Origin of the sequence: Micromonospora trifolii, assembly GCF_022229005.1 — a bacterium.
Taxonomy (GTDB): Bacteria; Actinomycetota; Actinomycetes; order Mycobacteriales; family Micromonosporaceae; genus Micromonospora; species Micromonospora trifolii.
Window position 1 is genome coordinate 284232 of sequence record NZ_JAKKFD010000044.1, and the last position, 115343, is coordinate 399574.

At 67.3% G+C, this 115343-nt stretch carries 77 protein-coding genes and 3 pseudogenes (1 of these 80 only partly in view); 42 read left to right on the forward strand and 38 right to left on the reverse strand.

From position 1 onward, the window contains the following. Positions 1-209 precede the first annotated feature (209 nt). Complete coding sequence (locus NIE79_RS34095) at positions 210-1163, forward strand: HNH endonuclease signature motif containing protein (protein ID WP_238681053.1); 954 nt, start codon at positions 210-212, stop codon at positions 1161-1163. 91 nt (positions 1164-1254) lie between these two features. Here the strand turns inward: NIE79_RS34095 and NIE79_RS26015 are convergent, their stop codons facing one another. Genes NIE79_RS26015 through NIE79_RS26030 form a run of 4 tightly spaced genes read right to left on the reverse strand, consistent with a single transcriptional unit; the run spans position 1255 to position 8892 of the window. After that, positions 1255-2364 (reverse strand): AAA family ATPase, encoded by a 1110-nt coding sequence (locus tag NIE79_RS26015; RefSeq protein ID WP_238681054.1) that lies wholly within the window; start codon positions 2362-2364, stop codon positions 1255-1257. Next, on the reverse strand, positions 2361-4145 hold the full coding sequence (gene drmB / locus NIE79_RS26020) for an MrfA Zn-binding domain-containing protein (protein WP_238681055.1): 1785 nt from the start codon (positions 4143-4145) through the stop codon (positions 2361-2363). The genes NIE79_RS26015 and drmB overlap by 4 nt, the downstream gene beginning before the upstream one ends. Before the next feature lie 20 nt (positions 4146-4165). Next, complete coding sequence (locus NIE79_RS26025; protein ID WP_238681056.1) at positions 4166-7309, reverse strand: helicase-related protein; 3144 nt, start codon at positions 7307-7309, stop codon at positions 4166-4168. Next, positions 7306-8892 (reverse strand): nuclease-related domain-containing DEAD/DEAH box helicase, encoded by a 1587-nt coding sequence (locus NIE79_RS26030; RefSeq protein WP_238681176.1) that lies wholly within the window; start codon positions 8890-8892, stop codon positions 7306-7308. The genes NIE79_RS26025 and NIE79_RS26030 overlap by 4 nt, the downstream gene beginning before the upstream one ends. Before the next feature lie 79 nt (positions 8893-8971). Here NIE79_RS26030 and NIE79_RS34100 point away from each other — a divergent pair, with 79 nt between their 5' ends. The 3 genes from NIE79_RS34100 (at position 8972) to NIE79_RS26045 (ending at position 12231) form a co-directional block, all read left to right on the forward strand. Continuing rightward, positions 8972-10144, forward strand: a complete 1173-nt coding sequence (locus tag NIE79_RS34100) for a sigma-70 family RNA polymerase sigma factor (protein WP_238681057.1) — start codon at positions 8972-8974, stop codon at positions 10142-10144. Positions 10145-10428: 284 nt separating this feature from the next. Next, positions 10429-10869, forward strand: a complete 441-nt coding sequence (locus NIE79_RS26040; protein WP_274524626.1) for a very short patch repair endonuclease — start codon at positions 10429-10431, stop codon at positions 10867-10869. A 54-nt stretch (positions 10870-10923) separates the two neighbouring features. Beyond that, on the forward strand, positions 10924-12231 hold the full coding sequence (locus tag NIE79_RS26045) for an ATP-binding protein (protein ID WP_238681058.1): 1308 nt from the start codon (positions 10924-10926) through the stop codon (positions 12229-12231). A gap of 15 nt (positions 12232-12246) precedes the next feature. Here the strand turns inward: NIE79_RS26045 and NIE79_RS26050 are convergent, their stop codons facing one another. Then, a complete protein-coding gene (locus NIE79_RS26050) occupies positions 12247-14211 on the reverse strand; it encodes a DNA cytosine methyltransferase (protein ID WP_238681059.1) in 1965 nt (654 codons plus the stop codon). 285 nt (positions 14212-14496) lie between these two features. Between NIE79_RS26050 and NIE79_RS26055 the strand changes: the two genes are divergently transcribed. The 6 genes from NIE79_RS26055 (at position 14497) to NIE79_RS26080 (ending at position 22158) form a co-directional block, all read left to right on the forward strand. Beyond that, positions 14497-17154, forward strand: coding sequence for a Z1 domain-containing protein (locus NIE79_RS26055; RefSeq protein ID WP_238681060.1), 2658 nt, complete (start codon positions 14497-14499; stop codon positions 17152-17154). After that, positions 17151-18143 carry a PD-(D/E)XK motif protein gene (locus NIE79_RS26060; RefSeq protein ID WP_238681061.1) on the forward strand — a complete coding sequence of 331 codons (993 nt, stop codon included), beginning with the start codon at positions 17151-17153 and terminating at the stop codon, positions 18141-18143. The genes NIE79_RS26055 and NIE79_RS26060 overlap by 4 nt, the downstream gene beginning before the upstream one ends. A gap of 59 nt (positions 18144-18202) precedes the next feature. Further along, positions 18203-20038, forward strand: coding sequence for a hypothetical protein (locus NIE79_RS26065; RefSeq protein ID WP_238681062.1), 1836 nt, complete (start codon positions 18203-18205; stop codon positions 20036-20038). After that, positions 20035-20925: a hypothetical protein gene (locus tag NIE79_RS26070; RefSeq protein WP_238681063.1), complete on the forward strand. Its 891-nt coding sequence runs from the start codon at positions 20035-20037 to the stop codon at positions 20923-20925. Before NIE79_RS26065 ends, NIE79_RS26070 begins: the two co-directional genes overlap by 4 nt. Then, complete coding sequence (locus NIE79_RS26075) at positions 20922-21728, forward strand: DUF6339 family protein (RefSeq protein ID WP_238681064.1); 807 nt, start codon at positions 20922-20924, stop codon at positions 21726-21728. The genes NIE79_RS26070 and NIE79_RS26075 overlap by 4 nt, the downstream gene beginning before the upstream one ends. Before the next feature lie 115 nt (positions 21729-21843). Then, positions 21844-22158, forward strand: coding sequence for a hypothetical protein (locus NIE79_RS26080; protein ID WP_238681065.1), 315 nt, complete (start codon positions 21844-21846; stop codon positions 22156-22158). 575 nt (positions 22159-22733) lie between these two features. Here the strand turns inward: NIE79_RS26080 and NIE79_RS26085 are convergent. The 4 genes from NIE79_RS26085 to NIE79_RS26100 are packed head-to-tail and all read right to left on the reverse strand — an operon-like array spanning position 22734 to position 30184. Further along, positions 22734-25667: a Z1 domain-containing protein gene (locus NIE79_RS26085; RefSeq protein ID WP_238681066.1), complete on the reverse strand. Its 2934-nt coding sequence runs from the start codon at positions 25665-25667 to the stop codon at positions 22734-22736. Then, on the reverse strand, positions 25664-26650 hold the full coding sequence (locus tag NIE79_RS26090) for a PD-(D/E)XK motif protein (RefSeq protein ID WP_238681067.1): 987 nt from the start codon (positions 26648-26650) through the stop codon (positions 25664-25666). Before NIE79_RS26090 ends, NIE79_RS26085 begins: the two co-directional genes overlap by 4 nt. Continuing rightward, positions 26647-28158: an ATP-binding protein gene (locus NIE79_RS26095; protein WP_238681068.1), complete on the reverse strand. Its 1512-nt coding sequence runs from the start codon at positions 28156-28158 to the stop codon at positions 26647-26649. Before NIE79_RS26095 ends, NIE79_RS26090 begins: the two co-directional genes overlap by 4 nt. 4 nt (positions 28159-28162) lie before the next feature. After that, positions 28163-30184 carry an AIPR family protein gene (locus NIE79_RS26100; RefSeq protein ID WP_238681069.1) on the reverse strand — a complete coding sequence of 674 codons (2022 nt, stop codon included), beginning with the start codon at positions 30182-30184 and terminating at the stop codon, positions 28163-28165. Positions 30185-30876: 692 nt separating this feature from the next. On the opposite strand from NIE79_RS26100, the gene NIE79_RS26105 reads away from it, so the two are divergent. Further along, positions 30877-31509 carry an Rv1352/Rv1906c domain-containing protein gene (locus NIE79_RS26105; protein WP_238681070.1) on the forward strand — a complete coding sequence of 211 codons (633 nt, stop codon included), beginning with the start codon at positions 30877-30879 and terminating at the stop codon, positions 31507-31509. A 498-nt stretch (positions 31510-32007) separates the two neighbouring features. Here the strand turns inward: NIE79_RS26105 and NIE79_RS26110 are convergent, their stop codons facing one another. The 3 genes from NIE79_RS26110 to NIE79_RS26120 all read right to left on the reverse strand — a co-directional run bounded on the left by NIE79_RS26110 (position 32008) and on the right by NIE79_RS26120 (position 35192). Then, positions 32008-33024, reverse strand: coding sequence for an endonuclease NucS domain-containing protein (locus NIE79_RS26110; RefSeq protein WP_238681071.1), 1017 nt, complete (start codon positions 33022-33024; stop codon positions 32008-32010). Positions 33025-33627: 603 nt separating this feature from the next. Continuing rightward, positions 33628-34512 (reverse strand): hypothetical protein, encoded by an 885-nt coding sequence (locus NIE79_RS26115; RefSeq protein WP_238681072.1) that lies wholly within the window; start codon positions 34510-34512, stop codon positions 33628-33630. 455 nt (positions 34513-34967) lie between these two features. Beyond that, the gene (locus NIE79_RS26120; protein ID WP_238681073.1) at positions 34968-35192 is read right to left on the reverse strand and encodes a hypothetical protein; all 225 of its coding nucleotides are present in this window, start codon (positions 35190-35192) and stop codon (positions 34968-34970) included. A gap of 179 nt (positions 35193-35371) precedes the next feature. On the opposite strand from NIE79_RS26120, the gene NIE79_RS26125 reads away from it, so the two are divergent. From NIE79_RS26125 to NIE79_RS26135, 3 genes are all read left to right on the forward strand, one after another. Further along, complete coding sequence (locus tag NIE79_RS26125) at positions 35372-36607, forward strand: IS701 family transposase (protein WP_238681074.1); 1236 nt, start codon at positions 35372-35374, stop codon at positions 36605-36607. 86 nt (positions 36608-36693) lie between these two features. After that, complete coding sequence (locus NIE79_RS26130) at positions 36694-37545, forward strand: hypothetical protein (protein WP_238681075.1); 852 nt, start codon at positions 36694-36696, stop codon at positions 37543-37545. 32 nt (positions 37546-37577) lie between these two features. Next, positions 37578-41171 carry an AAA family ATPase gene (locus NIE79_RS26135; RefSeq protein WP_238681076.1) on the forward strand — a complete coding sequence of 1198 codons (3594 nt, stop codon included), beginning with the start codon at positions 37578-37580 and terminating at the stop codon, positions 41169-41171. On the opposite strand, the gene NIE79_RS26140 is transcribed toward NIE79_RS26135, so the two are convergent. Then, on the reverse strand, positions 41137-41730 hold the full coding sequence (locus NIE79_RS26140) for a helix-turn-helix domain-containing protein (protein ID WP_238681077.1): 594 nt from the start codon (positions 41728-41730) through the stop codon (positions 41137-41139). The genes NIE79_RS26135 and NIE79_RS26140 overlap by 35 nt on opposite strands. Before the next feature lie 189 nt (positions 41731-41919). Between NIE79_RS26140 and NIE79_RS26145 the strand changes: the two genes are divergently transcribed. From NIE79_RS26145 to NIE79_RS26175, 6 genes and pseudogenes are all read left to right on the forward strand, one after another. After that, the gene (locus NIE79_RS26145) at positions 41920-42183 is read left to right on the forward strand and encodes a hypothetical protein (RefSeq protein WP_238681078.1); all 264 of its coding nucleotides are present in this window, start codon (positions 41920-41922) and stop codon (positions 42181-42183) included. Between the two features lie 1010 nt (positions 42184-43193). Continuing rightward, positions 43194-45377 (forward strand): WD40 repeat domain-containing protein, encoded by a 2184-nt coding sequence (locus tag NIE79_RS26155; protein ID WP_238681079.1) that lies wholly within the window; start codon positions 43194-43196, stop codon positions 45375-45377. A gap of 196 nt (positions 45378-45573) precedes the next feature. Then, positions 45574-45930, forward strand: a pseudogene (locus tag NIE79_RS26160) (DUF4913 domain-containing protein). 116 nt (positions 45931-46046) lie between these two features. Next, positions 46047-46277: a hypothetical protein gene (locus NIE79_RS26165; RefSeq protein WP_238681080.1), complete on the forward strand. Its 231-nt coding sequence runs from the start codon at positions 46047-46049 to the stop codon at positions 46275-46277. A gap of 346 nt (positions 46278-46623) precedes the next feature. Further along, on the forward strand, positions 46624-47175 hold the full coding sequence (locus NIE79_RS26170; protein WP_238681081.1) for an RNA polymerase sigma factor: 552 nt from the start codon (positions 46624-46626) through the stop codon (positions 47173-47175). Further along, entirely contained in the window at positions 47153-47323 is a 171-nt protein-coding gene (locus tag NIE79_RS26175) for a hypothetical protein (RefSeq protein ID WP_238681082.1), read from the forward strand. Before NIE79_RS26170 ends, NIE79_RS26175 begins: the two co-directional genes overlap by 23 nt. 712 nt (positions 47324-48035) lie before the next feature. Here the strand turns inward: NIE79_RS26175 and NIE79_RS26180 are convergent. Together NIE79_RS26180 and NIE79_RS26185 are read right to left on the reverse strand one after the other, a co-directional pair. Beyond that, positions 48036-48203 (reverse strand): hypothetical protein, encoded by a 168-nt coding sequence (locus NIE79_RS26180; RefSeq protein WP_167517419.1) that lies wholly within the window; start codon positions 48201-48203, stop codon positions 48036-48038. A gap of 691 nt (positions 48204-48894) precedes the next feature. Continuing rightward, positions 48895-49521 (reverse strand): hypothetical protein, encoded by a 627-nt coding sequence (locus NIE79_RS26185; protein WP_238681083.1) that lies wholly within the window; start codon positions 49519-49521, stop codon positions 48895-48897. On the opposite strand from NIE79_RS26185, the gene NIE79_RS26190 reads away from it, so the two are divergent. Continuing rightward, entirely contained in the window at positions 49514-49807 is a 294-nt protein-coding gene (locus NIE79_RS26190; protein WP_238681084.1) for a hypothetical protein, read from the forward strand. The two genes, NIE79_RS26185 and NIE79_RS26190, sit on opposite strands and share 8 nt — an antisense overlap. Before the next feature lie 7 nt (positions 49808-49814). Here NIE79_RS26190 and NIE79_RS33825 read toward each other — a convergent pair whose 3' ends face one another. Further along, positions 49815-50069, reverse strand: coding sequence for a tyrosine-type recombinase/integrase (locus tag NIE79_RS33825; RefSeq protein ID WP_308193229.1), 255 nt, complete (start codon positions 50067-50069; stop codon positions 49815-49817). A 163-nt stretch (positions 50070-50232) separates the two neighbouring features. On the opposite strand from NIE79_RS33825, the gene NIE79_RS26195 reads away from it, so the two are divergent. Then, the gene (locus NIE79_RS26195) at positions 50233-50778 is read left to right on the forward strand and encodes a hypothetical protein (RefSeq protein WP_238681085.1); all 546 of its coding nucleotides are present in this window, start codon (positions 50233-50235) and stop codon (positions 50776-50778) included. 430 nt (positions 50779-51208) lie between these two features. Here the strand turns inward: NIE79_RS26195 and NIE79_RS26200 are convergent, their stop codons facing one another. Beyond that, the gene (locus NIE79_RS26200) at positions 51209-54424 is read right to left on the reverse strand and encodes a hypothetical protein (RefSeq protein WP_238681086.1); all 3216 of its coding nucleotides are present in this window, start codon (positions 54422-54424) and stop codon (positions 51209-51211) included. Positions 54425-54673: 249 nt separating this feature from the next. Between NIE79_RS26200 and NIE79_RS26205 the strand changes: the two genes are divergently transcribed. After that, positions 54674-55105, forward strand: a complete 432-nt coding sequence (locus NIE79_RS26205; RefSeq protein WP_238681087.1) for a hypothetical protein — start codon at positions 54674-54676, stop codon at positions 55103-55105. A gap of 1794 nt (positions 55106-56899) precedes the next feature. After that, on the forward strand, positions 56900-57583 hold the full coding sequence (locus tag NIE79_RS26210; protein ID WP_238681088.1) for a hypothetical protein: 684 nt from the start codon (positions 56900-56902) through the stop codon (positions 57581-57583). 261 nt (positions 57584-57844) lie between these two features. On the opposite strand, the gene NIE79_RS26215 is transcribed toward NIE79_RS26210, so the two are convergent. Further along, positions 57845-58915: a restriction endonuclease gene (locus NIE79_RS26215; protein ID WP_238681089.1), complete on the reverse strand. Its 1071-nt coding sequence runs from the start codon at positions 58913-58915 to the stop codon at positions 57845-57847. Between the two features lie 474 nt (positions 58916-59389). Here NIE79_RS26215 and NIE79_RS26220 point away from each other — a divergent pair, with 474 nt between their 5' ends. Next, positions 59390-59863 carry a hypothetical protein gene (locus NIE79_RS26220; RefSeq protein WP_238681090.1) on the forward strand — a complete coding sequence of 158 codons (474 nt, stop codon included), beginning with the start codon at positions 59390-59392 and terminating at the stop codon, positions 59861-59863. Positions 59864-60085: 222 nt separating this feature from the next. Next, a pseudogene (locus NIE79_RS26225) lies at positions 60086-60277 on the forward strand (response regulator transcription factor); the annotation flags it as partial. A gap of 98 nt (positions 60278-60375) precedes the next feature. On the opposite strand, the gene NIE79_RS26230 reads toward NIE79_RS26225, so the two are convergent. The 4 genes from NIE79_RS26230 to NIE79_RS26245 form a co-directional block, all read right to left on the reverse strand. Next, positions 60376-62649, reverse strand: a complete 2274-nt coding sequence (locus NIE79_RS26230) for a WD40 repeat domain-containing protein (protein WP_238681091.1) — start codon at positions 62647-62649, stop codon at positions 60376-60378. Further along, positions 62646-63980: an AAA family ATPase gene (locus NIE79_RS26235; protein WP_238681092.1), complete on the reverse strand. Its 1335-nt coding sequence runs from the start codon at positions 63978-63980 to the stop codon at positions 62646-62648. The genes NIE79_RS26230 and NIE79_RS26235 overlap by 4 nt, the downstream gene beginning before the upstream one ends. A 44-nt stretch (positions 63981-64024) precedes the next feature. Next, positions 64025-65290 carry a 5'-methylthioadenosine/S-adenosylhomocysteine nucleosidase family protein gene (locus NIE79_RS26240; protein WP_238681093.1) on the reverse strand — a complete coding sequence of 422 codons (1266 nt, stop codon included), beginning with the start codon at positions 65288-65290 and terminating at the stop codon, positions 64025-64027. A gap of 263 nt (positions 65291-65553) precedes the next feature. Then, positions 65554-66084 carry a hypothetical protein gene (locus tag NIE79_RS26245; RefSeq protein ID WP_238681094.1) on the reverse strand — a complete coding sequence of 177 codons (531 nt, stop codon included), beginning with the start codon at positions 66082-66084 and terminating at the stop codon, positions 65554-65556. Positions 66085-66381: 297 nt separating this feature from the next. On the opposite strand from NIE79_RS26245, the gene NIE79_RS26250 reads away from it, so the two are divergent. From NIE79_RS26250 to NIE79_RS34285, 3 genes are all read left to right on the forward strand, one after another. Continuing rightward, complete coding sequence (locus tag NIE79_RS26250) at positions 66382-67128, forward strand: hypothetical protein (RefSeq protein ID WP_238681095.1); 747 nt, start codon at positions 66382-66384, stop codon at positions 67126-67128. Next, positions 67128-69458, forward strand: a complete 2331-nt coding sequence (locus NIE79_RS26255) for a hypothetical protein (RefSeq protein ID WP_238681096.1) — start codon at positions 67128-67130, stop codon at positions 69456-69458. Before NIE79_RS26250 ends, NIE79_RS26255 begins: the two co-directional genes overlap by 1 nt. Positions 69459-69599: 141 nt before the next feature. Continuing rightward, positions 69600-69989 carry a bile acid:sodium symporter family protein gene (locus NIE79_RS34285; RefSeq protein ID WP_238681097.1) on the forward strand — a complete coding sequence of 130 codons (390 nt, stop codon included), beginning with the start codon at positions 69600-69602 and terminating at the stop codon, positions 69987-69989. Here NIE79_RS34285 and NIE79_RS34110 read toward each other — a convergent pair. Continuing rightward, entirely contained in the window at positions 69910-70179 is a 270-nt protein-coding gene (locus NIE79_RS34110; RefSeq protein WP_308193230.1) for a DUF7380 domain-containing protein, read from the reverse strand. The genes NIE79_RS34285 and NIE79_RS34110 overlap by 80 nt on opposite strands. 17 nt (positions 70180-70196) lie before the next feature. On the opposite strand from NIE79_RS34110, the gene NIE79_RS26265 reads away from it, so the two are divergent. From NIE79_RS26265 to NIE79_RS26290, 6 genes and pseudogenes are all read left to right on the forward strand, one after another. Beyond that, the gene (locus NIE79_RS26265; protein WP_238681098.1) at positions 70197-70499 is read left to right on the forward strand and encodes a hypothetical protein; all 303 of its coding nucleotides are present in this window, start codon (positions 70197-70199) and stop codon (positions 70497-70499) included. After that, entirely contained in the window at positions 70466-72886 is a 2421-nt protein-coding gene (locus tag NIE79_RS26270; protein ID WP_238681099.1) for a 5'-methylthioadenosine/S-adenosylhomocysteine nucleosidase family protein, read from the forward strand. The genes NIE79_RS26265 and NIE79_RS26270 overlap by 34 nt, the downstream gene beginning before the upstream one ends. Before the next feature lie 464 nt (positions 72887-73350). Next, positions 73351-74106, forward strand: coding sequence for a formylglycine-generating enzyme family protein (locus NIE79_RS26275; RefSeq protein ID WP_238681100.1), 756 nt, complete (start codon positions 73351-73353; stop codon positions 74104-74106). A gap of 440 nt (positions 74107-74546) precedes the next feature. Then, positions 74547-75395, forward strand: coding sequence for an ATP-grasp domain-containing protein (locus NIE79_RS26280; protein ID WP_238681101.1), 849 nt, complete (start codon positions 74547-74549; stop codon positions 75393-75395). A 192-nt stretch (positions 75396-75587) separates the two neighbouring features. Then, the gene (locus tag NIE79_RS26285; protein WP_238681102.1) at positions 75588-76181 is read left to right on the forward strand and encodes a hypothetical protein; all 594 of its coding nucleotides are present in this window, start codon (positions 75588-75590) and stop codon (positions 76179-76181) included. Positions 76182-76814: 633 nt separating this feature from the next. Further along, positions 76815-77261, forward strand: a pseudogene (locus NIE79_RS26290) (DUF6924 domain-containing protein). Positions 77262-77365: 104 nt separating this feature from the next. On the opposite strand, the gene NIE79_RS26295 reads toward NIE79_RS26290, so the two are convergent. After that, positions 77366-78940 (reverse strand): nucleotidyl transferase AbiEii/AbiGii toxin family protein, encoded by a 1575-nt coding sequence (locus NIE79_RS26295; RefSeq protein ID WP_238681104.1) that lies wholly within the window; start codon positions 78938-78940, stop codon positions 77366-77368. A 683-nt stretch (positions 78941-79623) separates the two neighbouring features. On the opposite strand from NIE79_RS26295, the gene NIE79_RS26300 reads away from it, so the two are divergent. The 4 genes from NIE79_RS26300 to NIE79_RS26315 all read left to right on the forward strand — a co-directional run bounded on the left by NIE79_RS26300 (position 79624) and on the right by NIE79_RS26315 (position 91295). Next, positions 79624-80097, forward strand: coding sequence for a hypothetical protein (locus NIE79_RS26300; RefSeq protein WP_145796082.1), 474 nt, complete (start codon positions 79624-79626; stop codon positions 80095-80097). Next, entirely contained in the window at positions 80094-83375 is a 3282-nt protein-coding gene (locus NIE79_RS26305; protein WP_238681105.1) for a tetratricopeptide repeat protein, read from the forward strand. Before NIE79_RS26300 ends, NIE79_RS26305 begins: the two co-directional genes overlap by 4 nt. Before the next feature lie 1548 nt (positions 83376-84923). Then, entirely contained in the window at positions 84924-89576 is a 4653-nt protein-coding gene (locus NIE79_RS26310; RefSeq protein ID WP_238681106.1) for a tetratricopeptide repeat protein, read from the forward strand. 765 nt (positions 89577-90341) lie between these two features. Further along, positions 90342-91295: a competence protein CoiA family protein gene (locus NIE79_RS26315; protein ID WP_238681107.1), complete on the forward strand. Its 954-nt coding sequence runs from the start codon at positions 90342-90344 to the stop codon at positions 91293-91295. Here NIE79_RS26315 and NIE79_RS26320 read toward each other — a convergent pair. After that, positions 91258-91716, reverse strand: coding sequence for a hypothetical protein (locus NIE79_RS26320; protein ID WP_238681108.1), 459 nt, complete (start codon positions 91714-91716; stop codon positions 91258-91260). The genes NIE79_RS26315 and NIE79_RS26320 overlap by 38 nt on opposite strands. A 370-nt stretch (positions 91717-92086) precedes the next feature. On the opposite strand from NIE79_RS26320, the gene NIE79_RS26325 reads away from it, so the two are divergent. Further along, entirely contained in the window at positions 92087-93667 is a 1581-nt protein-coding gene (locus NIE79_RS26325) for an AAA family ATPase (protein WP_238681109.1), read from the forward strand. Between the two features lie 34 nt (positions 93668-93701). Continuing rightward, positions 93702-95150 carry a UvrD-helicase domain-containing protein gene (locus NIE79_RS26330; RefSeq protein ID WP_274524689.1) on the forward strand — a complete coding sequence of 483 codons (1449 nt, stop codon included), beginning with the start codon at positions 93702-93704 and terminating at the stop codon, positions 95148-95150. Between the two features lie 459 nt (positions 95151-95609). Here NIE79_RS26330 and NIE79_RS26335 read toward each other — a convergent pair whose 3' ends face one another. From NIE79_RS26335 to NIE79_RS26345, 3 genes are all read right to left on the reverse strand, one after another. After that, positions 95610-96368: a PaeR7I family type II restriction endonuclease gene (locus NIE79_RS26335; protein ID WP_238681110.1), complete on the reverse strand. Its 759-nt coding sequence runs from the start codon at positions 96366-96368 to the stop codon at positions 95610-95612. A gap of 450 nt (positions 96369-96818) precedes the next feature. After that, complete coding sequence (locus NIE79_RS26340; RefSeq protein WP_238681111.1) at positions 96819-97550, reverse strand: PaeR7I family type II restriction endonuclease; 732 nt, start codon at positions 97548-97550, stop codon at positions 96819-96821. Between the two features lie 11 nt (positions 97551-97561). Then, the gene (locus NIE79_RS26345; RefSeq protein WP_372471806.1) at positions 97562-99220 is read right to left on the reverse strand and encodes an HsdM family class I SAM-dependent methyltransferase; all 1659 of its coding nucleotides are present in this window, start codon (positions 99218-99220) and stop codon (positions 97562-97564) included. 423 nt (positions 99221-99643) lie between these two features. Here NIE79_RS26345 and NIE79_RS26350 point away from each other — a divergent pair, with 423 nt between their 5' ends. Further along, a complete protein-coding gene (locus NIE79_RS26350; RefSeq protein WP_238681113.1) occupies positions 99644-100939 on the forward strand; it encodes a hypothetical protein in 1296 nt (431 codons plus the stop codon). Positions 100940-101561: 622 nt separating this feature from the next. Here the strand turns inward: NIE79_RS26350 and NIE79_RS26355 are convergent. From NIE79_RS26355 to NIE79_RS26400, 10 genes are all read right to left on the reverse strand, one after another. Further along, positions 101562-102659 carry a hypothetical protein gene (locus NIE79_RS26355; RefSeq protein ID WP_238681114.1) on the reverse strand — a complete coding sequence of 366 codons (1098 nt, stop codon included), beginning with the start codon at positions 102657-102659 and terminating at the stop codon, positions 101562-101564. 124 nt (positions 102660-102783) lie between these two features. After that, the gene (gene fxlM / locus NIE79_RS26360; RefSeq protein ID WP_238681115.1) at positions 102784-104871 is read right to left on the reverse strand and encodes a methyltransferase, FxLD system; all 2088 of its coding nucleotides are present in this window, start codon (positions 104869-104871) and stop codon (positions 102784-102786) included. Between the two features lie 14 nt (positions 104872-104885). After that, entirely contained in the window at positions 104886-106148 is a 1263-nt protein-coding gene (locus NIE79_RS26365; protein ID WP_238681116.1) for a lanthionine synthetase C family protein, read from the reverse strand. Next, entirely contained in the window at positions 106145-109189 is a 3045-nt protein-coding gene (locus NIE79_RS26370) for a lantibiotic dehydratase (protein ID WP_308193232.1), read from the reverse strand. The genes NIE79_RS26365 and NIE79_RS26370 overlap by 4 nt, the downstream gene beginning before the upstream one ends. 93 nt (positions 109190-109282) lie before the next feature. Then, a complete protein-coding gene (locus NIE79_RS26375; protein ID WP_081883949.1) occupies positions 109283-109417 on the reverse strand; it encodes an FxLD family lanthipeptide in 135 nt (44 codons plus the stop codon). 325 nt (positions 109418-109742) lie between these two features. Beyond that, positions 109743-110513: a class I SAM-dependent methyltransferase gene (locus NIE79_RS26380; RefSeq protein WP_238681118.1), complete on the reverse strand. Its 771-nt coding sequence runs from the start codon at positions 110511-110513 to the stop codon at positions 109743-109745. A 56-nt stretch (positions 110514-110569) separates the two neighbouring features. Then, positions 110570-111778, reverse strand: a complete 1209-nt coding sequence (locus tag NIE79_RS26385) for a histidine decarboxylase (protein WP_238681119.1) — start codon at positions 111776-111778, stop codon at positions 110570-110572. Beyond that, positions 111775-112746: a hypothetical protein gene (locus tag NIE79_RS26390; RefSeq protein ID WP_238681120.1), complete on the reverse strand. Its 972-nt coding sequence runs from the start codon at positions 112744-112746 to the stop codon at positions 111775-111777. Before NIE79_RS26390 ends, NIE79_RS26385 begins: the two co-directional genes overlap by 4 nt. A 10-nt stretch (positions 112747-112756) precedes the next feature. Next, the gene (locus NIE79_RS26395) at positions 112757-114202 is read right to left on the reverse strand and encodes an APC family permease (protein ID WP_238681179.1); all 1446 of its coding nucleotides are present in this window, start codon (positions 114200-114202) and stop codon (positions 112757-112759) included. Positions 114203-114699: 497 nt separating this feature from the next. Continuing rightward, on the reverse strand, positions 114700-115343 hold the 3' portion of the coding sequence (locus NIE79_RS26400; RefSeq protein ID WP_238681121.1) for an N-acetyltransferase. Its footprint extends 64 nt past the window's final position; 644 of the gene's 708 nt are visible here — the last part of the coding sequence; the start codon falls outside the window, past its right edge; it ends in the stop codon at positions 114700-114702.

Sequence of the window (115343 nt, forward strand, 5' to 3'; positions counted from 1 at the left end):
CAGGTGGGCGGCCCGGACACGTCGACCGAGGTGGTGGAGCACTAATTGGGCCCTCCGAGCCCAGCCCGGCGACCGCACGATGCTCTCAGTCAGTGACTCTCCGGCGCTGGTACCCGTGGCCGTCCGGCGCGGACAGCACGCCTTCGATGGGTGTCGCGCCCCTCGGCTAGGTTCTCTCCGAAGGTGTTAAGGGGAGGCGGATTTTGGCCGTGGAGGATGGATCGCCCAAGGCGTGGTTGATGCTGGCTGTCGGCACGGACCGACAGCACGGCGGCAATGACGGGTACGACGACGACCCGGACGTTCACTACAGCTGGGACGACACCGTTGCGAACGCCCGGACCGTGGCTGTCGGTGATCGGATCGTCCTGTGGGACAAGGACGCGGTCATCGGTGCCTCCCTGATTGAAGAGATCGAGACCGGCCACGCGGAGAAGATCCTCTATCGGTGCCCTCAGTGCAACAAGGCGGACATCAAGAGACGCAAGCGCGAATCACCGCAGTTCAGGTGCTATCCGTGCTCGGACACCTTCGACGTTGCTGCCACCCGGGTGGAACGCGTGGAGACTTTCAGGTCCCGTCACGACGCCAACTGGATCGACCTGGGGCGCTGCCTGGACGGACAGACCCTGCGAGGCCTCTGCGTCTCTCCGAAGTCCCAGCTCAGCATGCGTCTACTGCGGTGGGACGCCTTTGCTGACGCACTGGGTAGTGCCGGCAGTGGGCGGAGCGCTGTGTTCCTTGAGGAGGCGAGCCGTTGGGCCCAGTCGCGCCCGGGCGGGCACCGGCATGCGCGGGTGCGCGTCCGTGTGGGTCAGCGTGGGTTCAGGGAACGCCTGCTCGCGACCCTGGGGCCGGTGTGCGCCTTCACCGGGCCCGGTCCCGTCGCGGTGCTGGAAGCGGCGCACCTGTACAGCTATGCAGCAGTCGGCCAGCACCATGACGACGGCGGGTTGCTCCTGAGACGGGATGTTCACCGGCTCTTTGATCAGGGGGACATCGCGGTGGACCCGCGCACCCTGACGATCAGTCTGCGGAACGAACTGGCCAGGTACCCGGGCTACGCACCGTTGCAGGGGCAGCCGCTCGCCACGAAGTTGGATCGCGGACATGTCGGCTGGATAGAGAAGCACTGGAGGCAACACCGCTCCGATCCTCTCTGAGCCCCTGCAGGGCGGACGGAGAGGACGCCGCTAGTTCACTATCTTGTCCTTGGGGCTGTCGGAGACGTAGACGGCCCGCGCCTACCGGAGTTCAGGGCGTGTATTGCGACAGGTCGAGCAGATCTTTCGGCAGCGCGTCCACGAGTGCCGGCTCGCCCGTTCCCGAGTACATGAAGGTCAGGCATCTCCGTGCCCGTGTGACGAGTACGTACAGACTCATCCGCATGTGGTCACTGGTGATGTCACCGGGAACAGTTTGGAGTTCGGGGACGATCACCGAGTCGAATTCGAGGCCCTTCACGCTCTGCCAGGTGATCAGCTTGATGCCGGGTCCGCTGAAGGCAGGGTCTGAAAGCGCCGCCCCGGCACGCTGTGTACTGACATAGCCCTGCAACGGGTTGAGGGTGCGGTGGTCGAGTTGGTGGCGGTAGTAGAACAGGTCCCTGCCGCGGTGCAGGATCACCCCGATCGTCTCGTTCGGGTGCTGCTTCTCCTGGAGAAGCAGGTGCTCGGCCACGTCAGCCTTGTGCGGCACCCTGATCAGGCGGGGTACGGGACCGTCCGGCAGTGCGTCGGTGGTGCTGCCGCCGGGGCGGAAATGGTCGGCGAGGTCGCGAATCGGTCGGCTGTTGCGCACGGTACCTGGGAGTGCCACTGGTGGGTTGGTCCGTGCCGCGGCGGCGATCTCCCGCACGGTGCTCTGGCGGAGTCCGATGCGTTGGTTCTCGTCGGCGAACACGGTCACGGACGAGGACAGGGCGCCGATGGCGAGGTAGAAGGCGGCCGGCATGTCCTGGCCCTCGTCGACCACGAAGTACGGCCGTGACTCCATGGCCGGTGGGTCGCTGATGATTGTCGTCAGGCAGGCCATCCAGTCGATGTCGTACCGTTCAAGCGTCGGTGGGCTCCGCCGGTAGTGCTTCTGCCAGAAGGCGTGCAGCCATTTGTGGTAGGTCGTTGCGACATCAGCGGCGCCGATCTGTGCCACTGCGGCGCGTGTGTAGGCGGACAGCACTTTGCTGTACATGAGCATCACGGTCGGTCTGCCCGACCGGTGCAGGGCCGCTGCCCGGTAGATCGCCGTGATCGTCTTGCCTGCCCCCGGGCTACCGGTGACGAGGTGTGATTCCTCGAACGGTAGGGCGAGGACCTCCCGTTGGGCGGGGCTGAGGTCGAGCAGCGGTGGCAGTAGCAGTGTCACGTCGTGCCCGCCTGTACGGCGATGAGCTCGGCGAGAGGGTCACGCATGAAGCCGTACTCGTCGTCGATCACGAGAGTCCGGTCCAGCAGGACATTGCCCATCGTGCAGCTCGTTTCGGAGACCAACGTGCAGGCGTGGCAGGCGGCCATCGACAGGCCGGAAGGGCCCTGGGATTTCGACTCTCGGCACACCGGGTCGAGGGAGCACCACCGGGCGGCGGCGAGAGTGGCGGCGATGGTCGTGACGAGCCGTCCCGCCTCGCCGGAGCGGGCGAGTCCACCGAGGGTGCCTTCGGCATCGCCGGCGGCGGTGTAGATCAGTACCCCGGCCATCGGGGTGTCGGAGTCCGGTGTGCTGGCATAGATGCGTTCGCGCAGCGACGAGGAGGGGTAGCCGGCGTCGAAGGCCAGCTGGCGCATCAGAAGATGGGCGACGGTATGCAGCAGGACCAGCCGCGGCGTGGGGCTGCTCTCGATCCATCTGGCGTGCATGCTGCCGGCAAAACGTTTGTGGAGCGTGGCCGCGCGTCGCACCACGGGAGCCTGCAGTTCCCACCGTCGGAGGTTCTCCTCGTCGAAGACGAGGAAGATACCCTCCCCGTATACCTCTACCGCCGGTAGGGAGGTGCTGCGCGTTCCCAGGTGGGCGGGGATGCGGATGTCCATGGTGTGGCGACGAAAGCCACGCAGGACCCGGACCTCGCGTAGGCGGTCGACCAGGACGATGTCGGAGATGGCCGTTCTCATCCGGTCGACGACCGGATCCAACCGGCCGTGGCCCGTGGATGCCGGGAAGGGCGTGTGCCGGGTGATGAACCGGTCGTCCGGATGGTGTCCTGCGCGCGGGTTGGTCAGTGCCTGCCATTCGCGCTCGGCCAGGTCCTCGGAGCCTTCGGAACCGGCGTCGGCGCCCGTGGTGCCGAGGCGGTCGTTCAGGATGGCGATGACCTGTCTCTCGTTGACGTTCTCCTGCTCGGCGATGAAGCTGATCAGCTGCTCACGCATCGGGCCGTCGGGGTCCGTGTGGAGTAGGGCGAAGTACGGGTTCTGTTCGACCCGGGCAGCCGTACCGCCCCAGGTGACCCAATCGGAGTCGGGGGGCAGGTCGATTGCGGACCCGGTGTCGGGGAAGTAGACGCTCGATGCACCCCGTTGCAGGACCACGGGCGCTTGATCGCAGCTCACCGCCTCGGTGTCACGCTGCCAGGGCTGCCGCCCCCGGCAGCGGAAGTTGATGCGACCGAGTGCGTGGGGCGACGTGAGGTCGGCGAGGTTCCTGCCGGCCCGGCAGGTCCGGCACCGGACCCGCAGTGATTCCAGTCCGCCACCCACGCTCGTCAGGTGCTCGAACTGCAGCTCGGCGCGTCCGCACTGGCGTTGCTCACGTCCCTGCCCGCCCCCGGAGTGGGCCCACTGTATCCAGGGCACGTCGTCGAGGTGGCCGTTGCCGCAGACCGCGACGAACCTCATCGGCACGAGCTGGGGGCTGCGGCCGCAGTGCTGGCAGCGGGGGATCCTGCCTGGCTGTTCCTGGCCGACGCTCCAGCGGGTCATCGTGCGGCAGGTGCCGCAGAACAGCCATTGCGGGAACCGGTAGTAGGGCAGCCTGCCGTCGCGGGGCGCCGGGGGTAGGCGTAGTTCCTCGGCACCGAAGTGGGCTGCGATGCGCGGGGCGGCCAGGGTCATCCGCCGTCCTTTCCACCGCGTGACGTCCTCGGCGACGAAGGATTCACCGAGCATGTCCACGATCGCGCCGACGCCGAACGGGGAGAGGGCCTGCATGCGTCGTAGCCGGCGGTCCGTCACTGTCCCTCACCCCGCACCAGCACGCGGGCATCGGTGTCGACGTTGCGCATCGAGTCCAGTGTCGGCCATCCCGGTCCGGGCATGTCGAACTTCCTCAGCAGCTGGATGCGTTCGCGTCCTCCCCCGGTATAGGTGAGGCCTCCGAGCGGATGGGCGCGGTCGACGAGCCCGGCCCAGTGTTCCTCGAGTTGTTCGATGTGCCGGGCGACGTTGGCGGCCTCGTCCGGATCCGCTGCGCGGGCGCGGGCGATGAACTCCTCCACCAGGGTCCGCCAGGCGGGATCCTTCGGGTCGAACGCGGCGGCGGCGCGGTCGTCACGCCAGGTGTGTACGTGGCGGGCGAGGATGACCAGTCCCGCGTGCAGCGCGCGGGTGCGTGCCGGCACCGAGAACGGTGTCACGGAGGTGGGTTCGACAACCCGGTAGAGGGAGGTGTGGTACGGGATGAACGACTCGTAGTGCGAGCGGTCGCGGGGTTTGGACGGCGAGTAGAGGGTGACCACCAACCCGGGTTGGCGACGCCCGACCCGGCTTGTGGCCTGGATGTACTCGGCGGTGGTTTTCGGCTGACCGACGACCAGCATGATGCCCAGTCGGGGGACGTCGACACCGACGGAGATCATGTTCGTGCTGGGCACGAACGACACCGCGCCGGGCTGCCCACGCTCGTTGAACAGCCGCTGCAGATGCCGGGGGATGTCCGCCGGCGGGATGTTGCTGGTCAGTTCCATGATTTCGGCGTCGTCAAGGTCGCGTCGGTCGTCCTCGGCAGCCGCGATGACGCCCAGACGGGCAGGGATGTCGTCGTGCGCCAGGGTGACGGTCTTGCCGAGTTCCCGCAGACTGTTGTGGTAGGCGATCAGGGTCCAGTAGGCGTCGGCGGCCTGCGGTCCGAGCGGCAGCTCGACGGGGGCGTTGAGCATTGCCGCGGAGAGGTGGACCATCGCGGTGAGAGGTGTGTGTCCCTGCGGCATGACGCCGGCGTAGAGCCGGCCGGGTCGGCCGGGGTCCGTTCGGACGAAGTAGGAGTCCTCGGCGTCGAGGCCGGAGGGCGGGAAAAGGGCGATGGGCCGTCCGAAGACACCACGGGACTGGGCATCGGCGCGACGGATGGTGGCGGTGGAGGCGACGATCTTCGGGCGGGTGCCGTGGTGCGCCATCGCCACGTCGAAGGCAGCCTCGTAGAGCCCGACGATGGTGCCGAGCGGCCCGGAGATGAGGTGGAACTCGTCCTGGATGATCAGCGCGGGACCGGGATCGGCGCCGGTGCCGATGAACACCCCCGCGCGCGGTTCGCGGGTGAATCGGGCGAATTTGTCCACGGTGGCGACCAGCAGCGTCGGGGGGTCGCTGTAGAGCGCGTCGTCGACGGACGAGACCGGCAGGGACGTGTGGAAGTCGCAGTCGACGTTGGGGCAGTGGATCCGGAAGCTGTTGTTGTCCGCGTGTACTCCCCAGGCGTCGTCCGGTGCGCTGCCGGTCGGAAGGATGTGGGTGCCGCACCAGGGACAGCGTTCGACCTGGAAGCTCTTGGTCGTCGGTTCACGGTTGCGGATCGTCTGGAGGAGGTCGACGGCGTCGGCGAAGTTGTTGGGGCTGTTGTTGCCGCCGACCCAGATGCCGATGGAGACCGCCCGCGTTCCCAGTTCCTCCGGGCGTTGCTGTCGGAGGAGTTCGCAGGCGCAGATCAAGGTGGCCGCCCGCTGGAACTGTTGGGCGGTCAGCAGCCGCAGGGTGTAGCGGGTGATGACGGTGGTCCCGGCGCCGGCGTCGCCGAGGGTAAGGCGTCGGTGGAAGACGGTGAAGGCAACCAGACCGAGGTACGCCTCGGTCTTCCCGCCGCCGGTGGGGAACCAGATCAGGTCGACGAGATCACGGTCGTCGTGCTCGGTGTCGACGATGGAGGGCAGGGACAGGAGGACGAACGCCAGTTGGAAGGGTCGCCAGCTGCGGTGCGGGTCGTCGTAGTCGGGCGTGGCGGGGAGGCGGTCGGTCCAGGCGCGACCGGTGCCGGCGAACCGGGGTCCGCTTCGGATCATCTGCATCAGCATGGCCCTGTTCGCCAGGACGAAGGCGCGTCGGGCGGTGGGGTCCTGTTCGAGCAGGTGCACACCTTCGCGCATCCGGGCCCGGGCGCGGTCGACGCGTTGCAGGAGCCGGTCGGCGGCCGCCACGAGGGGTTCGGCCATGTCGTCGCGGCGGGTGCGGGTCTGCTGCGCCCACTGGTCGTAGCTGTCAACGAAGGCGTGCAGCCGGCTGAGGACTCCTGCCGGGTCCTGTTCGAGCCCGGTGAGGTAGTTCAGGCTCAGTGCCTCCTGGTCGCCCGGCAGTTCGAAGGCGACGTCGGGGACGACGTGGCTGGGTAGGAAGGTCGTCTGCACCGACGTGGCGCTGTCACCCGCCGCCTGCCAGCTCGCAGCGGTGCCGTGGCCGAGGGCGAAGACGGGGATCTTCCGGTAGAGCAGCGCGAGTTCCTCTTCCTCGGGGTCGGAATGGAGTCGCAGCGTCGACGGGTACGGGGCGATGTCACCCTCGACCGGGCTGCACCGCAGTGTCACCTGCAGCAGGCAGTCGGACGGATCCAACCTCCCGTGCTCCGACAGTTTCCGTTGGTTGACGAGGGAGACGGTGACCAGGACGCCGTCGCCGAACTCCCGCCAGACGATGGCCACGGAGGCGTCGCCGTCGAACAGGTCGTGTGTGGTCTGAACGCCGGCGGTCGGGGGCTCGGCATACAGGGCGGCGCTGCCGGTGGCGGCCAGTGGCTGACGTCGCCACTTCTGCCGGTCCTCGCGGACGTAGCGTGCGGCTGTGACTTCGATCCGCAGGGTTGACCGTGTGCTGGTGACGAAGCTCAGTCCGACCGAGCTCGGCAGCAGTTGTCCGGCCAGGGCCACCGGGTCCTCGTCGCTGTCGGTCTCGTCGGTGGATCCGGCAGCTGGAGCGTCGTCGACGATGTCGTCGTCGTTCGCGTCGAGGGACGCCTCGCCGGGGAACAGGATGCCGGCCAGGTACCGGCGGTCGGGCCGCTCGGTGAGGACCTCGTCCTCCCCGGTCCAGGGGCCGACGAGCTGCCGGCGAAGGTAGTCCAGGACGAGACTGCGGTCGTCGGATCCGCTGGGTGGGGGTGTGGTGGTCACCGGTCGTCCTCCTGCTGGTGGATCTGTCCTCCGGTGGCCATCCAGAGTCCGACCCTCGCGCGTGTCATTCCCACGTACAGGTTGCGGATCCGGCCGGGATCAGCCGGGCCGACGTCGCCCAGGAGGATGAACCGGCTCTCGAGGCCCTTGAAGTCCTCGACCTTCGCGAAGGCGATCCGGCCCCTGGCGGGTCGTCGTAGCGTGTGCAGATCCAGTACGTCGATGCGGTGCCGCCAGCGGGCCGGCAGATCCGCGAACAGGGACTCCTGCAGGGGCAACGGGGACAACAGGATGATGTCCGTGTTCGGAATTCCGTTGTCGTGAAGCCGGTCGAGCTCGGCGGCGGCTGCCGCGGCCCGGCGGGAGCGGTCGGGCTCATCGACCACCGTCACGTCGGGCCCTTCGCCGGCTGATGAGACACCCGTGTCCGCCCCGGTCATCTGCTGGGTCGACGTCACGATCTGTCGGGTGTTGCGGCAGTTGTCCTGCAACACCAGGTTGGCCGGCCGGAGGGACCTCAGATAGTCCAGGGCCTCGTCGTCGCAGGAGCCGACCAGCCCACGTTGGTTGTTGCTGTCGAGCAGCAGGTACCAACTGCCGTCACTGAGGCCGCCGACGAGCCGGTTGTCCAGGCACGACAGGTCGGTGAAGTTGACCATGTCCTGCGCCTCGTCGACCACGATGACGTCGAAGTGGGTGTCGTTGCCGGCCATGAGATTGGCGAGGGGGACGACATGCACGTCCTGCATTCCGGGTTGGTGCCGCACGAACCCGGCGACCACCTGGCTGCGGCAGGTGAACAGGGTCCGCTTGCCGCTCGCGGCGGATCTGCGGGCCAGTTCGGCCGCGAGCATCGTCTTGCCCGTGCCGGCCCCGCCCTCCACGAGGAGCCGTGGGTTGGTTGCCCACTGGTCGAGCGTGCGGTACTGGCCCGCGGTGAGGGCGACGAGGTCGGCTTCCGCATCCGTGACGATCTGACGCAGGGTGGGGACGGCGTCGAAGTCGGGCCGCAGGGCCTGCAGGACCTCCCGTAGGAGTGGTTCGTCGAGCGTGGCCTGACGCCCTCCGGGCTTGGCCCGCCAGTAGTCCGCCATGCGACCCAGGCTGCGTTGCAGTCCATCGGTGCGGTCGAGTTGTCTGCGGTCGATCAGGGTCTCCTCGTCCCACTCGACCGAGGTCTGCTCGGGTATCTGGCAGTCAGGGAAGACGACAGCGAAGCCGATGGGGATGTTGCGCATCGTGTCACGGCCGAGGCGCTCCTCGAGGCGGCGCTGCAGGGTGAACATGGCGCTGGTCGCCTGCGCGAAGGGGCTCTCCTTGCGCCGGCGTTCCTGGCCGGTGCGGTCGCGGTAGGTCCAGACGCCGTTGGTGCAGCCGACGTAGCCGCCCTTGACCTCGATCACGTACACACCGCGGCGTCCGGCCAGGACGAAGTCGATCTCGCTGACGCGTTTCCAGACGTGTGCAGGCAGATTGAGGCTGTGCAGAGCGAAGCTCCAACCGGCCTCCACGAGTTTGAGGCGTCGGTAGATCTCGGCCTCGGCGGCGCTCTTCATCAACGGGGAGATCGGGTCAGGAACCATCTGCACCCGCTGGATTGTGCACGATGACAGGGCTTCGCGTCGTACCTCTGCGTGGTCGCCGGGGTCCACAATGGTGGGCGTGACGTCTTCACCCGACCAAGAGGTTGTCCAACTGTGCGTGCAACTGCTAATGGCGCATGTCCGGGACGCAACGGTCGGGGACTGGGAGATCGACAGCGTTCTCGAGCTGGCCGGGGACACCCGCGCGGCGGTACGACAGCAGGTCGTCGAGGGGATGGCCGCGCGGGGTGTGGTCGTCATCGCCGCGGCGGAAGACGACGGGCGTGACGGTCGCGGGCCGGCCGGCGTCATCGACCCTGCCCGGGCGGAACGTTCGATCGCCGACGCCCGGAGGCTGCTGCGCAGGGACAGGGTCTCGTCGCGGCCCTGGAACCGGGTGCTGACGGCGTCCGAGGAGGTCGGCCTGGCGCTCCTGCTGCGCGGGGATCAGTACCGGCCGCACGAACAGGTCCCGCACGGCTTCCGCGCAGGTCTCGACGTCTCGGACGAGCGGGCGCGGGCCTTCGACGCGATGGTGCTGCACAACCGGCGGCTCGTGATGTCGGTTGCCGGCGGTCACCTGGGACACGGTCTGGAGAGTGAGGATCTGGACCAGCATGGCGTCGTCGGCCTGATGCGGGCGGTCGAGCGGTTCGATCCCACCCGTGGTCTGAAGTTCTCCACCTACGCGGTCTGGTGGATCCGTCAGGCTCTGACGAGGGCGGTGGCCAATGAGAGCCGGTTGATTCGTCTCCCGGTGCACAAGTGGGATCAGGTACGTCGGGTGGTGGCGAGCCGGAACCGGCTGTTGACCCGGTCCGGCACGGCGGCCGTGTCGGAAATCTGTCACGAGCTCGGATTGGACCCGGGGACGGTACTGGAATGCCTGAGGCTGCATGCCGGGGTGGTGTCGTTGGATCTGCTCATCGGGGACGGCAACGCGGCGCTGGCCGATTTTGTGACCGCGGCCGACGACACTCTCAGACCCGATGTGGTGACGTTGCGTCAGGAGACGTTGACCATCCTCCGCGCCTCACTGGCTGATCTCCCCGTGCGCTCGGCGGCGATCCTGACCTTGCGGGCCGGCGTCGGCACCGGCGTGCCCATGACTCTCGAGGAAATCGGACGGCGGCTCGGGATCACCCGCGAACGCGTCCGTCAGTTGGAGAAGAAGGCACTGCCGCAGCTCCGCGAGCGGATGACGGCACGTCTGGGCGGCGAACCGTCGAGGGACGATGATCTCGTGCACTGATGACCAGGCTGCTCGGGCGTCGGGGCGGCACCCGTCCCACGACGCCAACCCGTGCGCGCCGAACAGCACCGACGTGCGTCCCGTCCGACGATCTGTCGAGGCCCAACGGGTCGGCACCGTCCACCACAACCATCCTTCCCAAACGGGAAAGACCGGACAGGGCACGCGAAGTACTAGAAACCGGCGCAGTGTGAAGCGTCAGGGTCGGCGACATGGCCCCGAAGGCCCCCTCCAGTCCTGAACTGCCGCCGCCCGGCAGCGCGGGTTGGGGTACGTTGTCGGCGATGACGCGACGCCCCACCGCTCTCAACGCCACCGTGTCGGCGCAGATGAGCCGGATGCCGCGGACGCGGACGAAACCTGAGATGTCGCTGCGACGGGAACTGCACCGACGAGGGCTACGGTTCAGGGTGAACCATCCCCGGCTTCCCGGCCGACCGGACATCGCTTTCACACGGGCACGACTGGCGGTGTTCGTCGACGGCTGTTTCTGGCACCTGTGCCCCCAGCACGCGGTACTGCCGAAGAACAACGCCACGTGGTGGCGGGAGAAACTGCACCGTAACGTGCAGCGTGACCGTGAAAAGGACGAGGCTTTGGCAGCACTCGGTTGGACGGTGCTGCACGTCTGGGAACACGAGGACCCCATGGCAGTGGCGGAAATCGTCGAACAACTCTGGCGGGAACGGTGCCGATCGGACGCCACAGCATGGCCGGTCACGTGAGGCAGGGTGGGTGTGGCATCCTGGTCCTCACGGACGACGTGAGCGGAGGTGCCCATGCCGGGTAGAGCGTGGTACGACGTGGCGCCCTCAGCCGCACGGCTGACCGGATCGCTGCGGGATATCGGTTATGAGTTCCCGACCGCGGTGGCGGACATCGTCGACAACAGCGTCGCGGCAGGGGCCACCCGCATCGACGTGACCGTCGAGTTCGACGGGGAGGACTCCCGCGTCGTGATCGCCGACGACGGTGACGGCATGTCGGCCGGCCAGCTGACAGAGGCTCTGCGGTTCGGCACGAGGCGTTCGTACCGGCGCGGTGAACTGGGTCGCTACGGTCTCGGCCTCAAGACCGCCTCATTGTCCCAGTGCCGGATGCTCACCGTGATCAGCCGCAGCAGCCGATCGGTGGCACGGATGAGCGCCCGGCAGCTGGACCTCGACCTTGTGGAGGAATGGGACCAGTGGGTCGTGGTGGACCCGTCCCCGCAGGATCCGGTGGTCCGCAGCGCCCGGCAGGGGCTGGCCGAAGGGACCGGCACCGTGGTCGTGTGGCAGGCGCTCGATCGCGTACTGCCGGAGAAACGCCCGTCGGGCGGTTGGGCCCGACGGCGTCTGGAGACCCTGGCGGCGCGGACATCGGATCATCTCAGCATGGTTTTCCACCGTTTCCTGGAAGGATCCGATGGACTCGCGCCACTGGTGATGTCGGTGAACGGGCAGAAACTGCGCCCGTGGAACCCGTTCGCTCCGCAGGAGCCGCACACCTCTGAGCTGCCCCGGCAGCAGTTCGAGATCGAGATGGCCGGCGGTGTGGGGCTGGTTCACCTCCGGCGGTTCGTTCTGCCGCCGCGTGACCGTTTCACCTCAGCCGCGGAATTCGAACGGCACTCGGGCCCGCTGAACTGGAACCGGCAGCAGGGTCTGTACGTGTACCGGGCCAACCGGCTGGTGCAGTGGGGCGGGTGGGGTGGGATCCGCGGTATCGACGAGCACACGAAGCTGGCCAGGGCAGCGCTGGATTTCGACAACGACCTCGACACCGCATTCAACATCAACGTCGCCAAGATGCGCGTGAGTCTGCCGGCCCAGTTGCGCCAGATCCTGGAGGCGCCGGTCAATGAACTGTGTGTCCTGGCCAATGACGCCTACCGCAGGGCCCCGCGGGGTTCGGTGCGGCCCGTGCCGGCGGACGTCAACGCGTCACCTGAGGTGCGTGCCGCCACCCACGCGGCCGCCACCGCCGGCCTCGCTCTGCGGATGGCCGCCATGCAGGCAGATCAGTGGGTGGCGTGGGAACGCATCGAGGAGACTCTGCGCGCCCAGTCGCCGGAGGTGGCGCAGCTGCTCGGACTGGACCGGTGACCGGGACCGACGGGGTCAGAACAGCTGAGGCCGGTCGATACGCGCCCCCGCGCACTTCTTGACCAGCGGACATTCCTGGCACAACGGCTCCGCCGGCCGGCAGAGTGTGTTCGCGAGTTCGATCAGGCCCAGGTGGGCGGCGCGGGCGTCGCTGTCGATACCGATCATGCGGGCGACCTCCAGCCGGCCGTCGGTGAGGCGGTTACGCCGGTCGACGGGATGACCGCTGAAGCGGGCGGCCACCCGCAACACACCCTTGGTGACGAGAACGGGCTCTTCCGACTCGTCCTCGGTGCCCGCGGGAACGACAAGCACCGCCAGGTCGGCAATGGACTCGTGGAGACCGGGCACCCGCCGCAACGCGTCGTCGTCGCGCAGTACCCGGGGATCATCAGCGAGTTGCCGGGCGAGCTCCACCACCGTTCCGGCCCGGTTCGCCCGGGAGATGAACCCGCCGGTGCGGCGCAGGTTCTCCTCCGCCGCCACCGTGTCCTGCGGCTGGCGCCACGTCCGCAGCAGGACCCAGACCTGGCGCATCACATCCGGGTGGGCGCGATCGAGAAGGATCTCCGCCTGCAGGACCTGCCACCGTGTTTCCGCGCGCAGCCATGGGATGCCGCTGACCTGGCCCGAGGCGAACCAGCCCGCGAGCGTCGAGGCGACCTCCCGCGTCGACACATGTGCCGGGCGGGGATTGTCGAGCGCCCGTCGCGCAGCCCGGGACAGGTGTTCACCGAGCAACGGGGGTACCGCGTTGCCGATCTGTTTGAACGCGGCCGACGGCGGACCGGCGAAACGGAACCAGTCGGGGAAGGTCTGCAACCGGGCTGCCTCCCGCACGGTGATCGTGCGGTTCTGCCGGGGGTGGATGTACCAGTAGCCGTCCTTGGCGATGTGCGCCGTGATGGTGCGCGACAGGTCGTTCTCGTCCAGACGTTTGTACTTGTCGTCGAAGATGTCGTCGCGGTACCGCTTGACGTCGTCCGGTAGGTCCGAATACCGGGTCGTCGGGCCCATCATCTCGAACGCCCGCAGGTCGTCCTCGCGCACCGGGCGGGTGATGTGGTCGAAGACCCGGTGCGCATCCGGTTGCGGCATCCCTTCGCGCATACGCTGCTGGAAACCTGTCACGGGAGCGTCGTAGGGGGTCCAACCCTCCGCTCCCCCTTCCGGACGCCAGCCGCCCTCCACCTCCGGCAGGTCGCCGATCGCGTTCCACACGGTGACCCGCTCGGGCTGTTCCTGCGGCCAGTCGAACGCGAGGCCGTCGCGGAGGCCGACCAGGATGAGCCGTTGACGGAACTGTGGGACGCCGTACCGGAAGGTGTCCACCGCCTTCTCCTCCACCGCGTAGCCGAGGGATTCCAGCTCGTGCACCATGGTCCGGAGGATGAACATCTCCTTGTCCAGTGCCATGTCCGTCACGTTCTCCATCAGCACCGCCGGCGGCCGGGCCAGCCGGATGACCTCAAGGAACGACCGCCAGAGGTCACGCCGCTCGTCGTACGGATCACGCAGACCGTGGCGCACCTTGTGGCGGATCATCGACCGGCCCGCCTTGGAGAACGGCTGACACGGGGGCCCGCCGGCGAGCAGCTCGACGCCCGCTAGGCGCACGAGGTCGGCGACCTCCCGGATGCGGGCCGGGTCACCCAGGTCCCAGTCCACGCTCAGACCACCGTGGTGGTGCCGGTGGGTCTCGACCGCTTCCGGGTAGTGGTCCACCGCGAGGATGACCCGGTACCCGGCGTTCTGCATCCCGAGACTCAGACCGCCCGCCCCGCTGAACAGATCGGCGGCCAACCGGAACCCGTCCTTGCGGGCTTCCTGGGCGTACCGCAGCAGGTGCTCGCCGTCGGTGACGGCGTCGGCATGGGGCGCCAGCTGCACGAAGGGTCCCCGCACCAGCCTGACCTGGTACTTACCGCGACGGGCGGTGGGATCGGGTGCGGTGGGTTCGGCATCGGCGCGGTCGGTCACGTGCACGAACGTTACCGGTGACGGCGGCCGCAGCCCAGCACGCCCCGACGGGGACGCCAACGTCGCAGCGCGCTCCCTCACCGGGGCCGGAGGGCCCGGCACCCACGTCCGGCGTGATGTCCCATCGCTCCGGCCTCACCGACCCGGCCGACCGGACAACCGGACGGTCCTGACGGACGGTGACTTGCGCCACCCATGCTGTATACGTGGTTACCGAACATCGCTCTGATGGCCGTCTCACGCTCACGGAGACCCGCCCATCGGCGCCATGACGGAAGGGCACGGATGCACCGGATCAGCGACGAGGACCTCAACGACCTGGTCGAACAGATCGCCAGTGCCGTGTACGGCAACAGCACGATCGCGGCGATCCGTCGTCAGCTGGGCAGATTCGTTCCGGCCGACATCCTCGAGGCCGCGATCACGGAGTACCAGTCCCGCGCCGGCCGACCCCGGGACCTGCACGAGCCCCGTTCCCTGACCGACCCCGCGGCACAACTCGAGCCGTGGTACATCCCCCGGTCCGACGACGTCTTCTGGCCGTCGGTGCGCCGCCGTCTGGAGGGCACGGGTCTCGACGACGAGCCGATCAGACGGATCAACGACGCCTCAAGCAAGATCGTCTCTTTCATCCCGCCGCCCGGAACGGAGCGGTTCAGCAGCCGGGGACTGGTCCTCGGACATGTCCAGAGCGGCAAGACGACCAACTTCATGTCCGTGGCGGCGAAGCTGTGTGACGCCCGCTACCGGTTCGTCGTGGTGCTCTCCGGCATCACCGACAACCTGCGCTCCCAGACACAGCAGCGACTGGAACAGATCCTCGTCGGCGACGACCGCGGCCGTTGGCACCTGCTGACCGACCGTGAGACCGACTTCGACGACAGACAGTCCCGCAATGCGGCGAACCTGCTGAGCAACCCCGACCAGCGGCTCCTCGCCGTGGTCAAGAAGAACCCGTACCGGCTGCGGAAACTGGCCCGTTTCCTCGAGGCCGCCGGCAGCATCCTGCAGGACTGCCCCATCCTCGTTATCGACGACGAGGCCGATCAGGCGAGCATCGACGTGGGCAACAGGGGCCGGCAGTCGACCATCAACTCCCTCATCCGTCGCATCCTGAGCAAACCGAAGGTCGCCTACGTCGCCTACACGGCAACGCCGTTCGCGAACCTGCTCATCGATCCGAGCGTGCCCGACGATCTCTACCCCGCCGACTTCATCGTCGACCTGCCCCGATCCGACGACTACTTCGGCGCCGAACGGATCTTCGGACGTGACCTGCTCACCTACGAGACCGGGCAGGTCAACCGGGGCCTGGATGTCGTGCGCACGGTCCCTGACGACGAGATCGCCCAGGTACGGCCACCCGGTGCCCGCGCCGGCTTCGGCGACTGGAGACCCACCGTCACCGACAGCCTCGGCGACGCCATCCGCTGGTTCATCCTGGCCACCGCCGCCCGCCGCTGCCGTGACGGGGCTCCGGCCGACTCGACCATGTTGATCCACACCTCCATGCGCGCCCCCGCACACCAGCGGACCGCCGAGGTTGTCCAGGCGTACCTGGGGACTCTGCGCAGCGGCTGGTCGACCCCTGCGGTGCGGGAGCGGTTCCGGCACCAGTGGGAGCAGGAGACGACCCGGGTGCCCGCCACCGACCTCGGACTCTCACCCGTGCCGTGGCCGCAGGTCTGCGACCAGATCCCCGGCGTCATGGCCGACGTGGGCGTGGTGGTCGACAACTACCAGTCCGACGTGCGACTCAGCTACGGCGAGGAGCCGGTCACCGCCATCGCCATCGGGGGTAACACCCTCTCCCGTGGGTTGACCCTCGTCGGCCTGGTGTGCAGTTACTTCGTCCGGGCGGCCTCGGCCTACGACACCTTGCTGCAGATGGGTCGCTGGTTCGGCTACCGCCGCGGCTACGAGGACCTGCCCCGGATCTGGATGACGGGTGACCTCGCGGCGTGGTTCGTGGACCTGGCGACCGTCGAGGCCGAGATCCGGCAGCAGATCCGCCGCTACGAGACCGAACACAAGACGCCACGGCAGTTGGCGGTGATGATCCGCAAACACCCGGCCATGGCAGTGACCTCGGCCGCCAAGATGCGCGGGGGCGTCACGGTGCGCTACAGCTACGGCTCCCAGGTCATGCAGACCATCAAGTTCCACCACCGCGACCAGGACTGGCTACGGCACAACATCAACGCGGCCGACCGCCTCCTCACCGCCGCCCGTAGCCTGCCCGGGGTCCGGGAAACCCCGGTGCGGGCCGGACGCACCGCACTGACCGGCGTGCCGGCGGCACGGGTGATGGCCTTCCTGCGCGACTACCGCTTCCACGAGCGCAGCCCCAGCCTCCGCTCGGAGGCCCTGTGCGAGTACATCGCCAAGCAGAACGACTACGACGCCCTGCGCACATGGAACGTCGTCGTCATCGAACAGGCCAGCGACCGCCTCGGCACGATGGAACTGGCGGGCCGCAAGTACCACCGGATCAACCGGAGCCGGCTCACGGTGCCGGCGGACTATGCGGACATCAAGGCACTGGTGTCCACCATGGACCGCGTGGCCGACCTGCCCGCCTCCATCAGGATCAGCGACATGATCGATGGTGATCCGACCGACCGCAGGCTACGGGAGCTGCGCGACGGGCAACTGGGAGGCACCGGACTCCTGTGCCTCTACCCGGTCAGCAGGAACTCCACCGTCGAGCGCAGCAGCGGCACCCGCGGCTATCCGAGAACGGACCTCGCGGCGGTGGAGGACATCCTCGGGATCGGCCTGTTCTTCCCCGAGGCCCGCGGACCCGAGGACCGTGACTACGTCGCGGTCGACCTGTCCGGCCTCGCCCCCGTCGACGAGGAGCTCGAGACCGTCGACATCGACGAGATCGACGCCGCCGACGAACGCGCCGGCGAAGCCGTGACCGACGGCGCCGCATCATGACAGGCGGCGCCGAGGAGATGTTCCGCCGTCTGGAAGCGACCGACCCGCCACGGCAGATGCGCGTGCTGGACAGCCCGGTCGAAGTGGCCGCCGGGCCGGTCGCCGTCGGTATCGACGCCGCAGGACGCCGGCATCTGCTCATCCCGCTGACCGACCGTCACCCCACCGTGCAGGACACCACCAGCCGCGGCGTCACCGTCACCACCCGGGGACTGGAGGACGACTCCCGTCACTCGCAACGGTACGCCGACGTGGTGTGCGACCTGCCTGAGCTCAACGACATCTTCGCGGCATTCACCGATGACCTGTGCCAACAGTTGCAGCGCCGCCCCGGCGACCCGGGGCGGGTCTGCCTGGAGGTCCTGCACCGGTGGCGCGAACTGCTCTATCCGGCACCGGGTCCGACACTCGGACCGGGGGCGCTGATCGGCCTGCTCGCCGAACTGCACTTCCTCGAACTGATCGGCGGGCACGGGGGCGCGCCGCCCCTGGACCTGTGGACGGGCCCCCGCAGCGCGCGCACAGACTTCACCTCCGCCACCGCTGCCGTCGAAGTCAAGGCCACCACGCACCGCGACCGCCTGGTCGTCGACGTGCACGGGGCCGGTCAGCTGGAGGAACGCCCCGGCACCGATCTCTACCTGTACGTCGAACAGTTCGAACGCGACAGTGCCGGTGACAGCGTGCCCGACGCCGTCGACCGGCTCCTCGCCACCGGGATCGACCGGCGTGTCCTGCTGGGCGCCCTGGATGCGGTCGGCTACCGCAGCGACGACGCCGATACCTACCGCCAGGACAGACACCGGGTGAAACGCGTCGCCGCGTACCACGTCAACACTCCCGGCTTCCCCCGGGTGACCTCAGCGCAGCTCGATGCGCCACTGCAGCAACACCTGGTCCGACTGACCTACAGCATCGACCTGTCAGCCTTCGATCATCACCTCATGGACGCCTCCGCCGCAGCCGCCGCGCTGCTGGACCAGCCATGACACGCCTCGTCAGGTACGCCGAGCCCCTCCCCGCCTCCGGAGGGATAGACGCGCGGTCGGTGCGTCGGACCCTCGGCACCTACTCCATGGACTTCTGGGAGCTGTTCCTGCGTGAAACGCTGCAGAACAGCTGGGACGCCGCCACCGGGGACCGACCCGTCCACTTCTGCATCGACGGATGGCGCCTGACCACAGCGCAACTGCAGAACCTGCGCCTTCTCCTTCCCGGGGCCGACCTGGACGCACCGGAGCTCAGGGTCCTGACGGTCACCGACACCGGGACACGCGGACTCGGCGGGCCCACCCGGGCCGACCGGGTGGGCGAGGACGACCCCCGGGATTTCGTCGACCTCGTCCGCAACGTCGGACGGCACCCCGACAAGGGATTCGCGGGGGGAACCTACGGCTACGGCAAGGCCGTCCTGTTCGAGGCGAGCAACATCGGCACGGTGGTGATGTTCACCCGGGTCAGAACCACCACGGGTGTCCAGTGCCGGCTGATCGGCATGTCCCTCACCGACCCCTACCGGGCCGAGCGACGTCAGTACACCGGACGCCACTGGTGGGGGGTCCCCGACAACGCCGTCGGTGTGGAGCCCGTCACCGGCCCGACGGCCGAGCGGATGGCCCGGGCACTCGGACTGACACGCCTGCCCGAGGACAGCACCGGCACCTCCATCATGGTCATCGCTCCCCGCACCGAACAGGAGCGCCTGGCCGAGGTGATCGCCGTGATGGCCGACACCGCGACCAGGTACGCGTGGGCCAACGTCGTCGCGCAGGGAAACCACGGCCCCGGCCTCAGGTTGCAGTTCACCTCCGACGGCTCCCGGATCGATCTTCCGGACCCGGGCACCGATGCGCGACTGCGGTACTTCGTCGAGGCGCACCGGTACTGCCGCGCCGTGTTCCAGGGCGCGGCAGAAGACCACCCCTGGCCCTGGACGGTCCAGGAGATCGTCGGCAGCCGTCCCGAGCAACGTCTCGGCGTCCTGGCATGGCGGACGTACCGGGCAGGCGACTCAGGTAACCACGCCCGACCACCCGCCGAGATCGCTCTCCTGCGCAGACCCGGCCTCGTCGTCGAATACCGCACCGTCGCCGCGGACCCGTTCGGACACGCCATCAGCGGCGTGTTCATCGCCGACCCCGAACTCGATGAGGATTTCGCCCGCGCCGAACCACCGACACACGACAGGTGGCAGCCGCGGCTGGCACAACGGCAACGCTACGCCCGCAACCCGGTCAGCCAGGCCCTCCAGCGCATCGACCGGATCTTCAAGGAGCGTCGGGCGGGAAACGGGACCGCACCCACCACCGAGGCCGTGACAGGGGTGTCACGACTCGCGAACGTCCTCGGCGCACTGCTCGACAGCCAGGCCGGAGGCACCGACTCCCGCATCCCGGTCGGGCAGGCCAACCCGGTGCCCCACCCGCCGTCGAATGCATCGGGAACACCGGCACCACCCGCCGGCACGCCGACACCCGGCACCGGGAGCAACGGCCAGCAGCAGGGCCCCCCGGGGCAGGGCCGAAGACCGCGCTCCGCGCGGGGTCTGACCCTGAATTTCCATCCCCGGGCCCGGCCGGCCCTGCTGGCCGACGGTTCCCGCGCGGTCGAGTTCGACATCGACCTCACCGGAAATCCCGGCGCACCGCTGACCCTCACCGCCCAGCCCCTGGTCGCGGTAGCGGACGGCACACCCGAGCCAGCCGACGAGACCACCCCCGTCAACGTCGTGCACTGGCGAGACCGGGACAGCGGAATCCTCACGCCAGGTCCACGCCTGACCCTGACCGCCGAGACGTCGGAACACTGGACCGTCACGCTCACCCAACCGGCTGATGCCGCCGTCACCGTCCGGGTGAGCCAGGAGGAGGTGGGACCGCAGTGAGCGCCCCCATCAGCGCGGGTTACCTGACCCCGGCCGAGGAGCGGATCCAGTCCGGAACCGTGACGGTCACCTCTGCGCAGGGCACACCCGTTGCCGAAGGCCAGCCGGTACCGGACTGGGACTACTTCACCGACCTCACCGCGACCTGGCCTCTGCACGTCGACCTGCCCGGAGTGCTCCAGGACTGCGGCCTGTCATCCGACGCCACCGTGACCTGTTTCGTCACCTGGCACAGCAGCAGCACCAACCGCCGCGGCAACTCCCCTCCCGCCAGACTCACCGACGGCGGGAACCAGCTGATCGTCGTGATCCCGGGAACCGAGATCGGCGGGAACCTCACCGTCACCGCCCGGATGGTCCTGGCCGCCCCTGATCCTGCACCGACCTCCCCGCTCGCCGCCACCCTGCCCGGCGCCATCCTCTGGCAGAACCGACGGCGCTTCACCCTGGAAGGCAGCGGCAGCCGATTCCCCGTCGTGGCCACGAGCTTCGCCGACAGCGGGCTGGCCGAGGGACGCCGCTCGCTGTGGTACCTGTCCTGCACCCCGGACCTCGACGGCTCCGACACCGGCAGCATCCGGCTGTACCTCAACACGGACCACCCCGCGATCACCACGATGCTCAACCAACCGGACGCGGAGACCTCCCGGACCCTCGCCGACATGCTCCGGCACGATGTCGTCCGTCAGCTCATCCAGACGGCACTGCGGTGCGAGGACCTCCAGGACGACCACGACCACGGCGAAGGCACACTCGGAGAGCTCTTCATCAACCTGACACGCCGATACTTCCCCGACCGGTCACTCTCCGACCTACGCAGTCAACACCGCAGTGACCCGGGTGAGCTGGAGGCGGTCATCCAAGGTCTGGACCGGGTCCTCGCATGAGCCGGCTGCACGTCTACCCGCGGTTGCCGGCACCCGTCGCGGAGCAACTGCTCACCGTCCACACCGGCCGGGACCTCCTCGAACTGCGGACACTGTCGGCCACCGCCGACCCCCGCACCACCTGGTACCCGACTGCCCCCTACCGGGTGCCGGAGGACGACCTGCGAGCCCTGCAACAGACCGTCCGCGCCATCGCCACGGAGGCACACTGGCCGGCACCGTTGAGCAAGACGAGCGGCACGGCCTTCGACCGGCTGCTGGCGCCGGCCCTGTACCGGCAGATGACCATCGTGCCCGCCGATGCGGCGAGCGAGGAGGTCTGGTCATTCCTCAGCCTGGTCCTCCTGCCGGATGTCGCGCTCTGGCGATGGCCCAACCCGCTACGCCGGCCCGGATACGAACGCATCATCGGCCGCCCCCGTAACGTATTCCGACGCCTGTGGGCCCGCATCCACAGCCTCGGCGAGGACGTCGGAGCCCAACTCTACGAAGACGAGGCCGTCGCGATCCTCGAACGCCCCACGCTCGGTGCGCATCCACGCGTCGCCCGCGCCATCGCCCACGCTCACCTGACCACCGCCGGGGAAGCCGGCACCGCACGGACCGACATCCTGCGGATCACCGCCCGCAGACTCCGGCGACTCGCGGTCGTGGTCAGCCTCGAATCGCTCGACGACGCTCAACTGGCAGACCTGATGAGGAGATACACGAAGGAAGCCATCGACCAGTTGCAGTCCGAGCGGACCACGAGCACGTACCGGCCCGTCCCCACGCAAGTGCAAGCGAGGTCAGGAGCAAGGTAGCCCACCAGAACGGGAACTGGCTGTTGCGAGAGGATCTCCGTACTGCCCGTACGGTCCTCGATGGTGGTCCGTTCGAAGGTCGAACAGGACGTGTGCAGGTGTCACGCTGGCGGGCATGGCGAGCGAGCAACGGCAGCAGTGGGTCCTCATGGCACGTGCAGCGCTGATCATCGCCGCGATGCGAAGGTCGCTGCTCACCTATGGCGAGCTGGGACATGCCATCGGCATGGCCGGCATCGATCTGCGGAATCAGATGCGCCACGTTCTGGCCCAGGTCGCCGAGGAGTGCATCGCCGCGGGAGAGCCGTCCTTGCCCGCGTTGGTTGTCAATGCCACCACCGGGCAGCCGGGCGCCGGCTGGGTCGACGGAGCGGTCCGTTGGCACGCGGAGGTGCAACAGCTGTTCCGGCACTGGAACCCACCTCGTTGAAGCGGCATGCCGCCGGCGCGGAAGGGCGGCGTCGGGCCGCGTTCGCCCCCAGCCCTGCACCGTTCGGGCTGACGCACTGCGTCTGGCAACAGAAGAGAAGGCGGCCTCCTGGGGTTACGCCCGCATCAGCGGCCCTTCTTCGTACTGTCGTAACGGTCGGATCCGAGGGACGCACCCCGTATTGCCGTCCGCACGCATCGCGATCGTGTCGATGGTTGCCTGAACAGGCGCCAGGTGCACGGACACGATCAAGCAGTGGCGTTTCGTCACTGATCGTTATCGGCAGCCAGGGTTTCCGGGGGTGAACCACGGGCAGGCCGACAGGCCAGCGCAGGGTCCGACCGCGCCCCGCTCCCCCACCGTCGGGGACGTCCCGTCACCAGAAGAACAGCGGGCCTACCCCGCCGCCGCGGGGTTCGTGCCGGCGGGGTAGGCAGGAGGGCATGCGGGTGGTGGGAACGCCTGGAGCAGCCACGAGTCCGTACGGGATGCCGCAGTTCGAGCAGATCGCGGCGGACCTGGTGGGCGGGATGGCCGGTGAGTGCGCTGAGCTCGTGCACCTGCCAGACGTTCAACTATTCAGCATCGACAACGATGGCTGATTCATCGGCACTGTTGTGTGTCTGCCATTTTATCAACTTGCCGCTGGATGGCATCGTGCTCATGGGCGTCACAAGCTGGAAGGCCAGGGTGACAAGGCCGTCATTGACGGACCGGGCATCCGGAACGTCCGCTTCGACATTCGGATAGACGATGATGGCGCCGGTGGCGGGGGCATACAGTCGATCAGCTTCCGGGTCGGAAACTGGCGTTGCGAGTCCTGCGATTCTGCTGGCAGCGTTGCGGTGCCTCGATTCACTGACGGCGCTGAGCGAACCGGTCGACGTCCTGACCCGACGGAAGATGCTGAACGGTCCCTGATCATGGATCGTCCGGAGACTTTCATCCGAGACCTGGTGGGGAAAGATGATCAACCAGCGTTTCAGCTGCTCAGGACTGAGGCCGCTGAGCCACGTCAGCTCCGGCTTGAAGGTATCTGCAGACAGCCATTTGAGGGATCTGAGCACCTCGACAACATCGCGGTGATCCATCTCGGCGATGCGCGCGGAGTAGGACTTGCCGGTGTCCTGAATCGTCGACACACCGGCTACCTTGGACGCGCGCACGGTCTTGAACCGAACCGTTGTCGTGGCGGCGGACAGTACGGGAAGCCACGCCGCAGCGTTGGCGCGGGTCTTCTCGTCCCCCGCACGGGAGCCAGGGTTCGGGTATGCGACCGGCTCCATCGGTTCGCCCGGCGAGCTCTTCTCGACCAGCGTCGCATTCCACATCTTGTTCCGGCCGGTCGGTCTGAGGTCGGGACGGTGCTGTGCGATGAGCGGTGGAATCTGCCGCGGAGTTATCTGTCGTTCTCCGTCGGTCGGTTGCGAGTAGCGCCGAAGCTCCGCTCGGAGATACTCCTCGTCCTTGCACGCCGCGGCGAACATCTCGTGGAGTTCCTCTGTCGTGTAGATGCGGACGAGGTCGCGGAATCCTGGCCGGAAGCCGAACCAGCGACCCATCTGCATGAGGGTGTCGACCTGCTTGGTCACGCGTCGGTAGTAGGTGACGGTGAGGCCTTCGACGGTGAAGCCGCGGGCGAGGCTGTTGCCGCCGACAAGGATCCGCCAGATCGGCCGCATGTCGAAGTCGAGGCTCTCCTGCTGTCGTTCGAGGTCCTTGTCGCTGTTGACCACGATGACCGGTCCGCTACTTTGATCAGGTGGGCTGATCTTGTCGAGGGCGGCCGCGATGTCGGGCCGCAGGTCATCGAAGTTAGCCGGCGTCGGCAGGTCGGTACCCGATGCGACGCTGACGCGCAGGACATCCTCTTCGTAGAGGGCCCGCAGACGGGCCAGACCCGCGGGTGCGCGGTACTGGCCGCTGTTCCACATGGCGTTGATGACGTCGGCAGTGTCGCGGTGCACCGCCTTGGACATGGCCTCGTGCACGAGCATGGTGTGGTGCTGGTAGGAGGCGTGCCCGTGGCGCTGACGGTGGAGCTTCACCGCGCCTGTCAGCAGGTACATGTCGAGCGGGGTCCGCAGGTCGGTATCCTGCGGCTCCTCGTCGAGCAGCCGTACGTGCCGCAACTCCTGGGAGCTCTCGAACGTGCGCTCCGACAGCGGGATGTCGGTGTCGAAATCGTGGAAGTCCTCGGCGCCCATGTAGGCGACGGGGCGGGCCAGGGAGACGAGGAAGTCGCGCGGGAAGATGTCCTCGACGTCGGACGGATCAACGAAGACGTTGGCGTACGGCGTCGCGGTGTACCCGACGTACTGGGCCCGCGGCATCATGGACAGCAGCTGGCCGATGAGCCGGTTGATCGCTGTGCGGTCCTTGCTGTCCTGTGTCCACTGCTTCGGGCTGGTCGTGTTGACCGAGGCCTGGTCGGACTCGTCGTCGATGATGAGGACCGGCACCTCGCCGAGCCGTTCCCTGATCCGACCGAGGTCCGCGACGAGGTCCTGCAGGACGGTCTTGTTCTTCTTGGCAACCACGAGCCGGGCGTCGCTGGTGTAGAGGTTGACCGGTGCGAACAGGGGATGGGTGCGTTCGCGGCGGGGGAAGTCCAGCGCCATGAATCCCTGGCGTAGGCGCCGGTAGTCCCATCCGCGGGTGCTGAGGCGCCGGATGTCGGGGTATCCGATGTCCGACGGGCGCCCACCATGACGGACGAAGCGGTCCTTTTCCCAGTCCGTGTCGTCCTGGTATTCGTGGCCCCTGCTGTCGTGAGCGGAGATCTCCTGCTCCAGGTTTTCCCGGCCCACGAGTTCGATGTCGAGACGACGCTGCGTCTGGGCGCGCAGCATGTTGGTGGTACCGGTGAGGACGATGACGAGCCGGTAGCCGGCATCGACGGCTTTCGCGATGACGCCGGTGAAGTTCGCGGTCTTGCCGCTCTGTACGTAACCGACCACGAGGCCCTTGGCCTGGTAGGCGACCTCGCGGGTCGGGTCGGACAGGCGCCTGACGACATCTTCCGTGGCGTGGTCCAGTCCGGCGACGACGCCGGCGTCCCAGCCCTTGTTCAACAGATACCTGCGGTAGTGCGACCAGTAGAAGTCACGCTCGCCCCGTCGCTCCGCAGTGCGCCATTCCTCCCAGTCGTCAGCGATGACGATGGGCGCGGTGGCGTGCGGGAAGAGGCTTGCCACCAGATGCTGCGTCGCGGGGTCCAGCTGCAGCGTGGACACGATCGCTGAACGTCGCTCCGAGGTGTTGCGTGCCGTGCCTGCGGCCCACACCGCATCCGAGTCCACGTGGTCCCAACCGGCCAGCACCTGCGCGAACTGCTGACGTAACGCATCCTCGGGCCCGGCCGACTGCAGATGCGCGAGCAGGGCCGCTCCGTCGGTGAGACTCTGATCGTTGCCGAACATCGCGGCGACGGGATGGATGGGCATCGGACCGCTGCGCTGCATGCCGTCGAGGGCTGAGCCGTAGGCGAGAGTGACCGTGTCGCTCATTGCAGCTCCTGTCGTCCTGCCGAGACCGCGATCCGCAGAGGTTCGGGTGCGGGGTCGGTGCTTCTGCCGGTCAGGTCGAGTCTGTACCGGATGTCGGTGATGCGGCTGAGGTCCACACCGGCGGCCCTCATCAGGTCCCCGGTCAGCCGGGGGAAGGTGTCGGCGACCCTGTACAGCGCCGGTTCGGAACGGAGCCTCCAGCGTTGCAGGGGTCCCGCGGCGAAGCGGCTCCGCCACCCCGCCCGCCGTACGAGGTCTTCGAAGTTTTCGCGCTGGCCACCCGCCGGCATCATCTGCCGTACGTGGTCGACCAGCTCGGCGAGGGTTCTGCCGCCGCTACCGGCTTTCGTGATCTGTTGCGACAGCAGCCAGAGCTGCCGGTCACCTGTCGGTTGCAGCTGGCCGACCGATGAGATCCGGTGAATTCGTCGCTCCCCCGCCGTGGTTTTCACCTCGACATCGACATCGGGCAGGCCGAAGTCATGTTCCTCCGTACCGCCGCGCCAGGCGGCGATCGCCGCGTCGGGTGAGATGGTGGCTGCCAGCCCTGCGACCAGGCAGAGCTCGCCGATGAGGCCTGTCTCCACTTCTCTCGTCAGCGTGTCCTCGGGCCTGATCAGGTGGCCGATGTGGCGCAGCGTCTCGAGGAGCGCGGCGCTGAGGGGCAGCCCGTCGAGCTGCGCCCGGTCGGCCACCCCGCACAGCACGGGGTAGGCATCGGCGAAGAGGCGGGGATCATGGACGGCGATTTCGATCAGGCGGTTGGCTCCGTCGTGCACGAGGGTCGTGCTGACGTGCTCCAGGCCGGTGGGAGCGGGGGTCTCGTTGCCGCGGGCGGGGCCGCGGAGACCGATCCGGTGGTTCGCCGGATCGGTGAAGAGTATGACTCTCGGCGTGCCGTCGACGGGGTGCTCCATCGGCACCCCGGTCGCTACGTATGCCGCGAAGCCCTCACCACTGAGATGCCGGTCCGGGCTGGTCACCCACGCCCTCCGAAGGACGCCAGTTCAGCCTGGGCGGCGGCGGTGAGGATCTCCTGCCACAGGTCGATGTTGTCCTTGTCCCGGGAGCCGAGGTGGGCGCCCTGGAAGACGTTCTCCATCAGCAGGAACATCAGGGCCTTGACGAGGGGGGCGTCGTTGAGGCCCCCCCGCCGGCCTCCCAGAAGGGCGGCACGGTAACGCCTGTTGAGCAGCAGGGTCATGGTTTCGCGCTCAACGTGGAACAGGTCGTTGTTGTCGAACTTCACCCAGAGGATGTTGAGTGGCGACTCGTTGAGCTGCGGCAGTTCGTCGATGATCTCGCGGCTCACCCGCGGGTTGATGCCGCGTCCGGGCGGGACCACCGGGCGGCGCCGGGCGGTCTCGCGTTGATTGCTGGTCGCCCACGTCTGCTCAGCGGCGTGTAGGAAGTCGGTGACGGTGCTGCCGTCGGCCGCGCGGGCGGCGCCGACAGCGCGGGCGAATCCCGCGCCGGCGGTCACCCGCGACTTCTCCGGGTTCATGGTGAAGAGTCCGGAAACGTCGCCGTCGATGTCGATGGCTGCACGGGCGAGCTGCAGCTTCTTGTCCGGCGCGTGGATCCCTTCCCAACCGCCCGCATGCAGGAGCCGGTCACGCCGGTAGAAGTAGAGGCCCTGCCGCAACTCCGCGCCCCCCGGCAGGCGGTATTCCGCATTGTTGGACCTGCCGGGCCAGATGTGGCACTGGATCGACAGAGCGACGCCGTCGACGTCTGTTGCGAGCGTCTTCGGCCAGCCGTCCGGCCCATGGCGGTAACCGAACGGGTCGAGCGGGCGGACTTCAGCCGGGACACCGACGCCCTCGTCGACATCCTCCACATCGACGGTGATGCTCAGCTTCCCCTTGGCCAGGATGCGGTGGAACATGAGCCCGAGATGTCCCCGGAGATGGTCCACCGTGCGCGACAGGAACGTGCCCACCAGATGCGGGTCCTCGGATGCCGGGAAGCCCCCCACCTGGTCCCACCGGATCACGGTGCCCGACGGGGAGGTGCTGAACGGCCACGTCCGGTCGAGCTCGGCGACGGCGAAGTCCTCCGGGACCACGTCGCAGTGGAAGCCGTCGCGGTTCTGTCCCTGCAGCCACCGCCGACCGACCGCCTCGTGGCCCGATGCGCGCGACAGGACCGTCAGGCTGGCCGCCTGACTGAAGGATGCAGCTTTCAGTCCGATACCGAAACGGCCCAGGTCCGTCGCCCGGTAGTCCCGTCTACCACCCAGCGTCAGGGCGGTGTCGATGGAGCGGGGGGTCATGCCGTGCCCGTCGTCGACCACGTACAGGCCGATCAGTCGGGCGTTGCGTTGGATGAAGCGGATCAGCACACTGCTCGCGCCGGCGTCCACGGAGTTGTCGACGAGGTCCGCCAGCGCGGTCTCCAGGGAGTGGTTCCGCCCGAGTGCATCGAGTGCGTGCGGATCCGGGGGCAGCTCAACCGATCCGACGACCGGCACGTCTTCACGCCACCGCATCATCTCACCGCGCCCCTGCCGCGAAGGGGCCATCCTGATGGGCGCCACCGCCGCCCGTCGGTCTGAACCCACGACCCCGCGCGACGTCCATCAGGACCGATGCGGCCCGCAGGTGCTTGCCTGCCGGGGTGTACCCCTGCTCGAGCGCCTGGGTGATCTCTCTGATGACGCCCCGCTGGGCCGCATCGAATGAGCCGGTGGTCTCGCCCCACACCGCCAGGTCACGCCAGGTGCGCGGTGGCGTCGTCTGCAGGGTCTCGATGTCGGCCGGGTAGGCGTCGAGCTCGACCAGCTCGGCCTGGAGCTGCCCCGGGACCATCCATGCGATCTCCCGTACGGCTTCCCAGCACTCATCCCTCTTCGCCCACTCACCGACGTGCGTCCGCCCCACGGGGGGCGAGGTGATGACCTTCTGCACGAGTGTCGACAGCTCGGCGATCGCCTCCTTCGTTGCCGGCGAGAGGTCCTGGGTCCGCCAGATCCGGTCGAGGTCCAGACGACCACCCGTCATCTGGACGAGCTTCGCCACGGTGTAGGTGACGATGTTGGCCTTGTATCCACCGAAGTTCTGTCGGGCGACGATCTTGTCCGCGCGGCGGAACAGGATGGCTTTGGCCACGAGGTTCTGGCAGTACGATTTATCGACAACCGTGGACGTCTCGTCGAGGCCTTCGGAGAACAACGTGAAGTTCTTCTCGGCGCCGAGGCTCACCTGCTGGGGCCGCATCGACCAGGACATCTCGAACTTGGCGAGCTCGGACTTGGTGAACTTCTGATCGGGCGGGTTCATGGTCTTGAAGACCTTCTGACGCGACCTGGTGAGCTCCGCGGTCACCGCGTTGGCGTACTGCCCCCGGGCCCGTTCGTAGAACCAGTGGGTGTCGCTCTCGTGCAGCGGTCCGGGTGGCGCCCAGAGCGTACGCATGATCCTTTCGACGTCGACGTGGAAGCTGGCGTTCGCCTTGAGGTCGGAGGCGCTGACCTTGTTCTGGGTGTTCGAGTATGCGGAGATCTTCGGGACGATCTCGTCCAGCCGCTCGGGGGATACGACGGTGAGTTTCATCTGCACGAGCACCTGACCGATGTCCGTCGTCCGACGCGCGTGGTGGATCGACGCAGTGGTCTGCCCGCCGTTGACGATCTGGAGGTCGTGGATCCGGCGGATACTCCGTTGCCCGCTGTCGTCGGTGTGGAAGTCGACCGCGGATGCCGTGGCGGCGATGCCGTTGTTGTAGGCGAGGAACCGCTCGGGATGGTCGCGCAGGGTTCTCTGGATGCCGCTGTTGACGGCGCCCTTGACCTGGAGGAACGATCGCACGTTGAGCTCGAGGAGGCGCGCGCCGTGGCGTCCGTAGAGATCGGCGAGATCGTTGCCGGGCACGATGGCCAGGAACACCGCGTAGTCGGAGCTGGTCTGCGGGGTGCCGAGACAGGGCAGCCCGTCGGGAAAATCAGCCACGATCGGCTCGGCGCGGCTTCCCGACGCCGTCCAGTTCGCGAGGCGGCGCAGGTCCCAGACGTCCCGGGCGATCTCGCGTCCCTGAAAACGTAGCGGCGGCAGCGCATCCCGGACGACGCTGCGGGCATTCGAGATGTAGATGAACCGGACCTTGTCAACCTCGGCGAACTTCTCCGCGACAGTCGACACCATGCCGGCGACCTCGGAAGACGGCTCGTTCCGGACGACCGTCCCGGCGAGGCAGCGGGACAGGAAGTTCTCGAGTCGGCGGAACGCGGTCTCGGCATCACTCCGATTCAGTTTGTGGTCCTCGTCCGCCCGGGGACTGTAACTGGTGATGAAGAGGTCCAGACATCGGTCATCCGATGACAGGCCGAAGCCACTCACCTCGACCCCGTGATCCTTGAAGCGGACGACCACGGGATCCTCCGTCAGGCCGTAGCCCGACAACTGCTCAAGGACCAGCCCGGCGAACGCCTCCTGCGGCTCCGAGTCGTTCACCTCGGTGTACGCCCGGACATCCTCGAGCAGGCTATAGGCGTAGAAGTCGAGGTCGGACTCAGGCACCGGCGATCCCCTCCAGCGGAGACGCATCTCCATGGGCAGGACCTGGCGTGACTGGGGAGTTGTTCTGGGTGGTCATGGGCTTCTCCGACGCTGATGTGCGGCTCGAGATCGGACCGCGCGGATCCGGCCGGTAACCGTGCCTATCTTGCAGCATAAGGGCAGTAGACGACAGAACCGCAGGATGATCGACTCGCTATGCATCCGGCCGTCCGATTCCCTCCCCGTGCCTGATCCTTTTTCGAACGTTTCGTGATACGGAACGGGGTGGACGCCGGGCATTCCACCTCCGGTCGATCCCTCGTGACGGGAACCCTTCGGATGCGAAGGTAGCTGTACCGTAACGGCCAGGCGTCACTGCGGCCGGCGACCCGACCGGCGGACGGTCCTGCTCGATCTAGCGGATCCCCCCGGCAAAGTCCATGCGCGTAAGTGACGGTGTTCACGGTGAGGGTGTGGGTCCGCGTCCCAGGGACGCGAGTCGGGACAACGGTTGTGTGTCCGTTGCCCCTTCAGCCCGGCGGGGCGCCTAGGACGTCAGGCTCGCCCGCGGACTATTTGTCCGGCTCGCTGCCCATGTCAACTTCGACAATGACGACCAGGCGGTGCTATCGCCGTGCGCATCTGACGATGTAGGCAGTGGGCAGTCGCACTCCAGACAGTGCCCGCTTGACGTTGCGGAGATGATCCGGGGCATGAGACGCACCTTCGTCGTCGCAACGGCCCTCACCGTTCTGGCCCTCGCTGCATGCGCCGAAAGCGAGACACCGCAGACCGCTGCTCCCTCGCCGTCAATGACCTCAGCACGCCCCTCCCCCAGCCCGACCCCATCGCTCACTGCGGAGCCGACGACAAGCCCGCCCTTGCCGCCAAGTCCCACCCCGGCCTGGACGCCATGCAACCGGGACTTGTCTTCATACGAGGGTGGCTGCCAGGACGAGTTATTCGGCGGTGGTGACTCATGCGACATCTCATACGTCGAGCAACAGGCGGGCAGCTTGCTCGACCTCTACATTGAGAACGGGCACCACATCGACGCAGAGCGGCTTCAGGACTGCCCCCAGTTCATGCCCACATGGAAAAAGGCGGCAACCGGTTTCACAGATGGAAGCCACGAGGTCGGCAAGGAAATTAAGCCGGGGACCTACGAAACCACCGCGCACTCGGCGGGCGAGACGATCGGCGACTGCTACTGGGAACGCAGCACCGACGGCGGCCGGACCATCGCCAACGACTTCATCACCGCAGCGAAGAAGGTCCGAGTAACCATCCGATCCTCCGACGGCATCTTCACCAGCCGCGGCTGCGGCAACTGGGTGCGGGTCTGACCCGCGTCGCCCAGATGTTCCGGCCAGCGAACGGTGAGCCGCCACACGTGTGCGCGGCCCGTCCTTCGGACAGCGCGTCGCCGTCAGTGCGCAGCGGGACGAGGGTGGTCAAGGATGACTGCGGCGGGCGCTTCGCACCTGCGCGGCGCGCTCCAGACAGGCCACCATCCCAGCTACCTGGAAGCTGCGCGCCTCTTCCGACTTCGGCCGCCGAGAGAGTCGGGCCGCCACCGGAGAAACGCGTCGCGCCCCCCTGACACCGCGACATCCGGTCGGCGGATCACCGCCGCCAGCCACGCCCGGCACGCTCACGGACGTGAAGCTTCTATACCCCATACAGACCCTCGCACTGATCGCCGCCGCAGTCGCACGTCACCTGCGAAAGCTGTCCGCGTCGCACTCATCAGGACACAGTCGTCAACCAACAGCGACGTGACGGTCGTCGGGGCGGCTCGGAAGCCAGAAGGGATCACGACGTCGGGCGTAGTGCCGCCCGCGCTACGGCAGAGGTTCGGCGAGTTGGTGAAGAGTTTGACCTTCGTCATTGCGATACCAGTTCTGGGCCCAGAGCTGTGCTCTTGGCGGCTGTCCGGTGGCCGCGTCGATGATCCGTCGGATGAGCTCAATCAGCCGGTAGGCCTGCCCATCGGCGGACCATTCGACCGGGCTGTTGACGTCGTTGCACCAACGCACCCGTGCCCGATTCGGGTCCTCGTCAAGCCATCCTCGGATCGCGTCTCGGTCTTGATCGACTAGGTCAGGCACAACGATCGTCAGCGGGGTCCCATCCGCGATCGCGTGGTGCGCGACGAGCCGCTGCACGGCGGCGGCCTTACGCGCCCCGGATGCGCGGGAGGCCGCCTGGGTGCCGCTACTGGAGCGGGGCCGGACCATGAATTCCTCGGCATCGGGGACCGGAATTAGCTGCGCGACGGATAGCACCTTCTCGCCACTGGCCGTCCGGTAGAGCTGATAACGCACCAGCCGAATATCGATGCCCGCCTCATACAGGTACAGCGCCGTGTTGGTCACGGCGGGACCGAAGTCAGACGCCATCAGGACGATCCGAGGCAACCCGAGCGTTTCGTCCGACAGGCCTTCCGCCCATCCCATCAGGTCAGACAAGGCCTGCTGGCTCGTGACAGCAGAGCCGAGGTGAGCGGCGTGTACCTCGGCAAGCAGGTCGAGGGTAAACCGGCTGGCCATGGCGGCGTAGTTGATGGCCTGCATAGTGACGGTGTCCGGAGCTCGGTCACGTTTGAGCTCAATCACCACCAGCCGGCCGGCCCGGTCCAGCCCAAGCACGTCCAATCGGTCCGCAGTGCTGCCCGTCGTGGACACCCAGCGGCCGTACTCGAAGGTGACGACCTTGATGCCGTCACCAATTAGCTGCGGGTGGTCAATCACCCACTGCTGCAGATGCTTACGTTCCAGTAGGCCGGCCTCGGCCAGCGTGATGGGCTGCGCGGGCACAGCGGTCGTGCCGTCGACCGTGAACAGCAGCTCTTCGGTCATGTTCCACCTCCGGACGCTGACCGTACCGGGACCAGAGGCTCAACGAGAGCGGGCATCGCCCGACTGACGACCGGAAAACCATGCCTGACATGTTCGGATTCGCCGAAGATGTCACCAGCCCGGAGCTCCTGCCTAGGACGTTGCCCGTGGGATCGATGTCTCAGATGATGAAGCCTGGCGACGGCCGGCCGCAACGGCTGGGTCGGCACCGGGGTCGGCTACCGCGCGGGCCCGGCCCCGAGGTCCGCTGGTGGCGGCGGGTTTTGTCCTCGACGAACATGCGTGCGTTCGACTGGCCGAGAGCTCGGAAGAACCGCCCGCAAAGCCGGTCCATGAGCGGCGTCAGGTCGCCCCACAGCTCGATGGCAGTGGTGCTCGTGACGCGCTGACAATGCTCATGCGGATACGGGACTGACGGGTCTCTGAGTCGGCCCCTTTACCGCAGCGTCGTAGCCGCGAAGTCGCGTCCGACGGTGTCCGCGCCCTTAAGCCGAGGGATCCGGCCTTGCTTTAAAGCCAGCGCCGGCAGCACTAGCCCGCCGGTGACCCCGGTCGTGGCGAGCAAGGCCCCGAGCACCCGCAGAACAACGAGCGGGCGGCGAATCAGCGTGCGAACTTCCCGTTGATCGCCCAAACGGTCGACTGCTGGCGCTCGAATTTGCCGCCAAGCTTGAACTTCGCATTGACGACGTTGGCGACTAGTTCGGCGGTCACCGAATAGTCGTCCTGGTAAGTCACTCGCATCTCGAACGACCGTAATCCGTGCTCAATCCGCTGCCGGGCAATCTCCTGCCAGGCGTCCTCGTGAGGAAACCACACCAGGTCTGCCGGGACGACCGGCTTCGCCGACCCGGCAAGTTCGGCCGAATACAGGAACTCAGGCTTGCGCGACGAATTCGACGCCGCCTTGGCGCTGCCGCCGTCTCCGGTTGGCAGCCCCACCCGCAGATCGGTCGAAAACTCCCGTCCCCACCCCTGTACCGCCGAGACCTTGATGGTGGTCGCGCCGAGACCGGTCACCAGCCTCAGGGCCTCACTGAACTTGTGTTCGAAGGTCCGCCGATGAAAATCGGCGAGCGGATAGTAGACATTCGGCCGCGCCGGATGCCCGACGTAGACCGTATCGAATTGCGGGTGTCCCAGCGGAAGCTGTAGCCCGCCGATCTCCGACATCCGCATCGGCAGTATGCCGGACACGGGCGACCTGGCCGACGATCGCTTCCATGCCATTACCGCGCCGGCGGTCACCGCGGCACCCGCGGCCACCGCCACCCCTGCGGCCGCCACAGCAGGATTGGTCAAGACAAGAGAAAGGAGAGCATCGCTCTTCTTCAAGGCCCTACCGGCTGCCGTCGCGACGCCCTCGTCCAAGCCGGGGGGAGCACCGAGCCTGCGTCGCTGAACCAGAACCTCCTCGTCCCGCTGCACGACGATTAGCCGCCGTTCGGCGTACTCGAGCGCAAGCACGTCCACGACTTCCTCAGCCACCAGCCACCCACTTCTGTTGCGGTTCCCCGGCCACTATCCGGCCTCGCGACTGCACCCGACATCGCCCAAACGAGCGGAATCGAGGATGAGGTCGACAGGCGTCAGACGAGGAGCGGCCGGCGCAGCGGGTCGCGGCCCCATGAGACCGCCGGCGCATCCAACGCTCCCACCAGGCGTTGGTAGGAGGAGCTCGTCTGTTGTACGCCGAGCGCCGCCACCCCTCGCGAAGGAGTGGCCTCAGGGAATTTTCGACCCAGGTGACCGGTATCGCTGACCTACAAGGCCGAGTTCGGTGCGACGATGACGTGTGGTGGGCGTACTCCAACGACAGTGTTGATCCGGCCTGAGGCGGTGGGCAACGACCGGCTAGCACTCCAGCCGTAGATCGTGATCTTGCTGTCGGGGCCCGTCGGAAGCTCTTCTCCTGGTGGAGTTGATGCTCGCTGGGCTGGTCTCTATCCGGCCGAGCCGCTGGCCGGGTTCTCTGCGCCGTCTACTACGGAGCGAACGCAGGCCAGCCAGTCGTTCCACGCGGCGGGATCCGTTGTCCCGCCGTCTGCCTCGATGCCGATGTCTCCCAGGAGCGTGAGCAGGTCGTCCCCGGCGCGGTTCGCGAACTGCCACACGAACCGGGACATGGCCACGAAGGCCTCGCGCTCGTCCATCGAATAGCGGCTCATCTGAACTCTCCCCTTCGGGCGGAGTCCACACGCTCCGGCTGTGAACGTGATCTTGCCGATTTAGGCACGAGCGTGGCCACCGAAGATCATCGTGGTTTGTGAAGACAACGAATGATCAAACGGTAGCCGCAGGTCACAGCGTAGACGCGGAACGGTGGCAGGCGATGTTCGAGGGCCTGATGAGCCGTGTCGCGGGTCGGTTCCGCCGGGTCGAGCCCCGCCGCACGGCACGCTCGCTGGTGCTGGGGCTGCTCTCGGACCTGCCCCGCAAGAACTGCTGGACCATCGCCGAGCACGCCGGAGATGCCACACCGCACGGAATGCAGCACCTGCTGGGCCGTGCCAAGTGGGACGCCGATGCGGTCCGCGACGACATCCGGACCTACGTGGTGGACCACCTCGGGGACGAGGAGGCTGTCCTGGTCGTGAACGAAACCGGCGACCTGAAGAAGGGCACCGCAACGGTGGGAGTCCAGCGCCAGTACACCGGCACGGCGGGCAGGATCGAGAACGCCCAGGTCGCGGTCTACCTGGTCTACTCCGCGAAGGCCGGACACGCCGCCATCGACCGGGAGTTGTACGTCCCGCGCTCCTGGGCCGAGGACCGTCAGCGGTGCGCGTCGGCTGGCATCCCCGAACAGATCGGCTTCGCTACCAAGCCCGCCCTGGCGGCGCGGATGATCACCCGCGCCCTGGACTCCGGCGTCCTGGCGCGATGGGCAGCCGGCGACGAGGTCTACGGTGGCAATCCCGCTCTTCGCACCGTGCTGGAGCAACGCAACGTCGGCTATGTCCTCGCAGTCGCCTGCGACCACCAGATCGCCACGAAGGCGGGAAAACTGCGGGCGGATGCCCTGGCCAGGAAAGCGCCCAAGCGAGCCTGGCAGATGCTCCCAGCCGGGACCGCAGCGAAGAGCCACCGCTTCTACGACTGGGCAATCGCCCACATTGCCGACGACCGCCCCGGACACCACCAGCTCTTGGTCCGCCGCAACCGGCGCACGGGCGAACTCGCCTCCTACCGCTGCTACTCACCCACGGCCGTGCCACTGTCCACGCACGTACGTGTCGCCGGCCGCAGGTGGACAGTCGAGGAGACATTCCAGTCGGGCAAGGGGCTGGCCGGACTCGACGAGCACCAGGTCCGCAGGTGGACGTCCTGGTACCGATCGGTCACCCTCGCGATGCTCGCGCATGCCTTTCTCGCCGTTGCCACCGCAGATGAACGCACTCACCGGCCCGCACCGGACGGGCTGATCCCGTTGACCTGCAACGAGGTCGCGCACCTGTTCATCTCGCTGATCGTGCGGCCCGCCCACGCCACCGCCCACCGGCTCGGGTGGTCCGACTGGCGACGCCGCCACCAGGCCCGCTCCCAGGCCAGCCATTACCAGCGACAAGCCGCTCAGGCATGAAGATCACGATCTACGGCTGGAGTACTAGCCGAGAGCCGGAGCCTTGTGTGACGCAGTCTGAGACCTGCCTATTTATCATGCGGATTATGGTCAACTCCACTGGTCCGACCCCTTCGTTACCATCACCAATTGTCGTGCGTGATCGAGCACGACGACTTGAGCGCTTGACGTCGGCGAAGCAAGAGGCTCCGGCTAAGCTCAGCGCTATCGATGGTTTCGAAGGCCCCTTGCCCCGCCGCCTCACGTTCGTGCTCGCGTCAGGCGCGTTGATCGCCATGGCCGCCGCAGCAATACTGATCATCTGGCATGAGTCCGCCACCAGAGTGCTCGGCGCCGATGGCTACAAGACGTTGCTCCAGTTCCTTTTGGTGGTCGTGCTAGGTGGCGGCGTCTCGTTGCTTCATCAGGCTTTCAACCGTCAGGCCGAACTGCGGGCCGAGCGTCTGAAGCTGGCCGAGGTTCGCGCGACCGCCATCCGCGAAACCCGCCAGCGCTACCTGGCCGAGCTGGTGATGCTGTACAACGCGGTCAAACGCACACGCCGCTTGCTGCGCGCCCGAGCCCAGATCCACACCACGGCGGGAGACGGAAAACTGCGGGTCGCCACATACGACGAGCAACTCCAACTTCTGCTCGACGCGCAGCTGAGCCTCGAGCTGATGATCCGCAATGTGAACGCTGAGGGCGAAGTCTTCCACGGCGTACCTGAGCTCGTCCCTTCCTTGAAGTCCACCGAGGACTACTTACGAGAGCTGGTCACCGAGTACGAGTCCGTGATGCCGCGCGTCCGGTCCGGCGCCACCGAGATCCCCACCCCGCCAAAGCTCGCCGACTTCATCGGCCCGTACGAGCAATCCGAGTTCCGCCCCGATTTCATCCGCCCGGTCCAGGCCGCCATGGCCGCCGTCGAAAGCTTGATCACCGCCCCACAACCCTGATCCCCCGCCCCTTCGGACATCAGGAGGATGCAATGGAGCGCGACCAAGGGCTCGACCAGATCCTCGACCAGCTCGATTCGGAACCGGCGAAGGCCGCGCTCAGGTCGTGGGCGCAGGACACCGGCGTCCGTCTGACCCCGGTCAACTGGTCGGCCTCGGGTTTCACTTCGGCCCGGGTCTTCGGCGTGTATGCACACGGGAGGACGGGATCCAGCGAAGGAACCATCATCAAGGTGGACACTGCGCCGGAGCGGGCTCTCACTGAACTCGAAGCGAATCAGCTGGCGGAGTGGCACGCTAAGCCGCTCAGGCTCGACCATCTGGTGCGGTACAACTTTCCCTTCAAGTCTCTGATGGGGGGCGGCTGGATCACCTTTCAGCAGGTCGCGGGCGGCGGCTTCGACCACACCATTGGATTCGACAAGATCTTCGAGAAGCACAATGATCCGGCGGCGACCTGCAGGGCCATCATCCGGTCGCTGCTCCTCGACTGGAATGCCAACACGGTGCCGAGTGATCCGATGAACGCCGGGCGGGTCCTGAAGGCGCTGCTGGGAGACCGGATCGAGCCGGGTGGGATCTTGCACACCTGGGCGGACAGTTATGCCGGCCTCGTCTCCGCTCCGAAGACCTGGTTGCGTCACCCGGACGGGGACCTCGTCAATCCCTTCGCATTGGCCACCGACAGCGCGCTCGGTGACCTCGTCGATCTGCGTCCCTTCCGCGGGCACACACACGGTGACTTGCATCCGGGAAACCTGCTGGTGGCCACGGAGGCGAGCGATCCGCCCGACTACTGGCTGATCGACCTCTCGCGGTACCGCCCGAACGGGTTGCTCGCGTGGGATCCGTGCTATCTGATGTGCACCACCATCGCGATGCGCCTGCGCGAGGAGAAGGCCTCGAACCAGGCCGCGCTAAGGGCCGCACTGCTGGATCCGCAGACGGATTATAGAAGGCTCTCCCCGACGCTCAGCCGGGAGATGCGCCAGTTAATCTCCGGCATCTACGGCGCCGAACACGAATACGCAAACGACAAGGGTCTGTTGGGCGACTGGCGGAAGCAACGGCTCGTCTGTCTTACCGCGATAGGGCTGATCCTCTCCGGTCGGTCCCTGCTCACACCGGCCGACCGCCAGTGGTTTTTCTGGCTGGCCGCGCATGCCGCCACCGAACTCCTCCCCCGTGGCGAGATCGAGGACACCGACCGGCTGCAACTTCCCTTGGAGTTCATCCTGCCGGGAGCCGACGCCAACGCGTCGCGGTCCCGTCCGCGACGAGCGACGGGCGGCAGTGCGGTGCCGGCCTTTCACGACGCGGCACGGGAGGCGTTGCGCAAGCGGCTGGTCGACGGGCCGTACGGCGTGGTCGTCGTGGTCGGGCCGCGCGGGGTCGGCAAGTCGACGCTGGTCACCAGGGTGCTGAGCGGTCTGGACAGCAGCCAAGTCCAGGTGTTCCGCACGCCAGCCGTCGGCGGGGTACTACTGGACACGAAGACCCTCATCGAGTGCATCGAGGGTGGTACTGCCCCGGGGGCCGAACTGCGGCCGGGTGAGTCTTCATCGGCCAGATTGGAGGCGGCGCTGGACGCGGTCGGAGACAAGACGATCGTCATCGTCGTCGAGGATGCGCAGCAGCTGCTGGGGCCGGGCGCCGTGCTCACTGACGGCGCCTTGGACGAGGCCTTCGAGTCGCTGAGCGCGCGAGCAGAGCACCGTGTCTCGGTCGTGCTGATCACCAGCGTCGTGCCGACCTCCCCGTCGGACGGCACGTGGGCCGTGACTGAACCACCGATCGCTATCACTCGCCTGCACTACGACTACTTTGTGGGTTTGCTGCGGGATCGGCCCGGTGGCTCCTCGCGCGTGCGGCGCCTCGACGACGAAGGGCTCGGCCAGCTCTACCGGGTACTGCAGGGCAATCCACGCCTCACTAACCTGTTCCACGCGGTCTGCGTGCTGTCCCTGCACCGCGTCCGGCTGCGCGCGCTGGTTGACGAGTTGTCTGGCCTCGCACCGAGGGAGGTGCCGGAAACCCTGCTCAGTCTGCTGCTCAACGACCTTGAGCCACCGGCTCGCCGGGTACTGGAGGCGCTGGCAGCCTTTTCGATTCCGGTCGCCGAGGAACACGTTTTGGCTTTGTTCGAAGGTGCGGCCGACGAGGAGACTCTCCACGCGCTGGAGAGGCTGACTGACAGCATGCTCGTGCGGCGGGACGGCGACCGTTACGAGCTCACGGACGCCGATGCGGACGCGATTCTCCGGCGTATGGACGGAAGTGCTCGGGATCTGTCGTCTGACGTGGCGGCCCGTCTCAAGGAGATGCGCAACCGGAATCCTCGATCCGTGGCTGATCTTGCAGTTCACTTCGTCGAGCTGCGGGCGCTGATCGAGGCGGGCGAGTTCGAGTCGGCGTACGAGCTGGTGGAGAATATCCACGACCGGCTTCGCGAGGGAAACAACACCTTCCTGCTGCTCGACACCCGCGACACGCTGCGCGGCCGTCTCGGCCATCCGTACCTTGAGATGGCCAACGAGAGTGCGATCGGCGGCATCCACCGTTCGCGCGGACGCTTCGCCGAGGCGCGGGCCGCCTACCAGCGTGCACTCGCCTACGCCGAACAGGACCGGCACGAAGTGGCGAAGCTCAGGATCGGGGCCAACTTGGCCGCGATGTCCTGGCTCGACAACGATGTCGAGGAGGCCTTGGCGCGCTATCGGACGGCGCTCGACGGCGCCGAGCAGCTCGGCGATCCGGTCCTCCGGATGGGAGGGCTCGAGGGCCTGGCCGACTGTTACCGGCGCTGGGGACGGTTCCCGGAAGCCATCCATCACGTCGAGACGGCATACCGCCTGCCCTCGGAGGACGGCTACCCCGACACGCCGACCGCCCGACGGGCCGCCGCCCGCAGGGTCACCCTCGCCCTAAAGCTCTCCCGCTGGCATGCCGAGCTCGCCCAACTGCCCGAGGCCCGCCGGTGGATCGAGGAGGCGCAGCGCTGGGCGAACGACAGCGCCGGCCGTTGGCATCGGGCCGCGCTCGCGGACGGCGAGGCTGACCTGTTGTTCTGGGAAGGCGACAAGGCGGGTGCACACGCCCGCGCTGCCGAGGCGGTCGAACTGGCCCAGCAACTGCACGACCCGGCGATCCTGACCCGAGCCCGAACGACCCTCTGTCTCGTGCACCTGGAGAACGGCGAACTGGGCCTCGCTGCTCAGGAGATTCTCACGGTCAGACGCTACCGGCGCCCGGGCCACTCGCTGGTGGTGCTCGCGCTCGAGGCAGTGGTCGCCCGGCGCCAGCGCCGCCCCGCCATCGCCGGCATGCGGTTCCGGCAGCTGGCCGCCGAGTCCGGCAACCGCTACCGGCACGACCCCCGCGACTTCGCGGCTGGTGACTTCCGAGCACTCGCGATGTGCGAAGACGTTCTCGACCGCGACGTTCCGGTCGATGACGCCGTGCAGGCCTTCCGGGAGTCACGGTCCAGGGCACCGGAGAGCGACGGCCTGCGGAGACTCCTGCGGTTCCTGGTCAGCCGGATCGACCTCCGCGGCCGCCCCCGGGGTCCATTGCAGCCGGTGCTGGACGAGCTCACGGCAACCAACCCCGATCACGAGCCTGCATGATGGCCTCAAGGCGGGTCCGCACCCCGATCTCCTGGTATAGAGCCTGCAACAGGCGAAACATCGCGCGCTCGGAGTAGCCGGCTCGCTGCGCGAGCTGCGCCACGGTGGCCCCCTCGGCAAGCTGACGCAGCCACTCCAGCCGTTCCGCCGGGGGCAGCGAGTGTTCCTCACCGGAGGCCAGCGCCGCCGCCACCCCGGCGGGCAGGACCGCCTGACCGTCGAGCGTGGCCTCGATCGTGCGCCGCAACGTCTCGTTGGTGACACAGCGCGGTATCACCGAGCGGGCGCCGGCCCGCACCGCCCGAACGCCGAGAACCACGATGTCGTCCTCGACCACGGCTATTACCGCATGGGGTGACGTTTCGTCCCGCAGCCGGAACAGCAGCTCCCAGTCGCCGTGCGCGACCAACGTCAATAGCAGGACCGCGCCCGGAGACCTGCGGACCCATGCCAACGGGTCTTCAGGCGTCTCGACGATGTGACCGATCGCGGACAGGGTCGCGGTTACTCCCTGCTGATACATCGGCAGGGGGTCAAGGACCGCGACATGGACGGTCACCGGTGATGGGCATCCCTTCTCGGCCGCGCGGGCTACAGCGTAAACACGGGTGCTCGCCCACCGGTCCGCCGACCCGCGAGCAGGTCAGGTTTCTGCCAACTCCTGGCACGACCACGGCCGACATCGGTCGGTACTCGGCGCGCACCGATGTCCATACGCTCAGTGCACCTACGCCTTCGAGGAGTTGCCGTGGTCTACGACGACGACCCCAGCGATCCACCTCACCAGGATTTCGACATCGGCGGTCTGCCGCTGCCGACACCCGTACCGCCGCCCTCACCCGAGCTGTATGACCTGATCGCCGAAGTCATAAAGGACTACTGGGACGAGGGCTTGGCCCGCAAACTGACCGAATCTCAGCGGATGCAGAGGGTTCGACAGGTTCAGCCCCTGTCCGAACTCACCAAGGGAATGGTCCTCTGGGTCCAGAAGACTCTGCACCCAGACGGATGATCAACGGGCTGTTTAGCCGCCGTTGATCGACAGCGCCATGCCGGCGATCATGGCGGCGGCGTCGCTCAGGCGGCACGCGATCGGGGCGGCGATCTCCCCTCCTTGGATTAGCGGACCAGCGGCATCTGGGACCCGGCGAGCCGACCGACGGTTCCGGCAGCGCCGGTGACGATGCGGAAAGCCGAGACGATGGATATGGCCACCGCGGACAGCAGCTCCCGAGTGTGATGGTCGGCAGGGGCGCAGGTTCCGATCTTTCGGCACCGATGGCAATGGATGGTGAGCAGGAGCGAGACGACGGCCGCTCTCACGACTGCCCGGGCAGGACTGGTGCCGAGATCGCGGATACTAGATGCGGCAGTCAAGCGATGACGCTGGCGCCGCTCCACCGTTGTCGACAGCCGTGGACATGGCCAGGGCACCGTCTGCAGCCGAAAAGAAGTGGCTTGGAGGGCGGGGTCTGGGCCGTCCAAAATGACAACCGTGCGCCTGCAAGACATCGCCCCGATCTCCCGGTCCTACCGAGAAAACCTGTCCGGGTTCCATGCGTCCCGGTGCCACCCGCTGGTCAGTGGACTCGGGTGGCCGGACGAACTGCTGGAGCAATGGCTGTCCGACCACGGGGACAACGGCGCGTTCCTCCGCGACTACGGCAATCTAAACGCTGCGCAGTGGGCTTGTCGGCGGTGCGGTCGGGCAGGACGTCGATCGACCGGCGGGTGTGCATGTCGAGCAGCACCGTGGCGTATCGGTGCCCACGACGGCGGGCGAAGTCGTCCACGCCCAGCACCGTCGGCAACGCGACCAGCACCTCATGGCCACCCAGCCTGACGTCAGCCAACCGGCGCACATAGGACGAACTGGTGCCCGTCAGCCTCATATCGATGCTTTGGCAGGCGACAGCAGGTGTAGACGCAGTCGCAGCCGGGGCGCTTTGCGCGCGGCTAGCTGACCTCGCTCTTCTGACTCTTAGCCCAGACCAGGATGGCGGTATCGTCAGCCTGCACGACGTGGTGCGCGACTTCCTACACGCCGAGATCGGCGATGTTCGAGCGAAGCGACTACATCAGATGCTGCTGACTGAGGTGGCCTCAGGCCTTCCAGATACGTCACCAGTAGAGTGGATTGAAGGCTTGGGCGAACTTGCGTCCTGGTGGGAGATTTCTGAGAAGATGCGTTATCTTTGGGACCATCTCATCGAGCATCTCCTCGCCGCTGAGGAAAATCTTTGCGCGGAAGCGGTAGCGACAGACCTACGGTGGGTCGGAGCGCGGCTAGCGCAATCCGGTCTCATTGCACCAATGACTGACTTGGCACACTTGAGCACCCAACGGGCTGCACGCCTGCGTCGTGTCCTCAGTCAAACTGCCCACCTCCTTCCCCCGACGGAGCCCACGGATCTTCTAACCCACGCCTTCTACAGCCGCGTCATTCATGATCCTGACTGGGGACGACAGGTCCGAACGCTCGCTGCCGGAAGCACCACACCGACGCTGATTAGCACATGGCCGCTGCCCGATTTACCGGACCCGGCATTGGTCCGCACCCTCGCGGGCCATCTCGGCGCTGCACGCGCCGTTGCAGTCGCTTTGGACAGGACCTGGCTCGCCACCAGCGGCGACGACGGAAGCACGCGCATCTGGGACTACGCCACCGGCGTACAGCGCGGCCTTCTTGAGGTAGAGCGGCCGACAAAGGTGCTAACCCTTGCTATCGCGCCTGACGGCTCCTGGCTCGCCACTGGCGATGAGCAAGGGGTTGTGCGCATCTGGGACCTGAAAACACTGGCACTCCGCGCCGTCGCGCGCGCCAACGACTGGCCAGTTCAGGCGGTGGCGATTGCACCAGATGGCACCTGGTTCGTCACAGGTGGGGCTGATGGGGCTACGCGTATCTGGGGGGCTGCCACGTGTGCCCCGCGGACCGTGCTCGCCGGCGGTTCTGGACGAGTGCTGGCGGTCGCCATCGCCCCCGATGGTAGTTGGCTCGCTTCCGGAAGTGGGGACGGAACAGCGCGCATATGGGAGGCAAATGGCAGACTTCGCCTCGAGGTGACCGGCGGCAGATGGCCAGTGCAGGGGATAGCCGTGGCAGCAAATGGCCAATGGATAGCCACCGCTGGCGAAGGTAACGACACATGCATCTGGGAGACCACCACAGGCAAGAAACTTAGGAGGATGGGCGGTAGTAGTTCGGCAGTTGCCGCCGCGCCGGACGATACTTGGCTGGCCGCCACCTCAGGCGATGTGGTGAACATCTGGGACACCGCCACTGGCAAGCCACGCGCCAAGTTAGGCGGCCACGCGGGCGCGGTGAAGGGAGTCGCCGTCTCTTCCGACGGCACCTGGCTCGCTACCGTTGGCTCCGATGGCACGGCACGCATCTGGGACACCGCCATCGGCACTAGCCACGGCAAGCCAACCAGCCATGCGGGAGCGATCTTGGCGGTGGTGCTGGCACCTGACGGGGCCTGGCTGGCGACCGTAGACGCCCAAGGGGCGGTACACGTGCGCGACGCAATGACTGGGGCTTTGCCGCGAAAGACACTTAAGAGCGGATCAGTCCAAGCGTTGGACGTAGCCTCAGTTGACTCTGGGCTCGTTACCGCAGGCACCGACGGGGAAGTCTATATTTTCGACATCTTGGACCGCGAGTCTGCAAGAGCGGAACGGGCCGGAGACAGACGTACGCGTATACGCAAGGCAATTCCCGGGAATCCAGGGTGGGCGGAAGCAGTCGCCATAAGCGACGATGGCACCTGGCTTGCCAGCGCCGGTGCTGACGGCACTGTACGCATCTGGGACCCAACCACCGGCAAACGACGTCAGCAACTGTTCGCACACAAAGGGCCAGTCAACGCCATCGCCATCACCGCCGACGGATCCTGGCTCGCCACCGCCGGCAACGACGGCACTGTACGCATCTGGGACCCAACCACCGGCGAGCGACGTCAGCAACTGCTCGCACACACAGGGCCAGTCAACGCCATCGCCATCAGTGCCGACGGCGCCCGACTCGCCTCTACCGGTGACGACGGTTCCGTATGGATCTGGGACACACTTGGAGGCCGAGCCCTAACCACGACGAGGATGGAGCGGCCAGGTCGGGCCTGTGCTTGGAGCCAAGCTGGGACTTCGCTGATCGTCGGCGGAGAGGCTGGCCTGTACCGATTCGCGGTCGAATGCTCCGGATGACCCCCAAGCTGGCACGACTTGTTCAGGATTCGACCATGAAGCTCCTACGCGATAAGCGCCGTAACGACGTCAGGGGTTGCAGGTGACGGCTGCGGCGGTGGTCGAGTAGCTGCCCGTCGGGGTACTTGTTCGAAGGCGGCTTTTCAAGGACGCCGCCGCCTGCTGCGGCGAACTCAGGTCATCGGCGAGCAGCCAGATGCAGCCGCTCGATGATCCATTGCCCCCGGCGCGCCCCACTCAGGTATCTCGCTGGCACGTCGTCGAGCGACGTCTCGCCTCGAGGCCGACCAGTGGGGTCGACTGGTGCCGGCGGTGGTGGGCGCACCCCGAGGCGATTTCCCGCCTGTACGCGCTCTGGCGGGCCTGGTAAACGCTGCGAGTCAGCGACCCCCAGACCGGCATGAGCATCTGGTGGCGCGACCACCTCGACTCACACCTCGCCGCCCTGGCCGCCGAGTACGGGCACTTCAACCGCTGCGGGCCCGACAAACACAGCGCCCCCGACCGCTACCCGTCGAGCCAGCGCCGCCGCAAGTGCTCGCCAGCTTCCTGACGCGGACACCTTCTGATTCCACGGCATCGCCACATCGACTGCACGGCGGGCGCCATCGCCAGCACTCACCAGTCAGAGCCGGACGGGCCACGTACGGCGTGACGAAGGAGTGCCCGGTGCCTGACGAGACGACCAAAGCCATGGAGCCGAAGGTCAAGGCCATCAACGCGGACTCGCACTCGGAGAAGCCGAGCAGCCGCGACGACACCGCGAAGCTCGTGACGGTCGCCAACCTGGCGCTCGTCGGCGTGCCGAGCGCGTATGCCGTATCTCAGTCGGTACTGGTCACGCTGGTCGCCGCGGTGGCCGCAGTGATCCTCGCCTGCCTGGTGCGTTGGCGCCGGTAGCCGGTCCGAAATCCCCGGAAAATCTTGGGCGACGGCTTGCACGCTCAGCCGTCGCCCATGCACTCACCTACCGTAAGAGCAGGCGACGCCAGCGGGGTGCCGCCGCAAGTAGGAGACAGGAGAAGCAACAACCCCGCCCATGAGGGATCCACGGACCGAGGGTCGGCACAGGGACCGACCAGCACGAAGAGGTAGCACGACTGGCCACCCAACCCGAGTGACCAGAGAACGTCCACGCGTAGTACCGGCACCGGGTCGGCACCGCGCCTTTCGAATGAGGAGAAATCGTGACTCGCACATCAAACACGGCAACGCCGTATCCCCGCTTCAAACGAAGGGTGGATCCATGTCTGAGCAGGTGGGAGCAGAGAGGGCGCAGGTCGACGTAGAAGGCTTCGCGGAGTACTACCGCGATGACTTCACGCGCCTGATCCGCTTCTTGATCCGCAAAGGTGCGTCCTTGAGCGAGGCAGAGGACGCCGCCCAAGAGGCCATGAAGTGCGCGCTGCTGAAGTGGCCAACCATCGAGCACCCACGAGCGTGGGTGCGTCAGACGGCAAGCTCCATCTTCATCCGCACCCGGCAGAAGTCCCGGCGAGAGCGCGAGTGGTGGCTGCACAACGGCCCCCAGGACGACGCGACCGAACAGATCTTCGACATCGAGGCGCAGCACTTCCACCGCATGGTGAAGGACCTGCCCGATAAACAGCGAGACGTCGTGGCCTGGATCGCGGAGGGCTACACGCCCACCGAGATCGCCAGCGTGACCGGACAGGACCCCGGGACGGTGCGCTCACACCTGCGCCACGCCCGGCAGGCTCTCATCCGCAAGCTCGACCAGCAGCGGGGCGATGCAGCCAGAAGGGAGGCAAGCGATGGACCCAAACAAGGACCTTGAACTCGACCAGCTCTTCGAGCGAACCTCCGCGTCCACGCTGAGGTCCCTGGACACGACGATCGACGTTGAGCAGCGACTGCGTGACCTGTTCCGAGAGGCCGGGCTCGACCCCGAACTCGTTCCAGAACGCCGCAGCCAGACCCGATAACAGCGACTCCAGCATGTGGGCCCCCGACCGACTGGTTGGGAGCCCACATGGCTAATCTTCCCGGCTGGAGTGACGGGAGAAGCAGTGGCCCGTATGCCTGCCAGTGAGCCGCCATACCTCGGAATCGACACGTCGACTGCCTCGTACCCTCATGCCGTGGTGGCGGGGCGGTGGATACGCACGCGCGGCGGCGGACGGGTCTGGCAGGAGTGGGCGCCGACAGCCTGCCCCGCCGGCCACCGCGCCCCGCTGCCCCGCACGGTGAGTGCCCGGCCGGCTGCCGCTGGATGCGGCGCATGTGGAAGTGCCGGCAGGAGGAGTGCCCGGGGGTCGTGGTCGATCCCGATCACCTGCCGCGCTGCCCGCTGGCCGATCCGAGGCCACAGCCGTCGAACGGAGCGACGGTTGGCCCCGGTCGGCAGCCCGCCAGATCGGCCCCGCCTCGTGTGTCAGAGAACGCACCAGAACGCGAGCTAGCGTTACAAGCGGGAGTATCCGCACGTCACGGGGGCCGGACGGTATCGCAGCCAGCCGGATTGCAGAAGCCTTCAAGCCAGGCTTCCCTACTTCTGTACGGCCGCTTATGACACACTGCGGGTGCTGCGACACGTCGCACGAATAGAAAACAACGAAGAACGCCCCGCCCTCTGGGCCTGGAACCTTCGGAGCGGAGCGCCCTTCGTGACCGGTCATGTAGCCCCGCTATGCGGGGCTACATCCCTTTCCAGGCCCGATAGATGATCACCGCCTTGGCCGTGACCTCCATCAGGAGGACCACCGCGTTGGTAATCTTCTGCCACTGCCACCGGTAGGTGAAGCGGCGGGACTTCGGGGTGCACCGGCACACATGCCGGCGAACCCGGGACGATCGGTTCGACATGACGTACTTCCATCTCCCGGGGGTCTCGGAGTCGTACCCGGGCGCCCTCGCTAGGGGGTGCGACCCGGAGTCCGTCCCGAGGTAGGGATTGGAACGTCACGTCGGAGGGTCACTCTACTGCCCAACCTCGACATCCCCCCGCACTCCTTTGGCCGATGCCGCTAACGCCACCCCCCGCATGGACGTTTCCGCAGCTAGAACCACCTGTTGGGAAAGCTTCAGCAGAAGGGCTGGTTGGTGACAACCCCGCCGAAACGCCGACCCGGGGCCGCGAAGTGGGTCCACGCGATCAACTTGACCTGGGGTTGAAGCTCAACTCAAGACGGGTCCACCGGTGGCACGGCTGACGCCAGTACGGTGACTGCCATGAATGGGGACCAGCCTCGATACGGGTACGGCAAGGGGCAGCGGGGCCACCAGTCGAGGTTGGTGGTGCCGTTGAGCGCGCCGGTGTCTCTGAGAGAGGACACGGCCCGCCCCAGCGCCTCGAAGTACCGCTGCGGGTTGTCCTCGCGGCGCGGCGGGCCTGCGCGGCGGTGGAGTCGCCGTCGCACCTGCGTGGTCGCAGCGTGGAGGTGGCCCTGACGCTGCTGGCGGCGTCGGTGAATTGCCGCAGCTGGGGAGTTCACCGATGCGCTGGTGACGTTGCTGCTATAGCGCGATGCGGTATGGCGCTTCGGCGCACCGGCCGTCAACCACTGCAGTCCGAGGCCGGCGCTCGCTGGTCCGTCAGCTCGACCGCACGGTTATCCGTAACCGGCCACAGCGCTTCGTTACTGTCGGCAGGCCGTAGCCTTTCCGGGGTAAAGTACCAGGTCGTAACTGGATCAGTGAAAATAGCCTCAATCCAGTCATGGTCGGTGGTAAACGGCTTGCCGTCCCGCTCTAGACGGAACGTCAGCAAAGAACAAGGCGGCGCGCTGACCGTTGCCACGAACACATCCGTGCCGCCGTCGCGGACCATCATCGTGAACACGATCTTCCTGACGGGAGCGACCGACCGATTCTGGAAGCGCATCAGGCTCAGCGGCTCGTCGGTGCCATCCTGCTCGGCCCACGCGACCACCCGCGAGGCGAAGCGTTCCTGGTGCCGCTGGTTCTCGAGCTGAGCTAGCCCTAGCTGAGCACGGTTAATCTCCTGCTGACCGCGGTAGGTGATCACCGCGATGATCAACGCAGGCGCTGCGGTCATGACGGCAACCAGCGCAGAGAGGCCCTGCAGCCAGTCCGTGAGCTTCGGCGGTTCGGAGCTGGTGGGTAGCCAGGCCGCGATCCTGGCGTATGGGACGTGCAACCTAGTGAGCTTCCGCGTGCCCATCGTCGGACTCCTCATCGGTTGGGACAGCTTCATCTTGCTGCTGGGCAGCAATCGCCATGGCCTGCGGTCAAGCTGCGAACAGAGGCTCCGGATCGACACCCCGGTCAAACAACCACACGCCGAGCCGCTGAATGTCTTGGCCCTAGCGCAGCAGCGTGCCAGCGATGTGCGCGCTGATCTGCTCGAAGACGCACACCCGACCGCCAGCGAGCGCCTCGAGCCGCCAACGGCGGCTGTCGCGGTTTACGAGAGGGTCAGGAACACCTGCACTGTTCAAAGAATCTGAGGAGCCCTCACTCGAAAATCCTCCCCACCACGGCGGATTGCTCCGCAACGCCAGCGCGGAAGTACCGGGCGGTGGTGTCGAGCGAGGCGTGCCCGAGCAGCGCCTGAACCTGCGCGGAGTCGGCGCCGCCCTGACGCAACCGGGTCGCGTAGGTGTGGCGCAGGCGGTGCGGGCGCAGCCCGTGCAGGCCGGGGCGGCACCGACGGTGAGCACCACCTGGGTGATGCCGGAGGTGGTGAGCTGGCCGCGTTGGCCGGTCCACAGCGGTCCCGCCTCGCCGCCGCGATGGGGCAGCCAGGTGCTGAGCCGTTCGCGTGCCGGGGCGGGGACCGGAACCTGGCGGCCTTCGTCGCCCTTGCCGTGTAGGCGGATCTTGCCGGTGCGGGGCTGAGGGCGAGGTCGTCGAGGTCGAGGCGGGCGCACTCTTGGGCGCGGGCGCCGGTGTAGAGCAGCAGGGCGACGATGGCGGCGTCGCGGGCGCCGCGGCGGTCGGCGGCCCGCTCGACGGCGCCTTGCTCCTTGGGGGTGAGGGCGTCGGGTTCGCCGGGGCGGGGCACGCGGGCCCGTTTGACCTTCAGCTGGAGTCCGGCGCCGATCTCGTAGAGAAGGTCGACGGCGGCGAGGGCCTGGTTCACGGTGGACGGGCCGGCCTTGGTGGTGATGAGGTGCCGCCGCCAGGCGGTGACGGCGGCCTCGGCGCCGACCTGGTCGACGAACGCGTCCTGGTGCTCGCCGGCGTGCTGGTCGAGCCAGGCGGCGTACGCGCGGGTGCGGGCCCGGTACGCCTTGGTGGTGTTGGCGGCCAGGGCGCACCGGTCGAGGTGGCGGTTCAGCGCCGCGAGGGCCCCGTCGACGGCCGCGTCGGATCCGCGGGGCGTAGCGCGATGACCTTCGCGGTCGCGGTCCGGGCCACGGTGGTCCACCGTCCTTCTTATCCACTGAGTGCCGGCCGGACTCTCAGCCAGGGCTGAACCACGTTATTCGCTGAGATGGTGACGCCACTCAGCGGATAACGGAGCTTATCCGCTGACTGGCAGAGCGCCATGGCGGCTAGCGGCTGCCGGCCCCTCGACCAGCTGTTGAGCGCCAGCCGCACTTCAGCGGCCGTGACGCGGGCGTTCAGTAGGGACGACACCGCTCTTCAGTACCGCGTCACCACTCTTCTGTCCTGGCTCCGCAAATCTGGCACAGGCTCTGCGTAACTGGCAGGAGCTCCGCGAATCTGGCGTGTGGCTCTGGGTACCTGGCATGCCGGCGGCTTTCGAGCGCGCGGAGCGCTGTGCCATGCCGGAGAGCACCCGGCGCGCCTACACCAGCGATCTGCGCCGCTCCGTCGGCTGTGCACCCAACATAAGATAAAGAGTGTTAACAGTAAGAACGTAGTGAAGTTTTTCTATCTCCCTACCGTCCCGGGTGTCGCTTCCGCTCGGCTGAGAGCCGGGCCATGAGTTCGGCGGCGGCCGGGCGACCGGACCAGGGCCGCAGTACCTCGATCGCCTCGTCGACGCGACCCTCCCGGTCGAGAAGCCCCACCAGCCACTCGGCGGCCAGCCACTTGTCGTCATAGTTGTGGCCGTCGGAGTCCGCCCGGGCCCTCAGGATGGCGATCGCCTCGTCGACCCGGCCCTGCTCGGCGAGCACCGTGGACAGCACCGCGGCGGCGGTGACGTCGCCGGCGTCGGCCCGGCCCCGCAACTCGTCCACGCGGCCCTGATCGGCGAGCGCCGTAGCCAACGGCCCCACGGCGAACCTGTCCCCGGCGTCGGCCCGGGCCCGCAACTCGTCGACCCGGCCCTGCTCGGCGAGCAGCCGGGCCAGCGGCCCGCCGGCCCAGAGGTCGCCGGCGTCGGCCCGGGCCCGCAACTCGTCGACCCGGCCCTGCTCGGCGAGCAGCTCGGCCAGCGGGCCGCCGGCATAGAGGTCGTAGCCGTCGGCCCGGGCCCGCAACTCGTCGACCCGCCCCAGCCTGCGAAGCAGCTCGGCCAACGGCAGCATTGCCCGGAAGTCGCCGGCGTCGGCCCGGGCCCGCAACTCGTCCACCCGGCCATGCTCGGCGAGCAACCCGGCCAGCCGCTCGCCGGCAGAGTGATCATGGGCATCGGCCGGGGCCCGCAGGACCTCGATCGCCTCATCCACCCGGCCCCGCTCGGCGAGCACCTCGGTCAATCGCACCGCGGCGGCGACGTCACCGGCGTCGGCCCGGCCCCGCAACTCGTCCACCCGGTCCTGCTCGGCGAGCAAGCCGGCCAACCGCTCGCCGGCAGCGCGGTCCCCCGCGTCGGCCCGGGTGCGCACCTCGTCCACCCGGCCCTGCCCGACGAGAAGCTCGGCCAGCCGCTGGGCCTCGGAGTAGTTCCCGTCGTCGGCGGTGGGGCGCAGGACCTCGATCGCCTCGTCCACCCGGCCCTGCCCGACGAGCAGCTCGGCCAGGGGCTTGACGGCGGAGTGGTCGCCGACGTCGAACCGGGCCCGGAGCTGGTGCGGGTGTAGCGCCTGGGCCAGGTGGTCCTGAAGGATGGCGTGCCGGAACTGGTAGACCGGTCCGGCCCGGCGCAGGACACCGCGCCGGTGGGCGTCGGCGAGAAATCTGTGCAGCCGCCAGGGCAGCCAGCCCCGCAGGGCGAGCCGGGCGTGAGTGAGGCGGAACCGGATCCAGCCCCAGCCGCCGGCGACCAGCCCCGCGGTGGCGCCGTAGACGATCGCGGCGGTGAGCCCGGTGGTCACGGGCGAGGTGTGGATCAGCGTGGCGGCCAGGGCGAGCACGGCGCCACCGGTCAGGGCGTGCTGACACGCGGCCGCGGCGACGATCCGGCGGTTGTGCCCGAGGGTGGTGGTCGGGGTGACCCGGCGGGTCGGCAGGGCCGGCCGCCACGCGGGCAGGACCACAGTGGCCAGCCCGTAGACGAGGCCGGCGGCCACGGCGGTCAGCAGGTGAAGGAGCCGGCCGGCCGTGGTCCCCGGCCACGTGGTGGTGATCAGTCCGGTAAGGAAGCCGCCGGCGCCACCGTAGGCGAGCGCAAGAACGATCCGTTCGATCCGGCGCTGTTTGCGGTTACGGAACGTGACCCGGGTGTAGGGCGGATAGCCGTGCGGCCACAGGGGGCGCAGCCGGCCGCTCGCCGCCACCCCCATGATCAAGACCCCCGCCATGATCGGCAAGAGCCAGCCGACGCCCGTGACGGCGCCCACCGGTCCCGCGATCAGCGCGGCCATCAGCACCGGAACGCCGAACTCGGTCATCGCCAACACCCACGCCCAGCGGGCCGCGAGCAGGTCGGGCGCGATCTTCCACCAATGCAGGTCGCGGGCGCCGCTCTGGTACAGGTCGTAGGCCAGGCAGCTCAGCCATCGGCGGGCCCGGCCGGCGGGATAGGTGGGCGCCCGGCGGAGCCGGCCGGGGCGGGAGCCCGGCGCCGGACCGGTGTGGACGGCGGTGACAAAGGCATCCATCAGCCGGCCGGTGACCGCCTCGACGGACGGCAGATCGAGCAGTTCCCCGGGGTCCGTCCCGGGTTCCCGGTAAGCGGTCCGGGCCAGCGCCACCATCAACGGTGTGGCGAACGCCTGTGTCAGCGGACTCGACGGCGGCTCGCGGCGCAGGTGGTCGAATACCGGCTCCCAGCGGGGACGGGCGCGCTCCGGGTAGGACAGGAAGGCGATCGCCGCGGCGGGGGTGACGGGCTCGAGTTCCACCACCGCGGCCGTCGTCAGGATGGTGTCGGTGCGCGCGACCATCTTTTCGTACTCGCCGCTCCGGCTGGTCACCACCAACGGCCCGCCCGCCGCGGCGTAGTCGTTCAGGGCTGTCACCGCCGGCCCTAGGACCCGGTCCGGCAGTTCATCCAGGCCGTCGAGCACCGGCAGCACCTGGTTGTGCTCGACCAGGCGGTCGGCCACCGACCGCGGAGGGCCGTAGGCGGCGAGCACATCGGCGTAGTCCTCGGACAGCCGGCGGGCCACGAACACGTCCACCGGCTCGGCCGGATCCCACCCATTGATGGCCAGCAGCACCGGCAGCTGCGTCCCGCCCCCACCCCCGCCGACGTCCCGGGTCCGGATCAGCCCGAGGGTCAGCAGGAGCGCGAAAACGCTCTTGCCGGCGCCCGGCTCACCGAGGACCACCAGCTGCCGGTGCGGCAGCCGCCGGAACGCGGCGACGATCTGCTGGTTGATCGGGCCGGTCGACCCGGGCCGCGGGAGGTCGGTCTGCCCGGCCAACGGGAACTGCTGCCAGTCCCCGCCCAGCGGGTCGTCCAGCACCACGTCGCGGCCGGCCGCCGGCCGGCCGGTCGAGGACCAGGACACCACCAGCGGCGCCGGCCGGGTCACCTCCCGCCGCGCCGCCTCGGCCGACCAGCTGCGCTCCAGCCGGGCCGCGAGATCGGCCACCACCTGATCGTGCGGACCACCGGGACCGTGCCGGGGCTGGGCGTACTGCACCGCCATCGAGGCCGCCATCAGCAGCCCGACCACGGCCCACACCGCCCACGGCCACCAGCGCCAGGCGTCCGGCGGATCCACTGTGTTCGTGGCCATGTTCCCGGCCAGGGCGAGCGCCATGCCGAGCAGCAGGATCGTGACCGGGGACGGTCGCCACCGGCCGGACATGCGGCCCATCGCACCTCTCCCCGATCGCCGGTCCCGCCACCGATGACGACGCCGGGACCATCATGCAACAGCGCGCTCACGCGGGCCGGCCGTGTCTGGCGGTGCGGCGGGGCGTTCCGTGGGACCGTACCCTCGTGGGCATCGGGTGTCACCGTGCCGAACCGCTGATGAAGAGGTACGCCCTGTGGCCTGGGTCGGTGATAGGCGTGGGCCGCTGGTGACGGGCCCAAGGCGTTGTTCTACTCGGCGGTGGCCCGGTTGCGCGCTGAGCGGGTGCTGCTGCCGGGTGTGACGACGTTGCTCGATGACGTGGCCAGCGTGCGTAAGGCGGTGGAGCTCCGGGTGTGGCGGGTGCTGTCGCAGGCGGTGACGGCGCAGCAGGCCGGCTCGCTGGAGGAGATCCTGCTGGTGCCGGAGGGCCAGCGCCGGTCGCGGTTGGACCTGTGGCGGCGGGGGCCGAAGAACTCGACCGGGCGGGGCCTGGTGAAGTCGTTGGACCGGGTGGCGCAGATCGCGGGCCTGCACATGGGAGCGGTGGATGTGATCAGCACGGGTGTGCCGACCCGCCGGTTGATCGAGTTGGCGCGTATGGGGTTCGAGGCGAAGGCGCCGAAGCTGGTGGCGTTGACCCATGACCGCAAGATCGCGACGTTGTTGGCGACGGTGCGGCGGCTGGAGCGGCTGCGGTGAGGGTGGCGATCGCGAGCCAGAGGCCGCGCAGGGTCGGGTCGGTCAACGGTCAGCCCTTCCAGTGGTCACACCTATCCATTTGAGAGGTGGGTGGATGGCTGACTCCGCCCTGCTCCGCAGGATTCCGGCAGAGTGGGACACGTTCAAGGTGATGCGTGATAATCACGGTTATCAAGACTCGTAACCGGACCTGCCAACGCCAGGTTCTGCCGGAGGCAACCCGCCGAGCGGCTTACCTGGCCACCGACGTCGAGGCCTCGATCCATAAGGGTCACGCTGTTGCATTCGCCGCCCGCGACGCGGACACCTCGGCACCTCCGGCACTGGTGGCGTCGGTATTCAACTCCGTGGGGCGATCGATACCGCAACCCCACCGTCGCTATGTACCGACGATGACTTGGCAACCCACTATGGATGGTGATTGTCCGCCGTCGCCGAGCCTTGCCCCATAGCAGCAACACAGCGTCCGGCAGGCCCGCCAGAGCAGGGCCCGGCCAGGGTCCCTGACCGTGGCCAGTGGCCGATTTTGAACCCACGCCCCCTTGTTACCAACAATAACCGAACCAAGCTTGTCATTGCTTGCCGAAAGTGGTCGCGGAGCTGCAGAGACACCGCCAGGCGCTTATCGCCCCTTGTCACCCTTCGTCAACGATTAGGTGGGGTTTTCGGGGGGTAAACGGGGGCCCCACACAGAACCCCGCCGGGTCTGATCGCCCCCGCTGGCCCCTGCCACCGTGCCGCGCCCGCCTCACGGCATGCGTACTGACTGAACCTGTGCCAGCCCCTCCTCGGCCAGTACAACCGTCACCGGAACCCCTCGGGTAGCCGGGCCACACGCATTGTATGGGCCCTGCTTGTCCTCCACTTCTACGTCGCGGTGATTGCCGATTTGCGCACCGGTGGCGGGGCGGCCACGATCGATGAATGCCAACGCTGCGGAACCCCCGGCTCGAACAGCCGCGGTGGGGCCGATCGACGAAACGTTGACCTATGCGCAGGTCGAAGGGCTCAGCCCGGCCACCAGGCAAAACCCGGACCTGGATTTCAAGCGCGACACATACACGGGCAGCGACCGGACCGGAGAGCCCTCTGCGGCGACGCAGTGCACTGGCCAACGCCAACGAGGGAATCCCGATCCTCGGCATGGACGAGGACGACCAGGGCCGCGCCACCGACAGCCTGGTCGAGAGCGCGGGCGACCACGGATGACAGCGGGACCAGTTCGACCTTGCCGCTCACGCGGGTCAAAGCCTCGCCGACGTCCGTGCGGAGGTCCGACGGAAGAGTCAGGATGATGCGGTCGCTGCACTCGACTGACCCGTCGGCACCCCGCCATTAATGCCGACAGGCCAGGCCTAAAGTCGTAAGCGCGCCATCCTGCGGTCGAGGTCGAGGAGGACGACTTCAACCTCGCCGTAGAGCCTGACTTCGCCAAGCTTTCTCCACTGTGCATGCGCCTAAGCCTGCAGATAGCCTATCGTCGTGTTCCGGGTGGAGGCGAGACATCTACAACGGTTGGCTCTGCTTGTATGTGCGGTAGTCCTGACTGGGTGCAGCTATTCGACTGCGGAGCACCCTGCCGCACCCGTCATATCCTCGGCTGTGGCCAGTCCAACATCTGCCTCCCCTCAGCCTTCGGCTATCACTTCCAGCACTGCTTGGGACCGGCTCTGGGCCGGAGGAGAGCCCCACGACAAGGTCAGCGCCAAGGACGCAGGCCTATCGGACGGGTACATCCCTGACCCAGGTGAGGACGCCTACGACAGGCCACGGCAGCGCCGGATCCGCCGTGATATGGCCGCGTACTTGCTCCGCGTCCGCGCCGAGGACCCACAGCTCGCGGACCAACTGGGCTGGCAGTTGCAAGCGGTGCCACCCGCCTGGTGCTCAATCGTGCTGCCGTCACGTACCCCACAGCAGTTGGCCGCACAGGTTGCCGAAGCCAACGCGAGGGGGCAGGCGCTCGCTCGCAGGCTCGGTGTCAAATGGGCGCCGCCGGTCGACCGGCGGAAGCAGCGGTTGTTGACCTTCGCCCGTGACGAGGCCGGCCGCCGGTTCTGCCCGCAGCAGGCCGCGTCGCCCGGCCGGCGCATACCCGAAGGCGTTTCGACGGCGGCCCAATTACCCGGTGGCGGCAACGGAGTCAATGTGCTCGACACGGCCCTGCCGATCTACTACACGCCGGGAAGGGGGCTCGGAGTCGGCACACACTCCATCGGTGGTGCCGAGCTGCGGTTGGCCTACGTGGGGATCCTCGTCGGGTCGGCACGAGTAAACCAACGTACGTGGCCCACTGCGCTGGACTGCAACCTCGTCGAGGACCTGTTGCGGCCGGCGGAGGTGATCACATACGCCTCCCGCCTGAGAGAGGGGCTCCAAGCAGGATGGACGACAAAAAGTGAGGCAGTAGAGGACGCCACGGAATTCGCGAGTAGCAGTTTCGACCTCATGGAGACGCGGCTCCGCTGCCGCGAGTGAGGCGACGTTGCAGGCGTGCGGGCAGACCTGTTCGCCCACGATGTACCGCCGCTCGCCGCCCTAAGGCCCGGCAGCCTCTCCCGCTGGCCAGTGTCCTGTCCGGACGACGTCGCCGAACAAGCGACGAAGGAGCACTGCAAACGAGCCGCACACTGCCCGCAGGAGCTCGGCGATAACCAGGCGGCAGCCAAGTGGTTCTATCTGCCATCGCGACGACCGAGATCGGCGGCAGCGCACGCGCTTGCGATCAGGCGGTCCAGGTCAGAAGCCAGCGTCGGAGAGCATCCATACCCTGCGCAGCGGCACCTGGGCGCGGATCTCTTCCGGCAGCCGGTCATACGTACGCAGCACGGCATCGACCACGTCAGCTGCCTCCCACACCCGCACCCGCAGGTGCTGGTTCTTCAGGGTGTCGCGGGCTGGCTTCGTCAGGCCGCCCCAGGCGACGAGCAGGCCCTGCTCGGCGCCGTGCGTCGTCATAACTCCGTGGAGCTGCGCGACGATGGGTGACCCGATCTGTGAGCCGGACTTGACCTGGGCGAGCAGGCGAGGGCTGTCGAGACCAAGCGGGCCGCGTCCGGCAGTGATGTCGATGCCGCCGTCCGGACCGGGGGGTGCCAGTGTGCAGTGGAAGCCTTCTGCGGTGAGGATCGCGGTGACGAGCGTCGCCAGATCGTGGCCAGCGAACTCCTCTGCGATGCGGGCGGTGATCTGATCGAGGGCGACCTGCTCGATGTCGGCCGCCAGCTCCGGCTCGTCAACGTCCGTCTGCGCGGCGGTATCGCTGGCCTGGCTAGTCGCGGCGGTCTTCGGCGTGGTGCCACTCAATGCGGCGTTGCCGGGATCGGTGCCGTACGTAAGCAAGTGCTCCAGCCGAGCGGTGGCGTTGTTCTTGCTCGGCGCGAAGATGGACATGGCGCTGCCGAGCGTGAACAGCAGATCCTGCTTGACCGCAGCGCGTGGCAAGTCGATGCGTTGCCAGTCGACGGTGACGACATGCCGGCGGTCGGCCTCCGCCTCGTCGGCGCGATAATGGTAGCCGCTGGTCACGCGTCCGAAGGCGATCTGCTTCGTCGTTTTCAGCGGCATGACCAGTAGATCCTTGGGACGGATGCGGGACCGCAGGGCCCACAGCTGCCCGGTGAAGTTGTGCCGCTTGCCCACGGACGCGCCCGGCCACGTTGCCTCAACGACCTTCGCAACGTCCTCACGGCTCGCGCAGGGGCCCAGGTCGGGGACCTCGCGCCATCCGCCGCCTGAGAACCCGTTGACCAGAGCCCACTGGTCACGCTCACCATGCCGCCCGGACCGAATCACCCACGCATTCGCCATGCGGTGCATCCTCCTACCTCGGTTGTCGCACGTCGACCGCCTGCCGCAAGAGCGATGTTCGCCGGGACGGCGGGCGAGGCCGCCCAGCACGGCGTGAAGGGCGATCTGGCTTCGCCTGAGCCCTCGCTGTAGGGCGCGCTTCCGGCCGGATTCGCAACCTCAGCGGACGGCCACGAGGTCCGCGCTGGGCCTGCGGACCGTGACACCGACGTCCGGCCTTGGCCACAACGGCTGATGTCAGACGTTGATGCCAACCGCCAGACTGGGGGTGTGGCGACAGCAGAAGGGTGGCCACTTGGCGGACCTTCCAAGGGACGACTGGTCCCGGCCGAGGCCGCCGCCGAGGGTAGCCCACCCAATGCGGATCCGTCGTTTGACCAGCTCCGCGGTGCCATATGCGCTTCGGTTCATGACCTATACACCCATGACTTAGAACTACTGGGAACCACTGAACGAGTAGTGGTCGGGCGCTTAATGATCTACCTCAACAGGCACGTGACCGGCCTGTCATTGAACGGCTTAGTACTCGACCAGGACTACGAGCGCGCCGGCCAAGTGACAAAGAGGCTGATCGGTGCAGGACTCGGTCGCAAGATCATCCCGGACATGATTGTTCACCGACGACACGACCTGGGCCCCGCAGGCAACCTGCTCGCGATTGAAGTCAAGACCCACAACCGCGAGGACGGGAGGCTCCACGACTTCGCCAAGCTCTCGGTTCTCACCGGGCACGCCGCCGAGGCGATCGCCTACGACAAGTGCCTGCGCTTGCTGCCAAGCGACCCAGTCCCGAGTGACCAGAGCTTCCGGGGCCACGTCAGCCTCCCCGCCAGCATGTGCCCCTACAAGCATGGCCTCTGGCTGCTCCTTGAACCCGATGGACCCCAGTACTGGTGGTGGTCCAGCGGGAGCGGCCCCCGGCGACTCGCCTGCGACATCGAGCCTTAGCCGCTCCACCGGTCTGCCCCTTCTCAGGCGGTTGACGGGGCCCGAGCCCAGCCAGCCGGGACTCATCTTGGCGTGTGAGCCCCCTCGGCCGGACGCGCCTCAGCAACCCCGATTACCTGCACGCTCATGTCGAGATCAGTGCGTTCATGAGGTCAGCCGACTCGCCAAACGGCCGGGTCTACACCGCAGAGTGCCGGCGCCGCCGAGTCGTAGGGATGCCGGGTGGAGGTCCTGCGTCTGCTGGCAGGTGGCCTCAGCAACGCCGAACTCGCCGCCACGCTGTACCTGTCCGAGGCGACCGTGAAAACACACGTCGCCCGGATCCTCAGCAAACACAAGCTGCGCGACCGGGTGCAGGCGGTGGTGGTCGCCTACGAGACGGGTCTGGTCAGTCCCGGCTCGCCGGAGGACTGACGCGACGAGTCGCTCGTACAACTCGCGGGGCGCGTCACGGATGCCCACGGCCCGAGCAGCCCGGACGGCGGGATTGTCGTGAGCGGACCGGCGCGTCGTCAGCCACCCGCACCCTCCCGCTGTCCGTGCAGCAACATCTGGTGCGAGGGTGACACAAGCCGCATGGGGACCAGCGATCCGATGTCGGTACCGATCACGACCATGTCGGGACCGGCGGTGGCGAGACAGCGCAGTGGGAGGTCGGCGTCGAATACGGCCAGCCGCTTCGCGGTGTCGATGTCCCAGGCCTGGAGTTCGTAAGTGTGCAGCACGAACAGCGTACGGTCGTCACTGCTCAAAGTCAGTTCACCGTAGGAACGGCTGCCGAGATCGAGTGTCGACTGCACGGTCCGGGTGGTCGGGTCGGCCAGGATGACGGTCCCGTCCGCACAGTAAGCGGCCACGAGGCGACCGTCCGCCGTGCTCGTCACATCGACGATCCACTGGTCGCAAGACAGGGTCTGCAGCAGTTCGCCGTCGGCCAGGCTCCAGAACCGGATCGTACGATCCCACGATCCGGAGACGAGCGTCTTTCCGTCAGGGGTGATCGCCAGACCCTGGACGTAGCCGGTGTGCCCGGTCAGCAGAGGCAACGCAAGCTGCCCTGACCGGCGGTTCCACACTTCAATGATGTGGTCCATCGCCGCCGTGACGACCAGCTCGCCGTCTGGGCTCAGGGCCAGCACCGACGTGTAGGCGGCCCGGCCATCGGTGACCGGACCGGCTGACCCGGTGGTCGCGTCCCATCGACGCCAGGTGCCGTCGAGCGACACCGACACGAGCTCGCTCCCGTCCGGGGTAACGGCAAGAGCTTCAATGCCACGCTGATGTCCAGTGAGCACACTTGCCTCGTTGCTCCCTAGGCCCCACAGCCGGATGGTTGAGTCGGACGATCCGGACGCCACAGCGGTGGGCGTTTCCACCAAAGCCCCCACCAGCCGTCGGTGGCCCTTCAGTTTGGGCAGTGCCAGCCCAGTGTCAACGTCGGCCCGGAGGACGACGCGGTCCGTACCGCCGTAGGCGATTCCGTCGACGACGATGACCTTTCGCACCGGCCGGCCGAGGTCTGTGGTCAGTGGAGCGTCTGGATCCCAGAGCCGTAGCCGGCCATCGTCTGAGCCAGCGGCGACCGGGCCACCGCCGCGCGGCGCCGCGACCGCGAGACACCACCCGTTGTGCCGGCCGATCCGGCTGCTTGTTCGCGCGGCGAGGTCCCAGACCAGTACCTGACCGTCGTAGGAGCCACTGACGACCCGATTGGCGTCGAGCGCGGTCAGCGAGCGCACTTGGTTGGAGTGCCGGCCTAGAGCCAGCACGGACCCGGTGCCCACGTCGACCATGACCACGCGCTTGTCTTTACCACCGACCACGACCGTGTCGGTTCCCGGAACCGCTGCGAGGCAAAGGACGCGGTCCACCATGGCGGGAAGGCGCTGCAGCTCGCGGCCGTCTGAGAGTCGCCACACCACAAGGCTGCCGTCCCGGCCACCCGAGACGCAGCACTCGCCGGTGATCGCCACCGCGTTGACCTGGTCCTGACCCGTGTCGGCCTGCCAGTGGGGTCTGCCGGATTCGGCGGTGCTGGCGTGCAGCGCAGGCCCGGCCCCGAAAACGAGCACGCCTGCGTCGACCGCGAGACTCGTCACCGCGTATCTCCCCGTTTGATGCCCGATGCGCAACCGCCCGTCCGCTGGCGACCAGCGCCCCACGCGGCCGTCGTCCAGGCCGACGAAGGCCTCGAACGAGTCCGGGCGGAAGGCGACAGCGTTTACCGGGCTGCCGCTCGACTCCTGCCGGACCAGTTCTCGGCTGCGCAGATCCCACGCGTACAGCTGCCCGTCTCGGTCACCGGCGAGCAGTAACGACGCGTCGTCGCTCATCGCGACGGCGTCCACAAAGCCTAGTACTGGCGCGAAGGTTGCCAGGTAGCCGTGGTTGTGAATCGTTCCCGCCGGCCGCCACCAGGTCCCCACCCTCCACCCGGACGCCTCGCCGAGCATCCGGGCTACGTCCGCGGCGCCGGAGGGGGCAACACGGGCGAGTAGCTGGCCGCGAAGCTGATCTGGCTGATCGCGCAGGATGTGCTCGGCCTCGGTCAGCGCCACCTCGATCGGGGCCAACTCGTCGGCGGCCTGCGGGGGCACGGCTAGTCGCCGGGCGGTCCGCAGGTCATCGAGCACGGCCCCGACGCCGACCCGGGTCAGCTTCTCGGCGAGGTATCCCACGGACGTGACCAGCTCCCGGATGCGGGCGTACCGTCCGTCGGGCGCGAGCACCGTGGGCACGTAGTGGGCGAGGACGTCGGTCGGAACCTCGGACCACTGCCGGGTCATGGCAGCAGGTCCTCGACCGCCGAAGTGATCTGCGACCGTACGTCGGCCATGTCGAGCCGGCCAGCGAGGAACTCCCGGAAACTGGCGTGGTACAGCGCGTAGCGCGGCTCGTCTCGCGTGTCGATCCGATTCAGGAAGCCTGCCCAGCCTCGCAGCACCGCCCGGGCGGTGTGGGGCCGTTCTCCGGCGAAGCTGGCCAGACGCTGCACCGTGAGTGGTTCGGGCCAGGTCGCCAGGACGGCGAGGATTCGCAGTTGGCGCTCCGGAGCGGTGCCGTCGATCACGCCGAGCTGTCGTTCCAGATGCGCATAGTAGGCGTGCAGGCCCCGCGGTAGCCGGTCGAGGGCCACCCGGTCGGTGCCGCGGGGCCCGCGATCCCGGACCCCGCGCAGCACGTGACGGAGATACATAAAATTGCCCTCGCTGCGGTCCGTGACGAATTCGGTGAACTCGGCGGCCGACATGTCGAGCGAGGTCAGCTGGTTTGTCATCACGGTGGCGTGCCGATTGAGGAACGCGTCGACGTACTCGCGGGCGTCGCTGAGGTTCTCTGCGGCACTTTCGTCGATGACCAGGTCACGACGGTCATCGACGTACAGCGGAATGTTATCGGGGTCCCGCATGGTCAGCAGCATGAAAGCGCCGGGCGGCAGGGCCGGCGGCAGCAGCAGGCGATTCCCCCCGGCCGGGCCGCCGCTCGCCTCGTCGACCGCGTCCACCGCGACGACGACGCGGCGCCGCCGGGCTGATTCCGCGAGTAGCCGCAGCAGGGTCGAGCTGTCCGCGCTGGTCATCTCCGGTAGCCGATCGTGCGGCAGGTTGTAGGCCAGGATGAGTTGCGCGCAGACATTGGTCAGGAATCGCTCTGTCGAGGTGAGCCCGATCAGGACGCTGTTGAAGTGGTGGACGAGGTTCCTCTGCTGAACGAGCCTAGCCAGCAGCGCGGTTTTGCCGATGCCCGGCTCACCGTGGATGACGACGTAGCCCGACCTGAACCCTGGATCGTCGAGGATCTCACCGAGTCGCCGCATGAGCATGCGGCGCCCAACGAACTCATCGGTCCGCTCGTCGATCATTGCGGAGAAATCCAATGTGGCACGGAAGAGTGAATCGTCGCCTCCGCTCATCAGCGAGGCAAGGTCGGGTCGCTCGATCTGGCGGAGGGCGGCTGGCAGTTCGTCCAGTCGGTCACGATCCTCGAGCCATCTCCACATCTCGCGACCAGGATCGTCCTTCGCCTCGAACTGCCGTTGCTGGTGCGAGGTGGTGCCGAGGATGTCGGCCAGAGAGCGCCAATCGTCGCCGAGCCGGCGGAGGACGGCGAGCTTCACCGGCCCGGGAATAGCCGGCGCGGTGGGGTCCTGAGCGCGGCCGGTCACGATCGCACGTGCGGGCGGAGCCGGTCGCCGAGGTCGGCCCGGCCAACCTCGGTCAGTGCCGCTGGCAGGTCGGCGAGTCGTCCGCGTACCTCCAGCCACTCCCACAGCGCCCGAGGCTCGTCGCCCGGGGTGAAGCGGGCCCTCTCGAAGCCGGGCACACCGACCAGGTCGGCCAGGTCCTGCCAGTCGAAGTGGAGCCGCTGCACGATGTACAGCTTCACGTCGCCCTGGATCGCCTCCTTAAGCGGTCCAGGGATCGGCGCGTTCCGGCCGCCCGGTCGCAAGGGCAGGACCCGACAGAGCAGCTCGAACAGGACCTCAGCGGAGGCGCGGGCGGCGAACCTTTTGAAGCGGTCGTCCTTGGCGAAGTCCGCGTTGTCCATGACGCCTTTGGCCACGAGCCAATGCGGCACCTCGCGCTCGTGCGCCACGGTGGCGATCGTTGCGGCCTCCATCTCCAGGCCAAGGATCTTCCGTGCTCCCATATTTTTCAAATTTGACCAGATTTCCGGGTCCTGAACCACTGCGCTACCACTGGCCATCGGGCCGGCCTCGACCATGAAGGGCAGCCGGTCAGGCCCGTCGACGTCATCGGCCAGGATCCGCTCGATCTTCGCAGAGCCGAGGGTGGTCAACGCCCAGTCGCCCTTCTGCCACTCGATAAGGCCGCCGGACTCCAGCCGAGCCAACCTCTCCGACCAGGTGCCCGTGGGGAAGTACCGTGGGCGGGCTGGATGCTGACGAGCGTCGTGCCCCCTGTGGAGGCGCTCCAGGAACCAGATGGCGGATTCCTGCTCGGTGGCGCCACCGTGGCTGGGTAGAACTGAGGGATCAAAGTCCTGGGCGGCGCGCAGCCACCGATCGTTCAACGGGTACTGCTGGTGGGCGCCCTGGAACGCGCCGCCGGCGTGTTTGCCCTCGTCGTACTCGTAGGCCGGCGCGGCAACGATCACGTCGCCGGGCGCGGTGTCGTCGGGGTTGCCCGCGCAGACGCCGCACATCGCCAGGCACGTCGGTTGAAGCAGATCGGTCAGTGTGGTCGCGATCGGGCCGGTCCGTCGCCCACCCATGCCAGTGGGCCGCGCGAGTGCCACCGTAATCCGATTGCCTGCCGGCGCCTGATACTCGCCGGTCAGATACGGGGTGAGACCGTTGACATTCCGCTCACGCCAGCGTCCTGCCCCGACACCGTTCGCGGCCGACTGGGCCGCGTCGTACTCCTCAGGCAGGGCGGCGATGACCAGGACGTCGACGAGGCTCACTTGTCCTCCGGTTCGGCGGTGGATGACCGGCATCGCCGGGGCGGCCCGATGGTCATGCTAGCCATGCACAGGCCGGCCCGCCCTCGTGCGATGGGCCTGGGCCCATGGTTCCTGGTGCACCTTTTGCTGGCAACCGGCCAATGCCGAAGGGGCCAAGAGTGCTGGGCCGGCTCGCCGAGACGGTTATGTTTCTCGGACCGCTCTCACCCTCGGCCCGGCGACGATTCGCGAAGACATCTCTCGAATGAACTCCACACTCGGCCCTACGACACGCGGACGTCGGCATAGCGGACCATCTCTACCGCCAGCGCCAGGACAACCGCGAGTTCGACGAACGACACGAGCAGGAACGGCCAGTTGTAGGGACCGTTGACCCAGTAGACGACCATGGCCGCCATGGCGGGCACGCAAAACGTACCCAGGTCGACTATGACCTGCAGGATCTTGCGAGAGCGACGGCGGGCATCCGAACGGTGCGCCCTCTCCCATCCGAATGCCGTTCCCGTTGGGTCGAGCTCCGGCGTGAGGTGATCGCGGATGTAGCGACCGATCGCCGACACCTTCTCGTCGTTGACGAGGTAGGTCCAGCCCAGGACGGTACTCACCGGTGGCAGCAGGAGCAGCAGATTAGCGTGGCCTTTGGCGGCAAGGCTGGCCGTGATGACCGCCGCCATGGAGGCAAGGGTGACGTAGATCAGATTGTCGCGGAAGCCGATGCGGGTCCTCTGTTCGTCCTTTAAGCGCTCGTACTCCAAGAGCATCAGGCGGGCGATCGCCCCATCCGGGTCAGCCATCCGTTCCTCCCGATCGACACTGTGCTGTCGCATCATCAGGGCCGGAGTTGTCGAAGGCAAGGACGGATCGATCTATCCGGCTACGCGCTTCCCGTCCCGGCAGGGACATCGCCTCCTAGTCCGGCTGGATGCCAACGGAGTCCGCCAGGTCATCCCGGTCCGCGCCGAGCCGTCGGCACTTCGTCTTGTCCGGCCCGTTGCCCGCGCCCTTACCGCGCAACCTCACTCTCCCGCCGCCCCTCGGACAGACCCGGCGTGTCTCCGTCGATCGCTCTCGGGGGAGTCGATACTACGGTCGTGACCGGGGACGGAGGCGCCGAGACCAGGCTGCCGAACCCCCGGTTCAAACTCGAGTTCGTCCGGAGGCTGGGTCCCGATTGGGAAGACCTGGCCGACCTCGTTGGCATCGAGCCACACCAGAAGGCTCGTTTTCCGGTTGGGCGGGAAGCAGGCAGGCTCTGGGAGTGGCTGGAGGCCCGCAACTTACTGGCCACTCTGCCCGAGGCGCTACGCGCGATTCGTCGCGAAGACCTCCTCAAACTGGTGGGACGAGCGTCCGAGGTCGCCAACCTGATCGTCACCCGATTCGACGCCTACCGGTCCGAGTGGGAGCTTCGGGAAATCTATCTCGAGGTCGTGGCCGGTGCCGCCTCGCCCACCGTCGACGTGCAAGATGTGGTCCGGGCCGGCGGTAGCTACGCCAACCTGCACTTCGTCGCGCATCGGGCCATGCAAGTCCTCTCCGATGACAGCTCTGGAGACCTTGTGCAGCGGGCCCTCTCGGCCCGTGAGTCCGGTGAGTCCACCGAGGTGCACATCTTCCTGGTCGGGCCAAAGGACGAATGCGACACGGCGTGCCGCAGAGTCAATCGGTGGTTGGGCCCGGCCGAGCCTGGTCAGCTTTTCGTGCGTATCTTTGCGGACGACGACGGCTTGGCCAGCGGGCTCGCCAGGACCATTGGCCAGCAGGTCCGAAGCCACGACCGTCAACATCCGACCGCCCTGTACCGCGGCTTCGGCGACACCACTGTAGGTGGCTACTGATGAACCTTGCCTGGATCGCCGCCGTCCTCGCACCGAACGAGGTGGCTACGCGTCCCACCGCCTTCGATGAGGCGCAGGACGGGCAGGAGCCCGCACGGCTTGCCGACCTCGTGCTCGGCCGGCTCAGGGTCGACGCACCGGGCGGTCCGCTGCTCCGTGCCGCGAGGCGCACGCTCTTCAACGACACCATCCGGGAGGCGGTCCCCGAGCTTGCCGTGCTCGTGCACGAATCGGCACAGACCGATCCGGCCCGGGCGGCGGCCTACGGTCTGGTCCTCTGCTCGGCCGCTGCGGAACTGGATGACTACGCCACCTGTTTCGACACCCTGGACCTCCTCCTTGAAGCCGTTCGGGGGGACTCGGCCGATGAGGCACTTGTGCGAGCCGCACTTCTGCAGCAGAGCGCCATCCGGCACCGTGACGCCAACCGTCCCCACCTTCGGTACTCCGAGTCGGCAGCATCAGCTCTCGGTCGGGTGCAACCGGAATCATGCACCCCCTTCCCAACGGGCGGCGACGACATCCGTCCCGAGGACGTCATCGTCACCATGATCGACAACCTCCGAGCCGCCATCAGCAGCCTGGTGACGCAACGGGAGGCCGACCAGGAAGGTCTTCACGACGTCCTTGAATGGCGCCTCACCGCGCAGCGCCGGGGAAGCGAACTGACCCGGCGCGCGAACTTGGAGCGCGCGAACCGGTATGCCGACTACGTGAAGGCGACATTCAAGGAAGAGTTCGATCGTCGGAGGCGAATCTTCGGCACCGGAAGCTATTCGGACCTCTTCGTGAGCGCGCTGTTCTTGGAACTCGCGGGGCACGGGAACGCCTATGCGGCACGCCGCGAACTCGCGTTACTGCGTCTGATGCAACTGAATCAGAACGCGGCGGATGCGGCCGACACTCTGCGACTCCTGCGACACGCCACTGCCAAGGACGAGCTCGCGTTTGTACTCCGCACTTTTATCGACGCGGGTCCGCTATCTGGGCTTGCGACTGATGCCCGGCAGATCCTGCATAAGCGGTCCGATCCGGACCTCCTGCGTATTGTTGAGCTGCAGGTGCTCGAAGCGGCTGCGGACCTGATGACTTCCGAGGAGGCCCGGCAGGGATTGGATGCGGTGCGCGCCGTACTGGACGCCGGCGGCCCACCTGATCTGCCAGGCAAGTGGCAGTTAAGAGTTCTCCGCCGTTCGGTGGCCTGGTCGGCGGCGGCGGCGCTGAGCAATGTTTGCGGTGCGACGAACGAGATTGCCGGCCTGCTCCTTGCTGAAGCGCGGAACTCCCCGCTTGAGGAAGGTCAGATCTTCGATGCTGAGTTGGGGCGCGCCGTGAGCCTGATGGACTGGGACCAGGTCGGCGCCGCCGAGCGTGAGCTCTGGCGCGTCGAACGAACGCGCCTCTCCGACCGGCTTCCAGGCACCATGTCGCTCGTCTCGGCTCGCGCCGCCCTGCCGGCTGAGCCGGCCAAATCCGCGTCCTGGCTCGAGCGCTTGGCCGTTGACCTCAACAACATGATGCACCAGCATCGGCAGGCGACACCGCTACTCAATAGAGAAGTTGTTAGCCTGCGGGAGGAGTTGTTAAGGATCCGAGCGGACGCAGCAGCCGGCCAGTTCTCGACAGGTGGTCTCAGCGTCGCAGACATAGCGGCGGCGGCCGCAATTGTCGCAGAGACCACTGACCTGTGGCCCGATCTGACGGAGTTCTTGCTGGACGTCAGGGTGAGCAGGGAAGACCGCAGCCAGGCCTTCGACCGTCTAGCTCGCGCCGAAATCACGCTTCCGAATGAAGTGGTCAGCTCTTTCGCGCAGGGTATCCGACATGCCATCATCACGCGTTCGGTCGATGTTTACACCGCCGAGTCGGTTCCCTATCCGGCAGCCCTCCGTTTCGGCGCGGCTCACGGTCTGTTGGAGGAGATAGAGGTCGCCGACTATGCAGCGCGCCTACTTGGAAGTGCAGATGCGGTGTCCCGCATCGAGGGCGTCCGAACCGTCGCTCTGTTTGCCAACAAGGGCATCTTCGAGAGCCTCGCGACCCTCGTGCTGCCATCCATCGAGGACGAAAACGTCGACGTGCGGGCGATGACCGCTGTTGCCCTCGTGCAGTACGCTCGGCGCGATGGTCCGATGCGGTCGTTGTTCCTGACCCGCATCATCGATCTGCTCGACTCGGATGGGATCCTGCTACCCAGGGCCACCCTGGATGCGATCGCGGAGGCGCCAGATCTCCTACACCCGGGATATCCGCTCTATCAGCGTCTCGCCTCGCTGATGGACCATCCCGCCTTCTCGATTCGCCGCAGAGCGGGGAAGTTGCTGACCTAACTGCCGCCGGAAACCGAAGATCAGACGGTTCCTGGATGCGGGCTGCTCCTCGGCCGGCTGATCCCCGAACTCGACGACGCCCTCGACCGGGTCGAAATCGGCGGGATCTCCGTACCCATCGCCCTCGGTCTGCTGGTCATGATGTGCCCGATCCTGGCCAAGGTCCAGTGCGACCGCCTCGACACCGCCACCTCCGACCGGCGCCTGCTGATCTGCTCTCTGGTCTGCTCTCTGGTCATCAACTGGCTCATCGGGCCCGCCGACATGTTCGCCCTGGCCTGGCTGCTCCTACCCGACCAGCCTGCGTACCGCAGCGGCCTGATCATCGTCGGCCTCGCCCGCTGCAATCGCCATGGTCATCACCTGGAACGACCTGTGATGAGCTCATCTGCCGCGTCGATGACGCTCCCGCCCACGGTGGCGACGTCGATCGCGACTGGTGCCGGCTGCCTCACCGGCCTCGGCGAGGACCTGGATCCGGGGGCGCGTGGAGCAGTAGATCGAGAAGGCAGGCGGTCCGCGCCTTGGTGAGGTCGCGCATCGAGTCGGCCAGCTGCAGGTAGGCGCGAGCCGCGCAGGCAGCGTGCAGGCCGGCTCCCCGGTCGCGGCGGCACCAGAGCAGCTCGTGAAACCGGCCATTGGCCGCAGGCTCGGTGACCGAATCTGCGACCGCCCGCCACAGTTGAATCACCGGCTCGGGAAGGTCCTTGACGGCGGGCACGTGTGGAAGCTCTCCGCATGATCCACTGGTCTTTGGAACATACCTTCCCCTGTGGATCGGCGCGCGACGGGTTGGCGGACAATCGCTTCGTGACGTTGCCCGAGCCAGTCGGCGCTACCCAGGAGGTCGCCCTCGACGCGATCTGGGACTTGCTGCTGCGCGGCGGACGCTGGCCCACCTTCCATGAACTTGATCGACATCTTTCCGGGTTCATGACCTCGACGCGGCCCGCCTGCTACCGGAGTTGCCACAAGGTCTGCTTCATGGCGTCGATACCGGCAGCATCATGCCAATCGCCCAGAGCACAACGATCGGGCTGACGGCTGCGGGTGCTGGCGCGACCGGACGCGCACAGCACGAACTCGATTTGTTTCTCGCCGTCGTGCGCCACGCGGTCGCGTTAGAACGAGACTACGATCCGCCAGCTGATCGGCCGGACCTGCAGCTAGGTTTCGTCTCGGCCGATGTCGCGGTGCTCTTGGAACTGACCTTGCCCGAGGACGCCGCGTTGCTGAAGCGACTCGGGGCGATCTTGTACACAGAACGGTGGGGGTGGACCAGCTTCGGTGGCCTGGGCACCGACGTGTGGGAGGTGCGGGTAGGACGGGAGGTTCGCCGGTTCCAGCACGTCCCTGACATTGCTTCGTACTGGGACCTTCGCCCCAAGCATTGGGTGCCGGACGGACCCGGTCCGGTAGCAATGAGCCCCATGGCGCCGAGCACTCCGACGGCGGCGTTCCTTGAGTCGGGGGCAGAATATGGGTCGGCGACCGAGCAGCAGGGTACGGCTATACACGCCGCCCGCGACAGCGCAGTGAATCACCACGGGGGAGACATGGACCGCATCGACGTGCTGGTGATTGCGGCATTGCCGGAGGAGTTCGATGCGGCCAAGGCGGCTGGCCTGGCGAGCGCTCCGGCGGGTCCAGGAGTGCTTCGGTGGGAGGAACGCGGCCTGGACGGTGTCCCACCGTTTTTGCGGGGCGAGTACCACGTTGATGGGAAGACTCGGTTCACGGTGGCGTTGGCCCGGCCGACGCAGATGGGCGGTCGCGCTACAGGACCATTCGCTGCGTCGCTGGCTGATCGGCTGCGGCCGGCGTCCCTGGTCATGTGTGGCGTGTGCGCCGGTAACGCCACAGACACGGCGCTGGGTGACGTCGTGGTCGGTGAGCCCGTTTATGAGTGGGACGAAGGCAAGCAGTCGGCCTCCGGGTTCGAGGGCGATCACCGGCAATTCCGGCTGCAGCCCCGCTGGCTGCGTGCCGCGCAGGACTTCGACCCCAGTCGTTTGGATAGCTATGGCGACGCCAGCGAGGACGAGGCATTGCTCTGGTTTCTCGAACAGCTACACCGCGGGCAGCAACCACGAAACCACCCTGCACGCGACGCCTACTTCCCGAGCGGCACCTGGCTTCGGCGCCTAACGCAGCTTGAGGAGCAAGGTCTAATCCGGCGCGAGTCGACCGGCGAGGCCGTTCTGACCACCGACGGGTCCGACCTCGTGCAGCGACGGCTCTACGACGACGCCGACGGGCCACAGCGCCTTCCGTTTCGCGTGCTCGCCGCCCCCATGGCCAGCGGCAGCGCCGTCGTTGCCGATCCCGACGTCTGGGGCCGGTTGAAGGCGATGGGCATGCGTAAGATCACCGCTGTCGAGATGGAAGCCGCTACCATCGCGACCGTCGCCCATGATCGGGGACTTGCCTGGCTTGTCGCCAAGGGCGTGATGGACCATGCCGACACCAGGAAGGACGACCGGTACAAAAAGTTCGCCGCCCGCGCCTCCGCACAGGTCATGTTCGCCTTGCTGGAACGCCTCGTGACAAAGACTGACACGGGCACGCAACGCATCACCGAGTTGGCAGGAACAGCCCAGATCGCTAGTGCTTCTGGTCGCGGAGGTGCAGGCAACTTCCCCCCGGGGGTGGCGGAGCCCGCCAGGGTGGATGTCATGCCGTTGCTCGACAAGCTGGCGGCCGGCGACCCGGTGCCGGACAACTCCGCGCGCACGAACGGCCGCCTCTACCTCGTCGCTCACCCGGTGGACGCTGCGGCCGAGGCGCTCGCTGGCGTCAGCACCATGTCCGCGACCGGGGACCTGGATGCCGTGGTCCATCAGGCGGTCGCCGCGCGTGGAGGACAAGACTTTGCCCCTGACCTTGGCAGCGGTATGTGGCGACGCCGTAGCAGCGGGATGGTCAAGGAAAACGGCATTCGCGAGGACGGATCGGTCCGGGAGGACTCTCTGCTGGTCCTGCAAATTGAGGAGAACGGGACTGTTGGTGTGCTCTGCGGTCGTGCAACCGCAATGGCCCGATCCCAATGGCGCCCTCTTGGCTCCACCGCCGAACCCGCCGAGCACCGAGTGATCTTGCCCAGTCTGGTCCTCGGACTCGTGCACGGCGCGCTGCGTGTGGCCGCCGACCTCGCGAACCGCTACGCCGGGTACAACGGCCCATGGGTGATCGGCCTACGCCTCACCGGCATCAAGACGGCGATCGCCTACGAGTACGTGCAAAGCGGCGACGAGGATGTGGTGCAACCGTACGACGCAGACACCTACCAGAAGACCGCGACAGCAAGTACCGCAGACCTGCTCAGGACACCCGACGTCTTCACCGAGCAACTCGTCAGAGCACTGCTGCGCGGCCTCAGCGTCGACAAGCGTTACCTGCCGTACGCCAAATCCGCAAGTAACGAGTAACGGCAGTGAGCGCCAAGCAAGACAGTCACTGGAGACGGAGGTCCCCGCCAAGGCGGCCGGTCACTCTGTGGGAACGGCGAGATTTGAACCTACGAGAACCTCTTGTCGAGCCTCGTTCAGGACTTGTCATTGCTTGTCAAAACCCCTTGTTACCAACAGTAACCGGACCAAGCTTGTCATTGCTTGCCGAAGATGGTCGTTGAGCTGCGAAGACACAGCAAGGGGCTCATCGCCTCTTGTCACCCTTCGTCAACGATCTGGCGGGGTTTTCGGGGGGTAAACGGGGGCGAGTTGTTGGTGCGATGTGTGCGTACGTCAGCCACTTCGTCGCCGGGCGACGCTGCCGGGCCCAGTCAGTGATGCTTCCAGCTTTCGGCCTGAAGCTTCGACAGCCAGTTGATCTGTGCGCGAGCTGCGGGGCATCGGGAGACCACCGGACGGCTTGGCTGCTAGCGTTCGCCGCCATGTGGACCGAGGAGATCGTGGCCGGGCGACCGGCGTGGCGGCACATCCCGTCGGGAGTCGTGTTCCGGGAGGTTCCCGGCGGCGCGTTCAGGATGGGGCTGTCCGAGGCGGAGCTCGACGCGGTACGCGCGATCGAGCGCAGCGGCGGGGTCGAGGACACCGTCGACCCGTTCCTTGTCAGCGCCAAGGACGCACAACCGGTACGCGAGGTGCACGTCGAGTCGTTCCTGCTCGCCCGGCACCCGCTGACCGTGGCTCAGGTCCAATACTGGCTGCCCGAGTACGACGACGACTACGCCGAGGCGGACACCGGCACGGCTCGGCTCGAAAGCGACCTGGAGGGCCTGCTCGAGTTGTTGCCGTTCGACCTGCCCAGCGAAGCGCAGTGGGAATACGCAGCCCGGGCCGGCACCACCACGCTGACCTTCCACGGTGACGAAAAACCCGACGAGAACCAGCTTCTCGACGACTTCGGCGACGAGACGCGGACGGCCGCCGGAGAGAACGCGTTCGGGCTGGCGGCGATGGGCTCGACGAACGAGCTCTGCGCCGACGTGTGGATCCCCGGGTTCGACGGCGCACCGTCAGACGCGCGACCGCGGACCGGAGACGGGCCCCGGACCGTACGCGGCGGAGCCGCCGATCTATACCCGTGGCAAGGCTGTGACGAGTGGCTGCTACTGCTCTCCGCCACCCGGTACGAACACGCCGATTTCACAGCCGTACGCCCGGCCGCACCACTGCCACCCCTCTGAGGCTGGTGGGAGTGGATCTGTCGCGAGCCGGCAAGCAGGCTCGATGGTCGCCGAGCAGGGATGCGGCACCGCCCATCGGCCCCACCGCTCGCACAGCCCGCTTGTCGGCGTCGGGGGTTTAGCAAGCGACGTGTCCGGCTCCTAACACAGCTTCACGAGAGGGTCGTGCCGCTCGGGTACCCCCTCACCGCCGCAGCGAGACGTGTCGCAGATCAGTGAGCTGACGGCCGATGGCTGCTTGCCGCGAGGCTGCTTGCCGCAGACACGTCGCGACAATGCCACCGCCGGCCTGACCACAAACCTTCTTGCGGCCGCTGCCGCAACAACGCCGACCGCTGAGCGGACGGGTGGAGCGGTTACCCGGGGGGCAGCATCAGGATCACCTGCCCGATCGGAATATCAGGTAGAGCCGGAGGTCGTCCCTCCGGCACGATGCCCCGATGATGTTGCTGGTCCCTGCGAACGCCCTACGGCCACGCCGGCCCGACGACCACTTCGCGCCCGAAGCCGACGCGGCCCGTGCCGCCGGGATCGACGTCGCGGTGATCGACCACGACGCGCTGACCCGCGACGAGCCGCACCGCGCGATCACGGCCGTGCCCGCCGGCGGCTCCGCGGTCTACCGCGGGTGGATGCTCCGCAGCGACCAGTACGCTGCCTTCGCCGACGCCCTCGCCGCCCGTGGCGTAACCCTCCGCACCAGCGGCGATGACTACCGCCGCGCCCACGAACTCCCCGGCTGGTACCACCAACTCGCCCCGGTCACCCCAACCTCGACCTGGACCACCAGCGCGGAACGGGCCGCATTCGACCAGGCCCGCATCCGGCTCGGTACTGGCGCCGCCGTGCTGCGCGACTACACGAAGTCGATGAAACACCACTGGCACGACGCCACATTCATCCCCGACCTCAGCGACCCCTCCCCCGCCTGGCAGGTCGCCGCCCGCTTCCTGGAACTCCGCGCCGACGACTTCACCGGCGGCTTCGTCCTACGCGCCTTCGAACACTTCACCACCGCCGAGGTACGCACCTGGTGGATCACAGGCACCTGCACACTCGTCGGCGCGCACCCCGACACCCCCAACGACCTCCCACCCACCAACCTCGACCTCAGCACGCTCACACCGCTGGTCGCCGCCCTCGACCTGCCCTTCATCACCATCGACCTCGCCCAGCGCGACGACGGCACCTGGCGCGTCATCGAACTCGGCGACGGCCAGGTCAGCGACCGACCCACCACCATCAGCCCGCACGACTTCGTCGCTGCGCTACTGGCGGGCACCCGTTGACCAGCAACGCCGATCCATCACCGGCCAGTTGATCGCCCGCTGGCTGCACGAGGTAATTTTGGTGAACTCATGCGGCGATGTCAGGCCGGGCAGGGGCCGCGCTTGTGCGAAGCATCCGCAGTGGTTTGGGGTCCAGAGCCAAATCTGATGATGGCACGCTACGCGCGGGCTACGTTAGGTTAGCCTCGCCCGGTGCGTTACCTGAGCGAATCGTTCGCGGTCGGCGCGTTGCGCCGGTCGGCCTCGATCGAGCAGTTCCTTGGCCCGACCTTTAACGGCGAGCGTCGAGGCGTCCGCTGGGTCTCCATCGAGCCCCGGCGCAACGGCCGGTACGCGGTGATGGTTTACCTCAGCTGGGACATCGGCGGTGAAGAATTTTGCGATCTGCTGGAGTTCCCGCCGCTGGATCCCCATGCCGACGACGACGGTGAACTTCTCGCCGAGGTCGGCGATGCTATCGAAGCCCTCGCCACCGCCGAGCAGTCACTAAACGCCGTACGAGAGCGTTGGTCGAACGTCGGCGTCGCCGCCGAGGACTACCTCGACTACGTACGATCCGGTCGGCTGCCCGACCCGCTCACCCAGGACGCCGCGGCCAACGTAGTACGCACTCTACTGAGCACCGGTGGCGGCGATGAACGAATCGTCTGCTGGTGGCTGGACGGCCTCAGACACCGGACGGGATGTCTGCACATCAGTGACATGATCTTCTGTCCTGCCGGCCGCTCCCGGACAGCCGAGGAAATCATCGATCACGCCTGGTCCTGCAGGCCGATCAGCTTGTAGCAACCCCTTACGACGAGGGTGATACCGACGGCGACGTGACGGAATCGTCGCGGTAATGGCGAGCCGGCTCACTCGCAGTAACCTCCCGGATCGACACAGCTTCTGCTTCAGCGGCCAGGTGCTCGTGGGGAACGAGGAGAATTGAACCCACGAAGAACCTCTTGTCGAGCCTCGTGCAGGACTTGTCATTGCTTGTCAAAAACCCTCGTTACCATCCGTAATGATGTCGAGCTTGTCATTGATTGTCAACGACAGACGGGGGTTTTCGGGGGTAAACGGGGGCCCGCAGACATGACAGTGCTAGGTCCCACCGCGCCCCGCTCCCCCCGCCATCGGGGACGTGCCGTCACCAGAAAACAGCGCCTGCCGTTGCGACTCACCTACCCCGGGCAAGGGGTTCGCCTCGGTGGACCGCCACGGACCGATGCCCGACGTGGGATACGCCTTTTCGGCGCCATCCCGCTCAGCTGAAGATCAGCCCACCTAGGTCCCGCGCCAGGCGTTCGGAACCCGTCTTTGTCCCGAGCCCTCTCAGCCGGACGCGCCTCCACGACCCGAGGCGGTGCGCGCTCATGCCCATGAGAGTGCGTTCGATGCTGCCGGTGGCCTATCCTCCCGTGCGTGGATGAGCGCATGTGGCACCAAAGTTCCGACGTATCCCTTGTCATCCGTACCGATTTTGCCCATCCGCAGGAATGGACAGCGATTCAGGCGGCGATCGCTGAACCCCAGACAGAAGACGGGTTCACCGCTTTCGTTGCATTCGTCGATGATCGTGCCTTCGAGGGGATCACGCCGTCGCAGCTCCTGGAGGTGGTGCCCGCGGATTTCAATCATGCCGTTGCCTTCCTCGTCGACACGAAGGCGCTGACCCACCCTGATCGGCCGATCCTGGTAGTCAACCTCTACGACTACGTGGAAGATCTAGAGGACTAGGGCAAGGGGCCGCAGTACGGTGCCACGTTCCGAGTCCTGCCGTCCGAGATGTGGTCGGTTCAGAACAACCTCACGATTTCGAACATGGACTGGGAAGAGTTTGCCGATAATGCGAACGGCGAAGGAATCTTCCGCGGCTTCTAGTAACACGCAACCTGATGCGAACATCTGCCGCTTGTCGCGCACTTCCAACTATTACGACAGCCGGATGAAGCGAGTGCCAGTCCTGTCGACCTGTTCTGGCTTGGTCAGGTCCAGGCGTGATCGAGGGCCAGTGCGAGCCGTCTGGCCCACTGCTCGGCGGTGCCTGTGATTCCGGAGTACTCGTCGGTGAAGTTGGACCAGTCGACATCCCAGGACAGTGCGGTCTCGGCCCTGAAAGTATCGGCTTCAGCGCCGAGTTCCGGTCGCATGAGCTGGCGGACGAGGGATTGGTCGACGGCGGTGTGTTCGGCGAGCAGGGCGGCGTCGTAGAGGTCCTTGCCTTGCGGGTACGTGTCGGTGGCCAGCCACAGCAGCTTCCACGCCAGGGCCAGCGGGGCAGGCGCGGCCAGTAGGGGCTTGTCGACGTCGGGCAAGGTCAGCGCCTCTGGTGGGAGTGGAAGGTGTTCGCCGAAGACGATGTCGATCTGTACGTGGCCGCCCGGTGCCTCCGGGGTGCTGAACGGGATGAGCAGGCGGCGTCCGTCAGCGCGTTCGTACGTCCAGATGGCGGATTCGGTGATTCGGTCTGGTTGCAGGCCGGCGCCCGTTGCGGCTCGGATGGCGGTCTTGATGTCATCGAGCAGCGTGCGGGCGTCGGTGCTGTCGCTGGTCATGGTGTGCGGGGTGACGACGAAGTCGAGGTCACCCGGCTCGCGGGCGGCATCGCCGACCCAGGCCGCCATGGTGACGCTGCCGCGCAGAACGAGATGCTGACCCCAGGTGGTTGCGGCAATGGCCGCCAAGACGTGATTCATGGCGGCACGTCGGGCGTTGGTCCACCGTTGGCCGGTGGCCGCCACCAGGAAGTCGGGCTCGCCGGCGCGGTAGGCGTTCGGGTACTGCTTCAGGGCCGGGTCGAACGCCGCCCGCTGGCGCACCGTCGGGCCGGCGGGTAGGGGCTGGTAGGTCGGCGGGTAGCCCGCACGGGATTCGGCCGGCGCGGACCTCATTCTGTTCTCGCGCGCCCGTGCCCAACCGCTCGCGCTCGGTGTGGGCGAGTCCAGCCAGCCGTGGTCGTGGTCGAGATTGCTGTCGAGGACGACGTACTCCTGCTCCACCGTTGTGGGCTCATGGCCCGCGGCGCGGAGGGTCTCGACGAGCTCGTCAAGCCGCTGCCTGGCCGTGGCGAGCCCAACACCGTGACAGCGCTGGTTGACGAACCGCTCCTGCGCACCGTCAGCGAACTCCCGGCGGGCGTTGCGGGACAGCCGCGCCCCGTGCGGCGCGACCAGATCGGTGAGAGCCACCAGATCCGCCACCGCCGTACTCTGTAGCAGCAGTTTGATGTGATGCTCGAAGTACCGGCCGCCCGGCTCGGCCGCTGCCTGCTCATCCGACTGCGGTACGCCGGTACACCAGGGCGCCGCCTCGATCTTTGCACGGTACGGGTATATCCCCGCCTCGCCCAGTTCGCGTCGCCAATGCCGCACCGCGTCCTGCTGCTCGGTCAGCGTGCCTCGCCCGCTCAGGGTCAGCATCGGTTGAGAGACATACGCGCCACGATCGAGCACAATATGGACGAACTTCACACCATGCTCGGTGGCAAACGCCCACAGCTTCTCGGCCTGAGAAGCGTGAGCCGTAATGTGGATCTCGAAGTCCCCCGACACCTCAAGCACCGGCCGAGCTTATGGCACGGCCCTCAAGCCGGAGAACCCGATTACCCGATGCGGCAGGGCAGAGCCTTCCCGGAGCGTGTTCAGGCGTCACCACTGACCCTGTACGGGTGGACGTCGCGGACTGCGCAGACGCGGCTGTCCACTGATCAACGTCTGCCACCAGTCGTCACCCGATGGCATTGGTTTCGGGGGGTAAACGGGGGGCAGGGTACGGCAGGGGCGGCACCGAGCGACCGCCGCCACCGCGATCCCTGACAGCGTCGTACGTGTTGCGGCCGTTGGTCGTCAGACTTGCCGTAGGGTCGTTGACGGCCTGGCGTGCGTCAGCGTTGACGCCGAATGCTCCGCCTCCCGCCACTATCCGCAAGGCCGCGAACCACTCGTGCTCTAGACCGCTCCACATCCCTTGACCTCGCCTAACGGCAGATGCTCGGCGCCAGCCGGAGCATCGCAGGCAAACATGTCGACGCCGCGTGAAACTGACCCATGGTTCCGGGCTCAGGGGGTCACTTCACCCGCACGCGCCGGAAACCCCCAGCCGATCGGCTGGGGTTTCCGGCCTCGGCAGCCGGCACGGCGCGCCGACCGATTCCCGACTCATCCCGGAGCCCGAGCCCGGACCCCGCGTCGCGCCGGCTTGCTAGCGTGGAAATGCCTCGATTCCTTCGGATGAGGAGGAGAACGTGGATCTCGGTTGGCTGGCGGGGTTGGGCGCGTCCGCGGCGGCGGTCCTGGTGCAGGCGGCCGCGACGGACGTGTGGCAGGGGGCACGCTCCGGGTTCGCCCGGCTCCTCGGCCGCGGTGACCCGCGACGGGAGACCGCCGCGGTCCGGCGGCTGGACGCCCTGGCCGCGGAGGTGGAACAAGCCCCGCCCGCCCAGCGTGACCAGGTACGCGCACGGCTGTTGCCGGCCTGGCAGACGCGGCTGTCAGACCTGGTCGAGGAAGACCCGGTCACCGCCGACGGCGTGCGTGACCTGCGTGACGAGTTGGTGACCCGGCTACCCACCGCGCAGCAGCAGTGGATCCAGCACATCACCGCGACCGCCTCCGGCGCGACCGCTCAAGGAGTGATGTTCGGCAGCATCGTCAACCACCCCACCCCGCCGGAAGCTGACCCGAGCGGCCCGGTGCCCGACCCGGGTCAGCCCCGATGACCGTCGACCCCCTCCTCGTCCAGCAGCAGGTTTCCGCCGGCGCCGGCACCGCGTACGGGGTGATCGGCGCCGACCTGCACGTCTTCGGTGACGGGACGCCGCTGTATCTGTTGGAGGAGCACCGCCGGCCCGACCCGCCGGACTGGAGCTGGCTGCGCGAGATGCCCTCCCGGATGCTCAACGCGCACGCCCGCGTGGTCCCGTTCACCGGCCGCGAGTCCGAACGGGACGAGCTGCGCACCTGGCGGGAGTCCGGGCCGCGACTGGCGGTGCGCTGGCTGCACGCCCCGGGCGGTCGGGGCAAGACCCGGCTGGCCGGCCACCTCGCCGCCCAGGCCGCCGACGAGGGCTGGAAGGTCGTCACGGCGGTGCCCCACGTGGGCACGCCCAGCGCCCTGCTGGGCAGCCAGGACCTGCGGCTGGACCGCCACTGGGGAGTGCTGCTGATCGTCGACTACGCCGACCGGTACCCGCTGTCCAGCCTGCTCTGGCTGCTGCGCAACGCCCTGCTCCACCGGGCCGACAAACCGGCACGGGTGTTGATGGTGGCACGCAGCGCGTCCACGTGGCCGGCACTGCGCGCCAACCTGGACGATCCCCGCGTCCAGGCCGGCACGTCCGAGCAGTACCTGGCCCCGCTGCCCGACGACGAGGACGCTCGGCGGGCCATGTTCACCGCCGCCCACGACAGCTTCGCCGCCGTCTACGGTCTCTCCGGTCCGGACGCCGTCCCCCGACTCCCCAACCTGGGTCATCCGGAGTTCGGGCTCACCCTCACCGTGCACGTCGCCGCGCTGGTCGCCGTCGACACCCGCGCGACCGGCGCCCAACCGCCCACCCAGGTCACGTTGCTGACCCGCTACCTGCTCGACCGCGAACGTCAACACTGGACCCGGCTGTACGAGGGCCGCGCCCGCGGGCTGAACCACGGCACGCCCGACGATGTCATGGCCCGTACCGTCTTCACCGCCGCCCTCGCCGGCCCGCTCCCGCACCCCGAGGCCGCCGGGCTCCTGCGCCGCGTCGAGCGGGAACTGCCCGCCGAACGGATCATCAGCGACCACAGCCACTGCTACCCGGCCGCCGACCCCCATCGGGCCACCGTGCTCGAACCGCTGTACCCGGACCGGCTGGCCGAGGACTTCATCGCTCACACCCTGCCCGGCTCCGATCACCCGGCCGACCCGTGGGCCCCCACCCGGCTGCACGACCTGCTGCACGAGCAACCGTCACCAGCCTCGGACCGCCCCCGGCCGCCGGCGACAGCCGCGACGTACACCGCGCGGGCGGTCACCTTCCTGACCGCCGCCGCGGCCCGCTGGCCCCACCTCGGGCCCGCCCACCTGTTCCCACTCCTGCGCGACCGGCCACAGCTCGCGATCATCGCCGGCAGCGCCACCCTCAGCACCCTGGCCGGCATGACCGACGTCGACGTCACCGCGCTGGAAGCGGTCGAGGCGCTGCTGCCCGGCGACCGACACGTCGACCTCGACGTCGGCGCCGCCGCGGTCGTCGACGTCCTCATCACGCGCCGGCTCACCAAGTCCGACGATCCGACGGAACAGGCCCGCCTGCACGCCACCCGCTCCTGGCGACTGGCCAACGCCGGCCGCTACGCCGACGCCCTGGCACCCATCTCCGAAGCCGTGGCGATCCGCCGGCGACTGGCCGACGCCGACCCCGCCACCCACCTGCCCGCCCTGGCGAGATCGCTGCACAACCTCGGGCAGGTGCTGTCCGAACTGGGCCGGCCGGAAGAGGCCCTCGCCCACAGCCAGGAAGCCGGGGACACATATCGCCGGCTGGCCCGGTCCGATCCCGCCACCTACCTGTCGCACCTGTCGAGAACCCTGCACAACCTCGGCACGGTGCAGGGCAGCCTGGGCCGGTGGGACGAGGCCCTGGACCACGCCCAGGAGGCGGTGACCATCGGCCGGCTGTTGGCCGACATCGACCCGACCGGCCACCTACCCGACCTCCCCGGGCTGTTGAACAACGCCATCAAGCTCCTGGCGGAGCTAGGCCGCCACGCGGCGACACTCGCGCTCGCCGAGGAGGCCGTGACCATCGGCCGCCGTCTGACCGGCACCGACCGCGCCGCCCACGGGCCCGAACTCGCCCGATCGTTGCAGAACCTCGGGAACAGCCTGGTCCACCTGCACCGGCCCGAGGAGGCCCTCGCCCACAGCCAGGAAGCCGCGGACACGTTCCGACAACTGGCCGACGCCAACCCGACCGCGTACCTGCCTGAACTCGCCAGGTCGTTGACCGCGCTCGGCAACACCCTGGTCGAACTGGGCCGGCCGACGGCGGCCCTCGCCCCCAGCCAGGAAGCCGCGGAGGTGTTCCGACAACTGGCCGACACCAAACCGACCGCGTACCTGCCCGAACTCGCCAGGTCGCTGAACGCCCTCGGTCAGGTCCACGCCGCGCTGGGTCGGTGGACGGAGGCCCTCGCACTCTGCGGGGAAGCCGCGGCCATCGGCCGACGGCTGGTCGAGGCCGGGGCCGCCGCCTACCTGGGGCACTTCGCGAGGCAGGTGGGCAACCTCGGTCTGGCGCAGACGGAGCTGGGCCGGCAGGAACAGGCCCTCGTCCACCTTCAGGAAGCCGTGGACGCGCACCGACGGCTCACCGCGGCCAACCCCACCGCGCACCGGGGAGACCTCGGCAAGGCGCTGCACAACCTTGGCCTGGTGTGGGACAGGCTGGGCCAGCCGGAGCGGGCCCTGGCCTGCGCCGAGGAAGCCGTGTCCATCGCCCGGCAACTGGCCCGGGCCGAGCCCGCCAGCCACCTGCCCGACCTAGCCCAGTCGCTGAACAACCTCGCCGGCTTCCTGGCCCTGGTGGGGCGCGGCGAGGAGGCCATCGGGTTCGCCGAGGAAGCCGTGGCCGTCACCCGAAAGCTGGCCGGCGCACCTCCCACCGCGTACCTACCCGAACTGGCGCAGTCACTGAACAACGTGGGTGTCTACCTGTCGATGGTGGACCGGCACGAAGACGCTCTCGCCGCCTGCCGGGAAGCCGCGGACCTGTACCGGCACCTGGCCGAAGCCGACCCGGCCGTCTACCTGCCCGCCACCGCGCAGGCGCTGTGCAACCTCAGTCTCCGGCTGACCGAGCTGGGACGGCGCACGGAGGCCCTGGCTCCGGCCGAGGAGTCGGTCGGCATCTACCGGGAGTTGGCCCGCACGAATCCGGCGATCCAGCGGGATCGCCGGTTCACGATGGCGCTGATGGCGTACGCCCGGGCGAGGAGCGGAGCCCGGCCCGGATGACCTCCCCGCACACCACCGTCCGCCGCGCAGACCTCCGTCATCCGCCGGCAACCGCGGCGGACGGCCCCCCGGTCAGCTCGACGCCGGTGAGCGCGCGCCATCTAAGCTGGGCCGCGGCGTTCGCTCGCTGCAGTGCGCTGTGGCCAAGCTCGTCGCGACGCGCCTTCCGCGGCGCCGACCCGGCATCAAGCGCTCAGGGAAACGAGTGACTTGAACCCAAGACAACCTCATGTCGAGCCTCATTCAAAACTTGTCATTACTTGTCAAAACCCCTTGTTACCGACAGTAGTCGAACCAAGCTTGTCATTGCCTGCCGAAAGTGGTCGGTAAGCTGCTGAGACACCGCCATTCGCTCGTCGCTCCTTGTCACTCTTCGTCAACGGTTGGGCGGGGTTTTCGGGGGGTAAACGGGGGTCCCTCACAGAATCCCGCCAGGTCTGACCGCCCCCGCTAGCCCTGCCACCGTGCCGCGGCCCGCCTCATGGCATGCGTACTGACGAACCTCTGGCAGCCCTTCCTCAGCCAGTACAACCGTCAACGGCGACCGCCCACGACCAGTCCATGTCCCACGGCTCCTCCCGGGCTGGTGGCAACAATCATGATCGAAGTACACGAGGAGGCGGCCTCACACAAGGGACACGCGGACAGACTGCTCCAGCGGTAGTTGACGTGGTGCCCGGGACTATCGTGAGGCACGCCCCAACTGCCGATACCCTTCCCGCGCAACTGCACGGCCGATCGGGGCGACACCATTCAACAGGCCGAGACAACAGGCCCCGGCTGGCTCACGTCGCGGGCCAGCCGGGTCACGATCTCCGAGGAGTGCTTCAGGCCCAGAAGAGGATGTCGCCGAGATTCTGCTGATCACTGAAGGGCTGGCGGACTGGGCTTGAGGCACCGTCGAGGCTTGTGGTGTACCAGCCAGTGGAATCGTTGATCGCCACTCATCTTCTGTCGGGCGCGGGCAGGACCGTCGGTCGGGAAGCCTTACTCGTCGGCGCCACCTGCTCGACCGTCACCGTGCCCGCAGGCACGTCGACCGTAGCCAGAGCGACGCTGCCCGTAGTACTGGCGCGAAACGTCGCGGGAAGAAGCACACAAGAACGAGCCTCGTCGACCTGCGTCTTGCAGTTGTACCGGAAGCCTCCTGTCGTGGAGTCGAACCGCTGAAGGCGACCACACCACAGACCAGGAGGTCCTCGTGTCTCACGTTGACGCAGCGCTGACTCACCGTCTCGGCGATGGTGCGGCTCTCGGAGGCTTCCGCGCGCTACCAACGGGTTGGGTCGTCTAGTCGACAGTGCCAGCGGGATAGAGCGTGAAACATTGGCTGTTGCCTCCAGTCCGAGGCAACCGGAGGAGTACCCGATGCCCAAGATCCCCCCCACCAAAGTGGTTCCCGCTCGGGCATCTAGAGCCCAAGTTGAGCAGGAAGGGGTTAGGCCAGAAGGTCCCTCTCGGCACACCGATGACCTGGTCCGACGCGTTGACGAACTTCGGCGCACGTTTCAGACGGCGAGCGCGCTGCACCTACTCAATGACGTACTGATGGGGCAGCCGGAACCGACCGGCGCCCTAGCCGTCGCACACGCTCGGGTGCTGCTTGCTCGGCACCGGCCGGACGACGCCGCTGGCGTGCTTCGTCGCGCATATGAGTTGAATGAAGGCACGGCTGATGTGCCTGCCTGGCTGATTGCGAGCCTCAGCCGGGGGCACCACTACGTCGCAGCCACGATTCTGGCTGCCGAGGCATGCCGGATTCATCCCACGAGCGCACTAGTACGCATCTCGACCGGCCGCCTCTTGATCGACCAGTATCGGTTCGAGGAGTCTGTGCCGTACTTCCAAGAGGCATACACGCTCGATCGAGATGATCCACGAGCGCTCCGTTGGCTGCTGCATGGGCTACGCCAGACACGCCGGTTCGACGAGGTCGATACGGTCGCCACCACGATCGGTCTGACCGCTGACCCACCTCGCATCGAGTACGCCCGAAGCCTGCTAGACCGCTACCAGTTCAAGCGGGCACTTGCCGAACTCGACCTGGTCGCCGCCACCTCTGCAGAGGTGGCCGCCCTACAGGTACGACTGGAGGCGCTACGCGGCCTGCGCCGCCTGGCCGAAGCTGAGCGGTTGGCACACGACGCGATCGGTGAGAGGGAGGATGACCCTCGGCCCTGGCTCGAACTCGGATACGTCTTTCACGAAGGTCACCGCCACGAAGAAGCTCTAGTGGCTTTCGAACAGGCTCATACCATCGACCCGAGCTCTGCCGACGCGCTTGAGTGGCGCACGACCGAGCTAAGGCGCTTGCGACGCTGGGACGACGCTGAGCGGAGCGCTCACGATGCAATTGCCCGCAGGCCGGACGCGCCGCTGCTGTACGTCGAACTGAGCTACTTGCACGAGGACCAGCACGTCTTTGAGCGTGCCATGGCGGCCGTCGAGCAAGCCCTTGCCATTGAGCCACGCCTCGTTCCAGCCCTGAGTCAGCGGATCGATGTTCTGCGGCAGCTACGGCGTCTCGACCAAGCCGAGCAGGCGGCTCTCCAAGCAATCGACGCCCGACCCGACTCGACGATGCTGCGACTGGCTCTCGGTTACGTGTACGACGAGCAGCGCGACTGGGAACGTGCCTTGACGGCCGTCGAGCAGGCCCTTGCCATTGACCCACGGTACGTGTGGGCCGTTACGGGTCGTATCACGCAGCTTCGGCAGCTTCGGCGTTTCGAGGAGGCCGAGCAGGCCGCCCGCGAAGCGATCGACGATCGCCCAGACTCCCCAGACCCTTACCTCCAGCTCAGCTACATCTACGGCGATCAGTACGACTACGAGCGTGCCTTAACGGCCGTCGAGCAAGCCCTTGCCGTCGACCCACGGCACGAGTCGGCCCTGGTCTGGCGGATTTTCGGCCTACGGCGGCGACGGCGTTTCGAGGAGGCCGAGCAGGCCGCCCGCGAAGCGATCGACGATCGCCCAGACTCCCCAGACCCTTACCTCCAGCTCAGCTACATCTACGGCGATCAGTACGACTACGAGCGTGCCTTAACGGCCGTCGAGCAAGCCCTTGCCATTGACCCACGGTACGTGTGGGCCGTTACGGGTCGTATCACGCAGCTTCGGCAGCTTCGGCGTTTCGAGGAGGCCGAGCAGGCCGCCCGCGAAGCGATCGACGATCGCCCAGACTCCCCAGACCCTTACCTCCAGCTCAGTTACATCTACGACGATCAGTACGACTACGAACGTGCCTTAACGGCCGTCGAGCAAGCCCTTGCCGTCGACCCACGGCACGAGTCGGCCCTGGTCTGGCGGATTTTCGGCCTACGGCGGCTACGGCGTTTCGAAGAAGCCGAACAGGCCGCGCGCACGTCAGCTGACGCCCGGCCCAACTCCCCAGACCCGTACCTCCAGCTCAGCTACATCTGTGAGGACCAGCACGACTACGAGCACGGCTTGGCGTTCGCCGAGCAAGCCCTTGCGATCGACCCACGGCACGAACCGGCCCTGGTCTGCCGGATTTTCGGCCTACGGCGGCTACGGCGTTTCGAAGAAGCCGAACAGGCCGCGGCCACGGCAGCTGACGCCCGGCCCAACTCCCCAGACCCGTACCTCCAGCTCAGCTATATCTACGACGATCAGTACGACTACCAACGTGCCTTAACGGCCGTCGAGCAAGCCCTTGCCGTCGACCCACGGCACGAGTGGGCACGCGTTTGGCGGATCACAGAACTACGGCAGCTGCGACGTTTCGAAGAAGCCGAGCAGGCCGCCCGCGAAGCGATCGACGATCGCCCGGACTCGCCAGCCCTACGTCTGGAAGTCAGTGCCGTTCACCGAGACCGGCATGACGACGAGCGTGCTCTGGCAGCCGTCGAGCAAGCGCTCACCATTGACCCACGGCATGAATGGGCCCTGGGGTGGCGGGTTAGCGGACTACGGCGGCTGAGACGCTACAACGACGCCGAGCAGGCCGCCCACGAAGCGATCGAGAAGCGGCCCCGAACGCCCGCTCTATACGTTCAGCTCAGCTACTTGTACGACGAGCAGTGCGATTACGAGCGGGCCTTGACGGCCGCCGAACAAGCCCTCGCCATCGATCCTCGGCACCAATGGGCACAGGCTTGGCGTATTACAGAGCTTCGGCAGCTGCGGCGCCTCGACGAGGCTGAGCGGGCCGCCCGCGAGGCGATCGACGCCCGCTCCGACTCGCCAGCGCTCCGATTAGAGCTGGCAAGCGTTGAGGAGGACAGGGGACAGTACCGACAAGCCCTCGACAGTGTCCAGGGCGCCCTTGCCCTCGACCCACGCAATGATACGGCGCTCACAGCTCGCATCCGGCTACTGCGCCTGTCGCACGACCTTGCCGGCGCGCTGGCCACCGCCGTAGAGGCGGTCGATATCCGCCCGGACAGTGTCGACCTGCTGAGCGAGCTGGGTCAGGTACACGTTGCTCGGTACGAACATCAGAAAGCTCTTGCCGTGTTCGATAAGGCCCTGGCCCTAGATTCTGGGCACGTGCAGGTCGTCGAGCGCCGGGTGAACGTACTTCAACAGCTTTTACGCCACTCCGACGCCGAGCAGTCCGCGCGGATGGCGTTGACGCTGCGGCCGAGCGATCAGACGCTGCACATAAGCCTCGGGGGGATCTTTGAGGACCGACTACAGACGCGTCAGGCGCTCGCCTGCTACGAGGAGGCAGGACGCTACAGCGCGGCAGACCCTCGGGTGTTGGTGCGCCAATCAACCGCGCTGCGCGCCTTAGGTAGTTACGCCGAGGCAGAGCGGTTGATCGCCCTGCCGGTACGTGAGCAGCCTCACCTACGCGAGCTAGAGGTGGAACTGGCGCGGATCCAACACGACTCCGACAGATTATCGGCATCACGATCAACATTCGGCCGGCTAGAACGCACTGCTCTATCGGACGAGGAACGCGCCGCTTCCATCGCCGGCCTGGGTTGGGTCGAGTTCACGTCCGGCGACTATGTGGCCGCCGAGGAGCAGTTTGGCCGAGCGGTCGAACTGATGCCACACGACCGAGAGTACCGTTTGGGCAGGGCATGGGCGCTGGTACGGCAGGACGAGCGTGCCCAATGGGAACAGGCGGAGCAGATCTGCCTCGCATTGGTCAACGAGCAGGTCGACGCCGCCGCGTTGGTGTGCCTAGGCGTGATCGACTATCGGTTCGGCCGGCTGCCTGCTGCCGAGTACCACCTCACACGGGCGCTGGAGGTCGCCCCATACAGGGGCAGCCACACAGACCTCGCGGCGCTGTATACACAGTTGGGTCGGTACGACGAGGCAGAAACGCACCTGCACATTGCCGTTGCACAGGATGCCTACAATTCCCCGGCGCACGTCGAACTGGGGCATCTGCGTCTACTCACCCAAGAGCCGCAGGAGGCGGCCCGCCTCTTCCGGGGCGTGCTGCGTACGGATCCGTCGGTGCAGGAGGCGGCACTTGGTCTTGCCGAGGCGCTCACGGCGTTAGGGCAGTCGAGGGAAGCAGAAGACGTGTTGCGGGAGGGCCTGCGCAAGGCGGCCGTGCCGTGGCGACTACACCTGGCCTTAGCCCGTCTGCTCTTCCACCAGGCCGACGCGACGCAGAACGACGACCTCTTTGCCGAGGCGTACACCGAGGCCATTGAGGCGATCAAGGGCGTTCCCGCCGGTGAACCCGATCCGTACTACGTCGCAGCCGTCTGCAAGGCTCGGCTCGGTGGGATCTCGTCCGTCGGTGCAGTGGGCGACGCGCATTCACGACGTCAAGCATTGCAGCATCTTCGCCGCTGCTTGAAGATTGACGAAGGTCACGTGGACGCACAGCGCGTGGTCCAGTTACTTAAACGGGAAAGCCGTACCGCTCGCACCGCCGCTCTCGGTACGGCCACCGTCGCTGCTGTCGCCCTCGGTCTACTCTCCGTGATGTGGACCGCGTTCTTCTTGTCAAACCGAGTCACCGTCGTCATGATCACCACCATAACGCCGATCCTGGTAGGACTGGTCGCCGTCGCCGTCTTGTTGCCCTCGCTCGTCCGCCTCAAGCTGCCCGGTTTCGAGGCCGATCTCCAAGCTGGACTTGGCCCAATCACGTCAGGCCCCACTGGCGATGTCGCAATCCGTCCGGGCAACCTCGCGATAAGCGCAGGGCCGGTCGGGTACCGGCACAACCAGCGCCGTTGGGAGTACCGCGAGCGGAGGTGAGAGCGTCACTCGCAAATTCCTGAACCGAAGGTGCTGCTGTACGCGGACGGCTTCGCTCATCGAGGCTCCCACGTTGCGGGAGTTGGCCGGTACATTCAGCACCGAAAGCTCGTAGGGGACGCGCAAGTTTGATCCCAGGAGAACCTCATGTCGAGCCGCGTTCAGGACTTGTCATTACTTGTCAAAACCCCTTGTTACCGAACGTAGCCATCCGACCATGTCATTGACTGTCAAAGTAGGCGTTGAGCTGCACAGACGCACCTAAGCAATGGTCGCTTCTTGTCACTGGTTGTCAACTACAGGCGGGGGTTTTCGGGGGGGTAAAACGGGGGGACAGGCCGAACAGGCCGGAGCCAGATTCCCCTCACATCCCTCTGCCGTCATGGGACCTACCTCACCCAAGAAATCGACGTGCGCCTACCCATCGCAGCGTCGACCCCGTAGGAATGGGGGTTGAAGCGGATCCCGCTGTCCACCAAGTTGTCAGGGCTCGTGGTTGAGGAGTCCCGTTGGCAAGGCAGAACCCGGCAGCGTAGCGATGGCGCCGAGCCCGACGAGGCCCATGTCGACGCCCTACGAGGTCAAAGCGGTCGGGGTGGAACTCATCCTCGCTCGAACCTAGACCGGCGATCCGGCGGGGAGGACGCTCTGCGAAATCCACTCACTTAGCCCCGAAGATTGGCGCGCCGACCGATACCCTCAGTAGGCGGCACGTAACTGGTCGACTCTGCCGGCCGCACGCCAGGACCACCGCCAGGGGGACCCGTGAACCGACCAGTCTGGGAGCACCTCGACCCGCTCGCCTTCAACGACGGCGTGTTCTACGTGCCGGCCGCGGTCGAGTTGCAGCCGCGAATCACGCTCTGGGGCCATCCCGACCAGCCCGATCTGCGCGAGCAAATCGCCAACGACCGTCCCCACGGTATCAGCGGCGAAAAGCTGCTCTGCCTGCTCTGCATGCGCTACCAGGCCCAAAGAGGACTCCCCCGTGCACCAGTCTGGCTGACCTTCGTCGAAGGGCGGCACGGTCCAATGTTCCGACACGAAGACGGCCGCTCCCCGCACCCGGAACACCAGCCCGAGACCGACACCCACAAGGCGCTCAAAGAGCGCAAGGCCCGCACATGGGAATCTGTCGGCGGCACCGTAGAGGTCGAGGTGTGGCGGCCACGCGCCCGCCGCCGACCAGACGTCCTGGCCATCGGTCCGGTCCTGACCGTGGCCGGGGAGGTCCAGCACTCCAAGGAAACCCCTCGGACCATACGGGCTCGGCAACGAGCGCTGCGCAAGGCCGGAGACCGGGTGGTGTGGACCACCGACCGCGGCGCCGACAACATCGCGTTCCTGCACTCGGTGCCACACCTGTCCGTACCGGCCCTCGACGACCACCGCATGTACCTATCTGAGACCCGGCTGGAAATCGGCGCGGGCGCCATCACGTTCGAGACGCAACGGTGCGGCTGGGCGGACCTCTGGACCGGCACCACCCGGTGCCCGGTAACCCGCAAGGCCATGCCATGCGGCCGTCTACACCTATACCCGACGCTGAACCCGCACAGCTACAGCCGACAGAAGGCCGCCACCACTGCCATGTTCCCCTGTGGTCCACGTCCTCACCTGGACCACCTGCTGGAAGGCATCCTGCACGGGACGTGGCTGCCCTACAGGCACCGCGACCGTGTTAGCTGGATCCCCGCCGGCGCGCACACCGCGCGGTGATGGTGTTTGAGGGGTGCACGACGATGCGGTTGCGGCGCGGCAGGGCGGCCAAAAGCACGGGTTCGCCGGGGGCGATGCCGCACAGGTGTCGGACGGCGGCCGGTAGGGGCAGCTCCTCGCGAGTGCCCACGAAGTGCGCGCCATCGGCGGCCGGGGTAATCAGGATTGCGCCGGTCACGACGTCGGCGTGCAGCGTGAGGCCCGGTGTCCAGCCCAAGGCCCGCAGCAGCGCGAGCGGTGACCCGGCCGGCGGCGTCGGGGCGGCCCACGTCGAACAGCACCCCTCGCCCGTGCGGGCGGCGGGCGCGGGCAATGTTGGCAGCGGTGCCGGCTCCGGCGATGCGACCGGCAGTGGGGTGGGTGCGAGCGCCTCGACGAGCTGCTCGTCAGGCCAGCGAGGGCGCGGGCGGTCGCGATTCACCTAGGCCCCCGCCAGCAGGTCAACGCGGGCGTCGGTGGCGGTCGCTTACGACCACAAATGCCTCGCGAAGACCGAGCGGCGGTCATCCCACAGCCACCCGTTCGCTCTGAACAAGTATCCGAACCGGTGACCGAAGAGAGCCGGCCTCGCCGGTCACCACCGCTAGGCTGCGTCAGTGCAGATCCGGCGGGTAACCGTGCGCAACTTCCGGGGTATCCGCCACACAGAGTGGCGCCTGCCCCGCCAGCGATTCATATGCCTCGTGGGACCAGGCGATAGCACCAAGACCACTCTGCTAGACGCCATCGCCTTAGTCCTGACCTCTCGCCCAAACGTGACATTCAGCGACGCCGACTTCTACGGTTGTGACGTGACCCGGCCGATCGAGGTCCGCGTGCTGATCGGCGACCTGACCAAAGCGTTGCTCGACGCCGAGACAGGCTTCGGCATGTGGCTAACTGGCCTCGGAGGTGACGGTGATCTCGAACATGACCCTGCACCCGGTTCCGAGGATTGCGTCATGCTTCAACTTACCGTTGACGCCGATCTTGAACCGCTGTGGACGGTGGTACGCCATGGTGAGTACGACGATGGGATGCCGCTGACCAGCGGACGGCGACGTGCTCTCGGACTGTTTCGGGTGGACGAACGCGTTGACACCCATCTGCGGTGGGGTCGCGGGTCTGCACTTGCCCGGCTCACCGACGGGGGCGCGGATGCAGCCGTCATAGCAGTGCGTCGGGCCTCGCGTGACACCGTCTTCAACGACGTCGCGCCCAGCTTGCAGAGTACCGCGAGTCAGATCGCGACTGCGGCCGGCGCCATCGGCGGTGGCCGGTTCATCGAGCTACGGCCGGGTTGGGATCCCGTTGCCTCCGCATCGCCGTCAGCTCTGCTGCTCCACGAGGGCACGATTCCCCTGACACATGCAGGACTGGGAAGCCGGCGGCTGATCGGTATCGCAGCGCAGGAGCTCGCCACACAGGATGGCAACATCTTGCTCGTGGACGAGATCGAGCACGGCCTTGAGCCGCATCGGCTTCTTCACATGTTGCATGAGCTACGTAAACGCTCTGACCAGCGGCAGGGCCAGGTCATCATCACCACGCACTCTCCTATCGCTGTGCAAGCGATGGCGGCAACCGACATCAGCGTCGTCCGCAACGTCGATGGCCTGACTGAGATCACGCCGGTGCCCGAGGAAATCAACGATGCTCAGGGAGCACTCCGAGCAGGTCCGTCCGCAGTGCTGGCCCGCAAGGTCGTAGTCGGTGAAGGAGCAACCGAAGCCGGCATCCTCCGAGCAATCATCCGGCACTGGGACGACGAACGTACCTCCACCGACAAGCCGACCCACGCAGCTCTCGGGGTGACGTTCTTCAATGGTGGCGGTGCCAATGCCGCCATCCGAGCGAGGGTCTATCAAGAACTCGGCGTCACAGCCGCGCTTCTCGTCGATCACGATGACCCCGGCGTCGACAAACACGTCGAGGCCGCCCGTGCAGCTGGCGTACGCATCGCACGCTGGCAGTCCGGCAACTCCACGGAGGCAGAAATCATCTCCGTCCTTACCGACGAAGCCGGGCTGCTGAAGATCGTAGAACTGGCTGTCACTCACAAGGGCAGTCAGGCGGTGGGCAGCCATCTGCGAGCCGAACTGCCAAAACTATCTCCGCAGGACGATCCTTGCACCGCCGCCGCCTGGACGACCGCCGGGTACTCCCTAGATGAAGTCTGCGCAGCGGTTACCGCCGCAGCTGGCGGGGGCTCGAATAAAAAGGACCGCGACAAGAAAGCGTGGTTCAAACGCGAAGATGCTGGTGAGACCCTCGGCGAGTTCATCTACCAGCAGTGGGACCGCTATCAGAGCACTCACCTCGGCGCGGAGCTGACCAAGGTGCGGCGGTTCATCTACAGCGATGAGGAGCCCAAAGATATCTCCCAGCGGTAGCGCTCACGCTGACGCACTGCTAGTGCGCCAGGCGATGCCCTGCTCGGTAACCATGCCCGCCGGCACAGGCAAAACCGAGATCATCGCGGCAATGTCGTGCCTTGCCAGCAATGCGCAAGCGCGAGCACTAATCCTTACCCACACTCATGCGGGCGTGGATGCCCTGCGGCGACGGATCAGAACGATGGGGGTGCGATCCGACGCAGTGCGTATCGACACAATCGCCAGCTGGTCGCACCATCTCGTCCGCCAGTATCCTCACCTAGCCGGAATGACCGTCCCTGACGAGCCGGACTGGTCACAATCCGTCCTGTGCTATAGGGGCGCGGCCCAGGTCGTCCGTTCGCCCAGCATCCAAAGGGTGCTCGCCGCGACCTTCGCGTTCGCGATCATCGACGAGTACCAGGACTGCACCCTGAGCCAGCATGCACTGACTACAGCGGTTGCCGCGGCGCTGCCCTTAGCCGTGCTCGGGGACCCGCTGCAGGCGATCTTCGGCTGGGACCCCGACGACCCGCTGCCGTCATGGCGCGACGAGATCAAGTCCCGGTGGCCAGAGCTGACGATCAACGCCTACCCCTGGCGGTGGCACAACCACCATCAACAACTCGGGCAGTGGCTACTCGGCATCCGTGAGAAGTTCGACCAGCAACGCCCACTCCTCGTCAGCGGCGAGACACCAGTTCGGTGGATTCAATCAGATAAGTACCGCGCTATGGTCCGGGCCTGCCGTGACCTACGTAGCGAGTTCCCCCACGACTCGATTGTCGCGATCGGGGTCCGCGCCGAAGACTGCCACGGTGTCGCCCGCAGCCTCAACGGCGCCTACAGCGTCATGGAGACCATCGAAGGCAAAGACATGGTCGACTTTGCAAAAACCATCGACAGCGGCGACGCTGCCCGGATCGCCGCCGCGACCGCCCAATGGGGTAAGACCTGCATCAGCGGAATCTCCGAGCTAGTCAAGAGTGGCGACGTGCAGAGGCTGGCCGGCGGTAAGTTACTCACAGGCCTACGCCGACCAGGTGCAGAAAACGTCCAGATATCCTTGAGCGCGATCCTCACCGACCCCTCCCCTACCACGGTGCGGGAGGCACTACTCAACATCGCCCAACTCCCTGGCGGCGCCACCTACCGCCACGACGCCTGGTACACGATGTTAAGCGCCCTCCGCACGGCAGACGCCGGCGGTCAACTCGTCGCCGAGTCGGTCATCCAACATCGCAATCGCACCCGAGCTACAGGACGGCGAGCCAGCAGATACACACTCTCCCGACCCACCCTAATCAAAGGCCTGGAATACGACCACGCCGTTGTCCTCGACGCCGACCAACACGAACCCACAAACCTCTATGTGGCGCTCACCCGCGCACGCAAGACCCTCACCGTCATCAGCGCAAAGCCGGAACTCCGCACAGCTCCGCGCAGGTCGGCTAAGGCGGCCCGAAAATCCATCCAGCAAAATCTACACCGCGTCGATTAGGCGCAGCCCACCATGCTCTGATGCCTAAACCGAGGTATGTCTGGCCAGCCATCGGACGCGGCTCGCCATCCTCGCCCTCGTGGCGCGCTGCTGACGCCTAAAGCCAGCCGAAGGTCCGTTCCACGACCCAGCGGCGAGGCTGGACGTGGAAGCCCCTTGCGGGATGGTGCGGGACCCGCTCAACGTTGATGCCGAGCCCGGCGAAATGTCCGCGTACAGCAGTCAGTATCCACCGTCGGTCCGCGCCTTGAGCACGCTCAGATGGTCCGCGGCGATGGTGCCGGCGGCGATGGCCAGCACGCCACCCGGGTCAGCACCGGCTCGATCAGCGCCCACCGCTCATCCGACAAGTCCGAACTGTACCTACGCCGCTACACACCCGCGGCGCGATCAACGAACCACGCCCTGCCCTGGCGACGGCCGAACGCGAATCAACCCCTACACGGGTCAGATGCCCTTTTAGAACAGGGTGCGTCCGCTGCCGTAAGGCGTGGATGGGCCAGGAGGCGACAAATGTGACTGCACTTCTCGCACACGAGCAAGGACGGCCTCGACGAAATTGAGCCAAGATAGTTCCTCTACGGGCTCCCGCGGAGGCTGCGCAGGATTCTGGCTGCTAGTGACGAAGCACACGGCGTCATACAGACCTTGTTGCAGCATACGCCGCGACAGAATTTCCCCCCGCTTGAGATACGAAGAGTTGCGAAACTCCGCGTCCACGGGCCACTTGCTTGAGAGGCCGCCGACCGGATAAATGGTTTCTGCACTCTCTTCGATCAGAAACATGAAGCCTGCCCAGGGGCTTAAATCGCCGTACATGCCGGTTTGCGCATGCGCTAGGCGGAGGTCGGTAGCGTTGCCGATCGCCTCCTCAGTACGGTTGTTAAAGTTGTTGGCGGCGCTATTGGCGCCCAATGACTTCAGCTCTAAGGCCGCAATCAGCGTGTCACCTTGATGAACAATTAGGTCCCAGTTTTTGGTCACCCTATAGTGTCCAGGAACGGTAGCTGAACGATCCCTTAAGAAATTGCGCTCGCCGTAACCGCAGTCGATGAAAACTGATTCAACTAATGCCTGAACAGATCCGAAGTGCTTCCCGGCTCGGACTGCAGCGGCAAGCCCTTCACCCTTCCCTGTAATCGACTGCTTGTCCCGTGTCGTCCAATACGATCGACATGACTCGGCAAACGCGGTCTGCAGAAGTTGATGGTTCACCACGATTGCTCCTATTGTTCAGCAAAGCAGCCCTCGCATGATTTTGCGTTACCCAGCGGAGCAGGGGCGCACCGCAGACGACATCCGCCGGTGACCGATGAAGACTTCCACTCTAGCCGACCTATAGGTGGGTGCAATCTCCAGGCTTTGCCCACGCTGTCGCGGCAGTTCGAGTGCCCTCACATGCGGCTCATAAGACACTTTGCCACGACGGGCAGGCGCTCGCGATGGCTCTCGGGTCCACGGTGCCCGCCGGAGGGGTCCGCCGCGACTGCTGCGACGTCGCCGCCATCACCAAAATCACCGAACACTTGGTGGGCATCGATGGATCAGGGCGTAGGTGGTCTAACGGCAACCCACCGCACCCCAGCGCGCATCCTGACGTGGCACGACGACCAAGCAACTCCCCCTGATGGGGGTTCACGCTGCGCTCGTCGATCTTTACGATAGCTGTCAACGTCGCGGGATGCCGAGCTCGCGTAGGTAGGAGATGCGCGCTTCGACAGCAGCGTGGAAGTGCCGCCAATCGAGACGGTCGTCGAACTCTACGGGGATGCTGTCGGCGCCGGACGACGCGACGCAGAGAGCTGCATCGTACAGCTTCTCTGCCAATAGACGCCGAAACGAAACGCTGCACCGTTCTTGGTAGCTCAAGTGGTTCCAAACGCCTTCAACTTCGAAGGCCCCCCGCCTAACGAGGCGCGTCGGCTTATTGCGCGACTTAGGTGCGTCCTCAACAATGAAAAGGTAGCCGAGCCACGGCTCCTCGCCCGGGAACATGTCAGCAAGGTTGGCGCGCCGCGCGTCAGTGGCGGTGCCCAAGGCTTCCTCGATACGATTGTTGTAGTTGTTGCCGAAGGAGGGACCGCCGAGCGCCTTCATCTCGAAGGCCGCCACGAGAGTGCCCTCGTACGACACCACAACGTCCCATTGCTTGGTCGGACGATAGTAACCCGGCAGGATGATGTTGTTGCCCTTGACGGCGATGGATTCGACAGGGAATCCCGCATCGAGGAAGAACTTGGACAAAAGCGCCGCAACGGCGTCAAAGTGCTTGCCGCCGCGCACGGACCCAGCCGTGCCGGCACCCACCCTTTCCGCGATCTTGGACAGCTCCAGCTGGGACCGCTTTGTGTCCCAGTACGCGGCGATAGCGCGCTCGAAGTCTTCCCGGGTGACAGCCATCGAGCTCCCTCTCATGTGGACAGGTGGCTGACACCATACAGGCGCCGGGCGATCCGGCTCGCACCTTCCCTGTCTCGGCGCGCGAAGACGTCGCGCAGCTGCTGCTGGTCCTCCGCGCTGATGGACTCAGGATTCGGAACGCGGATCTTGCGCAGGTACTGCGCTTGGAAGCGGAGAGTGCCCCCACGCATACGGACTGCATACGCCTCAACGAATGCCTGAGCGATGTCAGAGAGTAACAAACCACCTAAAACGCGCAGGTCCCAGGTGTCCGACACGATGAAGTACAGGTTGTGGTGCGGGTACAAAGTACCCACGTCTAGCACCGGATGGAGCTGCATCCTCATGTCCGGGAACAGCAGTTTTTCGCGGCCGGTCAAAGTGGCATCGACCTTGTCGATGGTCTTGTACCAACGGTCCGGCTGCCGTTTCGCGATGTAGCGGCCTGTCAACTTTTCCCGATGTCTCTGGAAGTAGGCACGCAGCTTCGGGTACCGCGCTAGATCGACCAGCGAGCCGTCCGCCTCCCACGGATTTACCAAAAAGGTGTCGTGCTGACCCAGGGTGCCGGTGGTGACGTCCTTGACCATTGCTATGGGCAGCAGGCGGTCCGACTCCGCAACGATTCGGTTTGTTGTTAGGTATACGGCGTCAGCGCCGGTCGCGATGCCGATACCAACGCGGGTGCCCGCACCGGTGTCCTCAAGCAGTGGAAAACCCTCTGTGATCTCCTCGATCATGGCCAGTCGTGACGGTGTCCCCGTCGGCCAAGGCTCCTGGTCGGCAAACCAGCCGGGCATGCGCGCAGCCTGAAACGCCGGCCGCGTGAACTCGGTCGACGCGCTGTCTGACCGCCAGCTTAGAAAATCCGCAGCCGCAGTAGCGTCGAACAGGCGCGTAGTGTCGGCAACGACCGCGGTGCCCTGCCTCGCTCGACGCAGTACCGTGATCGCCGGATAGGCGGACACGGCTTCCAGGAACGCGTCCACATCGTGCATGGTTACGACGGTCTCGACGGCGAAACCGCTGGTCACCAGGCCACGGAGTGCGCGTCCGTACTGGTTACGCATCCAACGGTCGGCACAGATGAAACCCAAAGCGCCCCCGTCGCGCAAGCGACGAAGCGCCTTCTCGTAGAAGCCGACATAGATGTCTGCCCGGCCCACCATGGTGCGGCACGCGCGCCGGTAGGCGTCACTCTTCTCCGTGGAAATGTCCTCCAAGCGGAGGTACGGCGGGTTGCCGACGATGACATCGAAGCGGTCGGCATCGGTAGCCAGGAGGAAATCGGCGTGCCGAACCCAGCCTGCGACCACGGCGGCGACCTGGTCGAAATCCCACCCGTCGGCCTGCAAAACTGCCGTAACGGCGTCCGTGGTTGCCGTGACGTTTCGTTCTTGGAGGTCTACGGCGTGCAAGGCGTCTGCGGCGGCGGTAATGGTCAGACCATGCTTACGGCACGAACTCGACAGCCGCTCCGCCGCCGCCACCATGAACGCACCATCCCCGCAGGCGGGGTCCAGCAGCCGGCGCCGTGACAGATCATCATCGTCGGTGTAGCCGACGAGATCGAGGATGAGGTCCACCACCCAGCGCTGGGTGTACACCTCACCGTGCTCTCGATCCAGAGCTACCGAGGTTCCACCGACAGTAGTAGCTGCATCTAACACCGCGCCAGCGTAGGTGGTAGCCCTGGCTGGGCGTGCGCCGACCCGCGCTATGTTGCCGCGAACGGCACTACCGGCCGCGTTCCACAGACGGGGCGCACCATCCATGCCTGACCCGGCCAAAATTCGACGACGCTACCACGGCGTGCCGTTGCCCGTGCTGACCGACTCCTGGGAATTATCGCCGCGAATGTCCCAGACGCAGGCTCTGTCCGGGCGAGCCTCGTTGCCTTCGCCTCAGCAACCCTAGCGGGCGATTGAACACCTCCAGCAGCACCTCGTCCATCAGCGTGAGGATCGACAGGGTTTTTGGTATTCCGCGTACGCCTCATTCTCACCGCCCTGGACCTTGCCGTCGGCAATTAGGAGCCAACGCGCGAGACTGAGGTCGAAAATTCCGGTGGCGAGGCAGGGGATGCTAGAGGCGTGAGCGATGCGTGGAGGGACGTCGAGGCCGGCCGGCGACAGCTGGACTGGGCGGTCGCGGTCGGCGACCCGGCAGAGGCGGACTACCTGACACCGACCGGCCGCCGAATCGCAAGCCAGGCGATCATGGACTTGGAGGCGTTCTTCGGCCCTGCCTGGCTGCACCGCGCTACACATCCCGCGCCAGGAATCACCGGACCGACAATGGGGCCCTACTTCGCCTCGCTGCTGGGCGCGCCAGCGTTCGTCGCTGTAATCGGCCTGTGGGCACGTCTGCAGGTCTTGGTCGACGCCAAGGTCCAAGGCATCGGTCGGGTACGGAAGAACTTGCGTGCCAACCCGACGGCTGAAGAGTTCCGCCATCACATCGCCTTGGCACGGCTGGCGGTTCTTGCCATCCAGGCCGGTGCGCGGATCACCCTGGAGCCGGTAAAGCCGCAGGGCGGGCCGGGTGATCTGCAGGCGGTGCGCGCTGACAGCGACGTATTTATCGAGGTCAGGGCACTAGGCCCCGACCGGGCATTCCGCGCCTACAACCAGCAGGTCAGGGATGCCACCACGCACCTGCGGGTGCTGGAGAGCCGCCACGGCGTGCATTGGGACGGCGATTTACCTCCCGAAGCAACCCCGCGGTGGAAAGAAAACGTGGCCTTGGCGGCCGCCGAGGCAGCGGCGACCGGAGTTCCCGTCGAGGTTACCGTCGACGGATCGACGTTGACCGCTCATTCGAATCCGGCGCCGGCCGGCGCTCGAATCGCCGGGCCGATGTGGGAGTCCGATCAAGGCCCCCGGCTGCTACAAGCGCTCATGAGGAAGGCCGTCAAAACCCAATCCGCCGGGGCGGCCTGGCTGTGGCTGGAAGACGCCGGCGCCGTGTGGCCGCTGACCTCCTTCGCCCGCGACCCACTACCTCTAAAGATCGATGTGCTCCGCCAAGCGCTCGATCCGCTATTTGACGCCCATCCGCATGTACTCGGTGTCGTGCTTACCTCCGGCGAGATGCGCCTCAATGAGCTTGACGCCACCGAGGCCAACCACCGCGGTGCGGCCTTCCGCCGCACCGTACCCGGCTCTCGGGCTCGGGAGAGCATCGTCGTGCGCCGCCGGCTAAACGTGCCTGGACAGTGCGCGCTGATCAACGAACTGTGCAGCGAGGAACCAGCCTGGCTCGATCGGGCACTAGCCCGCCTCGGCATCCCCGGCGGCGTCACAGCACTTACAACCCCGCCAGCCCGCCAGGCACCGACGGTCGTGCAGAAGCACCGCAGTGGCCTGTACCTGCCCACACGCAGCTGATCAACGGCCTCGTCGCCAGAATCGCCCGGTAGGAGGCGGCGTCAACAGTGCACGGTTCGCCACGACCAGCGCGAACACGATCCGCTCAACGTGCGGCTCCATCCGCGTGTTGGCCAGCAGCCGCAGCATCCCCGCGTCGATCCCCAGAGCGCGCTACAGTCCGTCCAGCGCGTACGCCCCCGCCCATCGCCCAGGAGTCGATGAACCGCAGGTCCGCCGAGGTGGTCGCCCGCGTCGACATGCACTGTCACGTCGAACGTGTACGCCCAGTCGTCGAGGACGACACTCTGACAAACGGGCTCCGTGAGCAACCAGCCAGTTCAACGACCGGACACAACCAGGCCCCGAAGGCACCTCTCCGCGAGCCTGGTCGTGTCGGTGCGGCGTCGATCTGTGGTTGTACTCCATCGTGCTGTAGCCCAGCTGCCGCAGGTGGCTGGTGAACGCCTCTCCTCGCGCGCCCTGCTTACTTCGGCAGCAAGGGCCCAGGGCTGGCGCGGGCCGGTGTCCTGCGTTGCACCTCACAGGGCCGTCCATGGCCAGATACGCACTGAGCCTCGCGTGGCAACTGATGTCGGGCGATGAATTCGCCTTAGCCCTGACGTATTGCTCATGCGACGGGTTAGGCAAAGCTATGCGCACCGCTTATAACGGTGCCGGCCAGAGCGACGGCTAACGACAGTGGATCCCGTGCTGCATCTGGCAGGGTCCCCAGACCCAACCCGCTCGATTCGACCAATAGGCCCAGCGACCCCTGCTGCTCAGGGCCGACGGCTGGGTGGTTGAGGAGATCGCGCGCCGCGTTAGCATCCTCGTCGCGAATCACGTCTGCCGCGAGCCGCTCGATGAGGTCATCTGCGATGTACGGCGGCAGGCCGGCGGCAAGGTCCAAAGCCGTGAGACTGAGGCGCACACGGAACACCGAAATTCCTCTGCCCGCCGCGGTGGCCGACGCTCGGTCAGTCAGGCCAGCGTAATCAGTTGTGGGGATGCCTCTGATCGTCGTTGCGTGCCAACTCTGGAGGAGGTCGTGCACCGTTCGCTCCCATGGCTGTTCGATCTTCGTTCGGCTGAGCAGGTCGGCGGCTTCGACGCCGTTGCCCTGCATCAGGTGGGCGACGATCGTGAGCTGTCGCCCGTCGAGCAGGGTGGGGCCGATTCCGTCGTAGTGCTTCACGTGAGCCAGTGCGTCGGCCCAGCGGCCTGACAGGGTGAGGGCGCGGGTTCCATCGGAGAGCAGGATGCCACGTAGCCAATTGATGATCTGTTGGTTTTCGTCGGGATCAGCAGTGAGCTGCTGGGGATGTATCTCCAGGTCGTCAATGACGGTGTGCCTGCCGCTGACGATCGCTGTGTGTAGGTCGGTGAGCAGGCGGTGTGCGCCGTCGCCGTCGCCGTCTCGGGTGCGTAGGCGGGCGAGGTTGATGACGGGTTCGAGGGCGAAGCGGGCGGTGTGCGCGTTGAGCGCCGTTCTGCTGAGGTAGAGGTTCGCGTGTTGGTGGCACCAGGTGCGGGCGAGTTCCGCGTCGCCGCAGTCGGAGGCGACGAGGGCGGCTCCGTTGAAAACCATGGATGCCGTTTCCGGGTCGTGTTCGCGGTGGGCGGTCTCGGCGAGTGCGGCGAGTCGGTTTACTCGTGCGTCGAGCGGTTTGGCTGGCGGTCGTTTGCGGGGGACGAGGGGGAAACGGGCGGCGATGGTGGGTGCGAGGGGCAGGGTCATGGTGTCCTCACGTACGGCGGAGGAGCGTGTTGGCATCGATGTCTGTTTGGCGGTGCGTGGTGGTTGGCGGTGCTTGTGCCTGGGGTGGCCGGGGCGGGGTTGGGCACCGCCCCGGCGTGCGCCGTCAGAAGGAGATGGTGAAGGTGGTGTCGGGCCGTTGGATGTCGCGGGGCTCGGCAGGTCGCATTCCTGCTGGCTGGGCGGTGACGGTGGGTTGGTTGGTGCGGCCCGCTTCGTCCCATTGGTCGAGCAGGTTGGTGAGTTCGGTGGCGAGCTTGTCGGCGTCTGGTCCGTGTGCGATGGCGCCGAGTTCGTGGTGGCCTTGGCTGGTTGGTTGGAAGGCGAGGTAGGCGATGGTGCCGCCGTGGTAGATGGCGGCTCCGGCCCAGCGGTAGGCGGGGGTGACCAGTCCGCTGGTGCGGGCGGTGTCTCCGACGCCGAGGCGGCCGAAGGGTGTGCTGGTGTGCACGAGTAGCCATAGGTCGAGATGGCCGACGGGGTCCTCGTCGGCGACTTGGATGCCGGTCCAGCGTTCGTGTCGGGGATGGCTCAGGGCGCGGCTGAGCGCCTGTCGGTCGGGGTGGTCGGCGGCGTCGAGTTTGAGGGCCACGTCGGTGTCGAGGCGTACGTGGTGGTCGGTGTGTTCTGCGGTGCCGCGCATGGGGACGAATCCGCAGACCAGCGGTGTCGTGGTGCTGGTGAGTTGGTGGGCGGCGGTGCGGTCGAGGGCGAAGCATCGGGTCAGGCCGCTCTCGTGTACGCGTAGGGGTACGACGATGCGGCCGTGGTTGGCGAGTTGGTCCCACCAGGCGGTGGAGATGTCCCATGCTCCGGCGGTGACGATGATCCGGTCGTAGGGCGCGGTGTCGGGGTGGCCGAGGGCTCCGTCGGCGTGGATTACGTCGACAGTGTTGTAGCCGGCGCGGGCGAGGTTGGCGCGGGCGCCGTCGGCGAGGTCTTGGTCGAGTTCGATGGTGACGACCGTGCCGCTGGGGGTGGTTAGCTCGGCGAGTAGGGCTGCGTTGATGCCGGTGGCCGCGCCGATCTCCAGGACGCGATGTCCGGGGTGCGGATTGAGTTGTTCGAGCATGTCCGCGACGAGGCTGGGGCTCGACGCGGAGGACAGCGCGGCACCGCTGGGGTCGCGCTTCGTGACGATCTGGCGGGGGGTGTAGACGGTCTCCAGTTCGACACCGGGGAGGAACTGCTCGCGGGGCACTCTGCGAAACGCCTGCTCTACGGAAGCCGAGCGGACGTGGCCGCGCTGTTTCAAGGCGGTGACAAGCTGTTCGCGAAGCACGGCTGCGCTGGGAGCTTCAGGTTCGGCGTCAGATGAGTGGACCATGTGTGTGCTTCTCTCTGTTGTTGGGGCGAGTTGATGCTTGTCGTAGGCGTCGGTGGGCGAGTGGTGGAAGGTGACGTGGGTGGCTGCCGTCGCGAGGAGCCAGGCGTCGGTGGCCGAGATGCCGAGCCGATTGAAGAGGAACAGCAGGTGGTGGGTTAGCACCCCGCGCAGGTCGCGGGTGAGTGCGCCGTGCCGGTCGAGGAAGCCGAGGTCTGCGCCTGCCCGCTCGTGGGCTTGCGGCCATTGGGGGGTGGCTGCCAGCGGGCTACCCGGAGCGTCGGCGGCGGCGATGAGCAGCCGCTGTACGGCGGCGATCAGCTGCGGGCTTGGTCCTGGCGCGTTGGATTGGTGGCGGCGGTTAGCGACGTGTCGCCAGACGTCGCCTTGCTCGGCGAACTCCAGTCCGGCGGCACGCATGAGGCGGGTGGCGAGCACGACACCGAGTTCGCGTCGGTGGGCGCCGCCGGCAGCGAGATGGCCGAGGATGTGGCGGCTGTCGGCGTGAAACAGGGTGTGGGCGACGGTCATGGCCTGGTCCCCGCCGAACGCGTATGCCTCGGGCCGGTAGATGGGCTCGGTGACGCCGCGGATGCGGTCGTCGTTGGTGAGGCCGGCGAGGAGGGCGTAGACCATGGCTTGCCGGTCGCCGGGCAGGAGCCGCAACCGCCACGTCTGCATTTTGCGGATGAACCAGAAGGCGGTGATCACACCCCTGTCCTCGGCGCTGCTTAGTGCGGGTGCGAGTCGGGTTGCGGCGTACTTCTCGGCGGTTTGCCAGTCGGCGAAGGTCAGATTGACCTGACGCCACTGGCTTACCGAAACCGCCTGGATGGGTGGGGCGATGTCGGAGGCGAGGTCGAGGTCCATGGTGGTCTCCTCGTCTAGTGGATTAGCAGGCTGGTTGCCCAGCGGATGTCGGTGCCGGTGGCCATGGTGTGCAGGGTGAGAGCGACTCCGGCGTGGCCGGCGATCAGGCCGGATCGCGCCGGGGTGGCGTCGGTGGCGTGCTGGATCAGCAGCCGCATCACGTAGGTCATGTGGGTGTGCAGACTGGTGGTGCGGGCGTCAGCGGCGGCGTACCAAACTGTTGTGGCGAGTCCTGCCCAGCCGTGGCACAGCGATGGGTCGACGAGTCGGTTGAGCTGAACGGGGTCTGCCAGGCAGCGGGACAGGGCGTCCTCCGCTGTCTGCTGCCTGGCGGGATCGGGGAGGGCAATCCCGGCGAGCTGTTGCGCGCGGGCTATGCCGGGGGTGCCGTAGCACCAGGACGGCCGAGCCGGTCCCCGTGTCGCGGGCTTGCCGGCGTGCAGCTCGGCTGCCGTGATCCTCTCTGGCCACCATGGTCCGGTCGGGCTGGTCTGCCGCCAGTCGTCCAGCCAGGTGTTGATCCGGCCGATTGCTTCGGCTTGTCCTGGCACCAGGATGTTGTGGCGCATGGCGAGCGCCAGGAGCGCCAAGGGGCCGGTCATTCCGTGCGCCATGCCGAAGTTGGCATGCCCACCCGATGCAGGGCTGTCGGGATCGGGTGGGTCGGCGCTCCACCAGCCTGGCGCGAGCCGTCCGGCCTCGTCGTCGATGTCGACCGGGTCGGTGAGCCGCACCAGGTACGTCAGCACCTGCCGGAGCAGTTGTCCGTCTGGTTCGCGGCGTAGCAGGTGGGCGCCGAGGCCGGTCAGCCCGCGTACGAGGTCGAACTCCGACAGGGTGGGCCGGGCACATGCCGCGATGCGCGCCTCCGCGGCGGCCAGCCGGCGTCTGGTCAGATCCGCGACCGAGTAATCGAGCGCGTCGAGGGATGCCGGATGGGCGTGAGGCGCGGCTGTGGTCAGCGCGTGGGTGACTGCCGGCGCACCGAACCACAGTCCTGCTCCGCTGCCGTTGTTCAGGGTGTCAGCGGTCGCGTGTCGCAGCCATTCGTAGGCCGGTTCCCATCCTGCGTGCCCAGTCTGGGCGCGGACGCCGTGCAGGATCGCTACCCCGGCGGCACCTCGGGATAGGGATTGGGCGTGCCAGCGGGTACTTCGTGGCCCGTAGTCGGCGGCCGTGAAGTCCGGAGGGGGTGGCTGGGTGAGGGTGTCGGTGATGCACGAGGCCATCGTTTCGGCTGCCCGTAGCAGTGGACTCGCGAGGGGCACGGCAGTCATCGGAGCGCTCCTGCGGTGCGGACGCGGCGGCGTACGGTCGCCAGTGCGATGTGGCGGGCGAGCCGATGCGTGACCTGCTCGGCAGGTTCGTCGGGACCGTGAGCGCGAACGAAATGCAGGTGTAGCAGCGAGGTGAGCACGGAGGTTGGGGTCAGTGGGCCGCGAGTTGAGGACAGTGTGTCGGCATAGCGGGCTGCGGCCCGGGATCGCTCTTGCCATGCCTGCTGGACCTGTTCCGTCAGGAGGGTCGGGTCAAGGGTGACCGCCTGGCGCAGCAGATACCGGTCGATGGGTGTCGGCCCGGCCTGCTCCGGGTGGGCGACGAGCCACTCGCATGCGTCGTTGCGGCTGCCGAGCATCGCGGCTGCCAGGTCGATCATGCTCGCGGCGGTAAGGACGTGCCGGTTGACCTGATGCTCGGGTTGCGCGCTGAGCTGCGCCAAGGCTGCGGTGGAGTCGGCGGCGAACAACTCGTGCGCGGCGACCAGCGCCTGGCCGTCTCCGTATCGGCCTGACTCGGGATGGTAGGTGTCCAGGCTCAGGTCTCCGGCGAGGCCCTGCCGTCGAAGGGCGGCGGCCCACCGGCCGATCCGTACGGCCGCGTGGCCGTAGTCGTCGGTGTGCAGCCGCAGTCGCAGGTGCGACGTGGGACGTCGGAGGCGGACGAACCACCGCAGCGGCGGCTCGGGCCAGTCGGCGAGCAGCGCCGGCAGCCCTCGGAGTAAGACCAGCTCCATCATTGGCGGCTCGACGGCCAGCGACGCGGACACGATGCCGCCTGCTCCGGGCATGATCGGCGGGGCCGGAGCGGGCGGCGGCCCCGAGCCTCGTGCGGAGGCGACGGCTGGCGCCGCTGCGGGCTCGGCCGTGGAGGCGACCGGTACGACGATCTCGTGAGCACGCCCGGACAGCCAGCCGAAATCCTCCGGGCTCGCCGCCTCGACCACGGTGATCGGTCCGGTGCTGGCGTCCAGGTGGGCACGCAACAGGGACCGGTCCATGGCCTGATCGAGGTTGAGCCGGAGCCGCTGGTCGCCGCTGCCGACCTGCACCCACCCGGGCAGCCGCAGCCTCGACCGCACTACCTCCCAGGCTGCGAGCCATTCGCCGTCGCTCGCGCCGGCAGCGGGCAAGCAGGTCGGGTCGATGCGCCACCGGGCGGCCGTGAGCAGAATCCGCCCGTATCGCAGCGCGGGCCGAAAGGGCAGGCAGGAAGCCGCGCCCCAGTCCAATGGTTTCAGCCGGGCGTCCATGGCTCGGGGCAACTCCACGAGAAACCGACCGAGCATCGGCGTCGTGTGCAGGGCGGCGGCGTGCGCGACCGTCGGCTCGACCACCCTCCCCCGCGACATCGACACCAACGCCAGTCGGTCCCGACCGGCGACCACACCAAGATCACCAATGTTGACGACATCCTCGGTTGCCGGACGATGCTCAGCCAAGGAAATTAGCCACGGAAGGACCAGCGGGGCATTCAGTACGTTCTGCGCATGCAGACGGTGTGGTGGGAAGCTCAACTGCGCCGGCATGGCCCCGTCCACCGCGACGGGTAGCCGCGCGAACTCCTTGTACATCCGCTCCCGCTCGGCAGCGGGCAGCACATCGAGGAAGCGTCCGCTCGTCGCCATCGCCGAGCGACCCATGCCGGTCAGCGCGATCGTGAAGCGCCCTTTCGCCAGTGCGTTCAGCGACGCCGCACGGATCTCTGCCGTGACGTCGACGTGAGGACTGCTGCGGCCCTCTTCGGGCGCAGGGTTGGCCAGGGCTTTCACGGCTGCGTCGTCGAGCTTCACCTCGTGGACACCGTCGATCACTGCCTGCTGGGCCAGCGCCAAGAGCCGTTCGTCACGGCTGGACAACGACGCTGGGGGTGCTTCGGCCGCCCGGGTGAAGTGCTCCGGGTATCCCAGCCCAGTCATCGGATCGAGCAGCTCAGCCAGCGGCACTATCGCCGCCATGCCGTAGCGGTTGACGAACCGGGCACGGTACGTGCGCCACTCCGGCCGACCGCCCGGATGGGACGTCAAGCGTCGCAGCACGCCCACAGCGCTCGCGATCTCGACAGCGACCTGGATCGGCAGGGTGACCTGATCCGCAAGCCGTAGATCCACCGCGACCGGCTGCGGATCCGCTGCCACCCGACGCATCCGGTCAGCCAGCTCACGAAGATGTGTCGTACCGGCTGCGATGCCACCCAGGTCGCCGTGTAACGACCAGAGTGCAGCCGCGACAGGCTGTTGTTCGTTGAGGTGATTCTGCACGGTGTCGAGCTGGTCCAGGATGTGTCGCAGCGGGTCGGCGCAGGTCGACGGCGGCCGGAGGCTGGAGATCAGCACACCGTGGTCGACCAGATCGGCAACCAGCGCGTCCGCAGACTCGCGCGGAGTTCGTGGGAACGCGGCGGTCACCTTGTCGACCAACTCCGTCCACGACACCGGCGCGGCGGCCAGCGACACGGCCAGCCGCACTGCTGCCGTGTTCCTCACCGAGGAGACGCCCTCTGCTGGTAGCGAGGCATGTGGCCGGCGCTCTACCGCGAGCCGAAGTCCCTGTCCCACTGCCAGGTTGTTTGCCTGCACACGCAGGTTGCGGCGCACATGCGGGTCGGCTTCGAGCCGCGCGATCAGAGACGCGAGCCAGCCCGCGTCCGGCCGTACCCGGATGGCCGAGCGCCCTGACGGTACGACCGAGGCAGCCCGGTCGAAGCGCAGTGCGGCGACCCCCGAGAACAACCCGAAGGGCGTTGCCCGCCGCTGGGCACGCACCAGGTACCGCGCCAGTGCCAGAGCCATCCGCCAGCCGCGGCCGGCATCGAGTGTCCCGCCAGCGCACACCGCCTCGACCCCGGAAGCGAACTCAGGGCTGGCAGTCCACACGGCTTCGGCCGCACCAGGGCGCTTCCATGTCTTCCGCAGCCAACCATCAATGTCTGCGGCATCGCCTCGATGCGGCCACGGCGGGCCGCCGCTTCGCCACGAGTGCGCGGCGATGCGGATCGTGGCGGCATCAACATGCCGGTACAGACTGCTTCTCGCCACCACGATCCACTCCTCACACGGGGACTTGCTCGGTTTCAGGGGTCGCCGGTTCCGGTGAACGTTCGGGTCGCCACCGGAACCGGCAAGGACAAGCGACTAGCAGTCGCCGTTCTTCTGGGTGTCGCAGCCGTCGTCCGTGTCGGCCAACAGTGCGGCGGCGACCGGGCCCTCGGTGACGATCTGGACGTCCAGCTGGAACGGGTCGTCGTTGGCGGCAAGCAGGTCGTTCATGGTTCCTCCTAGGGAGTTGGGATGATGGGTGGGCAGGTAGCCCCCGCAGCTACCGGCACGGACTTCGCGGAGCGTCAGGCCGGGGCGGCAGGGGAACGGGGGCACCCCTGCCGCCGGCCGGGACCGGCCACCGCCCATCTCGATGAACGGCGGCCGGTCGGGTAGTCGTCGCACGGCGACTACCCGGGTCGGGAATAGCTGGTAGAAGGTGGCGGCCTGCCGGTGGCCCAAGTTCTTGAAGCAGGAGATCGCGTTGATTTCCGTTGTGTCTGCCACAGACTCAGTCGGACGGATGGCACCCTGCCCCCGCCCCGTGCGGCGCATGTCACGCGGTCGCCTTGCGGGCGTGGACAGCCCTGCGCTCGTAGGAACCCAGGAGCACGTTTGGGTCGGCCATGAGCGTGACGAACCGGTCGAGGTCGGCATCGGTGACCTCGGGTGTGGTCAGGACGGGGCGGAGGTAGTCGACCCCGTCGGCGAGCAGCTGGCATCCGGGACCGCCTCCGGTCCAGGTCTCGGTGGACGCGTGCGTGCAGACCTGCGCCATGCCCTTGACGACGAGCAGTGCGGGGGTGTCTGCCGTCCAGGTGCCGGCACCGTCGAGTCCGGCGATGGTGCGGTAGACGCGTCGCATGACGGTGTGAATCAGCCGGGTGTCGTCGTCAGTTGCCCAGAAGACTCGTGGCGGGGTGTCGGTGACGTCGGCCAGGACGAGCCAGCTACCGGGACGCAGCCGGGCGATCATCTGTTCCAGCGCCTCTGCGGGGTGTGGCAGTGCGCCGTGCAGCCATCGGGCGACGACGACATCGAAGCTGTCGGGCTCGCCGGGAAGGTCGTCACCGTTCAGGTCCCGCTGATAGACGTCGATGACTCTCGTTGGGTTGAGGTAGGTGGTGTCCTTGTCGACCGCGGTGACCCTGCCGTGAGGGCCGACGAGGCGGGCCAGGTAAGCGGTGATCTCACCGCCGCCCGCGCCGATTTCCAGGACGCGCTGGCCTGCTTGAATGTCGAGCCGGTCCAGTTCCTGCCTGATGATCGGGTCGAGCAGTTCACGCAGCCGGGCAGGGCGCAGTTGGCCGCTGTGAGTAGTCGTCATTGAGGTGATTCCTTTCCTGGCTCGCGAGACGGCTCTGAGGGCTGGTGGGGATGGGCTCATAACGTCCTGCTCGGAGTGGATAGACCGTCCGCTCGGGGTCGTGGGATCAACCGTGGCGGCGCGGCGGCGGTGAGGTCGGCGACGAAGGCGTCAATCTGGCCGTGGGTGATTCCGGGCATGCAGACGAGGTGGCTGGTGGCTCCGTCGGTGGCGAGTAGCCACTTCTTTCGCACCTGCTCGGGTGGGGTGGGCATGACGACGGTGACGGCGTGAGGGTGTCGCCAGGCGGGCCAGCCGGCGGCGTTCAGTTGATTAACGGTGTAGGTGGCGAGGCGGCGGGCTTGGGTCGCCCGCCAGCGGTGCCCTTCGTGGCCGTGGGTGGCGATGGCGTGCCAGAGCAGTGCGGCGGCCAGCCCGCAGCGGGAGCCGGTGATGGTGGTGTCGAGGGTGGCGGTGTAGGTGATGCGGCTGGCCGTGTTGCGGGCGTGGTCGCGGATGAGGACGACTCCGCTAGGCGTTGGCACGCCTAGGAATTTGTGGCCGCTGATGGCGATGCTGCTGATGCCGCTGTCGTCATTGAGGCGTAGCCGGCCGTCGAGTGCGAGGGGGATGCCGGACAGCGCCGCGTCGACGTGGAGGTGTCCGTTGACCTGGTACTCATCGAGGACGGTGCGGATGGAGGTGGTGTCGTCGACGGCTTCGGTCAGAGTCGTGCCGGCGGTGGCCACCAGTATCGCGGGCCAGCGTCGACGGCGGCCGACTTGCGCGGCGAGGTGCGCGTAGTCCATCTCCCCGCCCGCGTCAGCATTGACCACTACGCCCCTCGCTCCGAGCATCCGGACGATCTTGGGGATGGAGTAGTGGGCGGCGGTCGAGTAGTAGATGCGGGCGGTGGGGTGGCGGTGGTGGGCGGTGTGCAGGGCAGACAGGTTGCCTTCGGTGCCGCCGGTGGTGACGTAGCCCCACCGGTCATCTCGCGGCATGGCGAGGGTGTCGGCGAACCAGGCGATGACCGCCTGCTCCAGCACTCGGGTGTGAGCGACTCCGCCAAGGTCTGCGGGGTCGCCGATGTTGTTCCACAGCCGGTTGCCGAGGCGGGTCATGACCTCGCCGTAGTCGAGGTCCACGGCGCCGGGAAACCCGATGCTCGTCGCGGCGGCGGCTTCGGCCTCGCGGATCAGGTGGTCGAGCACGGCCGTGACGTCGACCGGCGCTCCGCTGAGGTTTGCGGCGTCGGCGAGGCTGAGGCTCTGGTGACCGGTCACGCCCACCGCCCCGCGAGCAGGTGCGCGGTGAGGGTGTGGTGCAGTGCGTCGAGCTGCCGCCAGATGTCGCGGGTTTCGTCGTCGCCCTGCTCGGTGAGGTGCTCGTACGGGTTGTAGTAGGTGATCCGGTCCGGGTTGAGGGTCTTGTTGCAGCGCACGCCGTCGTCGCCGAGGCGGGCCTGCGGGTCGCGGTCGATGTGCAGCGCGGTGCCGTCGGTCAACAGGACGTAGCACTGACCTTTGAGGTTGAACGCCGACATGTAGCGGCCAGCGGCGGCGGCGTCGCGCAGTGTCCGGGCGACTTGGTACCAGCGGCCCTGGTCGGAGTCGAGGGTGCTGACACCCACGCCGACGTACCACGCACCTGGAGACAGGGTCATGTCCCCGCCGTTGACCATGGAACCCTCTGGACCGAGAGGACTCCACCCGCGTCCGATGGAGGCGATGTTGTCCCCGGCGACCTCAGCCATCTCCGCGAGCAGTTGCGGCAAGACATCGGAGTCCGGCGACTGCGGCCACGTGCGGTGGGCGGTGTGCAAGCGGTAGCCGTGCGGCTCGTTGGACGCTGGGGAGGCGAAGAACAGCATCAGCGCGTGAGGGCCGACCGCACCGCGCCCCCCGAACGCCTGATCGGCTTCAATAAGGTGGCCGGTGTTCAGCCGCTTGGACCGGTATACGACCTGTAGCCGCAGGTCCGCCCAGCGCAGATCGGCGGGCACGTCGCCGTCGGCAGAGCGCTGGTCATAGCCGGCCGGGCCCGGGGGCGGGATCGGGGGAACGGCGGCATCGGGTGGCCGCTGGTACCCGGTGGGGACAGGGGCCGCGCCATAGCCGGGCGGCGGCACAGCGACCGCAGGCTCGGGATGGTCGGCAGGTGGTGCGGCGGACGGGTAGCGCGCTCGCCAGCGCGGGTCCAGGGGATCGACGCCGTAGTGCTCGCCCGGTGACGCAGCCGCGTGAGTCCTCATCATCGCCTCCTCAGATCGAGAGGTTCATGGCGTCGGGAACGGCATGCCTCTTTGGTGTGCCACGGCCGATGCCGGCGTAGACCTCCGGGCGGGCCTGCCGCAGATGCCCGGCCCACACCCCGCCCCCGACCGCAGTGGCAAGGAGGATCACCGGCAGCAGAAACGGATACAGCGATCCGGGCGTGGCACCGAGCAGAGACCCGGCGTTGCCGACCATCAGCGCGAGCACCACCGACCCGCCGAGCACGCCCAGGGCGGGCGCGAGCCGCCACTCCCACGCGCCGGCCTGCGGGCCGCGCACCCTGGCCGGTGCCGTCATCGCGGCCACCGACGCGGCCAGCAGCAGACACAACAAGCCCATCGCCCCCAACGCCGACAACCAGGTGAACATCACCGCCACCGGGTCAGCACCGCTGACAGCGAACACCCCCACCACCGCCACCGCGACGGCCGTCTGCATCAACGACCCACCACGCGGCGCACTGACCCGGGTCGCGCTACTAGTCCGGGCAAGACCCGCCGGCAGCACCTTCTCCCGAGCCATGGCGAACACGTACCGGGCGAGCACCGAGTGAAACGCCAGCATCGACGTGACGATCGCGAAGATCAGCACCACGCTCGCGAGGGCCGTCCACCAGTTGCCCAGGCGCGCCAGGACCGCGAACGGCAACCCGGACGCCGGATCAGCGGCCACCTCCGAAACGACGTCCGGACCGACCGCCACCCCCATCGCGAACGCGGCAACGGCATACACCCCGCCGAGAACGAGTACGCCACCGATGGTGGCCCGGCCAACCGACCTTAGGTCGACGGCCTCCTCAACCAACGACCCCGGCGCGTCGAAGCCCATCACCGCGGCTACGCCGAAGGCGACCGCACCGCCGATGCCGCTGACCGCCAGACCCGAGACGTGAAAACCAACCCACGACACCTCCTCGCCCGCCGGCTGTCCCACCCCGGCGAGGACGAATACCGCGACGATCAGCAACGACACGGCCAGCACGAGGGCCAATACCCGAGTCGACAACATGATCGCCCGCACACCGAGCACCCCGACGACGACCAGGGCGAGGCCCGCCCACACCCACCAGCTGCCGCCGAGCTGGGCTGCCATCGTCGCCCCGAACAGCCCGTACAGGCTGATCTGGATGGCGTTGTAGGCCACCAGCGCGACCATGCCGGCAGCGACACCCCAACTCCGGCCCAACCCGTGCGCGAGGATCGCGTAGTAGGCCGCCGGGTGCCCGAGCTGGCGGGCCATCGCCGCGTACCCCACCGCCAGCAGCGCGACCGTGCCCGCCACGACCACGAAGGTCAGAGGAAGAGCCGTTACCTTCGTCGTCGCATAGGTGCCGACGATGCCTCCGGTAAGGACCACCATGGGCGCCGACGCCGCCGCCCCAAACACCCACAATCCGAACGGCGTCAGCGTCCGCCGTGCGAGCCCCACCTGCACCTGCGTCGACTTCACCGCTGCCCCCGCTGCGGCGAGTCCGGGCACCCCGACCTGCGGCATCCCGCTACTGGATGCGCGCGCACGTCGGCGGCGTTGGCGGGCACGAGGTAGACCGCCGTCGGCCGTACCGGGCCGCCGCGCCAGAAGCTCCGGTCGCGGTCGAGCCGGCGAATCGCGGTGTCGGCACCCGGCGTGAACCCGAACAGGTCGTGAGCCCCGTCTGGCCACTCGCGCCGAATCGCATACCCCCACGCGTACTCCATCGACGTCACGTCGCCTGCGAGCGTGAGGTCGATACCGGTGCCGGCAGTCGCGATCCGGGCTGGCAACCTCAACCAGCGCCCAAAGGCGGGACTCCGTGGTCGTAGTGCGGTGGTGGGCTGAGCGGCTCCGGTCAGCATGAGGGGCGCCTTCCTTCGGCATGAGGGTGTGATGACGTGGCCCGCTGGCCGAGTCGTCGCCGCCAGCAGGTAATGAATCGGTGCCGTACTGAGTGGTCAGGACGAACGCGGCGGTGCCGCCGGGATGACGCGGCCAAGGAAAGGAGTCGCGGTGCGGTCCAGGCGGATGCGTCGCGGCAGCCCACCGTCAGCCGGTCGGCAGGGCTGCTCGTCGCAAGGTTGAGGGCGCCACATCCGCCACAGAGCGGGACCTCCCGACGCGAGCAGGATCGGCGAGCGCGGTTGATAGCCGCCTCGCGCGAGCAGTCCGTCTCCGGGCCGGTCACCGCTGTACTCCGCACACGACGGCAACCCCGCGAGGTCCAGGGTCTGGTGATGGGCGGCCAGCAACGCCTGCGCGGCGTCCCCGTGCCCGGGACGGACCGCGACGTGAGCGAGCTGGTGATGCGGACGGTGGGGACGCAGCCCATCGACACAGGCATGCAGCAGGGCGAACCGGGCCGCGTGCGGGCCGAGAAGCCTGTGCAGGTCGTACACCGATGCGGCAGCCGGCGGGGGTGGCTCCAACCGCGCGTGCCACACCGCCACCGCCGCGCGATCGTCAGTCGTATCGACTCGACCGTGCTCCAGTCCTTGCAACAGCACAAGCCGTGCCCAGCGACGCAGAACCACTGCGCGCTTGGCGACATCAGGAACCAGCCAGACGCCCATAGGCTGGGCCATCAGCGACTCAGCCATAA

What these genes read in the sequence shown, in the direction of transcription:
- NIE79_RS26080 (WP_238681065.1), top strand. Translation starts at nt 21,844, where the DNA reads ATGGCGAGCGAGCAACGGCAGCAGTGGGTCCTCATGGCACGTGCAGCG.
- NIE79_RS26330 (WP_274524689.1), top strand. Translation starts at nt 93,702, where the DNA reads ATGCCCTGCTCGGTAACCATGCCCGCCGGCACAGGCAAAACCGAGATC.
- NIE79_RS26185 (WP_238681083.1), bottom strand. Translation starts at nt 49,521, where the DNA reads ATGGGCACGCGGAAGCTCACTAGGTTGCACGTCCCATACGCCAGGATC.
- NIE79_RS26340 (WP_238681111.1), bottom strand. Translation starts at nt 97,550, where the DNA reads ATGGCTGTCACCCGGGAAGACTTCGAGCGCGCTATCGCCGCGTACTGG.
- NIE79_RS26270 (WP_238681099.1), top strand. Translation starts at nt 70,466, where the DNA reads ATGCCAATCGCCCAGAGCACAACGATCGGGCTGACGGCTGCGGGTGCT.
- drmB (WP_238681055.1), bottom strand. Translation starts at nt 4,145, where the DNA reads ATGCAGGCCCTCTCCCCGTTCGGCGTCGGCGCGATCGTGGACATGCTC.
- NIE79_RS26265 (WP_238681098.1), top strand. Translation starts at nt 70,197, where the DNA reads ATGATCCACTGGTCTTTGGAACATACCTTCCCCTGTGGATCGGCGCGC.
- NIE79_RS26215 (WP_238681089.1), bottom strand. Translation starts at nt 58,915, where the DNA reads ATGGCGAATGCGTGGGTGATTCGGTCCGGGCGGCATGGTGAGCGTGAC.
- NIE79_RS26045 (WP_238681058.1), top strand. Translation starts at nt 10,924, where the DNA reads ATGCCGGGTAGAGCGTGGTACGACGTGGCGCCCTCAGCCGCACGGCTG.
- NIE79_RS26380 (WP_238681118.1), bottom strand. Translation starts at nt 110,513, where the DNA reads ATGACGACTACTCACAGCGGCCAACTGCGCCCTGCCCGGCTGCGTGAA.
- NIE79_RS26120 (WP_238681073.1), bottom strand. Translation starts at nt 35,192, where the DNA reads ATGAGCCGCTATTCGATGGACGAGCGCGAGGCCTTCGTGGCCATGTCC.
- NIE79_RS26125 (WP_238681074.1), top strand. Translation starts at nt 35,372, where the DNA reads ATGAGCCGTGTCGCGGGTCGGTTCCGCCGGGTCGAGCCCCGCCGCACG.
- NIE79_RS26305 (WP_238681105.1), top strand. Translation starts at nt 80,094, where the DNA reads ATGACCGTCGACCCCCTCCTCGTCCAGCAGCAGGTTTCCGCCGGCGCC.
- NIE79_RS26130 (WP_238681075.1), top strand. Translation starts at nt 36,694, where the DNA reads ATGGTCAACTCCACTGGTCCGACCCCTTCGTTACCATCACCAATTGTC.
- NIE79_RS26075 (WP_238681064.1), top strand. Translation starts at nt 20,922, where the DNA reads ATGAGCCGGCTGCACGTCTACCCGCGGTTGCCGGCACCCGTCGCGGAG.
- NIE79_RS26105 (WP_238681070.1), top strand. Translation starts at nt 30,877, where the DNA reads ATGAGACGCACCTTCGTCGTCGCAACGGCCCTCACCGTTCTGGCCCTC.
- NIE79_RS26230 (WP_238681091.1), bottom strand. Translation starts at nt 62,649, where the DNA reads ATGACCCGGCAGTGGTCCGAGGTTCCGACCGACGTCCTCGCCCACTAC.
- NIE79_RS34285 (WP_238681097.1), top strand. Translation starts at nt 69,600, where the DNA reads ATGTGCCCGATCCTGGCCAAGGTCCAGTGCGACCGCCTCGACACCGCC.
- NIE79_RS26180 (WP_167517419.1), bottom strand. Translation starts at nt 48,203, where the DNA reads ATGTCGAACCGATCGTCCCGGGTTCGCCGGCATGTGTGCCGGTGCACC.
- NIE79_RS26275 (WP_238681100.1), top strand. Translation starts at nt 73,351, where the DNA reads ATGTGGACCGAGGAGATCGTGGCCGGGCGACCGGCGTGGCGGCACATC.
- NIE79_RS26255 (WP_238681096.1), top strand. Translation starts at nt 67,128, where the DNA reads ATGAACCTTGCCTGGATCGCCGCCGTCCTCGCACCGAACGAGGTGGCT.
- NIE79_RS26110 (WP_238681071.1), bottom strand. Translation starts at nt 33,024, where the DNA reads ATGACCGAAGAGCTGCTGTTCACGGTCGACGGCACGACCGCTGTGCCC.
- NIE79_RS26095 (WP_238681068.1), bottom strand. Translation starts at nt 28,158, where the DNA reads ATGCGGTGGCGTGAAGACGTGCCGGTCGTCGGATCGGTTGAGCTGCCC.
- NIE79_RS26210 (WP_238681088.1), top strand. Translation starts at nt 56,900, where the DNA reads ATGGCCGCGTACTTGCTCCGCGTCCGCGCCGAGGACCCACAGCTCGCG.
- NIE79_RS26055 (WP_238681060.1), top strand. Translation starts at nt 14,497, where the DNA reads ATGCACCGGATCAGCGACGAGGACCTCAACGACCTGGTCGAACAGATC.
- NIE79_RS26060 (WP_238681061.1), top strand. Translation starts at nt 17,151, where the DNA reads ATGACAGGCGGCGCCGAGGAGATGTTCCGCCGTCTGGAAGCGACCGAC.
- NIE79_RS26245 (WP_238681094.1), bottom strand. Translation starts at nt 66,084, where the DNA reads ATGGCTGACCCGGATGGGGCGATCGCCCGCCTGATGCTCTTGGAGTAC.
- NIE79_RS26310 (WP_238681106.1), top strand. Translation starts at nt 84,924, where the DNA reads ATGGGGCAGCCGGAACCGACCGGCGCCCTAGCCGTCGCACACGCTCGG.
- NIE79_RS26030 (WP_238681176.1), bottom strand. Translation starts at nt 8,892, where the DNA reads ATGGTTCCTGACCCGATCTCCCCGTTGATGAAGAGCGCCGCCGAGGCC.
- NIE79_RS26220 (WP_238681090.1), top strand. Translation starts at nt 59,390, where the DNA reads ATGATCTACCTCAACAGGCACGTGACCGGCCTGTCATTGAACGGCTTA.
- NIE79_RS26170 (WP_238681081.1), top strand. Translation starts at nt 46,624, where the DNA reads ATGTCTGAGCAGGTGGGAGCAGAGAGGGCGCAGGTCGACGTAGAAGGC.
- NIE79_RS26135 (WP_238681076.1), top strand. Translation starts at nt 37,578, where the DNA reads ATGGAGCGCGACCAAGGGCTCGACCAGATCCTCGACCAGCTCGATTCG.
- NIE79_RS26200 (WP_238681086.1), bottom strand. Translation starts at nt 54,424, where the DNA reads ATGGGCCGCATGTCCGGCCGGTGGCGACCGTCCCCGGTCACGATCCTG.
- fxlM (WP_238681115.1), bottom strand. Translation starts at nt 104,871, where the DNA reads ATGGACCTCGACCTCGCCTCCGACATCGCCCCACCCATCCAGGCGGTT.
- NIE79_RS26085 (WP_238681066.1), bottom strand. Translation starts at nt 25,667, where the DNA reads ATGAGCGACACGGTCACTCTCGCCTACGGCTCAGCCCTCGACGGCATG.
- NIE79_RS26365 (WP_238681116.1), bottom strand. Translation starts at nt 106,148, where the DNA reads ATGACTGCCGTGCCCCTCGCGAGTCCACTGCTACGGGCAGCCGAAACG.
- NIE79_RS26390 (WP_238681120.1), bottom strand. Translation starts at nt 112,746, where the DNA reads ATGAGGACTCACGCGGCTGCGTCACCGGGCGAGCACTACGGCGTCGAT.
- NIE79_RS26040 (WP_274524626.1), top strand. Translation starts at nt 10,429, where the DNA reads ATGACGCGACGCCCCACCGCTCTCAACGCCACCGTGTCGGCGCAGATG.
- NIE79_RS26375 (WP_081883949.1), bottom strand. Translation starts at nt 109,417, where the DNA reads ATGAACGACCTGCTTGCCGCCAACGACGACCCGTTCCAGCTGGACGTC.
- NIE79_RS26280 (WP_238681101.1), top strand. Translation starts at nt 74,547, where the DNA reads ATGATGTTGCTGGTCCCTGCGAACGCCCTACGGCCACGCCGGCCCGAC.
- NIE79_RS26355 (WP_238681114.1), bottom strand. Translation starts at nt 102,659, where the DNA reads ATGACCCTGCCCCTCGCACCCACCATCGCCGCCCGTTTCCCCCTCGTC.
- NIE79_RS26175 (WP_238681082.1), top strand. Translation starts at nt 47,153, where the DNA reads ATGGACCCAAACAAGGACCTTGAACTCGACCAGCTCTTCGAGCGAACC.